Genomic DNA, 115,343 nt, shown 5'->3' with positions numbered 1-115,343 from the left:
TTCACTTACCTTCACTTACCTTCACTTACCTTCACTTACTTTGTTTTTTAATCAACTAGTAAAAACAATAAAAAAAGACTTCCGCGAAAGAAGTCTAATGATAACTATTTGTTTATTTCGTTTTTCCATTCCAGTAAATCAAAAACAATTTCGCTAAAGTCCTTTTCAAAAGGATATTTTTCAGCAAGTTTATCAGAATGAGTTACCTCAATTTTTTCCCATTCCTCACTTAATTTAGCCCATGCAGAAATTGCATTATCTAACGCCTTATTGAATTCATTCATTTTTGGCCACCACCTATTATATTACTTGATCAAACTCATCACCGCTATTTCCAATATCATAATATTCTGTTAGGAAGTCAGCTATCGGTTTGGAAATCGCTTTTGCCAATAAACAAGGAACAGCATTACCTATTTGTTTGTAAATATTCCCCAGATTACCTTTCCAAATATAATCAGCTGGGAAGGTCTGAATTAAGGCACATTCAACCGCTGATAACCTTCTGTGTTCAGACGTTTCAGGTAAAATCCATTCATCAGTTCCTAGCTTAATCATTGGTTCACCACTTGGGTGTAATGGTGCGTGACGACCACTAGCCTGTATAGTGAAACTAACCTCATTCCATGCACGTTTTCTGTTACGACTTAAGAAACGTGAGGAAAAACCACTCTCATAAATCTCACCAATCTCATTAGTCTTCAGATGTCCAATAGCGTCTTTTAAAGTGACATATGGTTTTTCTGAATCTAACCCTTTACCATGAGTTGGATGTGGTAATAAATATTTAAAGTCTTGGCTAATATCTTGGCGAACACCAATAATAAATACTCTTTCTCTATCCTGAGGCACACCGTAATCTTTAGCATTAACTAAATGGTAAGTTACTTCATAGCCCTGACTTCTAAAGTCCTCTACCATAGCTTCAATAATACGACCACCACCCATAGTGACCATACCCTTTACATTTTCAGCTATGAAGAACTTTGGATTGGAAGTGCGTAAAGCACGAACAAACTCACGATATAAGAAATTACGTTCATCAGTGATGAGTCTATTTCCAGCTAAAGAGAATCCTTGACACGGATATCCACCAACAACCATATCAGCCTTAGGAAATGACTTAACATTACGAACATCACCACGTTCTACATAAGTTTCAGGGTGGTTAGCCATATATGTTTCACAAGCGTCTTTGTCAACCTCGTTAGCCCAAATAGTCTTGAATCCAGCCATTTCTAACCCTGTATCAAGTCCACCAGCACCAGCGAATAGTGATACTACAGAGAATGGGGTAGATTCTTTAACTGATCTATTTATATAATCACTGTAGCCAATGTTAAGTAATTCCAGTATTGCATCTGATAATGGTCTATTTTCTTTATCTGCCAATATTTCAATTTTATTAAGCAGTTCCCTATGTTTAGGTTGTGATAAAGATATAAGTTGAGTCTTTTTCATAGTTCACACCCTCGTTCTTGGTACTAATATTTTATATAATATAAATGTACCAAAAATCTTAGGAAAGTCAATAATTTTAGAAATAATTACACCAACACATTATGGCGATATACATAAAAAATAAATTCTTCACCTTGAGTGTTTTCCCTAGCAACAGTTTCTTCCAATACTAGATTGCTATTATAATCAGTAGCATTAGAGAACTTAGAAATTAAGGACACACCTCGTACTGATCTTAATGGACTTGGAAAAGAGTACATCTTTCTATGACGACATACACCATCACCAAAATCGCCAAATCCTTTTACTTGTTCATTATGATGGCTAAAGGCTTTCTCCCTATCGTGGTTAAAAAAGTCCCCATCACAGATTGTAAAGTCCTCTAAGTATCCATAATTTCTTTCAGTAGTATAACGTGCTACTGCATAATAACATTCACCTGAGATATTACCATGACGAAAACCACCACATGGAATAGTGGAATTGAACTGAATTTGAGAATTTGTCTTTAATGATTTTAATTCGATTCCAACACCATTAACTATTAAGTCAGGGTGTGCGTTAGCCCCAAGTTTTTGGATTGTATAGTCATTTAACCCATCTTCAAACCAATCGCTAAACAATTCAGCATTAGATTTCAAATAAATGTTAGGATTTCTATGTCTTACTAATTGCATACACTTCTTTTCAAAAATTTCAACAGCTATCTGCAAGCCTTGTACTTCCATAGCATTCATTTTTTCTCCTCCTCCTCTTAGATGCCATTTACCATTATAAACTTATTAGGGAGAAAGTGGTAAGAAATACTTTTTCAAACCTTTATTATGGGGCTATGTGAGGAATAGGGCATATTATACAAGGGGACTATATAAGGCAATCATTTATGATCTTTTAATAGTGTGATAGTTCCCTAAAAGTAGGCAAAACGGGAATAAAGAAAAAGTGTTGGTTTTACTAGGTTTATAAATTCCCTATTTTCATTCCCTAAATTATAAGCTAAGATTAGAGACATAGAAAAGAAAAGAGGAATACATAAAATGACTATTTACGGATATGCAAGGGTTTCGACTAAAGAACAAAGTTTAGACACTCAACTAGAAATGTTAAAAGGATATAAATGTGATAAAATCGTGGCAGAAAAATTTACTGGTGCTACTTTAAAGCGTCCTGAACTAGATAAGCTATTAAAGGAACTAAAAGAAGGTGACAGGCTTATAATAACTCGTGTAGATCGTTTAGGACGTAATACAGTGGAACTATTAAAGCTAGTTGAAGAACTGCAAGAAAGAGGCATTACGCTATATATAATTGAATTAGGCATTGAGGCTACACACAGAAACGGAAAACTATTTCTCACAATACTTTCCGCACTAGCTGAAAATGAACGTGAATTATTGGCTGAAAAACGTACTGCTGGAATTAAACTAGCTAAAGTAAAGGGAATAAAGCTAGGACGTAAAGGGAAACCAAAAGGACAAGTTGAACAAGCGATAGAGTTATGGGAATCCAAACAATTTACTATTAAAGAAATTGAAAAGCGTACTGGTGTAGGAAAGAGTATTTTGTATAGAGAAATTGACAAAAGAGGATTACGTATAAAAGAGGTTAAGGCGAACAGTTAACACTGATCGTCTTTTTATTTTGACTGTTCTGTTGTGCAGAAAAACTATTTGTAAGTGGCTGAATAAAAAGGACATGGAAGTGAAAAATATGACAATTGCACAATTATGAACAAGCTAAATATGGAAAAAACCCTTATTTTATCTACAGTTGACAAAGAATATATATTGTGCGTGGTTCAAATAATGAACGTTAATACTTTCTTTACTTCATTCTTTTAACAGATTTCTTTTATTCTTTTCATAGTATTCTTTTAGAGAATATATTTAAGTTTGATTATATAAGTTTGTTTAAAGTAAGTATGTATAACGTTCATAATCCGAACTATCTCAAGTACAATTATTGAACTACTGAGGTTCATTATTTGAACTTCTTAATCCCTATTCTTGTGACTTTGAGGTACATAATTTGTACTATCACATTTCACCACGTTCTTTCAGTAACATTTTTAATTCTTTAAGTGAAAGATTCTCCATTTCATCATAAGGTATTGTTTTCTCTTTAGGAACAACTTGTTTTGCTTGAATTTGCTGTTCTTGTTGTTCCTGTGCCCGTTTATCTAGTTGATGTTGCTGGTAGCGTTCTTTGTCATGTTCAGCTGTTTTCACCAGCTTAGATTCAAATTTTTTAAACTGTTCAACTTTGTCAGGAACACGTTTATATAATTCGTCACGTTCTAATGGCATATACACATAGTAAATGTTTTTCTTAGGAAACTTAGGGCTTTTGCCTGTTTTTATTAACCCAGCGTCACCCAATCTATCTAGGCTTTTATCAATAGTGTCTTTACTTCCAATCCGAGTATAAACCCTTAACTGTGCAATTGTAGGAAAAGCATAGCCTTCATTATGATTATATAGTTGTAATAGCTTCACATATACGACTAAATCAGTATGAGTAATCAATCCTAACTGAATATAATCTAATAATTGCATTGGTACTTGTTCAAAGTTACCTTCAACATTCCCTTTACAAATAATTTCCGTTCCTTTAATCTTTGTTACAGTGTTTGTCATTTTAAATCATTCCTTTTCTACAAGTTTAGTGGTTCAATTTCTGAACCTTACAATTCCCTACTTGCAAAATGAGAATGATTTAGGACATGGAAAATAAAAAAGAATAACCATTACTGATTATTCCTCGTTGTAAATTATAGTTAATGTTGGTGATTCTGCATCCTTCTTAAAAGACCATAATATCCCACTAATTAAGCCATGTAACAGACGGTTCACCTGTTCATCAGAGTATCCTTCACCGTCCAACAACTCCCACTTACCTACCAGCTTTTCAATTGACTTTATTTGTTCCTTCAAGGTTTCTACCTTAGTAGCTTTATCTTCTCTTTCTAGTGCCTCCATTTGTTCTTCAATCAGCTTTATTTCTTCTTGCCTTTTAGCTTTCCTTTCCCTGTAAGTGATAATATCTATTTCATCTTCTTCAAACAAGATATTGATTTTGTCTAAAGCCCTCTTGGACTTGTTCAATTGGCTTAATAGCTTTTCTTTTCTATATTGAATATTGTCTTCCTGTTTACTTTCTTCAAACGTTTCTAGTGCATTTAGAATATGTTCTTTATACCCTAATACCTCTTTTTTAATCATAGCCAATACAGGATTGTAATAAAAGCTTCTGTTACCGCACTTACAATGTTTGATATAAATCTTATTAAGACGTTTATGATTATTACAACCTTGCACCTTTCCACAGTTCGCACAGTATATAAGGTTACTTGTAGGGTATATTCTGTTTTTACTTCTCGGTGCTTTAAATGAATACTCATTCACGATTTTATTGGCTGCATCCCATGTAGCTTCGTCAACTATGGCTGGATGTACATTATGAACCACTATCCATTCTTCTTTAGGTCTAGACTTATACTGACCAATAGTTTTGTTACTTGCTATAGTTCCTTTATAAGCTTCATTATTTACTATCCGTACAATGCTATTGTATTTAAAATCGTAACCCTGCCTTGTTTTTATTCCCATGTTATTTAATTGTCTAATAAGTGAGGGTATGGTTGTACCTTTAATAATTTCAGAAAAAACAAATTGAATATCTTTAGCACGTTCATTAGGAACAAGCTTTTTAGTTTTTGTATCTTTAGTATAACCTAACGGTGCTATCCCATTTGTCCAATGTCCTTGTTTTTGGGCGTATTCTTTCCCTCTTCTCATACGTTTTAATATTTGCTTGTATTCTCCACTAGCAATAAGATTAGTGATCCCTAATAATAAACTGTCATCATCTTTAGTAAGATCATACATTCGATACGGTGTGACTATATAAGTTTCTGTTTCCAAAAGTATTCTCTTTATCAGACTAGCATCAAACTCGTTTCTTGAAAGTCTATCAACGTCCATTACAACTACAGCGTCATAATAATTCTTTTCCACTCGTTCTAAAAGTTTAACCATTTGTTCTCTATTTATAATGGTGCTACTTGAAGCCACTTCTTCAAATAACTCATATGACCATTTATTTTCATTGCATAGGCTAATCAATGTTTGACGGTGATTAGCTAGTACTTGTTCAATTCCTTGATTCTCTTCATCACGACTTAATCGTAAATATACTGCGACATGTTTTATATTCTCGTTGTTAAATAGCAATATAATCACCTTCCTAAAGACAATTATATAACGTTGTCCCTAAGTACTCAACCAGTCGGTCCCGTAAAGACGAGTAACCCATGCGAATAATGCAAAAAAGAAAGTAGTTTCTTCGCTGTACTTGGAAATAACGAAAGATGAGATAACGGCTGAATAGATGCTTGTAAATGAAGACGAATAACGAGACTTTCTTGATATACGGTTGGAAGCGTGGAAAGGCGCAAATACACTTCTTGTCCATCCATTTGTAAATACAATGAACCATTTTGTGGTTTCCGCCTCTCCCCTATATCCATCGATGCTAAAAATTTAAAGTGTGAAACAAGTTTTTCTCCAAATTCTTTTTCGATACGGTGTTTCGTCATTAAATCTTTTCCTATACGCAGTTGAACCACTACATCCTTCTTCCGGGGCACAATATGTAAATCCGAAGCTTGTACCCTACACGCCTCTTTCAAAATCCTATTCGCAAAGCTTTCAATTCCATTCATCATTTTTCCCTCCCCACTATGTATATAGCATGAAAAAATTCATAAGAAAAATCAGCACTTTTGTATTTTCACTAGAGAAAAAAGGAAAAATATGTTTGTGAAATTATGAACAATTTCCGAATTATTGTCTGAAATTACCTATATGGAAGTTTATCTGTATTATAATGTTATTATCTTGGATAAAGTGATAAAGGTGGAGATCCTCATGGAACAAGCTTTAAAAATTACAGGTGTTTTAGCTGACCCAACTCGTTATTACATTTATAAATATATTTCTCAAAAACATAGTTACGTAACTGTACAAGAAATTGCAGATGAGTTTGACATTCATCCAAACGTAGCTCGTTTGCATTTATCTAAATTAGAAGATGTTCATATGCTGAAATCTGAAACGAAGAAAACTGGAAAAGGTGGAAGACCAAGCAGATTATATGTGTTATCTGAAGATGTAATCCAATTGCAATTTCCATTCCGTGATTATCAATTGTTAGCAAGAATAGCGTTTAATTCTTTACTTAGCCTTGGCGCTGCTGGTGAAAAAGCGCTATACGAAACAGGAAAACAATTCGGGGCCGAATTAATGCAACAACATATGCAGCGTTTACATGTGAATGAAGACGCTTTAACAGTAGAGCAAAAAGTCCAAATTGCAAAAGAAGCATTCTCAACAGCTGGTTTATCACCTGCATTTGAATTAAGTCCAGATGGAACGAAAATTTTCTATGATGTACACAATTGTCCATTTAAAGAAGTTGCTGTTCATCATCCAACTGAGATTTGTAATATGCACGGAGATATGATGAAAGGGATTTTTGAAATCCTATTCCCTAACACGGAATTAACACGAAATGATAGTCTACTAGATGGATGTAAATCTTGTAATTATAAGCTAACAATATAATTTCTCATATAAAAAGAAGCCATTTATAAATGGCTTCTTTTTATATGAACGAATATTTACAATAGTAAGAAAAATAAACTATAATGAGATGAGGTTTACTTTTTTAGAAAAGGAGGGAGATGGCATGGAGCGCATGTTTCGCGTTCTCGGCTTTTGGACTGGAATTTTCTCGGTTATGTTTTACGTAGGGGATATGCAAGAGGCTGCACTACTATTTTTAGGACAAACAGGTTTCTTCGTACTTTTAAGCTATTTAAAATTAACAGAGCGTATGTATATATACGTATTCGGGGCATATTTAACTGTTTTCTTCATAGGATTTACATACTACACGACTTTCTTACATGTCCCTGGGGCTGGACATTAAAGATGGCATTTTGCCATCTTTTTTTTAATTCCGCAATTTCCTAGTTGACTTATAGGTTTTATTAACTTATATTCTATATAACAGATTGGAATTAGGGGGAATCAACATGAATACACTGCTTGTCGGAATTAACGTTGCAATCATGCTCATCTTAGTTGGCGTATTATATTATATGCAACGTAAGCATGTATCTTTTAATAAACGTGTATTTACTGCTTTAGGAGTCGGAATTATATTCGGTCTTATATTACAATTTATTTATGAACCAACTTCTAAAGTAATTATTGAATCGAATACTTGGTTTGGCTTAATCGGTAACGGTTATGTGAAATTACTTCAAATGATCGTTATGCCACTTATTTTAGTATCTATTATTTCAGCATTTACAAAATTACAGTTAACGAAAAACCTTGGTAAAATTAGTGGTCTTATTATCGGAATTTTAATTCTTACTACAGGAATCGCTGCAGCTGTCGGTATCGCTGCAAGTGCAGGATTTGATGTATCAGCAACAGGCCTACAACAAGGTGATGCAGAATCTGCTCGTCTGAAGCTAGTTGAAGAAAGATTTACTTCTATTGAAAAAACAACAATTCCAGATAAATTATTAGAGCTATTGCCTACAAATCCGTTTCTTGATTTAACAGGTGCTCGTCCAACATCAACAATTTCTGTTGTAATATTTGCAGCCTTTATCGGTATCGCCTTTATCGGTGTAAAACGAAAATATCCAGAACAAGCAGAACTATTTAAGAAAATGCTTGATGCTGTCTATGCAATCGTAATGCGTATGGTAACATTAATTTTACGTCTTACTCCATACGGCGTATTAGCTCTTATGGCAAAAACAGTTGCTGGTAGCGATATTAATGCTATTTTAAAACTTGGTAACTTCGTGTTAGCGTCTTATGTAGCACTTATCGTAATGTTCGTTATCCACTTATTATTAATTGCTCTATCTGGTTTAAATCCAATTCAATATTTAAAAAAGGTATTCCCTGTATTAACATTTGCATTCACATCTCGCTCTAGTGCTGGTGCAATGCCATTAAATATTGAAGCGCAAAAAGAAAAGCTTGGTATTTCCGAAGGGATTGCCAACTTCGCAGCATCATTTGGAGTATCTATCGGGCAAAACGGTTGCGCAGGTATTTATCCAGCAATGCTTGCAATGATGGTCGCTCCAACTGTAGGAATCGATCCATTACAACCACAATTTATTTTAACTTTAATCGCTGTCGTTGCAATTAGCTCATTCGGTGTTGCCGGTGTTGGTGGCGGTGCAACGTTCGCAGCGTTAATCGTACTATCTACAATGAACTTACCAATCGGTATTGTCGCTCTTGTTATCTCAGTAGAACCATTAATCGATATGGGTCGTACAGCTCTTAACGTAAGTGGTTCTATGACAGCAGGTCTTATTTCTAGTAAATGGCTTGGTGAATTAGATCAAGATACGTACAATCAAGATGATACAAAAACTGGTGAAATTGCTTCATAATGAAAAGGACGCTAACATTAGCGTCCTTTTTTAGTTCTTTTCATCTTCCTCTTTATCTCACAGCCCGTCCTTTTCACAAATAACCATTTTGTTCGCACCATTTATGAAATTGTCCTACATCTACTCCAACTAACACGATATCCTTTAGCTCTACATCAATGATTTGTTCTCCAATTGCAATAGCAAACTGCGATTCTAATTTTGTCTCGCATTTCTTTACAATTCCAATTCGGTTCCGATGCGGTCCATCTTTTATATATGCTTTTTGTCCTACAATATCAAAGTTCAAGATTTTCACCTCTTTTACTGCGCTCAAATTGGAAATACGATCTCCACCTCGGAAAATTTCCTTTCATTGCACTATTTCTCTATATATATGACGAAACAATAAAAGAGTCCTCCCTTCTTTACAATTATTTTTTCTTTGTTTCATTTTTGTGATTGAAACGTAAAGTTTATAATAAAATACACTTGGAAGCGCTTTCTATGTAATTTTTTATGTTATAATATATAAGTAGAACTTCGTAAAGAGGGTAAAAAAATGAATACAAACATGATTAAAAAAGTAATTGAAGCATTAAAAGTATATGGATTTCAAGATGTATCATTCTGTGATAAAACGAAGCAATTTTTATTTCATAACAAAATGGATATTATGAGCGGCTATGCAGAAATAACATATAGTAGTCAATTTGAAAAATTCAACGTACAAATTCATCCGATTGAAACACATCAACAAGCAGAATTACAAGAGGTTGAAAGACATATACAAGCCTGTATAAGAAAAGTGGAATATTTAAACGCACTTCTTAGCGGACAAACAAAACTAGATGACAAAATTATTATAATGTAAAAAAAGAACGTGAGGCTATCACGTTCTTTTTTTTACATTATACGTTCATCTTTTCTTTCAGTTGTAATCCTGTAATGGACTCTAACAGATCCATTGCTTCTCCAAATGTCATATTAAAAATTGTCTTATCCTCTATGTATGGAAATTGTCTAAAGCGCTTTTCTAACATTTTCACAGCGTCTGACGTAAAGTGTGCACTATCAATACCAAATTCTGTTTCAAGAAGAACGATCCAATCTAACACGTGAAAACCTAATCCATTTACGAATGAAATAAGTTTTTCTTCTGACTGTGAAGATAAGAATACGTATCGTTCCATCTCACTAAAAAGTTCTTCTCCTACAATATCAGCTAATTCATCATCATGTTCGCGGTTAATGATTTCTTCATAGCCATAATCATCAACAAGCTCCTCAACTTCTTCACTATCCTCACAAAGCAATTGACTAAGCAGTGCATCTTTCTTAAATTCACTATTTTGTACGACTTCTAAAAAGCTCGTTTCCCATCCATTTTCTAATTTCATATTATGTACTCCTTTATATACGTTTCTTATCATCACTGTACCCAAAAGATCACTTTTATAACCTTTTAGGTAGTTATTTCACATGATTCACAACATAAGATGCAAATTCAGCTGCATCTCCTTCAAAAATATTTATTTCTGGCAAATGATAGAACGTTGTTTGGAGCGGATTTCTTTCATGATATACATATATCTTTTTCTCTAACGCAATCGCCATTCCAAACTCTGTATGGCTCCCGTTTCCGCCATCTAATATAAGTAAAAATACATCCGTTTCTTTAATAGCATTCTTTTCTGCCTGACCAATTTCTCTTAAGTGTTCCTGATTCACTGCTCTTTCGTTTTTAGTCCAATCATATGTATGGTGCCATCCTGCATGTTCTAGTTCATTTGCTATGGAACGTACAAGATGTTTATTTTGGAATCCTGAGGCGATATAAAAATTCATTTATATATACTCCTTTTTTATGTACGGGAAACTCCTTTTAGCGTTACTTGCTATTAACATAATAAAGAACAACTTCAAAAAAAATCCCCATCTTTAAAACTTATTTGCGTTTAAATGATGGGATGCCTCATGGTCTTCTTTTATTTTTTGTTTTTTATAACTTTCATCAGCTAACATTTCTAGTTCAGCTGTTATTTCTGATTTTTCAAGCTCTCTTTCTTGCGAAAACTTCCTTGAAATATAAACAATAACACTACCAACGTACAACACAAAGCATATAATAAGTGCAGTATTTTCATAGAGACTTAGCTCCAACACAGTCACTCCTAATCCATTCGTATTTTCACGCTTCATTAATTGGAATTTCCCTACTAATCCATTCATTATTGTAACATAAAAATATTAATCCTTGGAATCTTTCATCCTATTAAAAAAGACATGATTGTTTCATCATGCCTCTGAAATATGTTGAATGATTGTTTGAATTGCTTCTTTTCCATTATATTTTTTTAGTGCTGTTTTATACGTCTCATTATTTTGATTTAATTCTTCAACATGCTTTATAAGAGAGTTCACAGTCACATCTTCTTCATACAATACGGAAGCATATCCTTGTCTCTCAAAAGACTCCGCATTTAGTATTTGATCTCCACGACTTGCAAATTTCGATAGCGGAATTAAAAGCATCGGCTTTTGCAATGTTAAAAACTCAAAAATCGCATTAGAGCCCGCACGTGAAATAACAAAATCTGTTATCGCTAATATGTCTGGCAGTTCTCCATGTACATATTCAAATTGTCTATATCCTTCTTTATTTTGTAAACTTTCATCAAGATTACCTTTTCCGCAAAGATGAACAATTTGATACTTTTTCAGAAGTTCTGGTAACGCTTCTCGAACCGTTTCATTAATTTTCTTTGCGCCCAAACTTCCTCCCATAATGGTAATAACTGGCTTTTTACGTGAAAAACCTAAAAATGCTAAACCCTTTTCCCTATTTCCCTTTAGCACTTCTTCACGTACAGGAGATCCTGTATAAATTACTTTTTCTTTCGGTAAATGTTTCGCAGCTTCTTCAAATGTAACAAATATTTTCGAAGCAAAACGGAGCGCAATTTTATTTGCTAGTCCTGGCGTCATATCAGATTCATGTAATAAAACAGGGACTCTGTTTAGCCATCCTCCAATTACGACTGGTACAGATACGAAACCACCTTTTGAAAAAATCACATCCGGTTTTAGTTTTCGAATCCTTACATACGCATCCATGACACCCTTCATCACAAGAAAAGGATCTTTTATATTTTTTAAATCAAAATAACGGCGTAGCTTTCCGCTTGCAATACTATGATACGGAATGCCTTCCTTTTCTATAATCGTTTTCTCAATTCCTTGATGAGAACCAATATAAGAAATATCCCAATTTTGTTCTTGTAAATGTGGAATGATGGCTAAATTAGGTGTTACATGCCCTGCCGAACCGCCACCTGTAAAGACTATTTTCTTCATACGTCTCCCCCTTCTACACTATAATACACTAAAATATCTTGCCTCAGGGTGAGAAAATACCATAGCCGTTACAGATGCTTCTGGCTCCATCATAAATCCTTCCGTTAATGAAATACCTATTTCTTCTGGATGAATAAGGCGGAATAATTTTTCTTGATCTGCAAGTTCTGGACATGCTGGATAACCGAAGGACACGCGTATCCCTCTATATTTCGTACGGAAACGTTCTTCCATCGTCAGTTCAGGTGAGTCCGGAATGCCCCAGCGGTCACGGATAAGCATATGTGTTTTTTCAGCAAGTCCTTCTGCTAATTCAAGCGCTAACGATTGGATCGCATGGCTACGTAAATAATCACCCTTCGCCTTCCACTCCTCAGCAATGTCCCGAACACTTTCCCCAACCGTAACAGATAGGAAAGCAACATGGTCCATTTCATCTCCAACTGGTCGTAAATAATCACCTAAAGTACGATATGGCGCTTTTCCTTGTCTTGGGAATGTAAAACGCTCTATAACACGCGTATGATCTTCTGGATCATATATAACAATATTTTGTCCGTCGCTTTGCGCTGGGAAAAATTGATACACTGCTTTCGGTTTTAACCAAGATTGTCCTTCCTGCAATAATTCGTCTATTAAATCATTTAATTCGTGTGCTCTTTTATCTCCCTCTCGCAGAAGCTTCTTCACACTTCCTTTTAATCCAAGGTGATGTCCAAGTAACATCTGCCTATTTAAAAATGGAGCGAGATGAAGGGCTGGAATATCACGTAATACAATTCGCTTTGTTGAATCAGGCACTATAACCTCTGCCTTCGCTAATGGCTCAATTACTGCTGGAATCTCTACTTTCTTCTCCTCTTTTTCTACGATATGAAGATGACGCTCTTTTTTATCTTGTTTCATCTTCTCACGCTCTTCTTCCTTTTGAAGCTTATTAATAATATCAAGACCAGTCATCGCATCACTCGCATAGCATACGAGCCCTTTATATGACGGTGAAATACGGTTATCTGTAAACTTTCTCGTTAACGCTGCCCCGCCTACAACGATTGGAACATCAATATTTGCTGCTTTTAAATCTTCAGCAGTCGTTACCATTTGTTGCGCTGATTTTACTAATAAACCAGAAAGACCGATAATGTCAGGCTTTTTTTCTTGTACTTCTTGTACAATTCGATCCGAGCGAACATTGATTCCTAAATTAATAATCTCATATCCATTATTCGATAAAATAATTTCAACGAGGTTTTTCCCAATATCATGTACGTCACCTTTAACAGTTGCTAATAACACTTTCCCTTTTTTCGCACTATCACTAGATTCCATATGTGGCTCTAAATAACTTACAGCAGCTTTCATACTTTCAGCACTTTGCAATACTTCAGCAACGATAAGCTCATTATTATTAAATAATCGTCCCACCTCATCCATTCCTGTCATAAGTGGACCATTAATAATATCCAAAGGTTTTCTTCCTTCTGTAAGTGCAAGGCTTAAATCTTCTTGTAATCCTTGTTTCGTACCTTCTACAATGTAATTTGCTAGCCTTTCATCAAGAGTTAATGTTTCTTGGATAACAACATCTTTCTTTTTTGCCGCGCGATAAAAATTCGTAAATTTTTCTAACGTCTCTTGCGTCGTTTCAAAAAGCAATGCATCTGCAAGACGTTTTTCTTCCTCTGGAATTGACGCATACCGTTCTAATTTTTCCGTATTCACAATCGCGTAATCTAATCCTGCTTTCGTTGCATGATATAAAAAGACGGAATTTAATACTTCGCGGCCAGCTGGTGGTAAACCAAATGATATGTTACTTACACCTAAAATCGTTAAACACTCTGGTAACGCTTCTTTAATAAGGCGAATCCCTTCTATCGTCGCGGCCGCCGAGCCAATATATTCTTCATCACCTGTACCTACAGGAAATACGAGTGCATCAAAAATAATATCTGACGGGCGTATACCATATTTCGTCGTCAATAACTCGTAACTTCTTTTCGCAATTTCGAGTTTTCTATCCGCACTTACTGCCATACCGTCTTCATCGATTGTTCCCACTACAATTGCAGCACCATATTTTTGAAGAAGCGGTGTCACTTTTTTAAACCGTTCTTCTCCATCTTCTAAATTAATTGAATTAATAACAGCTTTTCCTTGAATATAAGTAAGAGCTCGCTCCATCACATTTTCATCTGTTGAATCAATCATAATCGGTACTTTTAATACTTTCGTAACTTCTGCCAAGAAGTTTTCCATATCTTCTATTTCGTCGCGATCAGGATCTGCCATACAAATATCAATAATATGAGCATTTTTCTTCACTTGCGCTCTTGCGACTTCAGCAGCCTCTTCAAATTTCCCTGCTGCTACTAATCGTTTAAATTTACGTGATCCAATAACATTTGTTCTTTCACCAACAAATAACGGTCTCATAGAGTCATCATATTGAAGTGCCTCTAATCCACTAACCCCGTGTCCAGTTCTTTCGTGGTGTTCACGCGGCTTAAGAGAAGCTAACACAGATTTCATTGCTTTTATATGTTCTGGTGTTGTACCACAACAACCACCGATAATATTAATCCATCCTTCTTCAGCAAATCGCTTTACTTTTTCGGCGAGAGAAGATGGAGATTCATGATAATGTCCATCTTCATCAGGAAGACCTGCATTTGGATAACAAGAAATGTAACACTCCGACAAATCAGATAGTGAACGAATATGGTCTCTCATAAACTCCGGACCAGTCGCACAGTTTAATCCAACAGATAATGGCTTCATATGCTCTATCGATAAGTAAAAAGCCTCAATTGTTTGCCCAGCCAAAGTCGTTCCCATCGGTTCAATCGTTCCCGAAATCATGATAGGTACTACCTTATTTAGTTCGTCAAAAGCTGCTTGAATTCCAATATAAGCAGCCTTCACGTTACGCATATCTTGACTCGTCTCAACGAGTAATACATCTACTTCTCCATTCAATAATCCTCTTGCTTGCCGCGTATAGGCTTCAATTAATTCTTCAAATGTCACACCACCAGTAACACTAATCGCTTTCGTTGTCGGCCCCATCGCTCCCGCAACATATACTTCCTTCCCGCTTTCTTTGACCGCTTGCCCCGCTAAACGTGCTGCCTTCTCATTTAGTTCCTCGTCTAAATGAGACAACGCATAATCACTTAATACAATATTTGTCGCCCCAAATGTATTTGTTTCAATAATATCCGCTCCAGCTTCAATATAAGCTTTATGAATCTTTAAAATGACATCAGGCCTTGTTTCTACTAAATATTCATTACACCCTTCGTACTCTTCTCCTCCGAAATCTTCCGCAGTTAAGTCCTCTTGCTGGATCATTGTTCCCATTGCACCATCTAATAGTAAGATGTTATTTTGTAATTTTTCTTCTATACATTTCATCAGTTAATACCTTCTTTCACTTCTTGCTTTTCTCTCACATATTTAACAAGGTGTTCTGTAATTTCATATTTTAGAAATGGTGTAATGAGATAAATGCCGTTAAAATATTTCATCGCCGCATCGATCAATTCTTGCGAAATGCGAATCCCTTCCTCAATTGCTGCCTCTTTCGTTTCATGTCCATCCATTCTCTCCCTTATTCCTTCAGGTAGCGTAATTCCTGGCACCTCAAAATGAAGGAAATCTGCATTCCTTTTACTTATTAGCGGCATAATCCCAATAAAAATAGGTTGTTCCAAATGCTTTGTCGCTTCATACACTTCTTCAATTAACGCGATATCATAAATTGGCTGGGTTAAAAAATATTCGGCTCCAGCTTCTATTTTCCGTTCCATTCGCTTAACCGCTGCTTTTAAATGTCTTACATGCGGATTAAACGCACCTCCCACTGAAAACCGTGTTGCTGGACCTATTGATTTCCCTAAAATCGAGCGCCCATCGTTCATTTCTTTAATCATTTTAATGAGCTCAATAGAGGACAAATCATATACAGAAGTGGCACCTGGAAAATCACCGACGCGTGCTGGATCACCAGTTAAAGCTAACACTTCTTCCATACCTAACGCTGATAAGCCTAGTAAATGAGATTGTAGTCCGATGACGTTATGGTCTCTACACGTTAAATGCGTCAATACTGGAATATCATGCTTCGTTAATAATGCCCCCATTGCCATATTCGAGATGCGAGGCGATGCTAATGAATTATCTGCTAGAGTAATAGCATCTGCCCCAACTCTTTTCAATACTCTTGCGCCTTCAAAAAATCGCTGCGTATCTAACGTTTTCGGTGGATCTAATTCCACTACTACTGTCGTTTGTTTTTTTGCTTTCTCTGCTAATGTGACATGAGCTTTCGAACGTTTCTCGTGTGTATGAACTACTTTCGGTCTTTGAACCGTATCCTTTTCTATTACAGGCGTAATATTTGCAATTGCACGTTTCATACTTTCAATATGTTCTGGAGTCGTGCCACAACAACCACCTAATAACCGAATACCTTGCTCAATAAACTTCGGCGTCATCGCTTCGAAATAAGCTGGACTTCCCTCATATACGTAACGTCCCTCCACATAATTAGGGAGACCTGCATTTGGATATGCTGACAAGTAGCCATTTTGCGGAATCGATATCATTTTAAAAGCTTCCGTCATATGAAGTGGTCCTAGTTGGCAGTTCAATCCAACGACATTTGCACCATAATCTAAAAGCTGTTTTAATATTTCATTTACATCATTTCCATTTTGAGTCGTACCTGCCTCATGTAACGCTAATTGAGCTACAATTGGAATATTCGTTTGTTTTCGTAACACCTGAACAGCATGAAGTAATTCAAACTCATCATAGAAAGTCTCTAATAACAGTCCATCAACCTGTTCTTCTAGTAATGCACTTGCCTGCTCAAGTAGCATAAATTCTCTTTCTATATCAGTCGTTGTAACAGCTCCGATATGTTTCATACCGCCAATTGTTCCTAAAATTGCATTTCTATCTGTAACAGATGCTTTCGCCAATTTTACCGCCGCTCTATTAATTTCAGTAACTTGATTTTCTAAACCATACATACGTAATTTTGCTTCATTTGCTCCGTACGTATTTGTTTGAATCACATCTGCCCCAGCAGCTACATATTGCTTATGAATCGATATAATTAAATCTGGATCAGATATGTTCAATTCTTCAAAACTACTTTGCAAACCATGTGAATGTAATAACGTCCCAACCGCACCATCACCTATTACAATTCCTTTTGATAATAAATCTAGTAATTTCACAATTCTCCCTCATTTCTATCAATATAAAAACCCCCTCTTCACTTTGAAGAGGGGGACATAATCGTTCCTCCTCTTATTATGCAAAACAATCGTTTTGCAGGTATTAGCACCGTTTCAAACATTTCGTTTGAAGGTTGCCGGGTTTCACAGGGCCTTTCCCTCCACCGCTCTCAATAAGAGTTTGTCTTTATTATTTTATTTATGTAGCTAAAAGGAAATGCGTTCCCCTTTTAACAATGTTTGTTAATTTTTTAATAAATTTAGCACGCACAAATGCAAAAGTCAATGACACTTGCGGAAAAATAAAAATTATTTAAAATAAAGTTGCAATTCAATTATCTTTTGTTGTAAAGTTAAAAACATAATAAAATTTCATACGAACATTCTTATCTAGAGAGGTAGAGGGACTGGCCCTATGACGCCTCAGCAACCATTAACATTTGTTAATAAGGTGCTAATTCCAGCAAATTGTGAAAGATTTGACAGATGAGAAGAAGACTCTATTCAAATCGAAAGCCTTCTTCTTAGAAGGCTTTTTTTATTTTACCCCGCTATTTGAGGGCAGTAAGATTCCCAACTCAAAATTCAGCTAGAACAAAGAAGTTAGGTGGGAATCATCTGCCCGTAAAAGCCCGATTGGTGAGGGCTGATAATCAGTGGGGATGAATCCCTCACTGATTAAAGTTTCACTTTACATTCACTTAATTGTTAATTTAAAAAGGAGGAATTTTTATATGTCAACTATTGAAACAAAACTAGCACAAATCGGAAACCGGAGCGAAACTACAACAGGAACTGTTAATCCGCCTGTTTATTTTTCAACTGCTTATCGTCACGAAGGAATTGGTAAGTCTACTGGATTTGACTATTCACGAACTGGAAATCCAACTCGCGGCCTGTTAGAACAGGCAATCGCAGATTTAGAATACGGTGAACAAGGTTATGCCTGTAGTTCAGGGATGGCAGCTGTTTTCCTCGTCCTTTCCCTATTCCGTTCCGGAGACGAACTTATTGTATCTGAAGATTTATACGGAGGCACTTATCGATTATTTTCTGAGCAAGAAAAAAAGTGGAATGTTCGATGTAGATACGTAAATACACAATCTATTAAACAAATTGAGAAAGCTATCACAACTGAAACGAAAGCTATTTTCATAGAAACCCCAACTAATCCATTAATGCAAGTTACTGATATTGCCGCTGTCGCAACTGTAGCGAAAAGACACGGACTACTTCTTATTGTAGACAACACATTCTATACGCCTTATATACAGCAGCCATTAACAGAAGGTGCCGACATTGTACTTCATAGCGCAACGAAATATTTAGGGGGACATAACGATGTACTAAGCGGTCTTGTCGTTGCAAAAGGAAAGGAACTTTGTGAGGAAATCGCTCATTACCATAATGCCTCTGGTGCAGTCTTAAGCCCATTTGACTCATGGCTATTAATTCGTGGTATGAAAACGTTAGCGCTTCGTATGAGACAACATGAAGAAAATGCAAAAGCAGTTGTCGCTTATTTAAATGATGAAGACGGGGTGACAGATGTATTTTATCCTGGAAGAGGCGGCATGATCTCATTTCGTCTGAAAGATGAAACGTGGATTAATCCATTCTTACAATCTTTATCCTTAATTACATTCGCTGAAAGTCTTGGTGGTGTTGAAAGTTTAATGACCTATCCAGCAACGCAAACGCACGCTGATATTCCTGAAGAAATCAGAACGGCAAACGGTGTATGCAATCGTCTTCTTCGATTTTCCGTTGGCATTGAAAATAGTAACGATTTAATTCAAGACTTAAAGCAAGCCATTAAACTTGTAAAAGAAGGTGTAAGAATATGAGTTATTCTATTGATACACTCTTACTGCACAACCAATATAAACATGACTCGCAAACAGGAGCTGTTAACGTTCCCATCTATAATACATCAACATTCCACCAGTTTGATGTAGATACGTTCGGAAAATATGACTATAGCCGCTCTGGTAATCCAACTCGTGAAGCTCTTGAAGATATCATTGCTTTATTAGAAGGCGGAACAAAAGGATTTGCCTTCGCATCAGGAATTGCAGCGATTTCTACTGCATTCCTCCTTCTTTCACAAGGTGATCACATACTCATTTCAGAAGACGTATATGGAGGCACTTATCGAATTATAACTGAAGTTCTCTCCCGTTACGGTGTTTCACATACATTTGTTGATATGACCAATTTAGAAGAAATAAAGCAAAACATTAAGCCAAATACAAAACTCTTTTATGTGGAAACACCCTCTAATCCACTTTTAAAAGTGACAGATATTCGTGCTGTTTCTCAACTTGCAAAATCTATTGACGCCCTTACTTTTGTTGATAATACATTTTTGACACCACTATTCCAGAAGCCACTTGATCTTGGCGCCGATGTCGTTCTTCATAGTGCCACAAAATTCATTGCTGGTCATAGTGATGTTACTGCCGGATTAGCAGTTGTAAAAGATGCCGAACTCGCTCAAAAACTTGGATTTTTACAAAATGCATTCGGTGCTATTTTAGGTCCTCAAGATTGTTCTCTCGTACTTCGCGGGCTAAAAACATTACATGTACGTCTTGAGCATTCAGCTGCTAACGCCAATAAAATTGCACATTATTTACAAGAGCACGCTAAAGTTAAAAATGTCTATTATCCTGGCTTACAAACACACCTTGGATTTGATATTCAACAATCTCAAGCTACATCAGCCGGAGCTGTCCTATCTTTCACTTTACAATCAGAAGACGCACTCCGCCAATTTTTATCAAAAGTAAAATTACCCGTCTTTGCAGTTAGTTTAGGGGCTGTCGAATCGATTCTTTCCTACCCAGCTAAAATGTCACATGCAGCACTATCGCAAGAAGCTCGCGATGAAAGAGGGATTTCTAATTCATTACTTCGGTTATCCGTCGGCCTTGAAAATGTTGACGATTTAATATCCGATTTTGAAAATGCCCTTTCTTATATAGAAGAACCTGTAAATGCATAAAGAGAAAAGAAGATATGAAATTAATTTATCATATCTTCTTTTTATGCTGTTGCGTATATTTTACTTTTCGTATAGTTCATAAAAAAACGAAAGAGCACCATCTATTTCCAAGTAATGAATTAATTGATATATTAAGAAGTAAAAAAGGGGCAAAAATAATGGATACTTGTGCAGATGTTTTAATCGTTATCGATCTACAAAACGGAGTATGTTATAGCGAAGAACATTTATTTGATTTACAAAACTTACTTACAAAAGTAAATAACAGAATTTCTTCATACAGAAAATCAAATAAACCAATTCTTTTCGTTCAACATTGTGATGATGATTTAGTACCCGAAAAAGAACTTTGGGCTATTCATGCTGATCTAGATGTTCAAGAACAAGATTTTTTTGTAAGAAAGACACATGCAAATTCATTTTATAAAACAAACTTAAAAGAGATTTTAGATCAATTATCTGTACATCGTATTGAATTTTGTGGTGCCCAAACAGAGTACTGTATGGATGCTACGATTAAATTCGCTCATGGACTAGGATACGAAAACTTCATGGTACAGAAAGCAACCTCTACATTAAATAATCCATTTATGTCCGCAAAAGAGACAATTGGTTTTTATGAAAATATATGGAATCACAGATTTTTAAAATTGATACAAGGTGACGCTAGAATACATAACTAATGTCTTGGTAATTCTAAGATTTATCAGCTATATTCAAACATTTCGTTTTCATCATCAAGAAGCTGACTACATTCAGCTTCTTTTCTTTTAACCTGTTTTATATTCTATATATATCATTATAATTCCTTTGTCATATTATTTTAAAAATTTTGTATATTCATTTGAAAGAATAAGAAAATCATGGTAAGATTGTGTTACAAATATATCTATATCTTTCAATTTTTAAAACGCATCTAAATTTTCACCCAAAATTGTCATTTTACAAAACCGTGCTAAATCATCTACTTTATTTACATCAGGGTCTCTTTTCTTACAATTTCTTTACTTTAGGACTTTTTTTCTGCAACAACTGTTTTCTTTTCTTTAATTTTTTGGTATGTATAGTATGGTATAACAGCTCACACGGAGGTGGAAAAGAACATGTTAGAAACCTTTCAAAAAGAAATTGAACTATATGAAAGCAATGCAGAATTATTGAAAGTACTTGCTCATCCTGTTCGCTTATGTATTGTAAAGGGATTAATTGAACGTGGTCCAAGCAACGTTTCAACAATGTACACTGGCTTAAACATGCCACAATCTACAATTTCACAGCATTTAGCAAAGTTAAAAAGTGCTAAAATCGTTTCAAGTGAAAGAAAAGGATTGGAAATTTATTACAAAGTAGAAAACGAGACAATTATTCAACTCGTTCGCGTATTATTGGGTTAGGGACTCATAAACAGAGAAAAAGGACGTATTCTATATTTTTCATCTCATATCTTTAATATAAATATATATCATGAGAGGAAATATATGATGCTACATAAGTCGTATTAAAAAACAAGACACAGAAATATGCTGTGTCTTGTTTTTTATATTTTCAAATACCGATCCAAGTGTAACTGTTGCATATCTTTCGTATGTATCACAACATCAAACGCACTCCCTAATCCTCCGCTCAAAATCATAGAACGAACTGCACGATTTTGTTTTTGAGTTTCAGAAAAAGGATTTCTATCTTGGTGACCCGTAAGCTGATCTAATATTCCTGCAGCTAACAAAAACTCAGATTGCTTCTTATGCCATACTGTATGCATACCTTGCAGGCTAAACATCTCTTTCAGCTCGTCCCAATGAATATGAGTAGTAAGATCCATTTCACCTGGATGCGCTAAAGGATTACGGATTAACTTATGATCGTAATATCCTCGTAAACTTCCTTCCTGATGTGCAGGATGCATCCATTCTTCTTTTGTATATCCATAATCAACTGTAATACATACACCTCGTTGAAACCATTTCGCCATTTCTTTTATATATTTTTCCATCGCAATCGGCACTTCAAAACGCTGACCTTCAGCAAGATGAATATTATATTTCAATAAGTATCGACCAATGCTTTTATGTAACGGTCTACATACTTCTGCAAGTTTCCCTTCCCCTGTATACGTAACACGTACTTCATACAATATTCCATTTCTCTTCTCAATTACCTCAACAGGAAATGCATCAAATAACTCATTCGAAAAAATAATTCCTTCGAACGATTCTCCCATTTCACTATGCGACGTATAATATGACACATTATAAAACGAACAAAGATTTTTCTGCTGTAATTTTCTATGAAAAGGGCTCATTTCAATCATTGAATAGTTTAAATCAATAAAGGTTTCCGGTGATAATTGTTTCCATTCTTGTAAAACATCATAGGCAAACTTCCCTGTTCCCCCACCAATCTCACAAATTTGTGGAGCAACTTCACCATTTTCAACAAGACGAATAAAAAACTTAGCAAAAGTTTTTGCAAACACAGAGGATACATTGCTACTTGTAAAAAAATCCCCTTGTCTTCCGATTTTTTCACGTTCTTTCATATAATATCCATGTTCCTCTGCATATAATGCGAGGTTCATATATGTACTGTATGAAATTGAATAATCCTTTTCTTTTTCCATCCATTCTTTTAAAATGAGCTCCATCTCCATACTAGCTCCTTACTGTAAAAATGGATTATTTTCTTTTTCAAAACCAATGCTTGTTTCTGGACCATGTCCACATAGCACCGCTGTTTCATCAGGTAATACAAATAATTTCTCTTCAATACTTCCAATCAATTCAGCAAAACTTCCACCAGGTAAATCTGTTCTTCCGATACTCATTTGGAACAATACATCTCCAGAAAATATAGCACTCGCCTCTTTACAGTAATAAGAAATACTACCTGGAGAATGTCCTGGCGTTTCAAAAATTTCAAAATTAAATGAGCCAATTGCTAATGCACCTTCTGCATCAATAATATGATCTGCTGGTTTTGCTGTAATACTGCGATTCATCATAAAAATTTGAGAACCATTTACAGTTGCATCGCCTAACCAATCTGCTTCTTCTTTATGTACATACACAGGAATATGAAAAGCGTCTCTTACCGCATCAACAGCGCCAATATGATCAAAGTGAGCATGTGTTAATAAAACAGCCAGTGGCTTTAATTGTTCTTCTTGTAAATATGTAACGAGCTTCTCTCCTTCGTGACCAGGATCAAAGATAATACACTCATTTTGCTCATTCGTTAAAATATAAGCATTTGTTTGTAATGGGCCTAACGGCATTTGTATCCATTTCATATGAAAATCTCCTCCAATTATTAAACTTACTTTCAATGATACAACATTTTTTTCTCTTAGGAAAAGAAAGGATGCTATCTCGACAATCATTTTTAAAACATGTACAATATAAAAGAGTTAATATTCTAAAAACTCATATTTAGGAATGGGTAGACAGAGGAGGATATTGTATGGGCCTTGTTATTATTTTTGCACTAGTCACTCTGTTAGCTGTATTTGCTACGCTTAGAACACTTCGTGAAAAGAACTTTTTCGCAGGCGGCTTTGCAATTGCAACTGTACTCGTTTTCGGATGGTTTACGATCATGACTGTTCTATATAACGGGTACCCACCAGCAGCTTAATTCATTTACATGTTATTCTTCATCAAGATTGTGCGCAAAAAGAGGAAGGGGGTTCCCCTTCCTCTTTTCATAGTTCATAACTTATACCATTTTCGCTTCGTATTTGTGCTTTTTTACAAGCCAAGCTCCTCCGATAACACCTGCATCATTACCAAGTATTGCAATCGCTAACTTCGTGCTCTTTACAGCACGTGAAAAAGCATATTGCTCGAAATAACGTTGAATTGGCTCTAATAGTGCATCTCCAGCTTTAGACACGCCGCCGCCAATAACAATTTTCTCTGGGTTCAACGTACTAGCAAGGTTCGCTACAGCTAATCCTAAGTAAGAAGCTACTTTTTCTACTACTTCGCCTGCTAGCTCGTCACCTTGTCCAAGTGCTTCAAACACATCTTTTGATGTAATACGCCCTTCTTCTGCTAACATAGAACGTAGAACACTTTCTTTATCAGTCTCTTGTATTTTTTGCATAGCAACACGCACAATACCCGTTGCAGATGCTACAGTTTCTAGGCAACCAGACTTCCCGCAATTACATGGGAAAGCATTCTCTGTAACGACTGTAATGTGTCCGATTTCACCAGCAGCACCGCTTACGCCGTGTACAATCTCACCATTGGCAATTACACCACCGCCAACGCCAGTACCAAGAGTCATACAAATTAAATCTTTCGCTCCTTCACCAGCACCTTTCCACATTTCACCAAGCGCTGCTAAATTTGCATCATTATCAATAACAACAGGTAATCCTGTTTCTACTTCTAATAAATCTTTTAACGGATAGTTTTTCCACCCTAAGTTAACCGCTTCATAAATCATTCCAGACGCCACGTGTACAGGACCAGGAGCTCCCATACCAATACCGATTAACTTACTTTTTAATTCGCCTAACTCTTCTAACTTTTTATCAATAGCTTTCGCTACATCAAGTGTAATATGTTTTCCTTGCTCATTTGTATTCGTAGGGATTTCCCACTTATGTAAAATTTCACCGTACACATTAATAAATGCTAATTTAATCGTTGTACCACCAAGGTCAACACCAACTAACCATTTCTCTTCCATGTTGCTTACCTACCTTTATCTAATTCTTATTTAGCTCTTTTTGAATTTCTTGCTTCAATAAAAATAAAGCTGTTTGATAGTCTTGTGGATCGATTAGCTGTGATTGATTTAATTCACGCAATTCATCTTGCATTAATTGTAAATCTGCAATTCGATCACCCGTATAAATAATCGTACCAAATTTCTTTAGCAATTGCTGAATATCATAAATAGATACCATTTTATCACCCTCTATGCTCACTTACTATAAAAAATTATAATAAGAAAACGTTCACATATTTTATTATAATCAAGAAGAAAAAGTCTCGTCAATTTTTATTTGTCTATACAAGCCCATTTTTAACCATTGTTCCTTTTTCTGTAATAATTTTTTCTATATTTTTATCAAACGGCTCTACTGGAATATGTTCTACCATTTGAAAACTATAAGCTAATGATAGCGTTTTCCCTTTATAATGCACGAGATAACGATCATAATAGCCACCGCCATATCCAATTCGTTCTCCTCGCTCTGTATAAGCTACGCCCGGCACGATTTGAAGATCAATTTCATCTGCATTCACTTCTTCCGTAAGTACTGGAATTGGTTCACGTAAATTCATATACACCGTTTCTAATTGATCAAAATTACTAATTTTCCTAAAGGACATTGTTCGTGTTCCTTTATTACACTTCGGGACAACAACTTTCTTGCCCTCTTCCCAAGCTTTTTCAATAATAGGATATGTATTCACTTCATTTTCCATTGAGAGAGTGATTCCGATTGTTTTAGCTTCAGTCCACTCTTTTTGCGCATACAACGAACATGCAATTTGCTCTGATAAAGTTGTATACCGTTCTTCTGATAAAGAATTCATGTGCTCTATTATTCGTTTACGTAAACGTACTTTCTCTTCTCTCACACATTTTCCCCCTCACAGTGATACTTTTCTCTACGATGATAGTGTATCACTTTTAACAGAGGAATCGAATAAAAAAAGAAACAGTAGGAAAATATTCCTACTGCTTACTTTGTTTCACGGTGTAACGTAGACTTCTTGTCACGCTTGCAATACTTTTTAAGCTCGATACGCTCAGCGTTGTTACGTTTGTTTTTCTTTGAGATATAGTTACGATCTCCGCATTCTGTACATGCTAGAGTAATATTCACACGCATTCTTATTTCCCTCCAGTACTAATAACTTAAATCAGACTATACTATAATACCACTTTTAAAATAAAAATTCTACACCTTTTGATATTGTCTAATTTTTTCTATAAGATTTTTCATGTTTTCCCTTGCTATTACTGGGTTTCTAGCATGTGAATACACTAAAAATTTCGGTTGTTTTGTGTCAGAAACGATATAAGACCACTCTTTTTCCGTATATTTGAACTGTACTCCTTCAAATATACCGTCTTCCTTTCTTTCCATATCAGCCAATAATTTCCTCATCACTTTCCCTTTTTCATTCCATGAACATACAACTTCATCACAAAGTAGATAGAGCGGAGGCGATTGCTCTACTATGCTGAGAAACGTTTTTCCTTGCAATGCTATTAGCTCAAATAATTTTCCTATTCGATATAAAATATCTCGCTTCCATCTCGCTTGAAACGACTTTTTTTCATCCTGCGTATAAAATAGAAGGTAACACTCTCCTAATTTCAAAGACATTGGGTAAATATTTCCTGTCGATTCAAGTAATAAATCTGGAATATCTACCTCTTCAAAATCTGTTCCTTGGTAAATATTACTGTGATTATCATATAACTCGAAATAATTTCCTTGCTCTGAAAACATAAGAGCCATATTTGCTTTACTTGATTTCATCAAAGCTTTCACATGATCCTTTTGTTCACCCGCATAAATCCACGTAACTGTACATCCGAGCCTTTGCAAAAAGAGCATAAGTAAATGTTGTAACATATCATTTCTTTTATTAATAAGAAGATGAAACTTCTGTTTTTGTATTTTCTCAATATCAATGCGTTCTAATACAGCCTCTATATAATCATGTAAAGAAACGTGGACTAGCTTATTCCGCCCCATTTCCTTCTCACATACGTAATAAAACGACTCAGACATATATACTTGTTCTATCGCTTTTTGCTGCTTATACGTTAATTGTACCCCATCCTTGCCATACAACTTTATAACAACCTCTTTTTCATTTTCTACTTGAATGAAAACCCCGCCTGCACATTGTAAATCCTGAATACTATACTGAAAAAGCGACTCGTTCATTTCTTTGCATTCCATCGTATGAACTCCGATACCATGAATCGCATGAAGAAAGAGATTTTTATAAGAGGTCGTTTCTATATGTTCTTGACTCCCGATTAATATACTTTCTCCTTTGGCAAAAAGAGATCCGTACGCCATCGCAACCTTTACAATAAATTGAGGAGTGATTTCAACATTGCCTCTTCCTACAATGCGGCTTTTTTGCAACCATCCTGCACTCTTTTCACTTTCTTGAACACCAGCCGATCCAACTACCGAATAGCTGTCAATCGCCTTATATGGCCATAGTTTTCCCTTTTGCTTAATTACCGTACTTTTCCCTATATGACAATGATCCGCTACAATGCTTTTTTGAAACAATGTAACGTCATCTTCCACCATTGTATGCTCTCCTATTGTCGTTTCTAATAACTCGCAATATTGCCCAATGTGAGCATTTGCAAAAACAATACTTTTTTGAAGATGAGAATAGCTTGAAACAATACTATTTTTCCCGATAATGGAGTACGGTTCAATTACAGCTCCAGCACCAATCTTTGCTCCTTCTCCAATAAAAGAGGGACCGTGAATTTTCGTTCCTTTTCCAATCGTCACTCCTTCCCCCATCCATACCATCGGTAATACTTCCGTGTAAGGAATAGGTACTTGTAATTTTTTCGTTAACAAATCAAATTGTGCTTGTCGATATTGATCAAATGTACCGATATCTAACCAATAGCCTTCTGACAAATATGCAAATAACGCGTTCTTATTTGCCAATAACGGAAACACATCTTGACTGAAATCAAAAAATTCTCGGGGCGGTATGTAAGAAAAAATTTCTGGTTCCATAATATATATACCTGTATTCACAATATTAGAAACTACCTCATTCCAACTTGGTTTTTCTATATATCGTGTAACCTCTTGTTCTTTGTTCATTACAACTAAACCGAATGAGAGTGGATTTTCTACTTCCTTTACAAACATAGTTACCATTCTTTTCTTTTGTTCATGAAACGCAATGCCTTCTGATAATTGAAAATCAGTTAACGCATCCCCGCTTATGACGACAAACGTTTCATCCAAAAATTTTTCCGCTTGTTTAATACTCCCTGCGGTTCCAAGCGGTGGAGAGTCTTCAAAGTAATACAAATTGACGCCCCATTTGCTACCGTCACCAAAGTATTGTTTAATGGCCGTACTCATATACTGAACAGTAATGGCAATCTCACGAATACCATGCTGACGTAATAATTCAATATTGTATTCCAAAACTGGCTTCTCTAATAATGGCAACATCGGCTTTGGAGTATTACATGTTAATGGTCTAAGGCGTCGTCCTTTTCCTCCAGCTAAAATAACCCCCTTCATATACTTCAGCCTCCACTTATATAATGTTCAGTAACTTCATATACGTTATGTATATTATCTAACCCGCATTAACTAGCAGTATAAAATGAAACTTTAAATTGTAGGGATTTTTTCATCTCCCGTTGATAGCTGACAAGCAGTAAAACTCCTTATATCCCCGTACCTTTCAGACACAAAAAGAAAGCGCTTACCATTAACTTAGTAAAATATTACTTACTAAACAACATATATGTCCTATTTTTTCCATTATATTATGATACATCTTATCATCATAAACTAAAGGAAACAACGAGCTTTTTTTGTCATGTTTTGACTAAAAAAAGCAGGTGATGTTTCACCTGCCTTTTTTCTTTATTCATTTAATAAGTAATGCTTCCCTTTTACTAAATAAAAAACATTTTCAGCAATATTTGTAATATGATCTGCTACACGCTCGATATATCTCGCCACAAAGGATAATTGTGTAATTTGTGTAATCGCTTCTGGTTGTTCTGGAACTGAAGATATAAATTCACGAATCGCTTTCCCATATATTTCATCAACTGAATCATCCATTTCGGCAATTTGTTTCGCAAAAGTTAAATTTTCTTGCTCATATGCTTCCAACGCTAACTGTAACATCTTATTTGCAATTGCAAACATTTCATCAAGATTGTGCAAACTAACAACCACTTCTTTTTCCCCAAGACGAATTGTTGATTTCGCAATATTAACAGCATGATCTGCAATACGCTCTAAATCTGTCGCTGTTTTAATTGAAATGAAAATCCTTCTTAAATCACTTGCTACAGGTTGCTGCTTCGTAATAAGCATAAGCGCAAGATCATTTATTTCCTCTTCTAAATTATCCATACGATAATCACCATCTATTACCTCTAATGCTTTCTCTACATCCCTTTTATGAAGACCTTCCATAGCAAGCAATAAAGCTTCCCTCGCTAGCTCTCCAAGCTCAATCACCTTTTGCTGTAACGTTTTTAAATCACATTGAAACTGTTCTCTTACCATTGTTTCTTCCCCCTCAATATTATGTGCCATTATATATAGATTTCCTACCTAGCCTACTTGTAATAAACCTTAAGATAGGAGAAGTATTACTTCTCTAATGAAATGAGGTAAAAATAAGAAATACCCTCTGTTAAGAGGGTATTTACTCTTATCCTTGCAACGATATCAACCGAATCGGCCTGTAATATAATCTTCTGTACGCTTATCTGAAGGTGTCGTAAATAATTTATTTGTATCTGTATATTCCACAACTTCTCCACTTAAGAAGAAAGCAGTTTTGTCTGAAATACGTGCTGCTTGTTGCATGTTATGTGTTACGATCACAATGCTAAAGTCTTTCTTTAACTCTTGAATTAATTCTTCTACTTTTAATGTTGAAATTGGATCTAGTGCCGATGTTGGCTCATCCATTAAAATAACGTCTGGTTCAATCGCTAAACAACGTGCGATACATAGACGCTGTTGCTGTCCACCAGATAAACCGTATGCATTATCATGCAAACGATCTTTTAACTCATCCCAAATCGCTGCTCCACGTAAACTTTTTTCAACAATTTCATCCAATGTTTTCTTATCACGAATACCATGAATTTTCGGGCCATATGCTACATTTTCATAAATAGATTTCGGAAATGGATTTGGCTTTTGGAACACCATTCCCACATGAGTTCTTAATTCTTCAACTGGGTATGATTTTTCAAATATATTGCGCTCTCTATATTCAATTACACCTGTAGTTCGCACGATTGGTACTAACTCTACCATACGATTTAATGTTTTTAAGTACGTTGATTTACCACAACCACTTGGCCCGATAATTGCTGTAACTTCATTCTCATGAATGCTTAAGTTAATATCTTTTAAAGCATGGTCTTCTCCGTACCATAAATTTAAGTTTTTCGTATCAAATACTACTTTCTTTGGTGCAGTCTCGATTTTCTCCTCGTTTTTCACCTGTACATTTACTACTGTTGCTACCATTTGAATTCCCCTTTCATCCATTTCCAACTTATTTTCGATTTCGTAACAATAAGACAAATATATTGATAAAGAGCAATAAACCTAATAAAACAATCATCCCAGCAGCTGCTACATACTGAAATTCTTCTTGCGGTCTACTCATCCAATTAAAAATTTGAATTGGTAAAACTGTAAATCTATCAAACATACTAAATGGAACATAATTTGCAAATGCAAGTGCCCCGATAACTAATAGCGGTGCCGCTTCTCCAATCGCCCTTGATATCGCTAACGTACAACCTGTTATAATTCCCGGGAAAGCAGATGGCAATACAATTTGATACATCGTTTGCCACTTCGTAGCACCTAATCCGTAAGAAGCTTCTAATAATGACCTTGGTACAGATCGTATCGCTTCTTGACTTGCTACAACAACTGTAGGTAAGACGAGTAAACTCATCGTCAGTGCCGCCGCAATAATACTCTCACCTAAATGAAGAGCATATACAAAAATAGTTAAGCCGAGTAATCCAAATACAACGGAAGGTACTCCTGCTAACGTTTGATTATTAATTTCTATTACCTTTTTAAATATAGATTCCTTCGCATATTGCTCTAAATAAAGAGCAGTTCCAACTCCAAATATAAAGGAGACTGGTATAACAATACTCATAAATAATATCGTTCCTGACAAAGCTGCAGCAATCCCAGCTTCTTTCGGATTACGCGAAGCGAAGTTTGTAAAGAAATCTAACGAAAGGTAACTTATGCCTTTTTCAAAAATTTGAAAAAGCAAAATAAACAGTATTACTATTGAAAACCAAATAGCTATATAAAATAACATTTTGTAAACTCGATCTTTTAAAAAACGTGATGCCATATTTTCTTGTATTTTTTTATGATTCAACATTCGCATATTATGTCACCCTCCTAAAGCGGTGCATAATAAACTGCGAAATGATGTTCATTATAAAAGTAAACAAGAATAACGTTGCGCCTACAGCGTACATGCTGTAATACGTAATTGTTCCATGCGGAGCATCACCTAAACTCACTTGCACAATATAAGCTGTTAACGTTTGAATAGAGTGTGTCGGATCGAGCGATACGTTCGGCGTGGATCCCGCTGCAATTACAACGATCATCGTTTCACCAATTGCCCTGGAAGCAGCTAATATAATCGCTGCCATAATCCCTGTAAAAGCCGAAGGAAACACGACTTGTTTTACCATCTCAAACCGAGTTGCTCCAAGTGCTAACGAAGCTTCTTTCGTCCCTTTCGCTACAGCTCTCATTGCATCTTCAGAAAGAGATGCAATTGTCGGGATCATCATAAAGCCAATAACAATACCTGGACTAATCGCATTAAAAAACTGTAAATCTGGTATAATTCGTTGTAAAAGCGGTGTGACAACTGTTAATGCAAAGAAACCATATACAATTGTCGGGATACCTGCTAATAGTTCTAACATCGGCTTTAATACTTTCCTTGCACCGCCCGAAGCATATTCGCTTAAAAATACGGCACACGCTAAACCGATAGGAATTGCTACGAGCATAGCGATTGCTGTTACAAGTACCGTTCCACATATAAGTGGTAATATACCGAATTTAGGATCTTCAAAAAAAGGTAACCATTCTTTCTCTGTCAAAAAGGAGAGCAATGGTATTTTTTGAAAAAACATCATTGTTTCATTTGCCAGCGTAAAAATAATTCCAAGTGTCGTCACAATAGACACGCTAGCAATTATTTTTAGTAATAATGGAACGATTCGATTGATTCGCTGCGTTTTTTTTCTTTGTTTTGTATTTCTTTCAATCAAATATTGTACAGAAAATGTAATTTGACTTTTGTCATTATGAGCCAAAGATGAAAACCCCTTTCCACCCTGACATTACCTTTTTATTTCTGTTAACATCCGCAGCTGTTCATTGTATTTTTCTTTTGGTAATTTTACATATCCAACCTCTTCAGCAAGATTACCAACATGCTGAATCATAAACTCAACATAATTTGCTACATTCATTTTATTTCGGATAGATGCATCATTCACATAAGCAAATAGCGACCTAGATAATGGCTTATATTTACCTGATTGAATCGTATCTTTCGTCGGAAGTACACCATCCACTTTTATTGCTCTCACCTTATCTCGATTGGCCATATAATAAGCATATCCTACAAAAGCAATGGCATTTTTATCATTCATTACCCCTTGCATAATAACTTGATCATCTTCAGACAAAGAGACTTTTTTTACAATGCGATTATTTTGTAAGATGACATTTTGAAAATAATCATACGTACCAGAGTCTACACCTGGCGCATAAAACTTCACCTGTTCACGTGGCCATGAAGAATGAATTTGTGACCATCGCTTTTCGTTTCCATCTTCACTCCATAATAGACGTAACTCGTCTACTGTCATATTGTCTACCCAAGTATTTTGGCGATTCACAACGATCGTCAGACCATCGTAAGCAACTTCAAATGGTGTAAACTGAATGGAGTTTCTCTTCATTTCATTTTCTTCCACTTGTTTCATTACTCTCGAAGCATTATTTATATCCACTTCTCCTTTACTGAAACGATTAAATCCTCCTCCTGTTCCAGAAACACTGATGGAGATTTTCACGTTCGGATGCACCTTTGTATATTCCTCCGCTACCGCTTCTATAATAGGAAAAACCGTTGAGGATCCATCAACTCTCACTTCTCCCATTTCATTCACAGCAAATGCAGTAGACGTGCCAACATAAAGGAAACATGTCGACAGTATGAAAACTTTAATCGATGCACTTATCCATTTCACGTGTTCTTCCTCCTAGAAGTAACCGGAAATAACAGGATTACAGATATAAGAATACTGCTAAACTATTAATTCGGTTTTAATTGTTTGTAAAAGTTTTGTAAAGTTCCACAAGAACCTACATAAGATGAAATTTTAATCCGTAGCTACCGTTCATCTTCACTGATGATCAGTCCATAAAATCGTTATCCTACATGGCGAATGCATACGTATCATTTATGAGGTCCCTTAATTTTCCGATATAATATGCTTGTCCACCTTATTAAAACGTATGCATGAATCATAAAAAAAAGCACACTATCTTTTCAGATAGTGTGCTTTTTTTACAACTTTTTTATTCATCATTTTGCTCTTTATTTTTCTTATCTATTTCATCTTGTGTAGCTTCACCATTTTCTACTTTTTTCAAATCAAAGTACGCGTCCATAATGTCACGACTAATATAACCGTTAATACCTGATTTATCATCTACCCAAGGTACAACAACAGAAAATGCTACTTCAGGATCTTCAAGTGGTGCATAACCTACTAATGTTAAGTTATATGTCTCTTTGCGCTCACCTTTTGCATTTCTACCAATCTCTTTATCTCCGCCATACACAGTTTGAGCTGTACCTGTTTTACCAGCAGCTTTATATGGTGCACCTGCAAAGTATTTCGTAGCTGTACCACCAGAATCGTTAAATACTTGTCTAAATCCTTCTTGAACACGTTTAATTTGTGATTCAGGCATATCAATACGATTTAGCACTTTCGGTTCCATTGAATGAACAACTTTTCCTACTTCATCTTGTTTCACTGCCGGTTGTCGAATTTCCTTTACAACTTGCGGCTGCATACGGTAACCACCATTTGCAATTGTTGAAATGTACTGTGCTAATTGAAGTGGTGTATACGTATCATACTGTCCAATTGATAAATCTAATAAGAAACCTGGCTGATTTCCTCTACCTATTTGGCCCGCAGATTCATTCGGTAAATCAATACCGGTTTTCACGCCAAGTCCAAACTGCCCGAAATAATAACGCATCGTATCAAATGCTTTTTGTGGTATATCTAACGTACCACCTCTCACATATTGAACACCTGCGATATTCATCGCTGTTTTAAACATATATACGTTAGAAGACATTTTTAATGCTGTCAAATCATTAATATATCCCATCGTCTTCCACGAAGATTTTGGCGGCGTCCCCTTTAATCTGATTGGTTCATCAAGTTGAACTGAACCTGGTTGAATTGCATTTGTTTGATATCCTGTAAGTACTGTCGCACCTTTTACAGTCGATCCCATCGGATAAGAACTTGTCATCGTTCCTAATGCGAAATCTTGCACTTTCGTTTCGCCATTTTCATTCACTAACTGTTTCCCAGCCATAGATAAAACTTCACCATTTTTCGGATTCATCATTACAACGAATGCACGATCTAAAAGAGGTTGCCCGCCTTTATATTTCAATAAACTTTTCGTGATAATTTCTTCTACACGCTTTTGTAATTCCATATCGATTGTTAAATTCAGATCATTACCACTTTGCCCTTTTGATACATTAATCGTTTCTAAAATATTACCGTTTTTATCTGTAATATTTTTCACTTCCGCTTTCGTACCGTGCAGACTGTCTTCATATTGCTGCTCAAGATAACTTTTCCCTACGCGGTCATTTCGATTATAATCACGAACAAGATAGTAATCTAGTCTTTCTCTAGGTAAACCTTCATCAGATGTTGACACCCCGCCAAGTACACTTCGGAATAAATCATCATAAACATATTTTCGATCCCAATCAACATTCGTATCTACACCCGGTAATGCTGCTAGGCTTTCACTAATAATCGCATATTCTTCTTCTGTAGCATCCTTTTTAATGACTTGTGGCGTCATCGCATATCCGCCGTCCATTTTGCTTTTAATCGCTAGTATTTCTAAATCTTTTGCGGATAATTGATTCATTTCCTCTTCTGTCACGCGATTTCGTTGACGCTCATCTAATTCTTTATCGTCAATTTTTTTATCTTTAAACTCTTGACGATCTTTATTCGTAATTTTTTCTTTAGCTTCCTCTTTATGTATAGCAAGCCAATAATCTTTTTTATCACGATCTGTTAATTTATCTGTCGGTACTTCAATCAAATCTGCTAGCTTTTTCGCTGTTTCTAAGCGAGCCTCTGCAGTTGATCCTTTCATTTTTGTAAATGTAATCGTACGTACAGCTGCATTATCTACTACAGCTCGCCCATAACGGTCAAATATTTTCCCACGTGGTACAGGATTACTTATCGTCGAGTTCTCTTTCCTCTCCACCTCATTCTTATATTCCTCACCGCGAACAATTTGTACATATCCAAGCCTTACAATAACCGCGGAGAACATTAAAAACACGCAGAAAAACAGCACGTTTAACCGAAAAGGAACGTGAGTCTTTTTCTTTTGTTGTTTCTGCTTCTTGCTCATACAAACCCCCTCTACCAACAGCTATGTAATGTGAAAGGGACACCTTCATACAGGTGTCCTCACTGCTGTCTTACATCTTTTTCTATTCTAGCATAAAACAACCGAGAAGTTAACCTTCTGGTTCTGTTTGATTCTGTGCAGTTCCTTGCGCTACAACACTTGTTTTACTCGCATTTCCCTCATCATATTTGACATTTTTAACTGCAAAATAAATAAGAAAATGTCCTGCACCTAAAATACATAATAAGTAAGGCAAACTTTTTTCAGGCGGAAAGAATAGTACAGCACATAAAAAACATAAAATTGAGCAAATTCTTCCTGCATTTAACCATAATTCCCGGACAACTACATACTCTACACGCCACTCTCTCGCATTTTTCGCTCTACCAATTACATCATATGTCATGGACCCGTATGGAACGAGCAAAATAGGGTATGCAATCGCGATGCACGCTGCATAAATAAGTAATTTTGGGTATGTAACGTTGAATATAACTAAAAATACGACAGCATATAAAATAATGCCTCCAAGCAATATTGCTTTTTTCCGCCACTCTTTCTTTAACATACGAGTGACTAGGTAGTAACATACAAATGATACTGCCGAATTCACTAAGCTATATTTTCCTAATGCAAGCTCGCTATCCGTTGCTAAATACACGTACACGGAAATCACAAAAATAAACGTTCCCTCTCTTAACCCTTGAAAAAAATGAGCACGTGTAATTCTTCCCCAATTTTTATCAATTTTCCGCTCTTTCAATACTTGTACAATTTCATACCGACCTTCACATTCTCTCTTAGATACAAAAAAGCTTAAAATAACAGCAATTGCAAATAACAGTAACGAAAGAAAGAATATGACCGTATAGCCACTCCATTTTTCCATACGTGAAATTGTGTATCCAGCTGCTATCGGTCCAATCATGCCAGAGAAGGATGTAAGAAGCCCTAAAAACCCGTTAAAGAAATCTCTTGTTTCTGGTTCTGTAATCTCAAATGTTAATAAGTTAAACGCGAGCCAGTAAAAACCATATCCGACTCCTAAAAGAGCCCCCATTAATAAAATATAGTGAGAAGCGCTTTTTCCCGCTACTAAAACAACGATAAAAAAAATAGCTAACGTCCCTACGCCTATTCGCAACAAGATTGAGCGGTCAATACGCTTTGCTAATTTCCCACCTATAAGAAATGTGAGAGGCTGTAATACAACGCTGGCCAAATTATATAAGCCAAGATTCACATAATTTTGTGTTTGTTTCCATAAATAAATGTTAACAAACGTATTCGATAAAGAAATTGCGAGCGTGTATAAACCTCCAATAAGGAGCAACAACACTAAATCCCGATTCACTTCAACGTCACCAATTATATGTTTCCACTTCATACACAACTCTCCTTTACTTCATGTTCTAGTCTTCCAAAGACAAGCCCAATTATGTAAAAGGAAAGCATAGAAAAAAGCTAGGAGCATTCTCCTAGCTTTTTTCTATCGTTATTACAATTATTTTGCTTCTTGGTAACGTTTTTCAGCAGCGTTCCAATCTACAACGTTCCAGAATGCACCGATGTAGTCTGGACGACGGTTTTGGTAATTTAAGTAGTACGCATGCTCCCAAACATCTAAACCTACAACTGGAGTTTTGCCTTCAGTTAGAGGAGAATCTTGGTTTGGCGTGCTTGTTACTTCTAACTCGCCATTATTTACTACTAACCAAGCCCAACCAGAACCGAAGCGAGTTGCTCCAGCTTTTGCGAATTCTTCTTTGAATGCATCGAAGCTACCGAATTTTGCTTCAATTGCAGTTGCAAGTTCGCCTACTGGTTGTCCACCGCCGTTTGGAGATAAGATTGTCCAGAAGAATGTATGGTTAGCATGTCCGCCACCATTGTTACGTACTGCTGTACGGATTGCTTCTGGTACTTCGTTTAAGTTTGCAACTAATTCTTCTACGCTTTTGTCAGCTAATTCTGCATGACCTTCTAAAGCAGCGTTTAAGTTTGTAATGTACGTGTTATGATGTTTTGTATGATGGATGTTCATTGTTTCTTTGTCAAAGTGAGGCTCTAAAGCATCATACGCATAAGGTAAATTTGGTAATTCGTGTTTTGCCATTGTTATATTCCTCCCAGTTTATGTATTGCCACTTAAGTGACATACAACTTCATTCTACCCTAATTGCCATAGGGTGCAAACAAATAAATCACATTGTCTTGCTATCATTAAAGTAGCAAAATTCCCACTTCTTTTCAATTAAAATGCTCATATATTCCGTAAAAAAAGCTCCCTTCTACAAGGAAGCTTCTTGATGACATAATAAACATGTGAAATGGATATGGACCCTGTAGGACTCGAACCTACGACCGGACGGTTATGAGCCGTCTGCTCTAACCAGCTGAGCTAAGGGTCCACAATTATGTATGTAACCATATATTAAATAAAGGAATTCCTATCGGATATATCCTTTAAGAAATGTAAGATAAATTTACCATATAGAAAAGAAAAGTGTCAATTGTATTTTTCTCATTCAAAAGAAGAAAATTAATAAAAAGAAATTTAGTTATCTCCACTATATGTAAATATAATATATCTTGAGATTCCCTAGATTCCTACGTTACAATGATTTTATACATACATAAAGGAAGTGAATCTATGTCCATATTTACCCAATTAGCCAAAAGCGTATATTCGCCTAAAGATATGGCGCTATTCCGTTTTCAAAAAATCGGAAAAACCATTTTGTATATTATGCTACTTTGTCTAATCACTACTATTCCAAGAACATTCTTTTACGGTAGCTTTATTCAAGATAGTGTTACCATGGTAAATCAAGCAATTGAAAAAGATTTACCTGATTTTAAAATCGAAAATGGTGAACTTAAAGCTGATATTGAACAACCTATTCAAAAGGAAGAGGGAGATGCTCTTTTCGTATTTGACCCAAATACAACAGATATAGAAAAATATCAGAACAAAACTGGTTTATTTATTTTAAAGGATAAAGTGGTTTCTATAGGAAATGGTCAAACACAAACATACTCCTACAATGATTTATTAGGGACATCTCTTGAGAAGAAAGATTTGCAAGATTTCATTTCTGTATTCGATAGTATTTATCCAATTTTATTAGCCGTTATCGGCGTATTAGTGTACCTATTCCAATTATTTATTACTTTCTTAGGAATTACTTTACTTGCGTTTATAGGTTCTGCTATGAGTGGTCAACGTAAATTATCTTATAAGCAAGTATGGACGTTAACTGCATACAGCTACACAATTCCAACAATCTTCTTTATGATCATGGATTTATTCAAAATTGTTGTACCTGGTTCAACATTCATTTATATCGCAGTTGTTTTAATTGTTCTATACTTAACAATCAAAGAAGTTCCAAAACCGAACGAAAAAAATGCCTAAATAGGCATTTTTTTTTTGGACAAGCATATATTCCTAGCAAAGGAGTGAAGAATATGAAAAGATTAGGTGTATTCTTATTCGTGCTTGTTCTTGGTTATATATTTTATTACGATATAAAAATCGGCACTTTACCGATGTTAAGTTCATATAAAAACACAACCGCTGCCCAAACGATAAAGCAAGAAAATACAGATACAAAACAAAATAAAGAGAACAAAGCAGAAAAAGAAACAGATGTCACTTATAAAACAATTGAAGTCAAAACAGGTGAGACAGTTCTTTCTATTACCGAACAAATTAATAAGAAAAAAATCCCTTCCATCGAAAAGGTAATTGATGACTTTAAACAACTAAACAAAAGTACATCTGCTACAAAAATACAAATTGGAAAGTCTTATAAATTCCCGTTATATCAATAAGCAATCACTTAATCCTTGTCAATTACATAAAGGCGCTGATACAATAGTAAAAGTGAAACCGAGCACTTCGGTTTCTATAGCCCTGTATCACGTATACTTTCATTGATATGAGGGACTAAATAAGAAACTTCTTTTATAAGGAGAGCGATCTATTCGTGAATGAAATGACTCATCGTACAAAAACACGTCCAGTTAAAGTCGGTAATTTAACAATTGGCGGTAATAATGAATTAATTATACAAAGTATGACAACAACAAAAACACATGATGTTGAAGCAACAGTTGCTGAAATTAAACGTTTAGAAGAAGCTGGCTGTCAAGTCGTCCGTGTTGCTGTTCCAGACGAACGCGCGGCAAATGCTATTGCTGATATTAAAAAACAAATCAACATTCCACTTGTTGCTGATATTCATTTTGATTATCGTCTTGCTTTAAAAGCAATTGAAGGTGGCATTGATAAAGTACGTATCAATCCTGGTAACATTGGTCGTCGCCATAAAGTAGAAGCTGTTGTAAATGCGGCAAAAGAACGCGGTATTCCAATTCGTATCGGTGTAAACGCAGGTTCATTAGAGCGTCACATTTTAGAAAAGTACGGATACCCAACTGCAGATGGTATGGTTGAGAGTGCCCTACATCACATTAAAATTTTAGAGGACTTAGATTTCCACGATATTATCGTATCTATGAAAGCCTCTGATGTTAACTTAGCGATTGAAGCATACGAAAAAGCTGCTCGTGCTTTTGATTACCCATTACATTTAGGTATTACAGAATCTGGAACATTATTTGCCGGAACTGTAAAAAGTGCCGCTGGTCTTGGAGCAATCTTAAATAAAGGCATCGGAAACACATTACGTATTTCATTAAGCGCTGACCCAGTTGAAGAAGTAAAAGTTGCGCGTGAACTATTAAAGTCATTCGGCCTTGCATCTAATGCAGCAACACTTATTTCTTGTCCAACTTGCGGTCGTATTGAAATTGATTTAATTAGCATCGCTAACGAGGTAGAAGAATACATCTCTACACTAAAAGTACCAATTAAAGTTGCAGTACTTGGCTGCGCTGTAAACGGTCCTGGTGAAGCTCGTGAAGCTGATATCGGTATTGCCGGTGCACGTGGAGAAGGATTATTATTCCGTAAAGGGCAAGTTGTTCGTAAAGTACCAGAAGAAATAATGGTAGAAGAACTGAAAAAAGAAATCGATGTAATTGCTGCTGAAATGGCTGCTGAACGAGAAAAAGAAAAAGAAAAAGAAAAAGAAACACAAGAACAATAAAAAGAAGGTTGCCACAATATTTGTGGGCAACCTTCTTTTTTACGTAAAAAAAGCTCGTCAGTTATGTAACCGACGAGTTCTTATTTTGCACATTTTGGACAACGGCCATATATTTCAAACTTATGACCGGTTACTTCATAACCGTTAAAATCTTTATTCATAAAATCCATTGGGCAGGAAGTAATCTCTTTCGTCCCCCCGCAATCTAAACAAATAAAATGATGATGATGTTCCATAATAGAACATGTAAAACGAAAATGTTTTTCACCATTTAATTCCGTTTGTTCTAAAACACCGATTTCAGCAAACACCGTTAAGTTACGATAAATCGTATCAAAGCTAAGGCCTGGATAATCATCCTTCATATGCTCTAAAACGTCTTTCGCCGTTAAATAACGATTGTGAGCTGCAAATAACCTGAGCATTTCTTCCCTTTTCCCAGTATGTTTGTATCCTTTATCTTTCATTAGGCGTAAAGCTTCTGTTAGATTCATATCTATCCCTACTTTATGCAGTTTTTTTCTTTTTCCATAAAATCGCACCAATTAAAATAAGAACTGCTATCATAACAATTGTACCACCTGGTGCTAGATCAAGTTGATATGAAGCAAACATCCCACCAATTACTGCAATTTCACCAAATAAAATGGAAAAGAAAATTGTTTGTTTAAATCCATTTGCAATACGAATACTTGCTGCAACTGGTAACGTCATTAATGATGATACGAGAAGAACCCCTACTACACGCATTGATACTGCAATGACAAGAGCAACCAATATAATAAAAATAAAGTGAATCCACTTTGCACTCAAACCAGTTGATACAGCGTATTCCTCATCAAACGATAGTAAAAATAACTCTTTGTATAATAAAGTAATCGTTACAATAACAACAATTGCTACAATGCCGATGATTATTAAATCCGTACTTGTTACAGCACTTACACTCCCAAATAAATAACTAAATAAATCTGTGTTAAATCCATTTGCAAGTGAAATAAAAATAACGCCAATCCCCATTCCTGCTGAAAGAATAATCGGAATTGCTAATTCTTGATAATGTTTATATACAGTACGTAATTTTTCAATTAGTAACGCCCCACCAATAGAAAAAACCATTCCCATATATAATGGATTTAAAAATCCCCCTGTGAAAATTGTTTTTTCTAGTAGTAAACTTGCAGCAATACCCGATAATGTCACGTGGCTTAATGCATCCGCAATAAGCGACATTCGGCGAATGACAACAAATACACCGATAAGCGGTGCAACAAGTCCTATTAAAATCCCTGCATATAAAGAGTTACGTAAAAAGTCATATTGTAAAAAATCTTGTATCATTATATCCTCCCGTGATGCTCATGCTCGTGTTCTAAACGATGAACATGATGTCCATATAAGACGGACATTTCTGCATCTTCTAACTCTCGGAACTTATCTACATTTCCATGGAAATGTAGATGTTGGTTTAAGCATGCAACATGTGTTACCTTCTCAGTAACAGCTCCCATATCATGCGTAACGAGAATTAATGTGATTCCTAACCTTTTGTTTAAATCCTCTAATATCTCATAAAAACTTTCTACATTCTTCACATCGATTCCAACAGTAGGCTCGTCCAAAATAAGTAATTCAGGATCACTAACGAGCGCACGAGCAATAAATACACGCTGTTGTTGTCCACCAGAAAGTTCTCCAATATTGCGCCCTCGAAACTCACTCATCCCCACATCAGCAATTGCTTTTTCTACCTTTTCCTTATCGCTTTTCGTAAAAAAGCGAAACAGCCCTTTTTTCGAAACGAGTCCCATTGACACAACTTCAAAAACAGTTGCCGGAAAACCAGAATTAAAGCTATTTGCCTTTTGCGACACATAACCAACTTTGTTCCATTCTTTAAACTTCTTACTATCAACACCAAACAAACGAATACTTCCCTGTTTTGGCTTTAAAACACCTAATAAACATTTTAGTAAAGTTGATTTCCCAGAACCATTTGGGCCAACTAAACCTAAAAAAGCTCCCTTCGGAACTTGCAAATTAATATCTTCTAACACATTTCGATCTTCATATCGAAATGACAATCCTTCTATTTCTAATATATTATTCATAGCATCTCACCTATTTTAATTCAGAATCATTCCGATTTATATCTACTTGAATTATAGTATAGCTTATTATAGTTGTAAACCAATCTGCATAAAATATATCAATTTTTTCAAGAAACCTTACTATTATAACAAAAAGCAGAGAAAAATTCTCTGCTTTCGAAAAATATTCCTATAAAGTAAAACCTTAATTAAATGAGTCCATCCCCTATCAATTATTCGCCCTCAAATAGCGGGATACATGTTTTAGTGAATAGCCGATTTAAACTTACCACCATTTGTCTCTTGTGTATTCATAATCGTAACAAACGCATTCGCATCAATTTCATACACAATTGATTTTAACTTTGTCACTTCCAGACGCGTTACAACTGCATAAATCACTTCTTTTTCTTTATCCGTGTAACCGCCTTTCGCTACAAGCTTTGTCGTTCCACGACCAAGACGATGCAAAATCGCATTTGATACTTCCTCATATTGATCTGATACAATTAAAACCGCTTTCGTTTCATCTAAACCTTGAATGACTGTATCAATGGTTTTGAATGCGATATAGTACGTCATAACAGAATACATAGCTTGTTCAACACCAAATACAAATGCTGCCCATGCAAAAATGAATAAGTTCACAAACATTACAAATTCGCCAACAGAGAAAGGTAATTTCTTCGTTAATAAAATACCCATAATTTCTGTTCCGTCCATTGATCCACCATGGCGAATAACGAGCCCTACACCAATACCTAAAATAAGACCACCAAACACTGTTGCTAAAATTGGCTCTGTTGTAAATGGCGGAACAGCATGTAACGTTGATTCAATAAACGCTAAAGCTACAATACCGAACGCGGAAGATAGCATGAATGTTTTTCCGATTTGCTTATAACCCGAATACATAAATGGGATATTGAGAATAACGACTAAAGTAGAGAAACTTAACCACCAAATATTAGGAGTAAGATAATCTAATATAAGAGAAATACCAATAATTCCACCATCAATAATTTTATTTGGCATTAAGAATAGTTCAATCGCTACCGCTGCGCATGCTGCCCCAAATATAATCATAACTAAACGATAAATAAGATGGATAACACTTTCTTTTCGATGTTGCTTCTGCTCCATAAGTCCTCCTTATACTCTTTTTCTGTAGTTTTGTCCTTATATTATAACATACGCTTCTTTTTCTCATGAAAAAGAAACTCTATACGAATATGTACAAGCTACGCACTCATATATTTCGATAGAAGAACGCGTGAAGGAGGATAACTCGATGAATCTCATTAAACAACTTGTAAATAAAAAATTAAATCATATTTCTACAAAAGAGTTATTGAAATATAGTAAAGAGTATGAGGTTTCTATTACAACTGCACAAGCTGATCAAATTGTTTTACTTATGAAAGGAAAGAATATTAATATTTACGATAATGACGAACGGCTAGAGCTCTTAAAACAAATAGCAAAAGTAACCTCCCCTGCTACCGCCCAACAAGTAAATACTTTATTTCAGCAACTACTAAAATAAGGAGGGGGAAATCCCCCTCCTTATTGCTTATTGCGCTTTGATTTTCTCAAGAATTCCTTCATCAAAAGTACCATTTTTCAGCATTTCGATTTCTAATTTATATGGCGGCTTCTTATCTTTTTTATCTTCACCTACATATGGCGTTTCAAGAATTTTTGGTACGTGCATTAACTGTGGATGATGTACAATATGATGCAACGCTTTATAACCGATATGACCGAAACCGATATTTTCATGACGGTCCTTTCCTGCGCCGCGTACATTTTTACTATCATTAATATGAAGTACTTGTAAACGATCAATACCAACAATCTTATCAAATTCGTTTAATACACCGTCAAAGTCATTTACAATATCATATCCTGCATCGTGCGTATGGCACGTATCAAAGCATACGGATAGTTTTTCATTATATGTTACACCGTCAATAATCTTTGCAATTTCTTCAAAGCTACGACCGCATTCTGTCCCTTTACCTGCCATCGTTTCTAACGCGATGTTAACCGTCTGATCTGGCGTTAATACTTCATTAAGCCCTTTAATAATTTGTTGAATACCAGCATCCGCTCCTGCCCCAACGTGCGCACCTGGGTGAAGAACGATTTGTTTCGCCACACCTAATGCCGATGTTCTTTCGATTTCCATGCGAAGGAAGTCTACACCTAATTGGAATGTTTCTGGCTTCGTTGTATTCCCGACATTAATAATATATGGCGCATGTACGATAATTTCCTCAATACCGTTTAGTTCCATATGCTTTCTTCCTGCCTCTATATTCAATTCTTCAATTGGTTTTCTTCTTGTATTTTGCGGTGCACCTGTATAAATCATAAACGTTGTTGCACCGTATGAAACAGCCTCTTCACTTGCTGCTAATAACATTTTCTTACCACTCATGGAAACATGAGATCCAATCTTTAACATACAATCACCTCTTCAATATACAATAGATATAATGATAGCATAATTTGTAGAAATATGTAGCGAATTGTTTTTTTCCATTCTCCACTGATTATTATCCCTGACCAATCGGACTTTAATGGGCAGCCCGCCCCCCACCTAACTTCTTTGCTTTCGCTGAATTTTGAGGTGGGGGTCTTACTGCCCATTAAAGCGGGATAAAAAAAGATAAGGGGCTCCCCTTATCTTTTTTTATTGCTGTATTTTTTCTTTACTTTGTCACGTTCTGTTGCAAGTTTACGTTTATAGTTTGGTTTTACTTTTTTCGGCTTTTTAATAACTTTTGTTGCCATAACGTCAAGTTCATCATTTGGTTTCTTACGGCTCTTACGACGACGACGTTCACCTAAATCTGCCCACTCATCTCCGCGTAATTCTACATGCTTGAACTCAATATGACGTTGTTTTTCTAAACTATCTAACGCTTCTTCGTTTGCTGGGTCATAAATCGTCACTGCAATACCTGAATGCCCTGCACGTGCTGTTCTTCCAACGCGGTGAACGAAGAAATCTAAGTCTGATGGAAGTTCGTAGTTAATAACATGACTAATTCCTTCTATATCAATACCACGTGCTGCTAAATCAGTTGCAACAATATATTGGAATTCAAGATCACGAATTTGTTTCATCATTTTTTTACGATCACGCGGTGATAAATCTCCGTGAATTCGTCCAACTTTTAAGCCACGTTCCATTAATCCGTCAGCAACCTGATCCGCCATCTTCTTCGTATTCGTGAAAACAACTGCTAAATACGGTTTAAATTGTAGCAACATTTTGTTCACTAAATCGATTTTGTTACGATGTTTAGAAGGTACTAAATAATGCTCAATATTCCCAGCCGCAACTTGTTTTGGATTGATATGAATATGCTCTGGGTTCTCCATATATTTCTTCAGAAACGGTTTTAGTTTTTGAGGAATTGTTGCAGAGAAAACTAGCATTTGCAAGTTTTTAGGCATGCGTGATGCAATTTTGTCTACATCATGAATGAATCCCATATCAAGCATTAAGTCTGCTTCATCGACAATAATCGTATTTGCTTTATGAACAAATAAGGCTTGCGCTTCCACTAAATCTTTAATACGTCCTGGTGTTCCAACTACAATATGAGGTTGTTTTTTCAACTTTTCAATTGATCGTTGTTTATCAGTTCCACCAATTAAACAACGTGCTGTAATCATTTGATCTTCCGCACAAAACTTTGTTAATTTCACGATTTCTTCGTAAATTTGTTGTGCTAACTCACGAGTAGGTGCTGTAATAACCAGTTGTACTTCTTCACGACCCGGATTAATTCTGTTCAATGTAGGAAGTAAGTATGCATGTGTTTTCCCAGAACCTGTTTGGGATTGTCCAATTACACTTACGCCTTTTTTCACGACCGGGAAAATTTTCTTTTGAATTCCTGTCGGCTCTGTAAAGCGTAGTTCACGAACTGCATCTATTAAAAATGGTTTAAAATCATACTGTGTAAAAGTTTGTTGTGTCATAAGTTACACCTTCTTTCTAAATTTCTACTGCGCGCACAAATCAGTCAAGTCTACATTATATCGAAATCTACAAGTAAAATCCATCTTTAGTTTAGGTTTTTATTTCAAAAACTAACCTCCTTCCCTCTTATTGCATATTGTATGTGTATATACCTAACTGAAGAAAGGAGGATTTCTCACATGTTTCCAAAACCCCATATAAGGCAAATGTATCCGAATCAAGTACAGCAACCTTATACACCATATCCAATTCCACAACTACCACCGATGGCACAAAAAAAGAAAGGCTTCCTTGCCAAGCTCTTTAAAAAACACGATCCAACCGAGCCTTTCATGCAAATGGTTCCGCCTTATCGACAAATGGAAGGGCCGCCACCAATGATGCACCAGCAACCGCCGCCCCAATATCAACAGCACTACCAACAACAATACCCGCAGCGATACTCAGAGCAATATCAACCATACATGCAGCAGCATCCAGAGCAAATGATTCCCCCTCAAATGTATGAATCAAATGAAACACGCGGCGGTGCAACAACTACAGCAACATCAAGTAGCGGCATCGGCAGTTTTTTTGCGAATTTAATTTCGAATCCAACTAATATGATAAACAATATTGAAAAAGTATCCCAAGTCGTTCAATCTGTAAGCCCTGTCGTCGAACAGTACGGTCCTATTATGCGTAACCTACCCAACATTGTTAAAATCCTCACCTCTGGAAAAAGTACGGACGAAGATCCAACTGAAAATCCAGCTGAAGACATAACAGAAAAGGTTGTGGTAGCAACTCCGCCTCCTCCACAAAAAAAAAGAAAAAGAAAAAAAATAGTGATTGAGCCAGTCATAGAAAAAGAAGTACGAGAGGAGCCTGTTCAAAAAATAGCAACAAAACCAAAACTATATGTGTAACAATCCTTTGTTTTCTATCCACTCCTCCTTTATAATGTAAAAGACTATGCACAAAAGTATCCCTTGTTTAGAAGGAGAGGATTACTCATATGAAAATTGTTAAAATTTCCCCTCGTGGTTATTGCTACGGTGTTGTGGACGCGATGGTTATTGCACGTAACGCCGCATTAGATACATCATTACCAAGACCTATTTATATTTTAGGTATGATTGTTCACAACAAACATGTAACAGATGCATTCGAAGAAGATGGCATCATTACATTAGACGGTCCAAGTCGATTAGAAATTTTAGATAAAATCGATTCTGGTACTGTTATTTTCACTGCACACGGTGTTTCTCCAGAAGTTAAACAACGTGCAAAAGAAAAAGGTTTAACGACAATCGATGCCACTTGTCCAGATGTTACAAAAACACACGACCTTATTGAAGCAAAGAAAGCTGAAGGTTACCATGTCATTTATATTGGCAAAAAAAATCATCCAGAACCAGAAGGCGCAGTTGGTATTGCACCTGATATCGTTCATCTTATTGAAAAAGCTGATGATTTAAAAACATTAGAAATTCCAACAGATAAAATTTTAGTTACAAACCAAACGACGATGAGCCAATGGGATGTTCAGCATTTAATGGAGGACATTCAGAAGAAATTCCCAACAGCAGAATTCCATAAGGAAATTTGTTTAGCAACTCAAGTTCGCCAAGAAGCTGTTGCTAAGCAAGCTGATGTTGCAGACTTAACAATTGTTGTCGGTGATCCGAAAAGTAACAACTCAAACCGTTTAGCACAAGTATCACAAGAAATCGCTGGTACGAAAGCATATCGCGTTGCAGATGTAAGTGAAATCAAATTAGAGTGGCTACAAGGTGTAGAAAACGTAGCTGTTACAGCAGGTGCTTCTACTCCAACGCCAATTACGAAAGAAGTTATCGCTTTCTTAGATCAATATGACCCAATGAATCCCGCTACATGGGACAGAATTCGAAAAGTACCGTTACAAAAAATATTACCTCGTGTAAAAGTGAAAAAAGAACAATAATAAAAACCGTTGCCTTTGTGAGCAACGGTTTTTATTTTTCTTATACAAATGTAAATGGATCTGTATGTAACTGCGAAGCATGAATGTGTACATTCAGTTTCTTTGCATCTACTTCTTCTTGTAATTGCTTTTGTACACCTTGCTTCATTACCTTTTCAACGTTATGTCCCGGATCAACTATATTTAAACCGAGCATCATCGCATCATGAGCAACATGATAATACATGTCACCTGTTACATATACATCCGCTCCTTTAAATTTAGCTTGATTGATGTATTTGTTACCATCACCACCAAGTACAGCTACTTTGCGCACTTTATCATCTAATTTCCCAACAACTCGTGCACCCTTCACATCTAATGATTGCTTTACATGTTCCGCAAACTGTCCAAGTGTCATTTCTTCTTGTAAATATCCTATTTTTCCAAGCCCTAATGTTTCGCCTTTGTTATCAAGTGGATACACATCATACGCTACTTCTTCATATGGATGTGCCGTTACCATTGTTTTAATCACTTTTCGCTGTAGTGAAGCTGGAATAATCGTTTCGATTCGCACTTCTTCTACACGTTCTAACCGTCCAGTTTCCCCGATATAAGGATTTGTTCCCTCTTGAGGTACAAACGTGCCTGCACCCTCGCTACTAAACGTACAGTGGCTATAATTACCGATATGACCAGCGCCTGCTTCTCCCAATGCCTTTCGTACTTCTTCTGCATGAGTTACTGGCACAAACACAACAACTTTTTTCATTTCTTCTTCATATGTCGGTGCCAAAACTTCTGTATTTTGCAATCCTAACGCCTCAGCAAGTAAATCATTTACCCCGCCCTTAGCAACATCCACATTTGTATGCGCTGCATAGATTGCAATATCATTTTTAATACACGTTTCAATAATTTTCCCATACGCCTTATCTGTATGAATCGCTTTTAGCGGGTTAAAAATTAAAGGGTGATGCGCAATAATGACATTCGCTCCTAATTGAATTGCTTCATCTACAACTTCCTCCGTTACATCTAACGCAATTAATACGTGCTGCACGGGTTTATTCAGCGCGCCAATCTGCAGGCCAATCTTATCTCCTTCCATCGCCAAATGCTTCGGATACATACTTTCAAATAAAGAAATAATTTCATGGCCATTTGGAATTTTACTCATGATAAAACCTCCTCTATCATTTTCATTTTCGCTTCTACTTCCGCTCGCTTCGTTTTTGTTTCTTCAGAATCAGCCGCACGTTCTAACTGCTTTAAAATATTTTGGAAGTTTTTTAGTTCTCCTTCCCATTTTTCAACGAAAGCATCACTTTTTTCTTTTGTTAAAAATGGTCCCATAAATAATTCAGCTTGTTTATTTTCGGAATAAGGCAACGCGATGTTTCCTCGCTCTCCTACTAAAATCTCGTAAATTTTCCCATCTTCTTTTACGATTTTTTCACGGATAAGCTCCCATCCATTCTCAATAAACCATTCACGAATGTGATGCGCTGCAATATTCGGCTGTAAAATTAAACGTGTTACACCTTCTAATTTCTCTTTACCACTTTCTAAAATGTCACGAATTAACGCTCCGCCCATTCCGGCAACCGTAATTACATCTACTTCTCCTGGCGCTATAACTGCTAATCCATTCCCTTTACGCACATCTACTTTATCTTGTAAGCCACTTTCAGCTACAGTTGCTTGCGCAGAGCGAAATGGCCCATCTACAACCTCTCCTGCAACTGCTTTTGTAGCAATATTATTTATAATTGTATAACACGGTAAATACGCATGATCCGATCCAATATCAGCAACTGTAGATCCTACTGGTATTTCACGCACAACTTCTTCTAATCGTTTTGAAAGCTTTACTTCATTCATGTATTTCCATTACTCCTTCTCTTGTCAGTCTGTCTCCATGATAATGAATTTATAGTAGTTGTTGCAAGCCTATAACAACAATTCACTTCTCTATCACTCATCGTATTTTAGAAAATATAGAAAAACAAGCCCTTTGCATAAGCAAAAGGCTTGTCATACGAAACTTTATTTTTTCTTCGCTAACCAATCAGCTACTTTAGCGGCTTGATCAGCTGGAACTATATTGGCAGGCATATTTCCTTTTCCTTTCGAAATAACTTCTTGAATCTCTTCTTTCGAAAGTTTTCCACCAATTTTTTGTAAATTAGGTCCTACTGCCCCTTGTAACTGATCACCGTGGCAGCTCGTACAGCTTTGCTTCACAATATCCTCTGGTTTTGATGCTGTTTGCGCTGGCTTCCCGCCATTTTTTGCATCAGCTAACTCTTTAGATTTATTTAGCCCCTGAAATGAAAATACAAACATAACGATAATACCTAATGCTGCAATAAGAGCGAACGGAATCAGCGGATTACGTTTCATATCTCTTCTCCCCCCTCTATACCCCTAAATAGTTAGATGATTCAGTCATTTCCATTGTACTTGAAAACGCTCTATCAGAAAAGAGTAAACTACTAATCGTTAAAAATATTCCATAAATTCAGTTTATTGTTTTTTATTATTATATCGCTTATTATTTCGATAATTATTAACGTTTCTCAGCATATTTTTCACTATTCTACATATATTTTTGTATATAATAAACAAAATTAATCGAAAAATCGAAAAATGAGCATTTGCAAATCAAAAGACAATTCTGTAAAATAAATTACAAGAAATTGTAATCGTTGCCGATAGCTAAAGTTTAACAAAAATTAACAAAATAAAAAAGTTTACTTCACAAAGGTGAAGTAAACTTAAAAAGAACCTATTCTAAGAAATCCTTAAGACGCTTACTACGGCTTGGATGTCTTAATTTACGAAGTGCTTTTGCTTCAATTTGACGGATACGTTCTCTCGTTACGCCGAATACTTTCCCAACTTCTTCAAGCGTACGAGTTCGTCCATCATCTAAACCAAAACGAAGACGTAGAACATTTTCTTCACGATCTGTTAGTGTATCTAACACATCTTCTAATTGTTCTTTTAGCAATTCATACGCTGCATGGTCCGCAGGCGATGTTGCTTCTTGGTCTTCAATAAAATCACCTAAATGGGAGTCATCTTCTTCACCAATCGGTGTTTCAAGAGAAACTGGCTCCTGTGCAATTTTTAAGATTTCGCGTACTTTTTCTGGAGCAAGATCCATTTCTTCACCAATCTCTTCAGGAGATGGTTCGCGTCCTAAATCTTGTAGTAATTGACGTTGTACACGAATTAACTTATTAATCGTTTCAACCATATGAACTGGGATACGAATTGTTCTTGCTTGGTCTGCAATTGCACGTGTAATCGCTTGGCGAATCCACCAAGTTGCATACGTACTAAATTTGAAACCTTTACGATAATCGAACTTTTCAACCGCTTTAATTAGACCCATATTCCCTTCTTGGATTAAGTCTAAGAAAAGCATGCCACGGCCCACGTAGCGCTTTGCAATACTTACTACAAGACGTAAGTTTGCTTCTGCAAGACGACGTTTCGCTTCTTCATCGCCTTCTTCAATACGCGTTGCAAGTCGAATTTCTTCTTCTGCAGACAGTAAATCTACACGACCAATTTCTTTTAAATACATACGAACAGGATCATTGATTTTAACCCCAGGTGGTACACTTAAATCATTAAGGTCGAATTCTTCTTCCGCTTTTGTAATTTGGCGATTATTAGGACCTTCGTCATTGTCATTGTCACCAACTAAGTCAATCCCTTGTTCACCTAAATATTCATAGTATTCATCCATTTGATCGGATTCAATTTCAAATCCATTCATGCGTTCTGCAATCTCTTCATATGTAAGAACGCCACGTTTTTTTCCGAGCTCAGTGAGTTGTTCTTTCACTTGCTCAAGGGTCATTTCAGTTTCAATTTGTTTAGAACGAGCTGGTTTGTCAGCCATCTGTTCCCCTCCTTACGCGAGATACAAACATTCATTATACTAAAAATTTATCAAAAAAGCTATTTTCTCGCTTTTTGATTTTGTAAATATGCTACATAATATTTAGCAGCCTCTACAGGATCTGTTTTTTCCATTTGTTTTACCTTAAAGATGATTTCCATCTTTTCAAGTTTTTCTTGATGACGTCTGAGCGTCTCCAAATGGCCTTGTAACACTTCTTCGGTGTATTCTGGATTAATAAATTCATCCGTCGAAATATCAGTGATAATATTTTTCAACTTTTCATCAGAGAGCCAACTTAAAAATGTTCCGACTGAAGGTTCATTTCCCTTTTCATAATATGCGTATAGTTCATATAAAATCCCTTTATGTTCTTCTGTATGAAAATCTTCTATGTGGGATTCCATACGAACAGCCACTTCTGGACTTTGCAACATATGGTAAATAATTTCTCTTTCTGCCCTTTCAAAACCTGTTAACTTCGGTTTTGTTTGAACAATTTGAGATGGCTTAGAAACCTGTTTTACTTGTTTTTGCTGTACCTTTTGTTCTTTGCGATATTGGTGCAATTGATTCAAAAGAGTTTCCATTGAATACGAAAATTCTTGCGATAATGACTTCAAATATGATTCTGCCTGCATCGCATCCTGTAACAACGATAACTCTTTTAAAACACTTTTCACATATTCTTCTTTGCCAGACTCATCTTGCAAATTTTTCCCTAAACGCAAATAATTTATTTTAAAACCAACAAAACTTATACTTGATTTCACAAGATTTTCAAAAGCAGTTGTCCCATATTGTTGCACATATTCATCAGGATCAAGCTTATCTGGCAAGGATGTAACTTTCACTTGGCAACCAACTTTTAGTAATAATTGCCCTGCTTTCATCGTTGCTTCTCGCCCTGCCTTATCACCATCATAGCAAAGAACAACAGTTTCAACGTTACGTCGCAGAAGTTTTGCTTGTTCTTCAGTTAGAGCTGTTCCCATTGTCGCAACCGCTTCTTCCACACCACTTTTTACCGCAGCTAGTACGTCGGCATACCCTTCAAAAAGGACCACTTGCCCACGTTTTCTAATAAACGGCCTCGCTTGGTGGAAGTTATACAACAATTTACTTTTATGAAAAATCGGTGTTTCAGGGCTATTTAAATATTTCGGAGTGTCATCTCCTAACGCCCTTCCACTAAACGCTATCACTTTACCTTGTAACGTATAGATTGGAAACATAACCCTTCCACGGAAGCGATCATAATGACTACCATCCTTCTCGCTTCTTATGAGAAGACCAGCTTGTTCCATACTAGACAGCGATAAACCTCTTTTTTGTAAAATTTTCGTTGCTGCATCCCAAGCAGGTGACGCATAACCAATTTCAAACTTCTCAATCATCTCTTTCGTAATACCACGTTTTAACAAATACGAAAGTGCTTCATTTCCTTCTTCTGTATTTACTAATAAATGATGATAATACTTTTTCAAAAGTTCATGAGCCTGTTGCATGATGACAGTGTCATCAGATATGTCTTCTTGTTGTCCTTGCCCTGATGTATACTCTGCAACCGCAATTCCATTTCTTTCACCTAGCTTTTGAACAGCCTCGGTAAAAGCCAATCCTTCCATTTTCATTAGAAAGGAAAATACATTTCCACCTTCTCCACATCCGAAGCAATGAAAAATTTGCTTATCAGATGAAACAGAGAATGAAGGAGAATTCTCACCATGAAATGGACAAAGGCCGAAATAGTTACGCCCCTGTTTTCTAAGTTGAACGTATTCACCAATCACTTCTACAATATCCGATGATGTCCGAATCTGTTCAACAACTTCTTCGGGAATTCTGTTCCCCATAAATCCATCTCCGTGTCGTATTTTGTATTCGATAAAAATTTAAAAATTCCTTTATAATTCGACAATATTTTTTCTAAACTTATTAGAAAGTGTTGCCGATCACGTTATCAAACGATTTTGCAGGCCCTTTTCTGCGTAATTTCGCAGATACGTACCTACTATATAAAATTGTATCCATTTGCCCATCTGTTACAAATGTACCTCCTGGAGACAATACATATACACTTTTTTTACAAGAAGACTAGCAAGCACCATATCCTATGTGATCACGAGATCTGTTTTTTGCATGTTGATACATATAAAAAATCAACTTTAGCTTATTCAGTATCTACATAGACCCAATTTTCCTTGCTACTTTCTTAAACGATGAGCATACGATGTGACAAACAAAATTTCGACATGAACTTTCGTTCCAACTTGCACAATTTTCAGCATTCACAGGATATGCATCTGCATCAACTAATACGATATTGATGTTTTGCATATTTCTGTATTCTACATCCCTTCTGCGAATCCTTCCATAATATGCGTTTTCTTGTATAGATTTTGTCGATTTAACGTAATTACATGTCTTTTCGTAAATCCTATCCCTAGTTTATTCTGAAAAATTAAAGTCTAAACGTAAAATATAGGTTTTTATCACAATTTTTTATTATAATATATTTTCTTCAACTACGCTACATATCCCTTTATTTTTTCATCTTCTATTTCAGGATAACGAAACCCTGCCTTTAACATAATAAAAAGAGAGAAGAATATAAGTATAACCACTCCGCTCTAATCTATTACGAAATCAATAGGCATAGTGTTTCTCACGAGCGAAAAAAGCACATTCACCTTTGGTAAATGTGCTAAAACAATTTTTGGTTTTGCACTGCATTCACAATAATGTTGGCTGTTTCTTCAATCGCTTTATTCGATACATCAATTACTTGACAATTTATTTTACTAACTACATTCTCAAAGTGATCAATTTCTTCTTTAATACGATTAATATTGGCATATGTTGCACCGTCACTTAATCCAAGTGATTTCAATCGCTCTTTTCGAATATGATTCAACTTATCTGGCGTAATTTTCAAACCGAAGCATTTTTCTTTAGCCACTTGATATAATTCTTCCGGCGGATCTACTTCTGGTACGAGCGGTACATTGGCAACTTTCAAACGTTTGTTATGAGCTAAATATTGAGAAAGTGGTGTTTTTGATGTGCGCGAAATCCCAATCAACACGATATCTGCTTTTAAAATACCACGTGCGTCTCTACCATCATCATACTTTACAGCAAACTCAATCGCTTCAATCTTTTTAAAGTATTCTTCATCTAATCTACGAACAACACCCGGCTCATATCTTGGTACTTGCCCTGTAATTTCTTCAATTTGATCGATAAGAGGCCCGATAATATCATATGCCTCTACTCCTTCTTTCGCAGCCTCTGTCACTAAATACTGGCGCATGTCAGGCTTTACTAACGTAAAACAAATAAGCGCTTGATTGCTCTTAGCAATCGAAATTACTTCTTTTAATGTCCCTGTATCTTCTACATACGGTACACGTCTAATATCAGGAGCAAATGGGAATTGCCCCATCGCTGCTCGAACAACCAAATCAGCCGTTTCTCCAACAGAGTCAGATACGACATATACGATTTTATTATCCATTACATTACCTCACTTTAAACAAATTACACTTATTCGTTATTTACTAAGTTTACAAACGCGCGTGTAATATTTGTTTTTGTAATTCGTCCAATCACTTCTAAACCTTGTTTCGTATCTTTTACAACTGGCATCGCATCAATCTGTCTTTCTATTAATTCCATCGCAATATCATATAAAGAATCTTCTCTACGACACATCGCAATGTTTGGCATCCTTGTCATGATAATATTAACCGGAAGAGAGGTTAAATCCTGCTTTCCTAGGCTAGCTCGTAATAAATCTTTACGAGAGACAACGCCAACTAATAGAGTCGATTGATCTACAACGAATAATGTACCTACGTCCTCTAAAAACATAGTACAAATCGCATCGTATACTGATACATTTTTATCAATTACAGCTGGTCTAGATTGATAATCTTGTACTTTAATTTTCTTAACAGCTTCAGATAATAGCTGCCCCCCAGTTTTACCCGTATAAAAATAACCTACGCGTGGACGCGCTTCTAAATAACCAGCCATTGTTAAAATTGCTAAGTCTGGTCTTAGCGTTGCACGTGTTAATCCTAATTGCGCAGCAATTGACTCCCCTGTAATAGGACCGTGATCTTTTACAATCTGAATGATATGTTCTTGCCGTTTATTCAGCTCTATGATAATCACCACCTTCAATGCACAACGAAAAAAGTTATACTATCTCTTAAATATTATATACTAAATATGCTATTTGAAAAAGATAGGATGTAAAAAGGACCGTATACGGCCCCAAATTATATTTGAAACTTATCAAGTTGTTCTAAGAAACGTCTTGATTTCAAATAAATCCCGCAATATTCATCATAATATGTATTCAATACTAAACGCATTTGTTTTTTTGTGCTATCCTTCACTGATACATTGCCAAGCCTATGTAAATCGAAGTGGTAGAAAAGACGTAATAATTTATGAACAGCTTCCCCCACTGGTATACGATACTGGTCTTGCTCAGCATGACGTGCGCACAGAAAACCGCCTTCCCGGACAGAGAAGGCGACAAAATCTGTTTCTTGATGACAAATCGCACATGTATCAAAGTACGGGCGCATCCCTAATACCGGAAGCATTTTCGTTTGATAAATTAATGATAATACTTCTGAATCAACACCCTCACACATATAATGCAACGTTTGATATAACATTTCAAATAAATATGGATTATGTTTTTTATCTTCTGTTGCTTTATCAGTTAACTCAACAATAAATGATGCATAAGCAGTTAAAAATATATCCTCGCGAATTTCTTTCATAGTTGAAATAATCTCGCCTTGTTGCAAAGTTCCAAGTCCAGATCCCATTTGGATAAGAAAATTACCATGGGTCATAAGTTGCGAAACAGATGCTAACCGGCTTTTCGGTTTTTTCGCTCCTCTTGCCATTGCACTTACCTTACCCAATTCTCTTGAGAATATGGTAACAATCTTGTTCGTTTCTCCGTAATCTGTCGTACGGATAACGATGCCCTCAACTTTTTGAAACATGTTCGTCACCATCCAAGGTTTGAACAAAACGGGTCAAGAAATTGGAGAGTCTAGATGCGCTAGCTCCTCTTCATGTTGATCCATCTCATCGTTTACGTCTTTTTCCATTTCTTTCAAAAGCAAGTACGTTTCAATGCTTCCTGTTTTGGAGAAAAACTTCCAGGTAAAATCTAGCATAAGAATCCACCTTTCTCAATAAGCGTAGCCTATAAACCAATTTCCTTTGTTGTTATTAAATTGACCCATTTTGTCCATTTTCATGTGAGAAAAATTTTTCCTAATTTATCAAAACTCATAAAAACCAATAATCAGCGGATGAACAAAACATCCGCTGATTACAGCTTTACTCTATTTTAGTACTCGTCTTCGCGGAAACCAAGGTCACGAAGCTGAGACATTTTATTACGCCAATCTTTTTGCACTTTTACCCATACTTCTAAAAATACTTTAGAACCAAGTAATGCTTCAATGTCAAAACGAGCTCGCTTCCCGACTTCTTTTAACATCTTTCCTTGCTTACCTATAATAATTCCTTTTTGTGATGCACGTTCAACAACAATCGTTGCGTTTATATAAACCGCTCCGCCCTCACGTTTTTGAATTGCATCAATAACAACTGCTACAGAGTGCGGCACTTCTTCACGTGTTAAATGTAATACTTTTTCACGAATAAGCTCTGAAATAATAAATCGCTCTGGATGATCCGTTACTTGATTATCTGGGTAGTATTGCGGTCCTTCTGGTAAATACTTTTTAATTGTTCCAATTAAAGCATCCACATTATTGCCGTCTAATGCAGAAATTGGTACAATCTCTGCAAACTCATATAGTTTACGGTATTGATCAATTAACTCTAATAATTGCTCTGGATGAAGTTGGTCAATTTTATTAATTACTAAAAATACTGGTTGTTTCGTTTCTTTTAATTTCTCAATAATGAATTCCTCACCACGACCAAATCCTTCAACTGCATTGACCATAAACAGAACAATATCAACTTCTTTTAATGTCGTTTGAGCCATCTTCACCATGAAGTCGCCTAATTTATGTTTAGGTTTATGTATTCCTGGTGTATCAATGAAAATTACTTGTGAATCATTTTCTGTATATACGCCTTGAATTTTATTACGAGTTGTTTGTGGCTTGTCACTCATAATGGCAATTTTCTGGCCGATAATACGATTTAAAAATGTAGATTTCCCAACATTCGGTCTGCCAATAATAGAGACAAAACCTGATTTATAACCTTTTTTATTCATGTAAATCCTCCGCTAAAAATGCTCCTGGTAACAATTCTCCGACTGTCGTCTCTTGAACGTCACCATGTAAATTTGATAGGTATACTTTCGTATCCTGTTTACATAATTCTACCATAACTTGTCGACATGCTCCACAAGGAGGTACTGGACGCTTTGTATCCGCCACAATCGCGATTGCTACAAACTCTTTATCTCCTTCAGAAACCGCCTTAAATAAAGCTGTTCTTTCTGCACAGTTACATAAGCCATATGATGCATTTTCAACATTACATCCACGATACACTTTTCCATCCTGTGTTAATAATGCTGCACCTACTTGAAATTTAGAATATGGTACGTACGCTTGTTTACGCGCTTCGATTGCATCTTGAATTAATTGTTTACTATTCATATTCCCGCATCCTTCCTGTCCACAGCTGTGAATAGATACACTCTCTTATTAAAGGCCTTCACGGCACTTTCAAAGCTTAATAAAAGCTTTGGAATGCAACTATACCATATACGGCAAAAAGATAATAGCACCAATTATAACGGCTATTATCGCAAACAATAAAACCGCTCCGGCTGCGACATCCTTTGCAATTTTCGCAAATGGATGTATATCGGTAGTCGCTAAATCTACTGTTTTTTCCACAGCCGTATTTACCATCTCTAAACTCATTACGATCCCTATTACAATAAGTAATACCATCCACTCTACTTTCATAATTTGGAAATAAAAGCCGCAGCATATAACAATGACTGCGGCTAAATAATGAATTTTCATATTTCGTTCATGACGAAGACAAAAGAATATACCTGCTATAGCATATCCAAAACTATTTATAAGTTTTCCTTTTTTCATCGACCTAATCCAAATGCCTCTAAAATTTCTTTTTGTCTTCCAAACATTTCTTTTTCATCCTCTTCTGTCATGTGGTCATAACCAAGTAAATGTAAAAAGCCATGTAACGCTAAAAAGCCAAGTTCACGATCAAAAGAATGTCCATACTCTTCAGCTTGTTCTTTCGCTCTCGGAATAGAAATAATAAGGTCACCTAACATACGAGGCATCTCTGCACCTACAATTTCCATTTCTCCTTCTCCCATTTCTTCCATAGCAAAGGAAATGACATCAGTAGGCTGATCCTTATCTCGGTAATCACGATTAATCTCGCGAATGCGTTCGTTATCTACAAATGTCACTGATAACTCCGCACCATCCTCTATTTTTTCCATTTGAGCTGCTTTTTCTAATATCTCACGAATTAAATTCACATATTCTTCTTTCACTTCTTCTGTTTCATCAATGAAATCAATTAATAAACTCATTCTTTCTCCTTCTCTTCCGGTGGTTCCGGATATGTAATACGCGAATGGAAAATACCATTTAACGTTTCACATAACGTTTTTCCAACGATTTGTAGTTCCTTAAACGTCAAATCACATTCACTAAATTGCCCATCTTGCAGACGATCTTTAATAATACTTTGTACTAAATTATTAATTTGATCTGGCGTTGGGTGATTCATAGAACGTACCGCCGCCTCAACACTATCAGCAATACCAACAATTGCCGACTCTTTAGAAGTTGCTTTTGATCCCGGGTAACGGAACATCTCTTCTGTATATTTTTCTTTATCTTCTTTAATCGCCTTATAATAAAAATATTTAAGTAATGTTGTACCATGGTGTTGTCCAGCAATATCGATAATTTCTTGCGGAATATGGTATTCTTCGAGCATTCTGACCCCATCTGTTACATGAGCAATGATAATATCTTTACTCGTCACAGGGTCTAATTTATCATGTGGATTTTCAATTCCCATCTGGTTTTCAATAAAGAATTGCGGTTGTACTGTTTTTCCTACATCATGATAATACGCCCCTACACGTGCTAATACACCATTTGCTCCAACCGCTTCACAAGCCGCCTCAGAAAGATTCGCTACCATTACACTGTGGTGATACGTTCCTGGCGCTTCTAACAGAATTCTACGCAAAAGCGGATGATTCGGACTTGATAGTTCCATAAGCTTCATGCTTGATACAATTCCAAGTCCACTCTCTAAATATGGTAATATCCCCATAGCCAAAACGGATGAGATAATTCCTGAAACGGAAGCCATCAATAATTGCGTTCCAATTTCAAGAGGTGAAAAATTCCCATTACGTAATAATAATAACGCGGCTAAGACGACTACATTTAAGATAGAAACGAGTATACCAGCTTGCAAAATCATCGTACGACGATTTTTTTCTCGTAAGAAAATGCTTACTGATAATGAACTTAATAACACATAAATACCTACACTATAATTCAGTGTACTTGTTACCCCTTCATTAAACATAATACTTCCGCACACAGAAAAAATCATACTTGTTAAAAATACAAACCGATCGCCAATCATTAGTTTTACAAGTATTGTTCCCATCGCAACTGGGACAACATACGCAATTCCTGCATATTCAAGCTTTTGAAACAAACTAATCGTTTTCATTAAAACAATCGTGATAGACAAAATTGTAATATACGCCAAAATATACGGTCTATCTTCTCTTTTTCGCTGTAAAAACACTTCAAATTGCTTATGCATAAAGTACAGTAACACACCAATAAGCACTGCTAATCCAACATAAGGCTGAAAACTATTACCTTTCTCTAATAAACCGACTAATTTCAACTGATTATACATATCACTTGAAATTGTTTCACCTTCTCTAACAATAACTTGTCCTTGAAGAATATAAACAGGTGGAACTAAATCTTCTTCCGCTTTCTTCTTCTCTTTCGTTACAGCCGGATCATAAAAATAATTTGCTGTAATCGCATATGATCCTAGCGCATTCACAGCTTCCTTCAATCCGCTATTCACATTGAGGCTTTTCATTTCATTAACAAATCGCTCTTTTGCTGCTATTTCTTCGGACATTTTAATATTTCCACCCATAATAACACTAACAGACGTTAAAGCCGCGTTCTTTGCTAATTCTAATTGATCCGGTTCTGCATTAATAAAGTATAATAAATTCTCATCAGATAGTTCCTTTGTTAAATTAGATGGCAACTTCTTCTTCAACTTTTCTAATTTATTTGCATCGGTCATCTTTTTTTGCTCTTCAGGTCCAGCAGCTTTCATCTCTTGAATTACTTCATTTACCTTAGCAAAAACATCATTTACAATATCTACTCTATTTTGTTTATATTCACTTCTATATGTATATTGATCCCCAACTTTTTGAGCGGCCTCTTGTTTTTTTCTATCCGTTATAACCTTATCTTCAATTTTAATAGGAGAATGAATTGTTTTTTTCGCAATAGAATACATATCAACATCTAATTGCTCTGGTTTTACATTATTCATAAGTGCAAAAAACAGCACCGCTCCTAATAAAACGTAAGAAATCCAACTTAGTTTTTTCGAATGTTGTAAATTACGAAACCACTTAGAAATTTCTTCAGATCTTAACATGATTTCAATACCTTCTCCTCTCCAGAAATAAAGTGAAACTATTTATAGCTTTCATTTCTTCTAGCCAACGATACTTTTAGGTAACATTTTGATACACCAGTACCTATAGTTTATTTCTCTTATCTTTTATGATAGTAAAAAATATGCCGTTCGCCAACCTTCATACAAAAAGAAATGATCCTGACAAATAGGATCATTCCATTTTATCATATGCCTCAATAATACGTTGCACCAGCGGATGCCTCACAACGTCCGTTTGTTCTAATGTAATGAATGAAAGACCTGATACACCAGATAAAATGTTAGAAGCTAGCGAAAGCCCTGATTTTACCCCTTTTGGTAAGTCTACTTGTGAAGGGTCCCCTGTAATAACCATTTTAGAACTAAAACCCAACCTTGTTAAAAACATTTTTATTTGTGCACCCGTTGTATTTTGCGCTTCATCTAAAATAACAAATGAATCATCGAGCGTACGCCCTCTCATATAAGCAAGAGGCGCGATTTCAATTACACCTCGCTCCATCATACGTTGCGTATATTCTTGTCCAAGAATATCGTGCAACGCATCATACAATGGACGCAAATACGGATCTACCTTCTCTTTCAAATCTCCTGGTAAAAAGCCTAAACTTTCTCCAGCTTCTACAGCCGGTCTCGTTAAAATAATTTTCTTTACATACCCTTGTTTTAAAGCTCTCACAGCCATTACTACAGCTAAGTATGTTTTACCAGTCCCAGCAGGTCCTATTCCAAATACAATATCATTCTTCTTCATTGCATGAATATATCTTCTTTGCCCCATTGTTTTTACACGAATGGATTTACCTTTTGCCGTTTTAAAGATTTCTTCTTCATATAACTCTTCAAATTGAGCGATTTTCCCTTGTTGTGCGAGCTGAATTGCATACGCAACATCTCTTTCTGTAATTGATACACCTTTTCGAATAACAACAAGTAATTGCTGTAAGATTTTTTCTACGAGTGTCACAGTTTCAACTGCTCCAGATGCATGAACAGTTTCACCTCTAGTTACAATCGATACATTCAGTTCCCGTTCAATTACTTTCAAATGAGCATCATTGACTCCAAAAAGAGCGATTGCTTCGTTAGTATTTTCCAATTGTTGGTTCATTTCTACTAATTGTTCTGCCATTACTCAGTCTCCTTGAATATCGGATTCGGATATTGGTTGTGGCTCTGCAATATTTTCAATCACAGTATAATGCAATGTGACTTTTAGTTGATCCGCCTCAACCTCTTTACTCAAAATCTTATCACTTACAATCATAGCATGTTCATCCAATTTTTTCTTTAGTTCTTTTTCAGCCATCTCTTTCGCTACTTTCATTGCCTGTTTTTCTGTATATTCCCGATTCGCTTCTTCCTCTTCTCGCACGATATCTTTTTCGTAAGCGATCGGCAGTGTAAAACCAAATAGTTTCACATCGTGTTTTACACTTTCAGTACGAGAGCGTTTATACTTATCATGTTGAAATCCCCATATTTTTATTTTTGCACTCCCAAATGTAAGGTAATGTTCATTATATGCATTGCCAGTATATACTTGAAATTGCGTCTTTAGTGGCACATTCACCTCAGATGTGTACCACGTTTCTCCATATACAATACCTTTCGCCGAAACAATCATCGGACTCTCCTCATTACCGTATATCCCTGATACGAGAAGCTGTCCTTTTTCGACATGGTCATTTTTCAAGACAACTGGTTTTCCTACTTCAACAAATGTTTTTGTCACAATCGCTTCTTTTTTTGCTACTAAATTTTGTGGCCTTTGTTCCTTTTCTTTTTTCGGCTCGTTTTTTTCAACAATTTTAAAATGGTACGTCGTTCCTCTTATTTCTAGTCCCGCCCAAGTAATCGCATTAATATTGTCTGTCAAATGACGTTGTACATCTTCTACATTAGGCATTTGGAATTGTAATTTCCCTTTTTTAATACCCATTTTGTCCAATTCTTTCATCAATATATATTCCGTTTCAGGTTTCGCTCCTGTAATTTCAATTTTCCAAACCATATTTGATAATGCAATCATGCCAAAAAAGAAAATTAAAAAACCAATTAAGAATCCACTATTTTTAATTAAACGCTTATTCAAAAAAGGAAAACCGTAACGCCCAATAAAATATAGTTTACATTCATTTTTTCTATAAATTGGTTTTATTTTCTTCACATCTCGTAATAACATACAAAAAACTAACGTTTCATCAGCAACCTTCTTAACATCCCAAACTAATAATTTTCTACGCACACATTCGTTAACGAACCGTTCCGCTCCTCTACCTTCAATTCGTACTTTTACATATCCAAGCCACTTTATAAACCATTTATTTTTCATCTACTCTCTCCACTACCTTTCCAAAAGTATACACACTACTTTTCTCTTCAATTAGCAAAATAGCTCGTACGAAAATGAAATAAAGAGTTCTACCGCCCATAAATAGCGAGATAAACTGAATAGTAAGGTCGAATCACGAAAATAACGAAGAAAAACTTCACATATGGAAGTTTCCCTCACTCCTCTTTTTTTTCGTTTTCTAAAAACGTCACTTGCTCAATTATTCCTTCAAGCAAAAGTTCTTCCGGAAGGATTGTTTTAATAATAAAGGATTGCCCCTTAATTAATAATTGACCGTGCTTTAACAACAATCTTACTTCTTTATCTGAAAACACTAATAAACCCCGATGATTTTCTATATAGATATGCACTTGCCCAACAAGCGTAATCCGAGGTAGATCCATTAGTACATCCACTGGCAGGTCTATTTGCTTCGTTAACCAATTCTTCATTTGTTCTAATTTTTTCATCTCAAAAGACCCCCTCTCATCCCATATGTATGAAAAAAGAGCTTGTAATATCACGTCCAAACTGAAAAAAAGCATAAAAAAAACGTCTCATACGAAATGAGACGTTTTTTTATGCTAATAGCTGGATAACCAGCTTATTCACAAGTGATCCGTCTGTTTTACCTTTTACTTTCGGCATAACAGCAGTCATCACTTTACCCATATCCGCTTTAGAAGTCGCACCAACTTCAGAAATAACTTGCTTAATTACATTCGCTAGTTCTTCTTCTGTTAATTGCTCCGGCAAATATGCGCTTAAAATCTGAATTTCACTTTGCAGTTTATTAACAAGGTCTTCACGACCAGCTTTTTTAAATTCAAGGAGGGAGTCCTTATACTGTTTTACTTCACGAGCTAAAACTGTTAATTCCTCTTCTTCAGTAAGAGTATGTTGCAGTTTAATACCTTCATTTTGTAAAGCAGCCTTAACCATACGAATAACGGTTAATTTTTCTTTTTGTTTATTCTTCATCGCTTGTTTCATATCATCGTTTAAACGACCGAGAAGACTCATAACTTACACCCTCTCTTAGAATTTACGCTTTCTTGCCGCTTCAGATTTCTTCTTACGTTTTACACTTGGCTTTTCATAAAACTCGCGCTTTCTTGCTTCAGCAAGTGTACCAGTTTTAGAAACCGATCTTTTAAAACGGCGAAGTGCATCCTCCAAAGACTCGTTTTTACGAACGACTGTTTTTGACATTCTCTTTCCCTCCCTCCGAAACATCACACTTACATACTAATTTCAGCATGCAAAAAGAAACCCTTCTTCAGCATGTCTTTTACGATTATAATACATTTTATCACTTCAGGTCAACTATTTGGCAGAATAAAAGAAGAATAGATGCCCTTCCCTGTTCAAAAGCTATGCAGATAGCTATTATCCTTTTGCCCTGAAGACAACTATATTTTTATCATTACACCTTTTTTAATACAAGAAAGCATTAAATAACTACTCATTCGACGTACTTAACTTCTCTACGAAAAAAAGAAAGCATGCAAATCGTTTCCGTTTGCATGCTTTTTTTATCCCGCTATTTGCCGGGCAGTAAGACCCCCACCTCAAAATTCAGCGAAAGCAAAGAACTTAGGTGAAGGCCGGGCTGATAATCAGTGGGGATGAACCCCTCACTGATTAAAGTTTCATTTTATGCGCTTGCTGATTCTTTTTTTACATCATCTTCAAGAACACGAACAAATTGCGCTTCGTTATATGGATAACCAGCTTTCGTAATTTTCACTTTCACTAGCTTACCAATTAATTCTTCTGATCCTTCAAATACAATTTTCAAGTAGTTATCCGTATAGCCTACATATAACCCTTCACGGTCGCCCTCTTTAAATTGCTCTTCCGGAATGATTTCAAGCACTTCACCTTCAAACTGTGACGCATACTCTTTCGCTAATTGGTTAGATAGTTCAATTAAACGATGAACACGATCATTCTTCACATCTTCAGGAACTTGATCTTCCATACGCGCTGCAGGTGTTCCTGTACGCTTTGAGTAAGGGAATACGTGTAACTCAGAGAAACGATTCTCTTTAATGAAATTGTATGTTTCCATGAATTCTTCTTCTGTTTCACCTGGGAAACCAACAATTACGTCCGATGTAATCGCAAGGCCTGGCAATGCTTCTTTCAAACGATCTAAACGTTCTTGGAAAAATTCCATCGTATACTTACGACGCATACGCTTTAATACAGTATTAGATCCAGATTGCAATGGAATGTGTAAGTGACGTACAACTACTTCAGACTTATCTAACACTTCAATTACTTCATCTGAAATCTGACTAGCTTCAATAGAAGAAATACGAAGACGTTTTAATCCGCCTACTTCCGCTTCCATATCACGAAGTAATCCAGCTAAGTTATAATCTTTAATATCTTCACCGTACCCACCTGTATGAATACCTGTTAATACGATTTCTTTATAGCCTGCATCTACTAATTGCTGCGCTTGTTTAATAACTTCTTTCCCATCACGAGAACGCATTAAACCACGCGCCCAAGGAATAATACAGAATGTACAGAAATTATTACAACCTTCTTGTATTTTTAAAGATGCACGTGTACGATCCGTGAAGTAAGGTACATCCAGCTCTTCGTATACACGTGTTTTCATAATGTTGCGGACAGCATTAATTGGCTGACGCTCTTTACGGAATTCTTCGATGTATCCTAACATCTTTTCACGATCTTGTGTACCAACTACAATATCTACACCTGGAATCGCCATAATTTCCGCTGGAGATGTTTGTGCATAACATCCTGTTACACAAATAACCGCATCCGGGTTTTGACGAACAGCACGTCTAATAACTTGACGACTTTTCTTATCTCCCGTATTCGTTACTGTACACGTATTAATAACGTATACATCAGATTTCTTTTCATATTCAGTTCTTTCATATCCACCTTGTTTAAACAATTGCCAAATGGCTTCTGTTTCATAGTGGTTTACTTTACAACCTAACGTATGGAACGCAACAGTTGACATTGATCATCACCCCATCAATTCAAAATGATACGAAGCAGCACTTAACGCGTATAACGGCGCCGTTTCTGTTCTTAAAATTCTTGGTCCTAAACTACATGGTACAAATTTATGTTCACGAAGCGTTGTAATCTCTTCCTCAGCTAAACCGCCTTCTGGGCCAAATACAATCAATAGATTTTGACCTGGTTTCATCGTCGTTAAAGCTCTCGCAAAGTTAGATTTCTCGCCTTGTTTTGCTTCCTCTTCGTAAGCAACAAGACAAACATCATACTCACCACTCATTGAAAGCAATTGTTTAAACGATGCCGGAGCATGTACTTCTGGAACTTCACTTCTATGTGATTGTTCCGCAGCTTCTTTCACAATTTTTCTTAAACGCTCAACTTTTTTATCAGCTTTTTTCGCATCCCATTTTACGATAGAGCGAGATGCTTGAAATGGTAAAAATGCGGCTGCCCCAAGCTCAGTTCCTTTTTGGAAAATTAACTCTAGCTTGTCTCCTTTCGGCAGTCCACTTGCAATCGTCACGAAAACAGGAAGTTCACTTGACGCCTCTACCCATTCTACAATAGCCGTATTAATAAATTCACTGGTAATTTCATCAATTGAACATACTGCTGTTTTTCCGCTTACACAGCAATAAATGTGATCACCAGCTGACATACGCATCACTCTTGCGATATGATGTACGTCATCACCTACAATGCGAATACTTGTCTCATTTACATATTTCTCTTCTACAAAATAACGTTGCATATAATCACCTTAGTAGAGTTTCGTTCCTTTCGTAAGTCAACACTTACGAAAAGAACGAAACATTATCATTTTTTCATATAACAAACGGCAAGTCCCTCACCTTATAGTGAGAGACTCCCCTTTTCATTATAAACTAAAATCTATATTACGCATTTCGTGCAATAATTGCTACCCAATCTTCCATTCGTAATACTTCTTCAATTGTAAATCCAGCTTTTTCTAGCGCTTCAGAAATTAACTTTTCCTTCGCTGCAATAATGCCCGATGTAATAAATAATCCACCCGACTTCACAACTCTCGCTGCATCCTCAGGGAATAAAAGAATAATTTCTGCTAATAGGTTAGCTACGATTAAATCAACAGGACCTTCAATACCTTCTAAAAGACTATTTTGCCCAACAGACACGATATCATCTGTTTTATTCAAACGTACATTCATTTCTGCACTTTCCACTGCAACTGGATCTAAATCATACGCTTGAACAGAAGACGCACCTAATTTTGCCGCTGCAATACTAAGTACACCAGAACCTGTTCCTACATCAATGATAGTATCACCTGGCTGAACTGTTTTTTCTAAAGCACGAATACACATCGTTGTTGTCGGATGAGTCCCTGTCCCAAAGGCCATACCTGGATCTAATTCAATAATTTTTTCTTCCGGAGAAGCTGGTGTATACTCTTCCCACGTCGGCACAATTGTGAATGTGTCAGAAATTCGTACTGGATGGTAATATTTTTTCCAAGCAGTAGCCCAATCTTCTTCATTGACTTCGTTAACGGTAATATTTCCAGTACCAATTTCGATGTCGTAAGATGGAAGCATATCAATAGATGATTTTACACCCGCAATCGTTTCCTGTAAAGAATCCGTTTGTGGGAAATATGCTTTTATTAATACACCTTCCGCCGGATATTCATCTGGGTTCAATGCATAAATTTCACCATATTGTTGCTCGCGCTCTTTCGTCAACTCCGCTGGATCCTCAATCGCAACTCCACTAGCACCAGCTTCATGTAAAATATGAGAGACAGCTTCTACTGCTTCTTCTGTTGTATGAATACTAACTTCTGACCATTTCACAATTTACCAACTCCATTTTTTATTTCCATTATTCCCCTTTGAAAGCACGTTTAAGCTTTCCAAATAAACTATCATCCTGCTCTTCTTGTCCCGCAAATTCACGTAATAACTCTTTTTGATGTGAAGTTAATTTCGTCGGTACAACAACACGAACGACTACATATTGATCTCCTTGACCGTATCCACGTACGTTCGGGGCACCTTTTCCTTTTAAGCGGAATTCTGTTCCTGTTTGTGTTCCTGCTGGAATTTTCAGCTTCACTTTCCCATGAACAGTAGGAACTTCCACTTCAGCACCAAGTGCCATTTGCGCAAATGTTAGTGGCATTTCACAAATAATATGATCTCCTTCACGCTCAAAGAATTCATGATTTCTTACATGAACAACAACATATAAATCTCCTGCCGGTCCGCCATTTACGCCCGCTTCACCTTTTCCAGATACACGAATTTGTTGACCATTATCGATACCCGCTGGAATCTTAACGTTGATTTTTTTACGTTTACGTACTTTACCAGAACCGTGACATGTCGTACATTTTTCTTTAATCATTTGACCAGTTCCTGAACAATGACCACAAGCTTGACGGTTTACGATACGACCAAATGGTGTATTTTGTTCTACACTTACTTGCCCTGATCCCGAACAATGTTTACATGTTTCTTTTGAAGTTCCTGGTTTCGCTCCGCTACCTTTGCAAGTATCACATGGATCTTCTACCGGAATCTCAACATTTAATTCTTTACCAAAAATAGCTTCCTCAAACTCTAAAGTAACTTGATATTGTAAGTCAGCACCTTGACGCGGAGCATTTGGATCACGACGTCTACCACCGCCGCCGCCAAAGAATGAACTAAAGATATCTTCGAAACCGAAGCCACCGCCGAAGTCTCCTCCGCCGCCAAAGCCACCGAAACCTTGATTTGCACCAGCATGACCAAATTGATCATATTGTGCGCGCTTTTGATCGTCGCTTAATACTTCGTAGGCTTCTTGTACTTCTTTAAACTTTTCAATTGCATTTTCTTCTTTACTTACGTCTGGATGGTATTTTTTAGCCAAACGACGATACGCTTTTTTTATTTCATCTTTTGAAGCACCCTGGCTAAGTCCAAGGACCTCATAATAGTCTCGTTTACTCATAAATTTACAACCCCCGAATCTTTCACATAAACGTAATTTTAACACCGAAAGAAAGTGCTTTGCAACAAAGTTTCCTCACTTACAGTATGCAAAGTAAAAAACTTAAGAACCTCACACTTTTCTTTTCATTCGTGAAAAAAGCCAAAGCCAAGGCACGCTTGACTTTGACTTTTTGTCATCTTACTTATTTATATTACTTATCTTCTTTTACTTCTTCAAACTCAGCGTCTACTACATTATCTTTCTTCGCGCCAGCATCTTGTGCTCCTTGTGCACCTTCTGCTTGCCCTGCAGCTGCTTGAGCTTGCTCGTATAATTTAACAGTTAATTGTTGTACGATTTCTTGTAAAGCGTCTTTTTTCGCACGGATTTCCTCAAGCTCGTTCTTCTCGATCGCAGCTTGTAAGGCTTCTTTCGCTTCTGTTGCTTTTGCAACTTCAGCCGCATCCACTTTACCTTCTAGATCTTTTACAACTTTATCCGTTTGGAATACAAGTTGGTCAGCTTCGTTACGAAGTTCAACTTCTTCCTTACGTTTTTGGTCAGCGTCAGCATTCGCTTCTGCTTCTTGTACCATACGATCTACTTCTTCATCAGAAAGACCTGAAGAAGATTGGATTGTAATAGTTTGCTCTTTGCTTGTTCCTAAGTCTTTTGCACGTACATTAACGATACCGTTCGCATCAATATCGAATGTTACTTCGATTTGTGGAATACCACGTGGTGCTGGCGGAAGGTCTGTTAATTGGAAACGACCTAACGTTTTGTTGTCAGCTGACATTGGACGCTCACCTTGTAATACGTGAATATCTACTGCTGGTTGGTTATCAGCAGCTGTTGAGAATACTTGTGACTTACTTGTTGGAATTGTAGTGTTACGTTCAATTAATTTCGTGAACACACCACCCATAGTTTCAATACCTAAAGAAAGTGGAGTTACGTCTAATAATAGTACGCCTTCTACATCACCAGTAAGTACGCCACCTTGAACTGCAGCACCTAATGCTACAACTTCATCAGGGTTTACACCTTTATATGGTTCTTTACCAGTTTCACGTTTAATAGCTTCTTGTACAGCTGGGATACGAGTAGATCCACCAACAAGGATAACTTTATCTAATTCGCTTGGAGCAAAACCAGCGTCTTTTAATGCACGACGAGTTGGCTCTAACGTTCTTTCAACAAGACCTGCTGAAATCTCTTCGAATTTCGCTCTTGTTAACGTTAATTCTAAGTGTAATGGACCAGCAGCTCCAGCACTAATGAATGGTAATGAAATTTGTGTTTGTGTTACGCCAGAAAGATCTTTTTTCGCTTTTTCAGCTGCATCTTTCAAACGTTGAAGTGCCATTTTATCTTGGCTTAAATCAATGTTATTTTCTTTTTTGAACTCAGCTACTAAGTGGTCAATAATAACTTGGTCAAAGTCATCTCCACCAAGACGGTTGTCACCAGCAGTTGAAATAACTTCGAATGTTCCATCTGCTAACTCAAGGATAGATACGTCAAATGTACCGCCACCTAAGTCATATACTAAGATTTTTTGCTCTTCATCTTGTTTTTCTAAACCGTAAGCAAGCGCTGCTGCTGTTGGTTCGTTAATGATACGCTCAACTTCTAAACCAGCGATACGACCAGCATCTTTTGTTGCTTGACGTTCTGCATCGTTGAAGTATGCAGGTACTGTAATAACAGCTTTCGTTACTGTTTCACCTAAGTATGCTTCAGCAGAAGCTTTTAAGTTTTGTAAAATGATTGCAGAAATTTCTTGAGGTGTATAATCTTTACCTTCAACTTCTACTTTGTAGTCTGTACCCATATGACGTTTAACAGACATGATTGTATTTGGGTTTGTAATTGCTTGACGCTTTGCAACTTCCCCAACTTGACGCTCTTCATTTTTGAAAGCTACAACAGAAGGTGTTGTACGGTTTCCTTCTGGATTTGGGATAACCTTTGGTTCTCCACCTTCCATAACAGCTACACAAGAGTTTGTTGTACCTAAGTCAATACCGATAATTTTACTCATGGCGAATCCTCCTACTTTTATGTAATTTATTGATTTACTTTTACCATTGATGGGCGAATCACACGGTCTTTTAGTTTATAACCTTTTTGGAATTCTTCAACTACCGCGTTTGATTCAAATTCACTATCTTCCACTTGCATAATTGCTTGGTGTTCATTAGGATCAAACTGTTTACCAACAGCTTCAATCGCTTCAACACCTTCTTTAGTCAACGCTTCTAGCAATTGACGATGCACCATTTCCATACCTTGTAACAAGGATTTTGTTTGCTCATCAGTCGCTTCTACTTGCATCGCTCTTTCAAAATTATCAAGAGCTGGCAAAATATCTGAAACTAGACTTTGTGCTCTATATTTTTCAGCAGCCTGTTTATCCATTTGGACACGACGCTTATAATTTTCAAAATCAGCTTGTAGACGTAATGTGCGGCCTTCCGTTTCCGTTAGTTTCGCTTGTAACTCATCTACTTTTTCTTGTAAAAGAGCAGCCTCACTTTTTTCTTCTACAGTTTTTTCACTGTTTTCTGTCGTGACAGCTTCTTCAACTTGCGCTTCTTTTACTTCTTCTACCACTTGTTCGTTACGCTCTTCCACAATATTCACCTCCTTAAAAGGTATTAGGTATTATGCTGAACACAATTACCTAAGCATTATATATTACACACAGCAATGAAAATTTCATTACTTGAGCGAATGTATTACTCTCATTTACTTTTTAAGTCCATCAGTAAATTGTCTCGTAAATAACTGTAACAAACTAATTACCCGAGAGTATTGCATTCTTGTCGGACCTAAAATAGCAATTGTTCCAAGCTGTTCTTCTCCAATCGAATACGTTGCAGAAATTAAACTACAATCTTCCATGGCCGTCGCAGAGTTTTCCCTACCAATTTTCACTTGAATACCTACTTGTTTATGACGCAAAATGTCATAAAACTCAGCTTCATTATCAATCATCGTCAGCAAGGATCTTACTTTGTGAATGTCATGGAACTCTGGTTGCGAAAGCATATTTGCTTTTCCTCCAAAGTATATCTTTTCCGATAAAGGAACTTGAAATGTACCATCTAACATTTTTATTGCACTATCGTAATTATGAACATACCCACGTAAAACTGTAACAATCTCTTTCAAGATTTTGTTATGCAGTTCTGCCATTGGTATGCCCGACAGCTTTTCATTTAAAATATTAACCATTTTTTCTAAATCTGATAAATCAACAGATTCCGGAACGGTAATCGTTTTGCTTTGTACATGCCCTGTATCCGTTACAATAATAGCGACTGCAGTTTGACGATCAAGCGGTACAATTTGTACGTTTTTAAGTTTATTTGTGCTTAACTTCGGTCCAAGAACAATGGCCGTATAATTCGTAAGCTCTGATAAAATTTGAGCCGATTGCTGTGCAATCTTTTCTGCTTCAAAAATTCTTTCAGCAAATAAATCTTTAATTTGTACAATTTCATCGTTCGGTAAGTTTTGCGGCGCTAAAAGATGGTCTACATAAAAACGATATCCTTTTTCAGAAGGAACACGTCCTGAAGAACTATGCGTTTTCTCAATAAATCCTAGTTCCTCTAAATCAGCCATTTCATTTCGAATAGTAGCTGAACTAAACGTAATTTCATCTTTCTTAGCCAACGTCCTCGACCCAACAGGTTGCGCTGATCCAATAAAGTCATCAATAATTGTTTGTAAAATTAAGAGCTGACGTTCCGTAAGCATCTCTTCATCACCTCTGTTAGCACTCTTTGCCTTCGAGTGCTAAATCTATTAATAACTTACCAAAATTGACATTCAATTGTCAACGGAAACGTCACGAAATAATGAAACTTTTTCACGTTTATGGAACATTTAATTAGTCAATCAAAAATGATTGGAATACTTCATTCCCTAATAATTTTCCTTTTCGCGTTAAACAAACATATCCATCTTTCTCTTCAAGCAATCCTTGTTCTTGATTTTTTTGCAGCTGCTTCGCGAAAACTTGATCCATCTCCATATTAAATTTCTTTTGAAACGCTACTTTAGATACACCTTTTGTTTTTCGAAGTCCTAAGAACAACTCTTCTTCCATTTTTTCTTTCTCCGTCACCGCGTGAACATCTAAATACGGAAATCCGGTTTCATCGATTTTATTGAAATATTGCTTGAGCGGTCCTACATTTTGGATACGTTCTCCATTTACATAACTATGTGCTCCAGCTCCAAATCCATAATACTCTTCATTATTCCAGTATGTGAGATTATGTCTACTTTCATTATCACCTTTTGAGAAATTGCTAATTTCATACTGGGTATAGCCGTGTTTCTCCATTTCATCCATTACCATTTCGTACATTTTCGCTTCATGGTCTTCACCTGGAAGTCTTAATTTCCCTTTATTCATCAAGTTATAAAACACAGTTTTCGGTTCCACAATTAATGAATAGGCCGAGAAATGTTGCACACCAAGCGTAAAGGCAATATCTAATGTTTCTTTTACATCTTCTATCGTCTGTCCTGGCAGAGCATAAATAATATCTACATTTATATTTTTAAAGCCTACTTCCTGCGCTTCTCTAATTGCTACAAACGCATCTTCCCTCGTATGCTTACGTCCAATTTTCTCAAGCAATTCATCTCGAAATGTTTGCACACCAAAACTAATTCGGTTTACTCCACCTTCTAGCAATACATTTAACTTCTCTTTCGGTAAATCACCCGGATTCGCTTCAAATGTTAATTCACAATTTGGGGCAAATGGACGTAAACGACGGTTTATAATATCGAGTAACTTTTTTGTCTGCTCCATATTTAACGCTGTCGGAGTTCCCCCGCCAACAAAAATCGTTTTCATATTATCAAACGGTACTTTTTGAACTGTATTTATTATTTCTTTCTCTAAATACTCTAAATATTGATCGACCGGCTGGCGTTCAATAAACACTTTATTAAAATCACAATAGTGACAAATATGCTGACAAAACGGAATATGAATATATGCAGCTTGCACCAAAAATAACTCCTACCTTTCTAAAAAGAAAACCTCCGCGCTTGGGAGGCTTCTTTACTTCTCTAACGTATTACGAATTTGCTCCATTCGCATTTTTCCCCAATCATACATCATTTCAACGATTGGTAAAAGCGACATGCCTAATTCCGTCATATAATACTCCACTCGCGGAGGAATTTCTGGGTATACTGTTCGGTCAACAATCCCATCTTCCATTAACTCTTTTAATTGGTTTGACAAAACTTTATGAGAAATGCTTGGGAATAATCGTTGTAATTCACTAAAACGATGAGGCCCTTCCACACCAAGATGCCACAGTATCACAACTTTCCACTTTCCGCTAATAATAGAAAGCGTCAATTCCTTTTCACAATTAAAATTGCCATTTTGTATTTTCTCGTGAATATCTTTTCGAATATTTTCGGACATTAACAAACTCCTAACTCCATATGAACTAAAAAGCTCTCTCACCATTGTAAATGAGAGAAGCTACGTTGTCTAAAAAGTAATGATATAAAAAAGAAGCCGTATAAACGACTTCTTTTTTTATATCGATTCGCATGAAATAACAATCAATTATTAATTGTCATCCATTTTCAGTACAGCCATGAACGCTTCTTGCGGTACTTCTACAGAACCAACAGACTTCATACGTTTTTTACCTTCTTTTTGCTTATCAAGAAGTTTACGTTTACGAGAAATGTCACCACCGTAACATTTCGCAAGTACGTTTTTACGCATCGCCTTAATTGTAGAACGCGCTACAACTTTGTTTCCGATCGTCGCTTGAATTGGTACTTCGAACTGCTGTCTTGGAATTAAATCTTTTAATTTTTCTACAATCACTTTACCGCGGTCATACGCTGAATCACGGTGTACGATAAATGATAGAGCATCCACTTGTTCATTATTTAAAAGAATATCCATTTTCACAAGTTTCGACGGTTTGTAGCCAATTAACTCGTAATCAAATGATGCATATCCTTTTGTGTTTGATTTCAACTGATCGAAGAAATCATATACGATTTCTGATAACGGGATTTCATATGTTAATGTAACACGTGTTTCATCTAAATATTGCATATCAATAAACGTTCCACGTTTACCTTGGCAAATTTCCATTACAGCTCCAACATAGTCATTTGGAACCATAATTGAAGCCTTCACGAACGGCTCTTCTACACGATCGATAGACTGTGGATCTGGCATATTAGATGGATTATCAACAATAACATCTTCACCGCTCGTTAAATAAACTTTATAAATAACACTTGGCGCTGTTGTAATTAAGTCAATTTTGAATTCACGTTCAATACGTTCTTGAATGATTTCCATGTGAAGAAGTCCTAAGAAACCACAACGGAAACCAAATCCTAGCGCTTGAGATGTTTCTGGTTCAAACTCAAGAGCAGAATCGTTTAACTCTAATTTTTCTAACGCATCACGTAAGTCGTTGTAACGTGCAGAATCGATTGGATATAAACCACAGAATACCATTGGGTTTAATTTACGATAACCCGCTAACGGCTCTGCAGCTTGACGTTTCGCGTGTGTAATCGTATCACCAACACGTGTGTCACCCACATTTTTAATCGATGCTGCTAAGAAACCTACATCACCTACTGTTAATTCGTCACGTTGCGTTGTTTTCGGTGTAAACACACCTACTTCTGTTACTTCAAATTCTTTTCCAGTTGCCATCATACGTACTTTATCGCCAACTTTTACCGTTCCGTTTACAACACGGATATATGCAATTACACCGCGGTATGGATCATATAAAGAATCGAAAATCATACATTGTAAAGGCTCTTCTGAATCACCTGTTGGAGCCGGTACCTTTTCAACGATTTGTTCTAAAATATCTTCAATACCAATACCAGCTTTCGCTGAAGCAAGTACAGCTTCCGATGCATCTAAACCAATTACATCTTCTACCTCTTGACGTACACGTTCTGGGTCCGCACTTGGTAAGTCGATTTTATTAATAACCGGTAAAATTTCTAAATTGTTATCAAGCGCTAAGTATACGTTCGCTAATGTTTGCGCCTCAATACCTTGCGCTGCATCGACAACAAGAATTGCACCTTCACAAGCCGCTAAACTACGAGATACTTCGTACGTAAAGTCGACGTGTCCTGGAGTATCGATTAAGTGAAGAATATACTCTTCACCGTCTTTCGCTTTATACGTTAGTTGTACTGCATTTAATTTAATTGTAATACCGCGCTCACGCTCTAAATCCATAGAGTCAAGCAATTGAGCCTTCATTTCACGTTGTGTTAACGCGTTTGTTTTCTCTAAAATACGGTCTGCTAACGTTGATTTTCCGTGGTCAATATGAGCAATGATAGAGAAATTACGGATTTTGGACTGTCTTTTTGCTCTTTCTTCTTTGTTCATCTATGTTCTCAACTCCTAATAGTCTCGCCAATATACACTAGCACTGATTATATCAATAGAGCAGCAAAGATTCAATGAAAACTCGTGCTGCTTACAATACAAATCATTCTATCTATATCTTATGCGAACAAACCATAAGAGACAAACCTTTTTCAAATTAAAAAACGGCTGTCTTACAAATCTGTAAAACAGCCGTCCTCCGCTTGACTCTTAACTAAAAATTTCTTTTACTTTCCCGACAACTATATCTGTTCCAAACCTTGTTATTTCATAGGCAACACTTGCTATCGCCATACCCACCCCTTCTACAACATTAAAACTTCTTAAACTTTCTAATTGTTTTTGTTTTTCAGTAGCGGAAAATGAACCCTCCAAAATTTCTGATTCAGCAGCCTCACCTTTTGTTCCTGTCATATGAGCGATTTGTTCATACGACATTTGCTGATAACCTTTCATACTTTTCAAACCATGATTAGCAAGTGCCACCCCTGCTATTATCATAAGTAAGCATAAGGCCGCACTACATATACATAAAAGCGAAAAGCGGCTTAAACGATTATCTTCTCTTCCCATCAATGTGTATATGCTCCAGTATTATCTTGGTCAATTTGATGATGCAAGGCTGCATTTAAACCACTCGCTATTACATTTGCCATATCTTCTATGAATGCATCCACTTCTTTCGGAGTCACCATTAAATTATGGCCAAGAGGAGATAACACTTCATAAATTAATTTTCTCTTCTCTTCATCTTCCAGTGTACCTACAGCACCTAAAAACATATTCCGACTCTTTTCATCCGGCATATCTTCTTCTGTTAATTTTTTCTTTTCTCCAAATGTAAAACCAGCTGGTAACAAAGAACGGGAAGGTTTGTTTCCTTCTTTCATCTCCCGTCCAAAATGTTTCAAAATAAAATCAATTGTATCGCTTGTAATCGAAACTGCATCAACCACAGTCGGAACACCAATCGCGATAACAGGAATACCCAATGTTTCTTTACTGAGTTCCTTACGTTTATTCCCAACACCCGACCCTGGATGAATTCCCGTATCAGAAATTTGTATCGTACTATTTACTCGTTCAATAGAACGGGCAGCTAATGCATCAATTGCAATGACAAAGTCTGGCTTTGTCTTCTCAATAATTCCATAAATGACATCGCTCGTTTCGATTCCTGTAATCCCCATTACCCCCGGCCGAATTGCACTAACAGGTCTAAACCCTTCTTCTACACTTTCAGGCTGCAATTGAAACAAATGTCTCGTTACCAATACATTTTCTACAACTATCGGCCCAAGCGCATCTGGCGTGACATTCCAATTCCCAAGACCAACAATTAAACAACTCGCTTCTTTCGTAACGCCAACTTCTTCTAAGAAATAAGAAAATTCTTTTGCAAAAATGCGCTCTACTTTTTGTTGCAGTTCCGTATCTTGTTGACGTATACCTTGCACTTCAAGCGTTAAATAACTCCCAGGTTTTTTTCCCATCGATTCAGAGGCAACTTCATCAATCGTTACTTTCGTAATAGTAACACCTTCTTCTTCCCTCTCTTTTACAATAACTCCTTGTATCCCTTTTTGCTCTTCTTGACGCTCTTGCAACATTTGATGAGCCTCTACAGCAAGGTCAGTTCTAACGCTATATTTACTTAAATCTAATGGTTCTTTCATCGTATCTCCTCCGTAATTCATAGTAAATATCGTTAGATTTCCCAAAGTTATATAAGGTCATTCTTTCCTTTACGTGAAATTTCATTGATATACTATTGCAATTCTCTTCACCGTTTGATAGAATATCACTTGTTCTATGTTAAGAATCGAGTCATTCGATTGCACCAGGGAGGTGAAAAGTATGGCAAACATCAAATCTGCTATCAAACGCGCTAAACTTAGCGAAGAGCGTCGTTCACATAACGCTTCTATCAAGTCTGACATGCGTTCTGCTGTTAAAACTGTAGAAGCTTTAGTTACTAATAACGATCTTGAAAATGCTAAAGAAGCTTTCAAAACTGCTTCTAAAAAACTTGACAAAGCAGCTCGTAAAGGTCTTATCCACCAAAACGCTGCAGCTCGTCAAAAATCTCGCTTAGCGAAACAAGTAAACGCGTAAGGCGTTTAAAAAACGATCCATTTGGATCGTTTTTTTATATACAAAAAGTTCACGTGCTTAGCACGTGAACTTTTTTGTTTCATCACATATGATTTAACCGCATTAAGAAAAACTCAAGCACAAGTTTCTTATCCATTTTTCCTGTCTTCATACTATAATCAGCTTCCGCTAATTCTATAATCACTTTTTTTAATTCTTCAAAAGAGAAAAACTTCGTTTGATTCATCGCTAACTTTACACGATATGGATGCACACCAATATGAGACGCAATTTGATTTTGTCCATAACCACGTTGCTGTAACTCTTTCACTTGATAGAGCAAGCGGAATTGACTTACTAATAATGCAAGCAGTTTAATGGGTTCCTCTTGCTGCGTAAATAATCCATCCAAAATTTGCATCGCACCCGCGATATCTTTTTTCACCACTTTTTCTGTCAAAGCAAACACATTTTGTTCAACCGATTTTGGCACAAGCTCTGCAACGAGTTTCGGTGTAACCTCTCCGCCCATACCGACGTATAACGTTAACTTGTCCATTTCCTTCGCCAACATCGTTACATTACTTCCCACAAGCTCTAACAATAAACTAACAGCTGCATTATCAATATGTACATGCACTTCATCTGCACGAGCAACAATCCACTTCTGAACATCCTGCACTTGCATCGCATTCGCTTCTACTACGTCCGCTGTTTTCTTTAATAGTTTTGTAATTTTTTTTCGTTCATCAAGTTTTTCGTAAGGCGCAACAAAAACAAGAATAGAAAATGGAGAAGGCTCCCCAATATATTCTTCTAAAATTTTTATATTTTGCTCTAATTTTTCTTTTTGTGAAGTTAAAAATAGTGGTGATTTTATTAATATCACTTTACGTTCTCCGAAAAAAGGAAGTGTACGTGCATCCTCAACCACATCTTCTAAATACGCTTCTTCTAAATCATATGTCACAACATTAAACTCGCGATCTTCCTCTTCAAGCGCTTCTGTTGTAATAAGCTTTATCGTTTCATTTATAAAAAACGCTTCCGTTCCATACAGTAAATACAACGGAACAAACTGCTTCTTTTTAATCTTTTTATGTATCTCACTCATACTTTTTCCTACTCCCTAACTTGGCAATATATATTTATACTAATGCCCTAGCTTTTGTTTTACAAGTACAAAGGAACAGGCTGTATAACCCGTCCCTTTATTTATATTAAACGCCACGCAATAAGCCCCGGGTTTCTTATTGGTGTGCGGTAATCACCTTCCCTTTATTATTCACAATAAAAATTCGAGTATAAGTGCCAACTGTTAACATGCTTGGAAACAAAAAACTCACGTTACTTCATGATCTAAAAGTAGTAAAAACGCTCTATTTCTCTTCATATGGAAATTGTAGATTTTTTTCTGACAATATTTTATACTAAAGTGGAATGTTGGGGAGGGATTCTAAATGAATGATTTTGAACAAAATGTTCAAAGTAAACGCAATGACGCTATTGATTCAGGGGTAGGATTTATCGTCTCATTTGGTTTTTTCGCAACACTTTTCATCATTGCAACTGTTATTAAATTTATCGGTTCTTAAAGACTGCTGCTTACTGGCAGTCTTCTTTTTTATCTATTATGTGTTTCATCATATGTGATTTTGCTACGAAAGGTTCCCCTTTCCCCTTTAAAAACATAGGAAATAGCACCTTGCTTATCCGTGCGCCATATTTCAATCCCCATCTTCTCAAAACGCTCTATAACTTCCTTATGAGGGTGCCCATACCTATTACGCTCACCGGCAGAAATAATCGCTATATTAGGCTGTACGACGCTCAGAAAAGGGGCTATAGACGACGTGTTACTCCCGTGATGAGCAACCTTTAAAACATCCGCCCGTAACTCTGGATACGCCGCTACTAAAAACTTCTCTCCTTCTTCTTCTAAATCACCTGTAAATAGCCACGTTATCCCTCCTAACTTTGCCCACACTACAATTGAAGCGTTATTTTCACTTCTTTCCTTTCCTGTTGGAGCTAGTACGAAAAATTCCGCTTCATTTACGCCCCAACTCTCTCCTTCTCCCACTTCTCTTATTTTCACTTCCTTTTCTAACGCCTGTTTCTTTACTACTTTTTCTAATACTGGATCTTGTTCCTTTCGGCCAAATACGACTTCTTTTACGGTTATATTTGATAATAACTCTTGCGCAGCACCTATATGATCCGCATCGCCATGCGTTACGATTAATTTATCGATTTTTTTAATACCTTCCTTTTGTAAATACGGAATCAAAATATCATTTCCGACAGAAAATTCATGCTTTTTTAGTTGCCATTCTTCTTTGTTTACACGAATTGTTCCACCAGTATCAATGAGGTAAATCTCTTTATCGTACGGGAGACGGATTAATATCGCATCTCCCTGTCCAACATCAAGAAATGTAACACTTCCGCTTTCTCGAAAATACGGATATACATAATGACATGTACTAATAAACAGAAATATACCTGAAGCTATACACATAATTCCCTTCGACATTCGCCTTTCCCAAACCATCAATATACTAATAATACTCACGCAATATAGGGCTACAAGAAGTATAGGTGTTTGCCCGAAATTAAGACGGATAAATGGCAATTTTTCACAATCACTTAAAAAATCATTAGAAAGATTCAAACCTATTGATAGTACATTCGCAAGTCCTTTTGCAAGAAATGGGACGATCGGTATACATACCAAAATGATAATACTACACGGCAATACAATGAGAGATAAAAACGGAACGTATAGGATATTAAGAAAAATACTATATGGAGAAAAATAACCGAAGTGATATAACAAAATTGGAGTACTAACGAGCTGTGAAATAAAAGAAATATAAATAGAATTTCGGATTACTCCATTACTATTCTCTAGTAACAGCGGGGCAGATAAAAGTAAAGCAAAACTACCAACGAAAGAAAACTGAAAACCAATATTAAACACGAGATATGGATCAAATATAAGCATACATATAGCTGTTACACTTAAAGCATCTAAGCTAGATAAACGAATAGAACACATAAAAGCAATCAACATTAAAACACCTGTTATAGAAGCTCTTATAACAGACGGTGACGCTCCTGCTAAAATCATATATAGAGGAATACAGAAGATAAGACATACTGTCGCTACCTCCCTCGTCACACCACTTCTTAGCAAAATAAAATACACGATCACCATTAACAATACGATATGCGATCCTGAAATCGCCAACAAATGTACAAGACCAAATTGCTGATATTGCTCTTCAACTTCATATGTCATTTGTTGTCTATCACCAAATACTAATGCATTCATAAAAGCACCTGATTGCCCTGGAAACATTTCTGTAACGCCCGAGATCGCTTGCTGCCTTAAAAGAAGGATCCATTGCACGAGTGACAATGATGTTTTATGGCATTCAGAAATATATGTAGCTTCCAATATGAAATGAATATTTTGCTTATACAAATAATCACGATAATTAAAATCATGAAAATTCCGAGCTATTGGCGGTTCTTTCCTCTCACCTTCGAATACACATGATGCTCCTGCATGTAATCGTCGCAGTTGTTTCTTTTCCGAGGTTGATTTAATTTTGTAACTTAACTGCACTATATTTTTATACTGATCTTCAACTTGAAATGATAGGCGATCCCCGTTAATAAGAGGTGTATTGTATATCACTCCTCTTGTAGCTTCGTAGGACTCTCCTAGAGGCTTGTTTTGCCCTTGAATATACATAGTGTACATAGCGCCACTAAAACACGCTATCATACAATAAAGGAAGGTTTTACGCGAAGTACGATACAAACAAAAGAAAACATATAGAACAAGACAACAAATCAGCAATAAAACCGAAGAGGAGAAGGCAATTGCAATCCCTATGATAAATGAGATTGCAACATAGCCCCATTGTCCTTGCAATTCATACTCACTCCTTATAGCATCATTTTTGCTTTCGTGAATACATGCTGTAATTCTGCCATTGATAAGTTTTCTTTTTCTAAAGATGCAAATAGTTCTTTTAACTCCATATGACGCTTTTGATCCTCTAATGCTGCAATATTATATTCTAGCGGAACGTGTTTCACTGTTACATTCGCTTTTTCAAATAACTCTACGGCATATGGATGATTTTTATAATCCTGCGCATAATAAACTGCTGTAATACCACTTTGAATAATCGCCTTACAGCATTGTAAACAAGGGAAATGCGTAACATAAATTTCCGCTTCCTCCGTTTTCACACCAAACTTTGCACATTGTAATAAAGCATTCATTTCTGCGTGAATTGTACGAACACAATGATTATCAATAACGTAGCATCCGTCATCTATACAATGTACGCCACCTTTAATTGAACCATTATATCCACCAGCAATAATTCGTTTATCACGAACGATTGTCGCTCCTACTGCAAGCCTTGTACATGTACTACGTAAAGATAGTAAATGGCTTTGCGTCATAAAATATTGATCCCATGAAATTCGTTCCATATTCTTCACCTACTTTTTTGTCTACTTGTAGTGTAGCGAATGAAGAAAAACTTCGTCAATCTTTTACGGAATAATAATTTGATCTTTTATTTTTTCCAAAGACTTCGCACCAATCCCATCAATCTCTAACAAATCTTCTATTTTTTGAAATGGACCATGCTCCTCTCGATATTTCAAAATACTTTCTGCTTTCCGAGAGCCGATACCTGTAATTTTTTCAAGTTGTTCTTTAGAAGCTGCATTTATTTGAACTTTCCCCTCTCCCTTTGAAACAGCAGCTCCCCCTTGCACTTGTTCGCTTTTATTCGGTACGTAAAGAATCATTTGGTCTTGTACCATTTGTGCTAAATTTACCTTCAACCTATCTGCCTCAGGCAAAAAACCACCTGCCTTCTCAATGGCATCCTTGACCCGGTCCCCTTCTTTCATTTCATACACTCCCTCTTTAACAACAGCCCCTTTCATATCAATTACAATTATTTTTTTCTGCTGCTTTGTATCCGATATTTTCGGTTTACTTTTTTTCTCCATCTCTTTCGCTTGAACATCCGTTACAATGATTGATCGTTCTGTATGCTCGTTCGTTTTCCAGAAAAGAAGAAAAAGTACAGTTCCAATAATAGCTACTAATCCTAACCATTTCTTTGGAAAATCCCACATCATTTTTCACCTCTAATCATAAATTTATAACATCATTCATATTGTTTAGGAGAAAGCTGTTACGAAGGAGGGATGAAACATTGAACATAGGAATTATAGGGACAGGGAACATGGGGAATATACTAATCGACGCATTTTTAGAAACCCGTGCTGTCAAACCTTCGTGCCTTACAATCATTAATCGAACGCCCGCCAAAGCATATCATATAAAGGAAAAATACCCTTCTGTTCATATAGCCAAAACTATTGATGAGGTAATCGAACGATCACATCTTATTTTTATTTGCGTAAAGCCGATAGATATCTACCCGATCCTACAAAAATACGCCGAACATTTTTCTGATGAAAAGTGCTTAGTTTCTATCACAAGTCCAATATCTCCATCACAATTAGAGACACTTGTACCTTGCCACGTTGCCCGTATTATTCCAAGCATTACAAACCGCGCCCTGTCTGGCGCATCACTATTTACGTTTGGAAGTAAATGCTCTGAAGAGTGGCAACAAAAACTATTTCGCCTATTCAAAAAAATTTCTACTCCCCTTGTAATAGAGGAAGATATAACGCGCGTTTCATCTGATATAGCAAGCTGCGGCCCTGCATTCTTTAGTTATTTATTACAAGGTTTCATTAACGCTGCTGTAGATAAAACAAATATTACACATGAAGAAGCCACTACTTTAGTAAGTGAAATGGTCGTTGGAATGGGGAAATTACTTGAAAAAGGGATTTTCACATTGCCTACTTTACAAGAAAAAGTATGTGTGAAAGGCGGCGTTACAGGAGAAGGTATTCGTGTTTTAGAAGAACATGTTGGAGATATGTTTCATAAATTAATCGAGCGGACACACGAGAAATTTGATGAAGATTTAAAATGCGTTGATCAGCAATTCAATAAACACACATAATAAATACGTCATCGTCATTCCAAATCCTTTTTATAAATACTTACTTTTTTACATTACATTTTCACTTAAACTAGTATTTTCACACTTCACGTATACCATCTTCTTATTATTCTAGAACAAAAATTACAGCTTCTTTACAAAACAAAAGCAACCTTCCCGGTTGCTTTTGTTTTACCCGTTTTTCTTCGCCATGAAGAAAATACGTTCTGTTTGTTCGGTAACTTCAAGTCTCTCAAAGTCACCAGTCACGCGAAGCACTGTAAAACCAGCTTCTTCAAGCCATTTCGTTAACTCTTCAACCTGATATGCACGTTGCACGTGACATTCGTCAAAGCGATGGTACACATCTTCTTCTGGGTCTTGAACAAAGAATGTTAAATCATGTTCTACACTATTTGATTCTTCACCAGGGAAGCAATTCCAAATAAGAGATATTTCTTCTCCATTCACTGTGTATGTTTCATTTTGAAATACATGATGTATTTTATATAAAGAATGTACATCAAATAAAAACAAACCATCTTGACGTAAATGGTGAAACACTCTTCGAAATGTTTCTTGCACTCCATCTTCTTGCAATACATAATTTAATGAATCACAAAAGATAGTTACACAGTCAAACTCACCCGGAACATCAAGCTCTCGCATGTCTTGTTGGTAAAAAGGAATAAAATATCCTTCTCCGCCTAATTTTTGCTGAGCGACCGTTAACATTTCTTCTGAAAGATCGACACCGATTAAATCGTAACCCTTTTGTACGAGCGGAAGGGTTACATTACCAGTACCGCATGCTACGTCAAGAATCTTTGCCTCTTTCATATCCGCTTGCTGCAGGCTTTCCTCTGTGAATTCTACCCATTTTTCATAAGGGACATCATTCATTAGTTCGTCGTACAACAATGCAAATTGTTCATATTTCATTGGTCTAGCTCGTCTGTAATATCTTCACGTGGCACATCGCCCCATAGACGCTCTAAATTATAGTGATTACGCTCATCCTTATGGAATACATGAGCAACTACATCTCCAAGATCAACTAATACCCAGCGCGCTTCGTCAAAACCTTCCATACGTTGTACGTCGATTTCGAACTCGTGTGCTTTTGCTTTAATTTCACGCGCAATTGCTTGCACTTGTTTATCTGAGTTACCGTGACAAATAATGAAATAATCTGCAATTGGTGAAATACCTTGCATATTTAGGACAACCATATCTTCTGCTCTCTTATCATCAGCTGCTTTCGCTGCTAATACTAATAAATCTTTATCTTTCATTTAATAATTTCCTCCTTGATAACTGCATTATATGTTTGGAATGTTAATGGATAAATCGTTTGATCTTTTTCCATTAAAAATTGAATTGTTCGCTTTAACGCAAATAATAAAGCTTGATTTATATCCGTATATGCGAGTTTACGAGCTTCTTCCACCCCTGGAAACTTTCGCCCAGGCTCAATGTAATCAGCTACATAAATCACTTTATCTAACATCGTCATTTTCTCATGACCACTTGTATGATATGTAATAGCTTGCAGGATTTCAGGATCCGTAATACCTACTTCTTTTTCTACTAAGTATGCCCCAACAGGTGCGTGCCATAACTCTTTGTTATAACAAAGTAGATCTTTCGGCAAATCTTCACATTTAATAATCTCTTCCATCTCTGAAATCGCTCTACATTTCGCATAATCATGGAATATAGCTGCCACTTCTGCTTTCTTCTCATCCACACCGTATAATTTAGCGAGCTCAATCGCTGTCTCCATTACACCAATTGTGTGTATATAACGTTTTTCATGCATTTGTTGTTTGACAATATGAAGTGCATTCTCACGATTCATACAACCCATTCCTCTCAATATATACCTGTACTTTTTCAGGAAGTAAATATTTACATGTTTTCTTCTCTTTATATCTCTCACGTAGTAAAGATGAAGAAACTGCAAACTCCGGAATTTCCACCGTAGTGATATTATAAGGCGTACGCAATGTATAACCAGGTCTTGCAACACCAACAAACGTAACCAGATCTAGTAACGCTTCAATGTTATACCACTTCGGTAAATACTCAACCATATCTCCACCAATAATAAAGTGAAACTGCACATCCGGATACTTCTTCGTCAATTGTAACATAGTGTCATATGTATAAGATGGGCCCTTCCTATTCAGCTCTTCTAAACAAATAGAAAAGTGTGTTTCTTCCTCAGTCGCAAGTTCTAACATATGTAAGCGACTTTCTACACTTGTAATATTTCGTCCTTGTTTATGCGGTGGAATTTGGTTTGGTAAGAACCATACCTCCTCCAGATTCAAAGCGTGATACACTTCATTTGCAATTAGTAAATGCCCATAATGAGGCGGGTCAAATGTACCGCCAATGATGCCAATTTTTCTCAAAAGAAACGCCCCTTCCTTTTACATACAGTAACTCTCTTCATTCCTATCCGAAGAGAGCTCACTGTTAATAAAAGTTCAATTGGTTTCGCTCTCTACATCATTACGCATCAGCGATAAAAATAGCGCATGCTAACCTTTTTTATCGAGGAAGTTTAATTTGTTTATTTTCTCTTGATTCTTTGTATAACACAATTGTGCTTCCAATTACTTGAACGATTTCAGCACGTGCACCTTGTGCAAGCTCTTCTGCAACTTCACGACGATCAAATTCACAGTTTTGTAATACGCTCACTTTAAATAGTTCACGAACTTCTAACGCTTCTCCAATTTGTTTCACCATATTCTCATTTACGCCGCCTTTTCCTACTTGAAAAATTGGTGTTAAATGATGTGCTTGTGCACGTAAAAATCTTTTTTGTTTTCCTGTTAACATATATGTTAGCCTCCAAGCTTTTTTATAACTAATTGTTTCATTCGATCAATATTTGGTATGCGTCCTGTCCACATTTCAAATGCAAGTGCCCCTTGATAAACAAACATATCAATACCATTTTGAATGATTGCACCTTGCTCTTTTGCCTCACATAAAATTTTCGTTTCAAATGGATTATAAATTATATCTGATACAATCGTTCCTTTTTTTAACGAACAAATTTGTAATGGCGTATGTTCGACGTATGGATGCATACCTATTGTTGTCGTCTGAATGATAATATCATAATTCTCTTGTTCTTCTGTTGCTTTTTCTAGCGATAAAGCAACAGAAGTAACATGAGCCTTACATGCAGCAATAAGTTCTTCCGCCTTATCTACTGTGCGATTGGCTACATCAATCTCTTTCACACCTATATCAGCAAGAGAAAAATAAATAGCTCGACTAGCACCACCTGCGCCAAGTAATAAAATACGTTTCCCTTGAAGTGGTTCACTACTAATGGATTGCAATGCTCGAACAAAACCAATTCCATCTGTATTGTAGCCAATCAACTTCCCGTCTTTATGAACCACTGTATTTACTGCACCGATTTGCATCGCTAATGGATCAATCTCATCCAAATACTCCATAATAGCAACTTTGTGCGGAGTTGTTACATTAAATCCTGAAATACCTAATGCTTTTAAACCTCTTATTGCTTCCCCTAGCACTTCCTCTTCAACAAGAAATGCATGATAATGGGCATCCATATTCAAGTGTTCAAATGCATCGTTATGCATAACGGGTGATAATGAATGTCCAATTGGATTTCCGATTACACCATATAATTGTTTCATAAATCCCTCTCCATATTAAATTAAAGATTTACGCAATGAAACACTTACTCCTTTTGGTACGTGTGCAACAATTTTTGCTCCTGGTTCGTTCACAGTAACCCATCCTAATCCAGAAAATACAACATCCGTTTTCGGCTCACGAATATTAAACTCGTATTTCACTAGTTCAGGCATATTCGCTAATTCTTCTGGTGTTGGCGGGCTTAGTAAATCCCCAGCATGATTTTTATACAATTCGTCTGCTTTCTCAAGCTTTGTACGGTGAATTGTTAAACGATTTGAGAAGTGACAAGTAAACGCACGACGACCACCACTTACATAATCAAAACGTGCCAATCCACTAAAGAATAACGTTTGTTCCTCATTTAATTGGAACACCATTGGTTTAATTTCTTTTGTTGGTGTAATAAGCTTTAAGCTTTCTTTTCCAACATAATGAGCCATTTGATGGTGATTAATAATACCTGGCGTATCATATAAAGAAGATTCTTCGTCTAACGGAATATCAATTAAATCAAGCGTTGTTCCTGGGAAATGAGATGTTGTAATTACATTTTCAGTCTCATCACTAAATTCTTTAATCATACGATTAATAAATGTTGATTTTCCTACATTTGTACATCCAACAACGTAAACATCTTTTCCGCCGCGGTAATACTCAATAGCATCTGCCAGCTCGGCAATTCCTTGTCCCTTCGCTGCACTAATTAAAAAGACATCTTCTGGCTTTAATCCTAGCTGCTTTGCACTATAGCGCATCCAATGCTTTACTTTATCATGTTTTACTGACTTAGGAATTAAATCAGCTTTATTTCCAACAAGTAATACTTTATTATTGCCCACGAAACGATGTAAGCCAGGTAACCAGCTACCATTAAAATCAAAAATATCTACAATCTTAACTACTAACGCATCTGATTTTCCAATTCCATTTAGAATACGTAGGAAGTCATCATCTGTTAATGATACATCTTGAATTTCGTTGTAATGTTTCAAGCGAAAACAGCGTTGACAAATTACTTGTTCTTTCTCTAAAGATGAGGTAGGAGCATATCCCACTTCGTTTTTATCTTCTGTTTGAATTTCTACACCGCAACCAATACATTTAATTGTTTCAGTCAAACTTTATTCCTCCCAGTTAATTAAACCTTTTTTCTTCATATTTCTCATAATTCTTCGTTCAATTTTTCGATTAAAGCGCGTTACTAATCCGTCCGTTTGTGCTACCGGTACAACTAAAATTGTATGAAGTCCCACTCGGTTTCCACCTAACACATCCGTTAGTAACTGATCCCCAATTACTACAACTTCATCTGGTTGCAGATGCATCTCTTGTATCGCACGCTTAAATGCACGAACAAATGGTTTACGCGCACTATGAATAAATGGAATACCTAATGGATCAGCAAAGTCTTTCACACGTTGCTCATTATTATTTGAAACGACCGTTACTTGAATGCCTTGCTCTTTCATTTCCAAAAACCATTCTTCAAGTTGCGGCGTTGCATTTGGACGATCCCATTCAATTAAAGTGTTATCTAAATCAGTAATAACACCTTTAATTCCACGTTTTTTCAAATCTTCTGGTTGAACATGATATACATTTTTCACATATTCATTTGGTAAAAATAACTTCAATTTCTTTCACCTCTTTGAGGAGTTTTCATAAAAATTTTTCGACAACATATTTCGATATATAACCTGTGGATAAAATTGTACACATTTTCCACATTAATTTTTCAGTCAATTTGGAATTTACTAACATTCTATACACATTTTATCCACCTAGGTATGTGGATAACCACCCGTTTGTGACTGTCATATTTTTTTGGTACATTAAATGCAACAACGAATCAATCCTTATATTATTAGGAGGTGACTCACCTTGAAAACAAAACATATGGAACAGTTATCTACTGAGTTACTCACTGAGTCTTATTATAAAGCAAAAGAACTAAAATTAAATCCCGACTTCATTTTACTTATAAAACAAGAAATGATTAGACGCTCATTAGAGGACAAGCTTGTCAAATCGTCTTGATTACATATAAAGTGAAATTTTAATGAGCTAACTTGTAAAAAGAGCCATCCTGCGATGGCTCTCGAATAAACAAGTACTCCCATCTAGGGAATTTCATCATTAAGCATCTTTGTCCATAACTCTTGCTTACAGTTATAAAATCTTTTCTTTACTTATGGGCCAATCGAGTAGCAATTTTTTCACCAAGACGAAGCTCTTGCCCACTCTTCAAATTCTGCACTACTTCTATCATATCTTTTTCAAACAATAACACAACTGTTGAGCCAAATGTAAAGTATGCCATTTCTTCACCTTTTTGAACAGTACTTCTTTCATGCAAAAGCTCAATACTATTAACAAACATAGCTCCTACTTTTACAAGCGCCATATGTTCACCGTCACTATTTACTTCTGTAACAGAGCGATAATTTTTTGATAATGGCTCTTTCCCGTATTCCATACCAGCTGCATTTACCGGATATGATTTTCTACCAAGTACAAACCTTTCAGTCACAGAACCAGAAAGCGGGCTATGAATACGATGATAATGACTTGGGCTTAAATAAATAACCATGTATGTACCACCTGCATATCGCTTTGCACGTTCTTCATTACCTAGCATATCCACGATCGAATAACGCTTGCCTTTAATATCAAATGTTTTTGTGTCCTCAATAGGACCGTGATCAGCAAAAACACCATCAACAGGACTAACGATACTCGATGCACCTGTATCAACACTACGCTTTCCTTCTTTTAGCTTACGCGTAAATAATTCATGCAATGTTCTATATTCCTTCAAACCCTTTTCCATCTCATCTTGATTAATTTGAAAAACTTTCGCATACGATGGAATAATGATAGAGCTCAAACGAGATTGTGCAAATTTACGTAATATATAAGAAGTAAAACGACCATTTGTAAGTTCGATCATAAGTCGATATAATGTACGTCGCAAATTGCGAAACCTCCTAATCAGCCTATAACTTTAGCTTCCCCTTCTTTTCCTTCTATATCATATGTAAAATTGGTTCTTATTTCCACATATCATATAGAACTGTTTCATTATACATGCGGAAAACTAAGTATGGTATTATTCTTAAATTGTTTAGCACCCTCTAATATTACAGATAGAATCCGTCATTTTCAACAGTGAACATGGATTTCTTCTGAACACAACTCTTTTTCTTTCCTTATTTACAAAAAGAAAAGCAGCCCATTTTAAAATATGGCTGCTTGCAATGTACATTATTCTTTCGCTTTTTTCTCTTTCTCTGCTCTTACAAATTCATGGAACATTTTCATTAAAGCACGCTTTTCAATTCTTGATACGTAGCTTCTCGAGATACCGAGTGCCTTTGCGATCTCTCGTTGCGTTTTCTCTTTATCAAGCCCCAGTCCAAAACGCTTCACGATTACTTCTTTCTCCCGTTCGTCTAAAATATCGATATACTCTTTAATCTTTTCTAACTCCATACTAAGCTGAATCATATCAATTACATCTTCAGACTCTGATTTTAATATATCAATAAGCGATATTTCATTCCCCTCTTTATCTTGCCCGATCGGGTCATGAAGTGAAACGTCCTTTTTCGTTTTCTTTAGTACACGTAAATGCATCAAAATTTCATTTTCAATACAGCGTGCTGCATACGTCGCAAGTTTTGTGCCTTTTCCTGCCGAATAGCTCTCGATCGCTTTAATAAGCCCTATTGTACCAATTGAAATTAAATCTTCTGCATCTTCCCCTGTGTTTTCAAACTTCTTAACGATATGAGCTACAAGCCGTAAATTATGTTCAATTAACAAATTCCTCGCTTGAGCATCACCTTGCTCCATTAACTCTAAGTACTTTCTCTCATCGTCTGATGATAACGGTTGCGGAAACGCATTGTTCTTTACATAAGAAACAAAGACAAACACTTCTCGAACCATATATCCAATTGCGGCGAATAGACTCAAACCTTTCACCTCCGCCAAAATAGTGGTCTTTACTATGTGTATGTGGGCGTAAGGTTGTTTGTGTCTGTACGATATAAATATGGAATCCTTGGCTTTTTGTCGAACGAAATAAGTCTTTCATACCTTGAATAAATTTTCCAATGTATTACAATATGTAAAGTTCCAAAATTTTGAAAGAGGTGTTTTCATGCGATACTTTACTTCACAAATAACAAAATTAGTAGTACTCACACTATCTTTTTTCTTACTTTCAGCTTGTGGACAAGAAACTTCGCCCACAAAAACTGAGACGACTAAACAGGATACTGCCGCATCAAAAGATAGCACAACAACTGAAGATAACCAAAAAGATGCAGACAATGTAAAAACTGAAAACAATACAAAGACTGAGAACAACGCAACACCTAAAACTAATACAAAATCCGAAAACAACACAACTACTGAAAACAACAAAAAAAATGAAAATAATGAAACAGCTAAAAATAATACAAAACCTGAAGCAGAATCTAAAAACACACAAAAAGAGCAACAACCAGCTAAGCAACCAAATAAACAAACTGATACTATTACATTCACAAGTGAAGATGCTGTAAAAGTTCTAGAAACAAGAATGGGAGCTCGATCAGCTGACATTCATTACGTCTCAGCGGAAGACCAACTAATCGGTACAATAAATGGCATTAAGCTATATGACGTTTTATACACACGTGGTGATGGTGAACATCAACGTGCTCTAAATTTCGCAGTAGGTTCAGATGGGAATTTATATGAGTGGTCAAAAGCTCAAGATGGTATTCTGCAACCACTTAACGGCAATTAATAAATGATTCTACGAACATAGTAAAAGCCAATCGATACGTATCGATTGGCTTTTATTAATATTCACTCCAAATTTTCTTCCCTGTGTCGGCATCAATATAACGAATTTCTCGACTACGGTCGAAGGGTTCTTTATAATTTTCATCCGTTGTTTGTTTATACAGTAGTTCGTAGCTTGTTTCCTCTACATCATTCTCCAAAAACCATTCTAAATGAACTCGCATGGCCCCTCTGTATATTTCTAACGCTTTTTCTTTTGTTACTTTTGGTGTTGTTTCATATGTAAGCAATTCTTTTATAAAGTTGCTAGATTCTCCTGAATAATGCATCACAGCACCATTCTCTGTATTAATGTTGATCATAATATTTTTTCCCTCTACATGAATGTCATTTACATATATTGAAAAGGAAAACCTCTCAATTCCATCTTCCGCTTCTTCACGTTCTTCCCAAAGACGTAAATATTGTGTAACATTTGGAATAACTCCTTCTAAAAATTGAAGTGCTTTTTGTAAACATTTCTCTCTAGACAGTATTTGCTTTACTTCTTTATCGTCTGTCAATTTTATAAAGCCAGTTAATTCATTCGTAGATTTATCAATCATAATGCAAACAAAATTATTATATTTTAACATCGGTAAATGCTTCTTAAAAAATTCATTCATTAAATATGGATTTTTTTCTTCTTTCTGTTTCTGTAATTCCTCTTTCGGAACAAATTCCATCCTGATTTCATCATCATTTTCCGTCTCAGCTACTTTTGTAAAACTTTCTTTATCCCAGTCAAACAAATCGAATATATCATCTTTTCGGCTACCTTTTTTCGGTTTTTCAACAGCTATAGTTGGAGGCCACTTATAGTGATCCGATCCAAACAAATTTTTACCTGTACTTGCTTTAATAAACGCATGGCTAGGTTCTGGTTCATATACAAGATGGTACCCTTTTACTTCCTCTCCATTTTCATACTCACATGAAGAGTATGTTAAATCCACAAATACAAGTCTCATATCTTGTCTAGCTTTCAAATTTTCTAAGACGACGTTCTCTTCAACGATTTCACTTGGCCATAACGGTTTTTTCTCGATAGCTTTTTGTCCATTATAACGAAAATGCACAACATTACCTGAAGAATGAACTCGCACAACACATCCTGTATTTGGCAATGGGTATCCATTCACTTCTTGCATATAATTTACTTCTTTCCAACCGCGCCTGTCGTCCTTAACAGTTACATATGTATAAAATTCATATCCTTCTTTTGTATATTTTTTTAAGAATACATTTGCAATCTCTCTTGCTTTATTCTCCTCTATCGCTTCCTTACCACTCGAAAAAGAATTTTCATCATCTATACTAAATTCAATTACATTACCAGTATGTCTATTCAGCGTAATTTGTATCGTTTTCTCCTCGTCCTCTTTATGCTCCCACCATAATAGATGATACGGGTCATCCACGCCTTCTTGATCATCTACAACAAGACTATAATCATCTGGAATGTCAATCATATGAGCCACTTGCTCTTTTCTTTCTTTATCTTTTTGATTCATCATACCTCTCCTTTATTACAATTTAAGGTAATTATAACAAACAAAACCAAAGAACTATAAACAAAAAAGACTAGAGATATCTCTAGTCTTTTACTTCGTCTCACGATGTAGCGTTACTCGCTTTAATCGCGGACAATATTTTTTTAGTTCGATGCGCTCTGGATTGTTTCGTTTATTTTTTTTAGAAATATAATTACGATCACCGCACTCTGTACAAGCTAATGTAATATTTACACGCATATGTAGTTCTCCTTTCTTTCAAAGATTGCAAACTAAAACGTAATGATTACGATTTATATGTTATATAACTTTATTCTCTTTGTCAATTACAAAAAAAGACAAAAATCTGAAACAATTAGTTCATACGAAATTCACACGAATCTATTACTATAGGAATTGTACATAGTGAACTTATTAACAATCACGTTTATTTATATAGAATTTTATTTGAAAGGAGTTGAAAGTATGAAAACTAAATATCGTTTTATGATTTCATCATTTGCTGCTTGCGCCTACATGATTTGGTGTTTAGTATAATAACAACCTCACTTGTAAATTGGAAAAGGTGTGTATATAAATGGAATATAATCAATCAACAGTTAACTACTGGAAAGCTTTTGTACTACCATATACATTTGCTTTAGAAGAGTTAAAAACTAAATTTGAAATTATGAACCGGGAAGCCCAATTTTTAGAGGATTACAACCCGTTTGAACATATAAAAACAAGATTAAAACAACCTGAAAGTATTATTAAAAAGCTTGAACGTAAAAATTTATTACCGACAGTTGAAAATGCTCAAACGCATTTACAAGACATCATCGGCATTCGTATTACATGTTGCTTCGTAGAAGATATCTATCATTTGAAAGAAGTCATTCAAAAGCGTGAAGATATGGAAATCATAGAGGTAAAAGATTATATCGCCAATCCAAAGGGAAATGGCTATAAAAGTTTACACATGATTATTAAATATCCTTTATCACTGAATTCTGGTACAAAAGAAGTCTTTGCAGAAATTCAGTTACGTACGCTCGCAATGGACTTCTGGGCAAGTTTAGAACATAAACTTTACTATAAGTATGAAGGGAAAATACCTGAGTATTTAAAAGATGAACTTCATGACGCGGCAATGAAGGCTGAAGATCTTGATAATAAAATGGCAACCATTCGCCAAGATATTGATGATATCGAAGCATGTTCAAATCAAATTATGTTACCACTATAAAAAAAGGTTCTCGCCAATGAGAACCTTTTTTATTTCACTATTTACAGGCAGTAAAAATTCCTAATTAAAGTTTCACTTTATTTCTTCCCTATCGTGCGAACTTCTTCAATTTTCCAGCCACCCTCTTCTTTTCCAAGCGCATACTGTACTTTCTTCTGAAGAGTGACCTCTCCATCTATTTCCTTTTCCTTTGTTTCCACAACAACATACCCTGCTTTACTAGCTTTCATATCTATATGTTCCAATTCAATTTTCTTATTTCCTTTTTGAAAAGCTGCTTCTTTTTGTGTTTTTAAATCCTCAGCACTAGGCATCTTTTTTGAAAATAACTCCATATGTTCAGCAAGATTTTTTTCATTTGTCGTCAGTACAAATTTCTCCATAACATCTTGAATCAATTTTTCTTCTTCTTTCGTTATTTGTACCTTTTCCTCAGTTTTTGTAGTAGTAGATTTTTGTTCTATATGACCCTCCTTGGATTGGCATCCAACTAGCAATAATACACCTATTAGAAGGGATCCTATTCCCATGAAAAAAGCCCTCATCTTCCCATCTCCTAAAAAGAAAAGTGAGGCATTTCGCCTCACTTTCATTTATAATTAGCGTCTTCCTTTATTCGGATCACCGCCGCCAACAATATCAAAGACACGTTTAGCGATATTTGTATTCTCTTGAACGCCAGAGAACAAGTATTTACCTGGGCCAAATGCATATACGTTTACATCTTCCCCTGTATGTCCACCTGTTGTCCAGCCTGTAACTGAACGCTTATTAAAAATATCCTCAATCGCGTTATCAATCTTTGTTACATCTTTTGAAGGAGCTATATCATTTACCGCTTTAATTTCTTCAGGTGTTAATTGTAAATCAATATATTTTTTCAATGTTTCTTCTACATTTGCACCTTTTGCAATCTCGTTTGCCATGAAGTCTGGTGTGCGTTTTGCAGCTTTAATTGGATCTACTTTAAAGTTATACTCACCATTCGCACCTAAAGATAATCCACCAGTAGCGTGGTCTGCCGTTGCAACGACTAACGTATTTTTATCTTTTTTCGCAAACTCAATCGCTGCTTTAAATGCTTTTTCAAAGTCTTCCATTTCACTCATTGCACCTACGATATCATTATCGTGTCCAGCCCAGTCGATTTGACTTCCTTCAACCATTAAGAAGAAACCATTTTTATTTTTGTTCAAACGCTCAATTGCTGCATTTGTCATTTCTTCTAATGAAGGTGTTTTATCGGTACGGTCAATCATTTTATCTAAACCGCCTGGTGCAAATAAACCTAGAATTTGATCGTTTTTATCATTTAACAATTGATTTCGATCTGTTACGTAGCTATAACCAGATTTCTTGAATTCTTCTGTAAGATTGCGATCTTTTCTAACAAAGTTATTTACACCGCCGCCAAGCATAACGTCTACTTTATGCTTCCCTTTAATTTTCTCATCAAAATAATCATTTGCAATTGCGTCCATATTTTTACGACTAATGTCATGCGCACCGAAAGCCGCTGGTGTTGCATGTGTAATTTCAGAAGTAGCAACGAGTCCCGTTGATTTCCCTTTTTCTTTCGCTTGTTCAAGAACAGTTTTCACTTCTGCTTTATCATTATCAACTGCAATTGCTGCATTATATGTTTTAATTCCTGCTGACATAGCTGTTGCTGCTGATGCAGAGTCTGTGATATTTTCATGTTCATCTTCCGGATATGTCTTTTGTGTTCCTACAAGATGTTTATCAAACTCTGTAGATTCCATCTCGAATGTTTTTGGATTATCTTTCATATAACGATGAGCCGTCATGTATGAAGGGCCCATACCATCTCCAATTAACACAATAACATTTTTAATCTTCGCATTGCTTCCGCTCTCATCTGCATTTACTTCACTAGAACGTGTAAAATTCCATGTTGCCACCGAAGTAACTGCTAACGACGCCACAACTGCAAATGGCCATGCTTTTTTCACAAACTTTTTCACTGTCTTGTCCCCCTAATTAGGTTATTCATTTCCCACTATCAAATTTAATGGAAGACTATTAAGAGAAAATTAGTTATATGTAAATTTTTTGTTAACTTATGTAAATATCAGTTATAATTTGTATAAGTTTGTCTGTACATATCAACCATCTTCCCCTTTACAATCGAAATATAAACTAGTTGGATTTCATTTAACGTAAATCTCTTAATTAACATTTTCAATCTACTTTTATGAGAATTAATAGAAATGTGGTGAACATTTATGAAAACAATAAAGCTAGATGAATCTTTTATCTTTGATTTACTCGACCTTTGCAAAGCTATTGGATGGTTACAAGATAAAGCATTTATGAAAAAACAATTCGAAATGTACCTTTCTCTCGGCACACTTATCGGTTATATACATGCAAATAAATTGATTGCAGCTGGAGGAGTATTTCCTTTTAAAAATAGTTTTTCTACGATTGGCATGTTAATCGTCCATCCTAATTTTCAAGGCCGAGGCATCGGGCGGATTTTGCTAACTCGTTGCTTAGCACACACTCACCCAAAACAACTAATTGCACTTATTGCAACAAAAGCCGGCGAGCCTCTTTATACATCATGCGGATTTCAAACAATAACGACGATTCATCGTTTTGAAAAACAAACTACTAAGACACATATTACTCCTACACAACAAGTGAAAGAACAAGATTTTGTATCACTTATTTCTCTCGATCAAATTACAACTGGTGCGAATCGTTCTTTACTTTATTCATCGCTATTACCAAGAACGAGCCATTCTTTTAAAATTGAGAGAGATAACTGTATAGAAGCTTTTTCCTTATGTATACAAAAAGGTAATATATTATGCGTCAATCCACTTATCGCAAAGCAAGAGAAGGATGCTATTCAATTATTCAAGAAAATCTGTGAATGTTGGAGTGGCACAGTAAGGATTGATGTCCCCCATTCACAATTTTCATTTCGTCAATTTCTTCAAACAGAAAATTTCCAAGAAACACTCCTTTCACCTCTTATGACGAAAAATGGTAGTCAACTTCCTGGAAATCGTAACATGCTATTTGCTATGATAGATACAGCGTTATGTTAGAAAGGGGACACCTCATTGAAGCGATTTAGCTATTTTATGGTAGGTTGTCTTACTCTTACACTATTAGTAGGATGTAGTGCAGCAGAAAAGCCAGTAGAACAAGTAAAACAAGTTAAAAATACACTTACAGCGAAACTAGCTACCGAGGAGAAAATGGTAGAAATAGATGGTCAAACCATTTACTTTAAGAAGATTGGTAATGAAAAACCACCTTTACTTATGATCCATGGATTTGGAGGATCTTCAGATGGTTTTCAAAAGATTTATTCAGACTTAGCGAAAGATCATACAATTATTTCTGTAGATGCTTTAGGGTTCGGGCGCTCATCTAAGCCGATGGATTTTTATTATTCTTTCCCAACCCATGCAAATTTGTATTATAAGTTAATGAAAACACTAGGTTATGATTCATTTGCAATACTGGGACACTCAATGGGTGGAGAAATTTCTCTTAATTTAACGTATTTATATCCTGAAGCCGTTACCCACCTTATTTTAACCGACGCTACAGGCGGCCCTCATACATTCGTTAATAAACAAGGTTCACCAAAACCACAGTTGTCGACTGATTTAAATACTGTCTCTGCTATTGCAGATTATGATGAGAGCAAAGTGAAATCCAAGCGTAATGATGAAGAGCATTACAATAAAATGAAATTATGGCCTAGACGTCTTCAAATCAATGCAAATGAAATTAAACAACCAACCTTAATTATATGGGGAAGAAATGATAGTAGCGTTTCTTGGAAAGAAGGAGAAACGTATCATCAATTCTTAAAAAATAGTACTTTCCATATTATCGAAAAAGGTTATCATGCACCATTTCGTCAAGAGCCACAAGAATTTGTAGGGTATGTAAAAGACTTCTTTAAGAACAATAAAGTTGAAAAATAAAATAAGCGGGTATCTCATTTTGAGATACCCGCTTTCATATATTAAGCAGCTTGCTTTTGGCGTTTTTGAGTTTTTGATCCTAATACTTTCGGAATAACGAAACCATCTATTCCAAATTTACCAGCATTCATGCCAGAGACTAGAACGAACATTGATAGAATAACCATTTCAGGGTTTACACCAATTGACCCACTAAGCATATAGGAAAAGTTCATTACAAGGCCGAAAAAGACCGCTGTTTTTGTTAAACAGCCTACAATTAAACCAATTCCGACTAAAATTTCGCCCCACGTTACAAGTGTATTAAACAAATCTACATTTGGAATTGCAAAATCTTGTAAAAATGATGCCCACCAAGATTGAACAGCCGGTTGTGCTCCTTTAGATTTTTCAATTGCCCCTTGTAAATAACCGGTTGCATCGAACCCTTTTCCTTGTAGTTTACCTATTCCAGCCATTAACCATGTGTAACCAAGATACACTCGAATTACTGCTAACACAAAAGAAACTGCTTTGTTTTCTCTTAAAAATTGAATAACCATATCGTCCTCCTAAAGTTGTAATTAATTTAGTTACAGATAATATAATAACATTAGTTACTTATTTTTTAAATGTAAATTACGAAAAATTTGTGACGAACATAAAAAATATTGAATACTAATGTATAGTAACTTCTATTACCCGTAAAAACTTGAACATATCATACCATAAGTGATAATGGTTTTCATTGAAGAAAATGTAAAAAAAATGTGAGTTAAATGTGAAACACGTTTATTCGAATATAGAATAAACGTGTTTTTTCTATTTATAGAATTGAAATGTACGTGTCTCCTCATCGATTAATTTCGCCTCTTGAAAAGCCTCTTTTAACGTTTTTTCATGGTTAATAAGCCCGTAAAATAAGCGTATTGTAAACATAATTGCTGCATTCCCGTCTACATAATCTATCGATCCAATATACGATTTCGCTCCACTACGTAAAAAAGATTCTGCTAGTTTTCGCTCCCCTAACGTACACCCACTATTTACAATATGTGTATTATGCAATTGTGCATATTTATAAATTTCTGCTGCGCCAAAGTATCCTCTCGGTTCATCTTGTTCATATACATCTTCACCTAACTCTTCCATCACAAACTTTCCTTCCTCACCATGAAAGCAAAAGACAACATAATCGATATCATTATATAAACCCTTTCCAGAAAGAATATCGATGAACTCTTTCGGTCTACCAATCCAGTATGTTATAACTTTTGCTCCAAAATATTCAAGCGATGCTCGGATTGATTGCGCCTCTAAATCAGAGTTAAAGCCAACTACTATTGCAACATTCAACATACACCCTCCATCCTATAATTAGATCTCATCAATCAAACTTTTAAGGGGTAGATTCATTTCATATATACCCATTTCTTGCAAAAAATCATATCTAGTTAACACGACTTTCTGCAAATATTCCCTATACGCAGTAATTGTCCCGTCGTGAGATACAATACAAATTCTTTCCGTACCCAGCTCATAACACCAAAGAAGAAATTCATCTACTATTTGCTGAAAGCTATGCTCTGAAATAGTATTTATACCTTCCGTCCATAGCTGTTTATTTGTACTTTTCTCTATCGAAAAATTCGGAAATAAATTTGTTATTCTCCCCTGATCTACTATGTAATCACATGGTAATGTTTTCGCTCCTACTCGATAAGGAAAAATACGTGGGGATACATATGGGTGGACGATTTTTTGACAAGCTACTTTCTCACTCCATATCGCCGCCGTTTGTAAAGTTCTAAGTGTAGGGCTAGCGATTAATATATCCGTTTCTTGCAATGGCACATCGCATTGAAGTAATTTAGCCTGATTCTTTCCCTCACCCGTTAATGGTGGATGAGGCACTTGTAAACTTGATGGCGAATCTTTTGTATGTTCTCCTTCACCGTGCCGAACAAAGATGAGTTTCATCCCCATCCTCCTCTCACTATAAAATCCTCTTACATATTTCTTCCCTATTCCATCCTTTATTCCTGCTATATGAAAAACTGATATGTAAAAAAGTTTTGACACAAATGATTAGGAAATATTACAATCGTATATGTAAAATACTTTTTACAAGAGAGGAGGGAATCACAAATATGAAATGGATAACCATCTTAATTGGAATGATTATATGGGGATATATAAACGGATTTTTTAGTAGTGATAAAACTTCTAATCCTTGGATTACAGATGATGAACGTGAAACAAAAATTAAACAGAAGGCAATTATTGCAAGCTGGTCTGGTGTTTTTATGTTTTGTACCATTAATCTCTTAAACAAATGGTTAGGTATAGAAACGAGTAATACATCACCATACTTACCAACTTCTGTCGCAACTATTTTAAAAGAAAATGTAGAGTTACAAATTTTATTTATGCTATTTATTACGTATGGCATATTTTACGTATACTATCGAAGAAAACTAAGTGCTTAACTTTTTATCTCATGATTATCCTCCTAAATGGTTATAGTAATTAGGACAAGATGAAAGGAGCGATAGAAAAATGAGTAACTCGAATGACTTTTTAGATACACTGCATGAAAAACAAGCAAAAGATGAACAAAATAGAAAACGTCAAGGGAACGGAAACCCAGCGAAAAAGAAGCCAAATAAAACACATAAATAACAGTCAACTACCCCCACTGAGATAAAGCCTTTCAGTGGGGGCTTGAGTTCGAACGCTAGGTCTTTTCGTCTATCGCTAGACAGTTTGACGCTCTAGCATTCATGCCACCTTATGGTAACACCCCAAGTATGTTTTTGGTTGGTACTGGCAACGAACGATTGTTTTCCCACTTGCACCACCCTTTCGAAAAAGAGCAATTCTCCCGTGTGGAAGAAGCCACCACTCAGATGAATCCCGGCGTGTGCTACAAGCCCCGACAAGTCGCGTACACATGGATGGTTGACGCACCCACTAAGCTATGCGTGAAGCAACAGCCTTACGTTTTTGCACTTCTAATAGAATCGGCGTTTTTACTTTCAGATTGTCATCCAATTCTATAACTCCTGATTTTTTCAATGTATTCAGCGCACCATTCATATCAGCATGAATACATGTTCCTGCTTTACTTTGATACATACCACGAGTAATTCGTTTGCCGCTAAAGCGATACTGCGTCCTATCATCCTTAGACCAAACTGGAACCGGATCCTTATCAAGAAAACTAGCTTTTGAAGTATAGCTTTCTTCTTGTTTGAAAAATCGGATGCCTTCTTTTACACATTTATTCTCAATCGCAGCAATCAGTTTATGGAATGGGATTTGAACAAACTTTTGATTATCCTTTTTCCCCATATGAGAGTTTTGTTTCCAACCAGCGTTATACCCTACAACAATCGTATCTATATCGAACTCTTTCACTTTTTTGAACAATAGGCCTACCGTTTGTGCAATGTAACCGTTTATTTGTCTTTCTCGTTTATGCCAAAGTGCAGCCATTCTATTCGTTACAACACGTTTTGAAAGTCCATTCTCCATATTTTTCTGCCCTAGATTACGTATCGTTTTGTTGAAGTATTGATTTATAGATTTTAATTTTTTTCCATCAATTAAGAAGGCATCACCTGTATTTGTCACGCAACTTACTAATCTGTCTACACCTAAATCGCAACTCAAAGCGTTACTCGTAGTCGTGGATGGTTTCTTCATTTGAGAAACGTGCATTTCATATGTGTAATGCACCTCAAAGAACCGACCTTTTTGCTTGGGTACAATCTCAATGTAGGAGATGTTTTTATTTCTTAAGTTTTTCGGCATACGTATTTGAATGGAACCGAATTTTTTCCTGAATGCCACATTCATCGGAACCATCCAATACCCGTTCTCATCCACTTTTGGAACTTGATAGATTTCAATAATTCGTTTGTCTGTGGAACGAGAATAATTTGGAAACTTCGGACGACCTGTGAACTTCTCGGGATTTTTCTTCCACTGTTCCAATGCCTTAAAAAAGCTCTTCACTTCTGTAAATAAGGCTCTGCGAATCGCTTGAACAGAGTTTGATTGAACGCCCCAATAATTCGTATCAGCTTGCATAGCAGTATCCACTTCTTTTACAGTAGCCATCCTATTATTGTTCAAGTAACTTTGTTTCATCGTGTACAACCCAACATTTCGCAGTGCTTTTGAACTATGCGACATGCGCTGAAGTAAACGAAATTCTTTTGCATTCAGACAAGCTCGTCCGATATTCTGTTTCTGCGTGAATCGTTGCATGTTTTCTCTTTTCTTTTGTTTCCGTAATACTTTCACTGCTTTCTTTCTAGCCATTGTTTTCACCACCTTTCTTAGAGAGTTCATTACTTTTGACAAATCAATATTTGGAACGAAATGAAACAACATGCGAACATGTTCTTCATCGTAATTCCTTTTGACTCAAGTAGCAGAATGATAATCATTATCATTATCTAATTTCGTTGTCTTACAATCTATTTCCTCTTTATCTACATGATATCGTAAGAAAAAAAGAAACAAACATTCGCCCTCAAACATTATTATGAGCGAAACAACAGAGTTCGGCCTACCTTCTGATAGCAATTCATCTCCATCTGAATTGTTGGGTTTCACCCGTAACACAAATCACATGGAGTCTTCTTTCACCGATATGACATTTTCCCAATTCCATTTCTCATAATACCACTCTGGTACATCTATATTTTCAATCCACTTCTTTTCCTGTTTCCCATCACTATTGACAATCCATACATTGGCTTTCTTACGGTCTGAACGTACCCATATTAATTGGTTGCTCTTCTTCATAAAGATCGGATGATAGTCGCCTTGCTTATGAGGTGGCTTTGTAATTTGATATTGTTTATCGCTTGTACGATCAATCTCATATAAAGATGGCAGTGGCCTTTTTTCTGGCGGAGTTTCTATCCCTGCCTCTTTTGCCCTTGAAACGATAATTACGTTATCATTCTTCCATGTAAAATCCCAATCGACATATCCTTTCGGTGTAAATGTGTTCTGCTGAAGTGCTGGCAATTCTTTTACTTTTAAATGTTTATTTTCTAATGCAACTCTCCCGCTTCCTTCAATATAAGCTAATATATTCTTGCCTGGCGCCCATTTGAACCATTGTGTGTTTAATAACATTTGATCTATCTTTTCAAACCGGCTGCCATCTGCTCGAACTAAGCAAAGCGTATTACTATCAGCTGACCATGAAGCTGTTGGTACTGCTAAAAATGAAATCCACTTTCGATCCCGTGACCATTCAAACCCACTTGCAACTAACGCTAGAAAATCATCATGCTCATTTGGTAATGCGTACAAATGCTTCATTTTATGAGGATTCATATGTGCATCTTTTTGCACTTCATACAGTTGTGCTCCTGTCCATCCCGTTGGAAGCAAGTGTGCTTCAGAAGATACAAGAAACTTCTTTCCATCAGGGTACCATGCATAGTCACCTACACCAGCTGATACATTTTCAAAATCCGCATTCTTTTTTTGAACGTCAAACGTATTTAACGTATTCGCAAATACAAATGCAATTATATTCTCTTTCGGTGACCATTGAAAATTCGATACTTCAGATTGCAATGGCCTAACTTTCTTTCCATCTTCCAGTTTGTATAACTCCAAGGTGCTTTGCTTCTTTCCTTTAGCATAGGCAATCCATTCTCCATCATGAGACCATTTCGGCTCTATTATGTACTCACCTTTTGTTATTTGTTTTTCCTTCCCATCAACTTTAATCCAAAGGTCATGGTGATGGATAAAAGCAACTTTCACCCCATTATTTTCTGCACTGGTACTAAAAATTGAAGATAAAAAAATGAATAAAGCCACACTACTACTCACGATAATTTTTTTCATACGTTCCTCCATTTTTCTTATAGCATTCCTCATATTCCGCTTACTATATGCGAATTTCGCTCCGTATTAATTGCACAATTGTTGTGAATTTATAACCAGTCAGTACGGTCTTCCCCCACTGAATATTAGCCATTCGACATAATCACAAAAAATTTCCCAAGAAATTTTAAATTCATAGAGGATTGGTATGAATTATGTCGAAAGTATAGTTTAGCCAACATTCAATTTTATATTTCATAATAAAAATGTAAGATAACTTTTTGGAATATTGGCACTTTTTATTAGGGGGAGTTTCAATGAAAAAAACTGCATCTACACTATTAAGTATGGCGCTCGTCTTTTCTAGTTTTGGAACTTTAAGCGCACATGCTGAATCGCTGCAAAAGGAGAAGCAATTTAGTCCACAGTTAAAAGCGAATATTGAACAATGGGGCGACAACAAAATCGCGCAAAATGTTGAAACAAAAACATCAAAAGAAATTTCAGTCATTGTAGAGTTGCAACATGCTCCGCTCGCTTCACAAAGTAACATTCAGCATGCTCCAGATTTAAAAAATGGCAATGCGCAATCATACCATGCACAACTAAAAAAGGCACAAGAGGATACAACAAAGAAAATTAAAGAAAAAGCACCGAAAGCAAAAATAAAAGAAACGTATAGTACGTTATTTTCCGGATTTTCTATTTCTATCCCAGGAGATCAAGTTGCTGCTTTAGCTTCTTTACCTGAGGTAAAAGCTGTTTATCCGAACTTAACATATAAATTGCATGAAACAGCAAAAAGCACTACTAATGAAGAAGCGCCAAATGTCGGTGGACCGACAATCGGTGCACCTGAAGCATGGAATTTAAAAGATCCAACCGGAAAACCGCTTGATGGAAAAGGAATGAAAGTCGCTGTTATTGATTCAGGTGTAGATTATACCCACCCTGATTTACAAGCAAACTATATCGGTGGATATGATACAGTCGATGAGGATAATGATCCGATGGATGGCAACGTACACGGTACTCATGTAGCTGGCATTATTGCTGGTAACGGAAAAATTAAAGGCGTTGCTCCAAATGCATCTATTCTAGCTTATCGTGTAATGAATGATGGTGGCACTGGTACGACCGATGATATTATTCAAGGTATTGAGCGTGCTATTCAAGATGGTGCAGATGTTCTAAATCTATCTCTCGGTCAAGATTTGAATGTCCCTGATCAACCTGTAACAATGACGTTAGAACGTGCAGCAAAACTTGGTGTTACTGCAGTCGTTTCAAATGGAAATGATGGACCAAAGCCTTGGTCTGTTGATGCTCCTGGTAACGCAAGTAGCGTCATCTCTGTTGGTGCATCTACTGTTTCTATTCCATTCCCAACATTCCAAGTAGCTGGTTCTAATAAATCTTATCAAGGATTACCGTTATCAAAAGCAGATTTCCAAGTAGGAAACGATGCTCAGCTTGTCTATGTTGGCTACGGTAATTCAAGCGATTACGCTAAACAAGATGTGAAAGGAAAGTTTGCCCTTGTTTTACAAGGAACTTCGAGCGCATTAGTAAAAGCAGAACAAGCGAAACGAGCTGGCGCTCTCGGCGTGTTACTAATTTCTAACGAAAAAGAAATTGATCTTATGCCCGAATATTTCGGACGTGCAGACATAGCTCTTCCAGTTATGCAATTATCAAATACAAATGGCGAAGAGTTGAAAAATTTAATTGCAAAACGAAAGAAAAATATAAAAATTGGACAACCGAACCAAACAGAACTTATTGGTAACTTTAGTTCAAGAGGACCATCACAAGGAAGTTGGCTCATAAAACCTGATGTTGTTGCACCTGGAGTAAGCATTACAAGTACAGTACCAAGAGGTGGCTATGAATCTCATCACGGAACAAGTATGGCTGCGCCACAAGTAGCAGGAGCTGTTGCCTTACTACGTCAAATGCATCCTGATTGGACGGCAGAACAATTGAAGTCTGCTCTTGCCAACACTGCAAAAACATTAAAGGATGTCAATGAAAATACATATCCTATTATGGCACAAGGATCTGGTTTAATTAACATTCCGAAAGCAGCTCAAACGGATGCATTAGTGAAACCGAACAATGTAAGTTTCGGTCTTATTAAACCGAATAGCGGCAAAGTAAAACTAACACAAAATATTACGTTACAAAATCTTTCTAGTAAAAAGAAAAGTTTTTCAACTCGTGTCGAATTACTAGATGCGAATACAAAAACAAAAGTAAAAACTTCTGTACCTTCGTCAATTAGCATCCAGCCGAATAGTAGTACCGAAAAGCCATTTACAATCACAGTCGATAGCTCACTACCACAAGGCGTATATACTGGTAATGTATACGTAAAAGACCAGAGAACAAAAGAAGAAACGCGTATTCCATTTACATTTAGCATCGATCCGAAAGAATACAAGCGTATTGATGGCGTTGAAATCGTTAATTCTACTTTCAGTCCAAATAATGACAAAATACTAGATGACAACTTAATCAATTACTATTTAGTTACACCAGTTGAAGATATAGCGTTTCATGCTAATTTAATTACGAAAGAGCATGTGACATATCAAGGCATGGTATACCAAGGTAAAAACGAAACACCTGGTTATAAATCTTTCAAATGGAATGGTACAAGAACGGACGGATCTCCGTTGTCTGATGGCTTATACCAAATCGAAGCTGTTGCTTCTAACTCTGGCGGAGAAACCAAACAAACAGGAGCTGTATTTATCGACCGAACAGCACCTAAGTTAACACACGAAATTGATCAAGAAAATCTTGTTATTAGAGGGAAAGTTGACGATATTCTACTAGATTGGATGACGGAATCTGGTTGGGTTGCACCTGGTATTCCAGTGAGAATGCAATATAAAATTAACGGAAATGGCGTGTGGGAAAATGCGTACCTGAACCCTTGGGAGAAAAACTACGAAATTTATTTCGATCGTAACCAATTACAACAAGGAGAGAATACCATTCATATTGTTGCAACCGATGCAGCTGGAAATACAACTAATTTAAATGTTGATTTAGAAGTAAAATAAGGTCGTACCACAATTCTTTAGCTCCTATCAAATACTCCGATAGGGGCTTTTTCTATTTCTCACAGAAACAAATGTTAAATAATTCTGAATGTTATGATAGAATTTTTATAAGCGCTTACAATTTTAAAGGGAGGTGATACAAGCTATACGAAATCGATCTTCAGTTTTATAGAAAAAAGGAGGATGTTTAAATGACAAAGAAAACAGAAATTCCATCGCATTTAAAACCATTCGTATCCACACAACATTATGATCAATACACACCGGTGAACCACGCTGTATGGCGTTACATTATGAGACAAAATCATAGTTTCTTAAAAGATGTTGCTCATCCCGCCTACGTGAACGGATTACAATCATCTGGTATAAATATAGATGCAATTCCTAAGGTAGAAGAAATGAATGAATGTTTAGCACCAAGTGGCTGGGGAGCTGTAACGATTGATGGACTTATTCCAGGCGTAGCATTCTTTGATTTTCAAGGACACGGGTTATTACCAATTGCAACAGATATTCGTAAAGTAGAAAATATCGAGTATACACCGGCTCCTGATATCGTTCATGAAGCTGCAGGCCACGCACCAATTTTACTTGATCCTACATATGCAAAGTATGTAAAACGCTTTGGACAAATTGGAGCAAAAGCTTTTTCTACAAAAGAAGAACATGATGCGTTTGAAGCTGTTCGTACATTAACAATCGTAAAAGAAAGCCCGACTTCTACACCTGAAGAAGTTGCCGCTGCTGAAAATGCGGTAATTGAAAAACAAAAATTAGTTTCTGGTTTATCAGAAGCAGAACAAATTTCACGCCTTTTCTGGTGGACGGTAGAATACGGGTTAATTGGAAATATAGACGATCCAAAAATCTACGGTGCTGGTCTCCTTTCTTCTGTCGGTGAAAGTAAACATTGCTTAACAGATGCTGTAGAAAAAGTTCCTTTTTCTATTGAGGCTTGTACAGGAACAACTTATGACGTAACAAAAATGCAACCTCAACTATTTGTTTGTGATTCCTTTGAAGAGTTAACAGAGGCACTTGAGAAATTCTCTGAAACGATGGCCTTTAAAACAGGTGGTAAAGAAGGTTTAGAAAAAGCGATTCGCTCTGAAAACCATGCAACTGCTGAACTAAATAGCGGACTACAAATTACAGGTACATTCAGCGAGATGATTGAAAACGATGCAGGTGAAGTAATTTATATGCGAACAAATTCGCCAACAGCATTAGCAATTCACAATAAACAGCTAGCAAATCATTCTACGTCTGTACACAGTGACGGATTTGGAACACCAATTGGATTGCTTACTGAAAATATTGCATTAGAAAATTGTACAGATGAACAATTACAATCGTTAGGAATTACAATTGGAAATAAAGCATCCTTTACTTTTGCAAGTGGCATCCACGTAAAAGGAACGGTAACAGGTATTGAAAAGAATGATAAAAAGATAGCTCTTATCTGCTTTATCGATTGCACCGTGACTTATAAAGACCGTTTATTATTTGATGCTTCATGGGGTGCTTTTGATATGGCTGTTGGCTCAAAAATCACTTCTGTATTCCCAGGAGCTGCAGATGCAGCATCGTTTTTCCCTGTTGATGAAGAAATAGAAACAACTCCAGCACCTCTTACATTAACTGAGCTAGATCGTATGTATCAAACAGTTCGCGATATTCGAAATGAAGGTATTTTACACGAAGCTCATATCGAACAGCTAGTAGCTATTCAAGAAGTATTAAATAAATTTTATGCGAAAGAATGGCTGCTTCGCCTTGAAATATTAGAATTGCTTTTGGAGCACAACAAAGGGCATGAAACATCCGCAGCATTATTACAACAACTTTCTACTTTCACAACTGACGAAGCTGTAACACGTCTTATTAACAATGGTCTTGCACTACTATCTGCAAAGGATGTGAAAAATGATGCTACGATTAGCTGAGGAAGAGGTTCAAGAGGAATTATTGACAGTAGATAAATGGATGATAAAAGATGAAAAATGGATTGAACGAAAATATATGTTTTCCGACTACTTAAAAGGAGTCGAATTTGTCTCTGAAGTCGCCAAACTATCAGAAGAACATAATCACCATCCATTTATTCTTATCCAGTATAAAGCAGTCATTATTACTTTGTCCTCATGGAATGCAAAAGGTTTAACGAAACTCGATTTTGAGCTGGCGAAGCAATTTGATAAACTATTTGTCCAAAATGAAAAAGCCATTATAAGAAAGTAAAAAAAGAGAAGCCTTTATTAGGCTTCTCCTTTTATTTTGAAATGAATACTATGTCCAAATGGATCCTGGGCTTGTAATATTCCATCCTTGTACGTAGCAATTTTGCCAATATTTTTTAAGTTTTCACATACTTGCTCTTTTTGTTTTTCATCCGCTAGTACAATTGTGAAATATTTCAATCCAACGGAATTTGGCATTTGCGGTGGTATCCCTTCACCTTGCCACGTATTTAAACCGACATGGTGATGATAGCCGCCTGCTGATACGAACAACGCACCATTGCGAGCTGGGATTGTTACTTCAAAACCAAGACCATCCACATAGAAACGTTTCGCTTCTTCTAAATCAGCTACATATAAATGAACATGCCCCATCACAGTACCAGCTGGGAAACCCTTCCACGCACTTCCTTGCTGTAATAATTCTTCACCAGCTAATGGGTTACTAACAAATGGTAGTTCTCCATTCTCATTACGCCAAACTTCTTTTTGGCGATCATGATAAATTTCAATCCCATTTCCATCTGGATCAGCTAAATAAAGAGCCTCACTAAAGTAATGGTCGGCTCCGCCGTGCAGCGGATATACCATTTCTACAAGATGACGAAGAATATTCGCTAAATCTTGTCTGCTCGGTAATAAAATTGCGTAATGATATAACCCCGTTCTCCCTCTTTGCTTTGGTAAGGCTTCTTTCTTTTCTTCAATGATAAGGAGTGGTTCGTTATTTTCATTACCAAATGTAACGACCATTTCATCTTGTTTTAATACTTTCATACTTAGTACTTCTGTATAAAACTCTAGTGATTTCTTTATATTTGATACATATAAATGAACAACATCAAGTGTTGTGTCGGGATGAAGTTGAAAACTCATCTTGTTAGCCCCCCATTTAATTTAGTTCTTCTTTAACATTTTCTCTTTGATGAAATTATCTATAAAACCGTCTGCTTTCGCAACAAATAAGTACGCACCCATCGCTAACAATGCAAGCTCTAATTCGAAGCCAGGATTTTTTCCATCTCCTAATAAACCAGCTGACCATTTTACTTTTACAATTGCGCCAACCATAACAAGTGCAAATAATAATCCAATATATCTTACACCTAAACCTAGAATTAACAATATGCCACCAACTAATTCCGCTGTTGCTACACCGTATGCAAGTCCTCCTGGTAAACCAATGCTTGTGAACCACCCTGCAATATTGTCAATCCCTGATTGGAATTTTGTTAAACCGTGCATAAAGAACGTTACCCCTAACACGATACGAATAATTAAGTTACCGATATGTTGATTCATTTCTTTCTCTCCTTTATAGTTTTCTTATACAAAACTTTTATTTACATTACAAAACATACACTAATTTTTTTTATTCGTCAATTCATTTTCACTGGGAAAAAATATATTTTTTTTGCTATGATACAAATAGTTGTTTACAAAAAAGGAGCTTGATTTTATGAATATTGGTTCTGCAATACGTGAAATTCGTCAACGTAGAGGCATAACAATCGCACAAATTTGTGAGGGAACAGGTCTTTCTAAAGGTTTTATGAGCCAAGTTGAAAATAATAAAACCTCACCATCTATCTCAACTTTAGAAACGATTTCCAATTTTTTAAACGTTCCCCTTCCCTATTTATTATTAGAACAAAAAGATCGGCTGAAAGTTGTCAAAAAGGTAGAGCGCAAATACAGTGTATACGGAAAAGATGAACAGAGAATTGAACATGTGGCAGAACAAGGTGGCCTTCGCCTAAACCTTGTAGAAATTCCTGCTGGGTTTCCGAAAGAAAACACACCAAATGCCCATGAAGGGGAAGAGTGTCACCTTGTATTACGCGGAAAGCTAGAAGTTCAACATGGAGAAGATATTGCAATTGTAGAAGAAGGGGATTCTTTCTCCTGGAATGCATGTGTTCCTCATATCGTTCGTAATATAGGGGAAGAAACTGCATTATTACTTATCTCTAGTCATGCAGAAAATCGAAAACGTGTTTATTAAATAAAAAAGAAGCCTGTAAATCAGGCTTCTTTTTCAGGCTGTGGAGAAAGTCTTCTCCACAGCCTGTTTTTGTGTCTGAACCTCTTTTTATGTGTCAACACTGATAAAAAAGAGGAAAAGGAGAGATTTCTTATGATGGGTGCT

Annotated in this window: 119 protein-coding genes, 1 tRNA gene, 1 pseudogene and 2 riboswitches; of the genes and pseudogenes, 30 read left to right on the top strand and 91 right to left on the bottom strand. The window is 36.1% G+C overall.

Features of this window, described 5'->3' with window-relative positions:
* Positions 1-104 precede the first annotated feature (104 nt).
* The 3 genes from ACTFOB_RS17080 to ACTFOB_RS17070 form a co-directional block, all read right to left on the bottom strand.
* A complete protein-coding gene (locus ACTFOB_RS17080; RefSeq protein ID WP_120459841.1) occupies positions 105-284 on the bottom strand; it encodes a hypothetical protein in 180 nt (59 codons plus the stop codon).
* A 16-nt stretch (positions 285-300) separates the two neighbouring features.
* Complete coding sequence (locus ACTFOB_RS17075; RefSeq protein WP_340948772.1) at positions 301-1,461, bottom strand: DNA cytosine methyltransferase; 1,161 nt, start codon at positions 1,459-1,461, stop codon at positions 301-303.
* A gap of 86 nt (positions 1,462-1,547) precedes the next feature.
* On the bottom strand, positions 1,548-2,198 hold the full coding sequence (locus tag ACTFOB_RS17070) for a hypothetical protein (RefSeq protein WP_120459839.1): 651 nt from the start codon (positions 2,196-2,198) through the stop codon (positions 1,548-1,550).
* Between the two features lie 300 nt (positions 2,199-2,498).
* Between ACTFOB_RS17070 and ACTFOB_RS17065 the strand changes: the two genes are divergently transcribed.
* Positions 2,499-3,083, top strand: a complete 585-nt coding sequence (locus ACTFOB_RS17065; RefSeq protein WP_120459838.1) for a recombinase family protein — start codon at positions 2,499-2,501, stop codon at positions 3,081-3,083.
* Between the two features lie 414 nt (positions 3,084-3,497).
* Here the strand turns inward: ACTFOB_RS17065 and ACTFOB_RS17060 are convergent, their stop codons facing one another.
* The 3 genes and pseudogenes from ACTFOB_RS17060 to comGA all read right to left on the bottom strand — a co-directional run.
* Positions 3,498-4,097 (bottom strand): helix-turn-helix domain-containing protein, encoded by a 600-nt coding sequence (locus ACTFOB_RS17060; RefSeq protein WP_440027711.1) that lies wholly within the window; start codon positions 4,095-4,097, stop codon positions 3,498-3,500.
* 117 nt (positions 4,098-4,214) lie between these two features.
* Positions 4,215-5,693 (bottom strand): recombinase family protein, encoded by a 1,479-nt coding sequence (locus tag ACTFOB_RS17055; protein ID WP_440027710.1) that lies wholly within the window; start codon positions 5,691-5,693, stop codon positions 4,215-4,217.
* A 50-nt stretch (positions 5,694-5,743) separates the two neighbouring features.
* A pseudogene (gene comGA, locus ACTFOB_RS17050) lies at positions 5,744-6,184 on the bottom strand (competence protein ComGA); the annotation flags it as partial.
* A gap of 205 nt (positions 6,185-6,389) precedes the next feature.
* Here comGA and ACTFOB_RS17045 point away from each other — a divergent pair.
* From ACTFOB_RS17045 to ACTFOB_RS17035, 3 genes are all read left to right on the top strand, one after another.
* Positions 6,390-7,085, top strand: a complete 696-nt coding sequence (locus ACTFOB_RS17045) for a helix-turn-helix transcriptional regulator (protein ID WP_440027708.1) — start codon at positions 6,390-6,392, stop codon at positions 7,083-7,085.
* Positions 7,086-7,209: 124 nt separating this feature from the next.
* Positions 7,210-7,452 carry a DUF2626 domain-containing protein gene (locus tag ACTFOB_RS17040; protein WP_151633187.1) on the top strand — a complete coding sequence of 81 codons (243 nt, stop codon included), beginning with the start codon at positions 7,210-7,212 and terminating at the stop codon, positions 7,450-7,452.
* Positions 7,453-7,558: 106 nt separating this feature from the next.
* Entirely contained in the window at positions 7,559-8,953 is a 1,395-nt protein-coding gene (locus ACTFOB_RS17035; protein WP_440027706.1) for an L-cystine transporter, read from the top strand.
* Positions 8,954-9,026: 73 nt separating this feature from the next.
* Here the strand turns inward: ACTFOB_RS17035 and ACTFOB_RS17030 are convergent, their stop codons facing one another.
* The gene (locus ACTFOB_RS17030; protein ID WP_270734868.1) at positions 9,027-9,242 is read right to left on the bottom strand and encodes a DUF3912 family protein; all 216 of its coding nucleotides are present in this window, start codon (positions 9,240-9,242) and stop codon (positions 9,027-9,029) included.
* A gap of 252 nt (positions 9,243-9,494) precedes the next feature.
* On the opposite strand from ACTFOB_RS17030, the gene ACTFOB_RS17025 reads away from it, so the two are divergent.
* Positions 9,495-9,806 carry a hypothetical protein gene (locus ACTFOB_RS17025; protein WP_440027705.1) on the top strand — a complete coding sequence of 104 codons (312 nt, stop codon included), beginning with the start codon at positions 9,495-9,497 and terminating at the stop codon, positions 9,804-9,806.
* 37 nt (positions 9,807-9,843) lie between these two features.
* Here ACTFOB_RS17025 and ACTFOB_RS17020 read toward each other — a convergent pair whose 3' ends face one another.
* The 6 genes from ACTFOB_RS17020 to ACTFOB_RS16995 form a co-directional block, all read right to left on the bottom strand.
* On the bottom strand, positions 9,844-10,332 hold the full coding sequence (locus ACTFOB_RS17020; protein ID WP_440027704.1) for a hypothetical protein: 489 nt from the start codon (positions 10,330-10,332) through the stop codon (positions 9,844-9,846).
* Between the two features lie 73 nt (positions 10,333-10,405).
* Positions 10,406-10,780 (bottom strand): nucleoside 2-deoxyribosyltransferase, encoded by a 375-nt coding sequence (locus ACTFOB_RS17015; protein ID WP_440027702.1) that lies wholly within the window; start codon positions 10,778-10,780, stop codon positions 10,406-10,408.
* Between the two features lie 93 nt (positions 10,781-10,873).
* A complete protein-coding gene (locus ACTFOB_RS17010; protein ID WP_000817964.1) occupies positions 10,874-11,134 on the bottom strand; it encodes a DUF3966 domain-containing protein in 261 nt (86 codons plus the stop codon).
* A 96-nt stretch (positions 11,135-11,230) separates the two neighbouring features.
* Positions 11,231-12,289, bottom strand: coding sequence for an undecaprenyldiphospho-muramoylpentapeptide beta-N-acetylglucosaminyltransferase (murG, locus tag ACTFOB_RS17005; protein WP_440027700.1), 1,059 nt, complete (start codon positions 12,287-12,289; stop codon positions 11,231-11,233).
* An 18-nt stretch (positions 12,290-12,307) separates the two neighbouring features.
* Positions 12,308-15,706: a methionine synthase gene (metH, locus tag ACTFOB_RS17000; RefSeq protein WP_440027698.1), complete on the bottom strand. Its 3,399-nt coding sequence runs from the start codon at positions 15,704-15,706 to the stop codon at positions 12,308-12,310.
* Positions 15,706-17,538 (bottom strand): bifunctional homocysteine S-methyltransferase/methylenetetrahydrofolate reductase, encoded by a 1,833-nt coding sequence (locus ACTFOB_RS16995; RefSeq protein ID WP_440027696.1) that lies wholly within the window; start codon positions 17,536-17,538, stop codon positions 15,706-15,708. The genes metH and ACTFOB_RS16995 overlap by 1 nt, the downstream gene beginning before the upstream one ends.
* Before the next feature lie 70 nt (positions 17,539-17,608).
* Positions 17,609-17,718, bottom strand: a riboswitch (SAM riboswitch).
* Positions 17,719-17,921: 203 nt separating this feature from the next.
* Positions 17,922-18,031, top strand: a riboswitch (SAM riboswitch).
* A 241-nt stretch (positions 18,032-18,272) separates the two neighbouring features.
* On the opposite strand from ACTFOB_RS16995, the gene metI reads away from it, so the two are divergent.
* The 4 genes from metI to ACTFOB_RS16975 all read left to right on the top strand — a co-directional run bounded on the left by metI (position 18,273) and on the right by ACTFOB_RS16975 (position 21,939).
* Entirely contained in the window at positions 18,273-19,385 is a 1,113-nt protein-coding gene (gene metI, locus ACTFOB_RS16990) for a cystathionine gamma-synthase/O-acetylhomoserine thiolyase (protein ID WP_440027694.1), read from the top strand.
* Positions 19,382-20,545 carry a cystathionine beta-lyase gene (metC, locus tag ACTFOB_RS16985; protein WP_440027692.1) on the top strand — a complete coding sequence of 388 codons (1,164 nt, stop codon included), beginning with the start codon at positions 19,382-19,384 and terminating at the stop codon, positions 20,543-20,545. The genes metI and metC overlap by 4 nt, the downstream gene beginning before the upstream one ends.
* A gap of 158 nt (positions 20,546-20,703) precedes the next feature.
* Complete coding sequence (locus ACTFOB_RS16980) at positions 20,704-21,228, top strand: cysteine hydrolase family protein (RefSeq protein ID WP_440027691.1); 525 nt, start codon at positions 20,704-20,706, stop codon at positions 21,226-21,228.
* 420 nt (positions 21,229-21,648) lie between these two features.
* Complete coding sequence (locus ACTFOB_RS16975) at positions 21,649-21,939, top strand: ArsR/SmtB family transcription factor (RefSeq protein ID WP_000894375.1); 291 nt, start codon at positions 21,649-21,651, stop codon at positions 21,937-21,939.
* A 143-nt stretch (positions 21,940-22,082) separates the two neighbouring features.
* On the opposite strand, the gene ACTFOB_RS16970 is transcribed toward ACTFOB_RS16975, so the two are convergent.
* Together ACTFOB_RS16970 and ACTFOB_RS16965 are read right to left on the bottom strand one after the other, a co-directional pair.
* Positions 22,083-23,195 (bottom strand): class I SAM-dependent methyltransferase, encoded by a 1,113-nt coding sequence (locus ACTFOB_RS16970; RefSeq protein ID WP_440027688.1) that lies wholly within the window; start codon positions 23,193-23,195, stop codon positions 22,083-22,085.
* A 9-nt stretch (positions 23,196-23,204) separates the two neighbouring features.
* Positions 23,205-23,834 carry an MBL fold metallo-hydrolase gene (locus tag ACTFOB_RS16965; protein ID WP_440027686.1) on the bottom strand — a complete coding sequence of 210 codons (630 nt, stop codon included), beginning with the start codon at positions 23,832-23,834 and terminating at the stop codon, positions 23,205-23,207.
* A gap of 170 nt (positions 23,835-24,004) precedes the next feature.
* On the opposite strand from ACTFOB_RS16965, the gene ACTFOB_RS16960 reads away from it, so the two are divergent.
* Positions 24,005-24,178, top strand: coding sequence for a DUF2759 domain-containing protein (locus ACTFOB_RS16960; RefSeq protein ID WP_000524846.1), 174 nt, complete (start codon positions 24,005-24,007; stop codon positions 24,176-24,178).
* An 81-nt stretch (positions 24,179-24,259) separates the two neighbouring features.
* Here the strand turns inward: ACTFOB_RS16960 and glcK are convergent, their stop codons facing one another.
* From glcK to ACTFOB_RS16890, 14 genes are all read right to left on the bottom strand, one after another.
* On the bottom strand, positions 24,260-25,243 hold the full coding sequence (gene glcK / locus ACTFOB_RS16955) for a glucokinase (RefSeq protein WP_075308013.1): 984 nt from the start codon (positions 25,241-25,243) through the stop codon (positions 24,260-24,262).
* Positions 25,244-25,262: 19 nt separating this feature from the next.
* The gene (locus ACTFOB_RS16950) at positions 25,263-25,463 is read right to left on the bottom strand and encodes a YqgQ family protein (RefSeq protein ID WP_000253699.1); all 201 of its coding nucleotides are present in this window, start codon (positions 25,461-25,463) and stop codon (positions 25,263-25,265) included.
* A 103-nt stretch (positions 25,464-25,566) separates the two neighbouring features.
* Entirely contained in the window at positions 25,567-26,145 is a 579-nt protein-coding gene (locus ACTFOB_RS16945; protein ID WP_440027683.1) for a 5-formyltetrahydrofolate cyclo-ligase, read from the bottom strand.
* Positions 26,146-26,249: 104 nt separating this feature from the next.
* Positions 26,250-26,399: a 50S ribosomal protein L33 gene (gene rpmG / locus ACTFOB_RS16940; RefSeq protein WP_001265616.1), complete on the bottom strand. Its 150-nt coding sequence runs from the start codon at positions 26,397-26,399 to the stop codon at positions 26,250-26,252.
* 69 nt (positions 26,400-26,468) lie between these two features.
* On the bottom strand, positions 26,469-28,823 hold the full coding sequence (locus ACTFOB_RS16935) for a sugar phosphate nucleotidyltransferase (RefSeq protein ID WP_087956957.1): 2,355 nt from the start codon (positions 28,821-28,823) through the stop codon (positions 26,469-26,471).
* Positions 28,824-29,174: 351 nt separating this feature from the next.
* Entirely contained in the window at positions 29,175-29,831 is a 657-nt protein-coding gene (phoU, locus tag ACTFOB_RS16930) for a phosphate signaling complex protein PhoU (RefSeq protein WP_098237943.1), read from the bottom strand.
* Between the two features lie 165 nt (positions 29,832-29,996).
* Positions 29,997-30,812 carry a phosphate ABC transporter ATP-binding protein gene (pstB, locus tag ACTFOB_RS16925; RefSeq protein WP_000226689.1) on the bottom strand — a complete coding sequence of 272 codons (816 nt, stop codon included), beginning with the start codon at positions 30,810-30,812 and terminating at the stop codon, positions 29,997-29,999.
* A gap of 28 nt (positions 30,813-30,840) precedes the next feature.
* On the bottom strand, positions 30,841-31,707 hold the full coding sequence (gene pstA, locus ACTFOB_RS16920; protein ID WP_440027681.1) for a phosphate ABC transporter permease PstA: 867 nt from the start codon (positions 31,705-31,707) through the stop codon (positions 30,841-30,843).
* A 1-nt stretch (position 31,708) separates the two neighbouring features.
* Positions 31,709-32,659 (bottom strand): phosphate ABC transporter permease subunit PstC, encoded by a 951-nt coding sequence (pstC, locus tag ACTFOB_RS16915; RefSeq protein ID WP_440027679.1) that lies wholly within the window; start codon positions 32,657-32,659, stop codon positions 31,709-31,711.
* A 27-nt stretch (positions 32,660-32,686) separates the two neighbouring features.
* Positions 32,687-33,604 carry a phosphate ABC transporter substrate-binding protein PhoX gene (gene phoX, locus ACTFOB_RS16910; RefSeq protein WP_440027678.1) on the bottom strand — a complete coding sequence of 306 codons (918 nt, stop codon included), beginning with the start codon at positions 33,602-33,604 and terminating at the stop codon, positions 32,687-32,689.
* A gap of 331 nt (positions 33,605-33,935) precedes the next feature.
* The gene (locus ACTFOB_RS16905; protein ID WP_440027676.1) at positions 33,936-36,056 is read right to left on the bottom strand and encodes a peptidoglycan D,D-transpeptidase FtsI family protein; all 2,121 of its coding nucleotides are present in this window, start codon (positions 36,054-36,056) and stop codon (positions 33,936-33,938) included.
* A 109-nt stretch (positions 36,057-36,165) separates the two neighbouring features.
* Complete coding sequence (locus ACTFOB_RS16900) at positions 36,166-37,443, bottom strand: MFS transporter (protein WP_440027674.1); 1,278 nt, start codon at positions 37,441-37,443, stop codon at positions 36,166-36,168.
* Between the two features lie 117 nt (positions 37,444-37,560).
* Complete coding sequence (gene sodA, locus ACTFOB_RS16895; protein WP_001052034.1) at positions 37,561-38,172, bottom strand: superoxide dismutase [Mn]; 612 nt, start codon at positions 38,170-38,172, stop codon at positions 37,561-37,563.
* Positions 38,173-38,393: 221 nt separating this feature from the next.
* Positions 38,394-38,467 (bottom strand) — tRNA-Ile (locus ACTFOB_RS16890).
* Between the two features lie 242 nt (positions 38,468-38,709).
* Here ACTFOB_RS16890 and ACTFOB_RS16885 point away from each other — a divergent pair.
* From ACTFOB_RS16885 to ispG, 3 genes are all read left to right on the top strand, one after another.
* Positions 38,710-39,474: a DUF1189 domain-containing protein gene (locus ACTFOB_RS16885; protein WP_000021903.1), complete on the top strand. Its 765-nt coding sequence runs from the start codon at positions 38,710-38,712 to the stop codon at positions 39,472-39,474.
* A 53-nt stretch (positions 39,475-39,527) separates the two neighbouring features.
* A complete protein-coding gene (locus tag ACTFOB_RS16880) occupies positions 39,528-39,893 on the top strand; it encodes a hypothetical protein (protein WP_440027671.1) in 366 nt (121 codons plus the stop codon).
* Positions 39,894-40,057: 164 nt separating this feature from the next.
* Positions 40,058-41,173, top strand: a complete 1,116-nt coding sequence (gene ispG, locus ACTFOB_RS16875; RefSeq protein WP_131934101.1) for a flavodoxin-dependent (E)-4-hydroxy-3-methylbut-2-enyl-diphosphate synthase — start codon at positions 40,058-40,060, stop codon at positions 41,171-41,173.
* 80 nt (positions 41,174-41,253) lie between these two features.
* Here ispG and ACTFOB_RS16870 read toward each other — a convergent pair whose 3' ends face one another.
* The 4 genes from ACTFOB_RS16870 to ACTFOB_RS16855 all read right to left on the bottom strand — a co-directional run bounded on the left by ACTFOB_RS16870 (position 41,254) and on the right by ACTFOB_RS16855 (position 44,406).
* On the bottom strand, positions 41,254-41,667 hold the full coding sequence (locus ACTFOB_RS16870) for a Fur family transcriptional regulator (RefSeq protein WP_001054512.1): 414 nt from the start codon (positions 41,665-41,667) through the stop codon (positions 41,254-41,256).
* A gap of 13 nt (positions 41,668-41,680) precedes the next feature.
* Positions 41,681-42,514 carry a metal ABC transporter permease gene (locus ACTFOB_RS16865; RefSeq protein WP_097819263.1) on the bottom strand — a complete coding sequence of 278 codons (834 nt, stop codon included), beginning with the start codon at positions 42,512-42,514 and terminating at the stop codon, positions 41,681-41,683.
* Entirely contained in the window at positions 42,514-43,284 is a 771-nt protein-coding gene (locus tag ACTFOB_RS16860; protein ID WP_440027668.1) for a metal ABC transporter ATP-binding protein, read from the bottom strand. The genes ACTFOB_RS16865 and ACTFOB_RS16860 overlap by 1 nt, the downstream gene beginning before the upstream one ends.
* A 243-nt stretch (positions 43,285-43,527) precedes the next feature.
* The gene (locus tag ACTFOB_RS16855; protein WP_000435955.1) at positions 43,528-44,406 is read right to left on the bottom strand and encodes a YitT family protein; all 879 of its coding nucleotides are present in this window, start codon (positions 44,404-44,406) and stop codon (positions 43,528-43,530) included.
* Between the two features lie 148 nt (positions 44,407-44,554).
* Between ACTFOB_RS16855 and ACTFOB_RS16850 the strand changes: the two genes are divergently transcribed.
* Positions 44,555-44,809, top strand: coding sequence for a DUF2624 domain-containing protein (locus ACTFOB_RS16850; RefSeq protein WP_001048965.1), 255 nt, complete (start codon positions 44,555-44,557; stop codon positions 44,807-44,809).
* Between the two features lie 27 nt (positions 44,810-44,836).
* On the opposite strand, the gene ACTFOB_RS16845 is transcribed toward ACTFOB_RS16850, so the two are convergent.
* Positions 44,837-45,733, bottom strand: a complete 897-nt coding sequence (locus ACTFOB_RS16845; RefSeq protein ID WP_048531206.1) for a deoxyribonuclease IV — start codon at positions 45,731-45,733, stop codon at positions 44,837-44,839.
* Positions 45,734-45,951: 218 nt separating this feature from the next.
* Entirely contained in the window at positions 45,952-47,262 is a 1,311-nt protein-coding gene (locus tag ACTFOB_RS16840; RefSeq protein ID WP_151633721.1) for a DEAD/DEAH box helicase, read from the bottom strand.
* Positions 47,263-47,442: 180 nt separating this feature from the next.
* On the opposite strand from ACTFOB_RS16840, the gene vrrA reads away from it, so the two are divergent.
* A complete protein-coding gene (vrrA, locus tag ACTFOB_RS16835; RefSeq protein WP_440027665.1) occupies positions 47,443-48,171 on the top strand; it encodes a VrrA/YqfQ family protein in 729 nt (242 codons plus the stop codon).
* An 89-nt stretch (positions 48,172-48,260) separates the two neighbouring features.
* On the top strand, positions 48,261-49,211 hold the full coding sequence (locus tag ACTFOB_RS16830; RefSeq protein WP_440027663.1) for a 4-hydroxy-3-methylbut-2-enyl diphosphate reductase: 951 nt from the start codon (positions 48,261-48,263) through the stop codon (positions 49,209-49,211).
* A 40-nt stretch (positions 49,212-49,251) separates the two neighbouring features.
* Here the strand turns inward: ACTFOB_RS16830 and ACTFOB_RS16825 are convergent, their stop codons facing one another.
* The 31 genes from ACTFOB_RS16825 to gpr form a co-directional block, all read right to left on the bottom strand.
* Entirely contained in the window at positions 49,252-50,373 is a 1,122-nt protein-coding gene (locus ACTFOB_RS16825; protein ID WP_440027661.1) for a Nif3-like dinuclear metal center hexameric protein, read from the bottom strand.
* Entirely contained in the window at positions 50,370-51,077 is a 708-nt protein-coding gene (locus tag ACTFOB_RS16820) for a tRNA (adenine(22)-N(1))-methyltransferase (protein WP_440027660.1), read from the bottom strand. The genes ACTFOB_RS16825 and ACTFOB_RS16820 overlap by 4 nt, the downstream gene beginning before the upstream one ends.
* A 165-nt stretch (positions 51,078-51,242) precedes the next feature.
* Positions 51,243-51,599 (bottom strand): cytochrome c550, encoded by a 357-nt coding sequence (gene cccA / locus ACTFOB_RS16815; RefSeq protein ID WP_440027658.1) that lies wholly within the window; start codon positions 51,597-51,599, stop codon positions 51,243-51,245.
* Between the two features lie 385 nt (positions 51,600-51,984).
* Positions 51,985-53,112 (bottom strand): RNA polymerase sigma factor RpoD, encoded by a 1,128-nt coding sequence (gene rpoD / locus ACTFOB_RS16810; RefSeq protein WP_000764061.1) that lies wholly within the window; start codon positions 53,110-53,112, stop codon positions 51,985-51,987.
* A 59-nt stretch (positions 53,113-53,171) separates the two neighbouring features.
* Positions 53,172-54,968 carry a DNA primase gene (gene dnaG / locus ACTFOB_RS16805; protein WP_151633709.1) on the bottom strand — a complete coding sequence of 599 codons (1,797 nt, stop codon included), beginning with the start codon at positions 54,966-54,968 and terminating at the stop codon, positions 53,172-53,174.
* Positions 54,969-55,819: 851 nt separating this feature from the next.
* Positions 55,820-56,632 carry a pyruvate, water dikinase regulatory protein gene (locus tag ACTFOB_RS16800; protein ID WP_151633707.1) on the bottom strand — a complete coding sequence of 271 codons (813 nt, stop codon included), beginning with the start codon at positions 56,630-56,632 and terminating at the stop codon, positions 55,820-55,822.
* Positions 56,633-56,661: 29 nt separating this feature from the next.
* Positions 56,662-57,294 (bottom strand): helix-turn-helix transcriptional regulator, encoded by a 633-nt coding sequence (locus ACTFOB_RS16795; RefSeq protein ID WP_000583755.1) that lies wholly within the window; start codon positions 57,292-57,294, stop codon positions 56,662-56,664.
* A 107-nt stretch (positions 57,295-57,401) separates the two neighbouring features.
* Positions 57,402-58,148 carry a DNA repair protein RecO gene (recO, locus tag ACTFOB_RS16790; protein WP_151633705.1) on the bottom strand — a complete coding sequence of 249 codons (747 nt, stop codon included), beginning with the start codon at positions 58,146-58,148 and terminating at the stop codon, positions 57,402-57,404.
* Between the two features lie 33 nt (positions 58,149-58,181).
* Entirely contained in the window at positions 58,182-58,325 is a 144-nt protein-coding gene (locus tag ACTFOB_RS16785; protein ID WP_000883924.1) for a YqzL family protein, read from the bottom strand.
* Positions 58,326-58,501: 176 nt separating this feature from the next.
* Entirely contained in the window at positions 58,502-59,407 is a 906-nt protein-coding gene (gene era / locus ACTFOB_RS16780) for a GTPase Era (protein WP_151633703.1), read from the bottom strand.
* Entirely contained in the window at positions 59,400-59,798 is a 399-nt protein-coding gene (locus tag ACTFOB_RS16775) for a cytidine deaminase (protein WP_440027651.1), read from the bottom strand. The genes era and ACTFOB_RS16775 overlap by 8 nt, the downstream gene beginning before the upstream one ends.
* A 99-nt stretch (positions 59,799-59,897) precedes the next feature.
* Positions 59,898-60,251 carry a diacylglycerol kinase family protein gene (locus ACTFOB_RS16770; protein WP_440027649.1) on the bottom strand — a complete coding sequence of 118 codons (354 nt, stop codon included), beginning with the start codon at positions 60,249-60,251 and terminating at the stop codon, positions 59,898-59,900.
* Positions 60,248-60,718 (bottom strand): rRNA maturation RNase YbeY, encoded by a 471-nt coding sequence (gene ybeY / locus ACTFOB_RS16765; protein WP_000054689.1) that lies wholly within the window; start codon positions 60,716-60,718, stop codon positions 60,248-60,250. Before ybeY ends, ACTFOB_RS16770 begins: the two co-directional genes overlap by 4 nt.
* The gene (locus ACTFOB_RS16760) at positions 60,715-62,859 is read right to left on the bottom strand and encodes an HD family phosphohydrolase (RefSeq protein WP_440027647.1); all 2,145 of its coding nucleotides are present in this window, start codon (positions 62,857-62,859) and stop codon (positions 60,715-60,717) included. The genes ybeY and ACTFOB_RS16760 overlap by 4 nt, the downstream gene beginning before the upstream one ends.
* A gap of 193 nt (positions 62,860-63,052) precedes the next feature.
* Positions 63,053-64,012, bottom strand: a complete 960-nt coding sequence (locus ACTFOB_RS16755; protein ID WP_016086243.1) for a PhoH family protein — start codon at positions 64,010-64,012, stop codon at positions 63,053-63,055.
* Positions 64,013-64,015: 3 nt separating this feature from the next.
* The gene (gene yqfD, locus ACTFOB_RS16750; protein WP_151633697.1) at positions 64,016-65,215 is read right to left on the bottom strand and encodes a sporulation protein YqfD; all 1,200 of its coding nucleotides are present in this window, start codon (positions 65,213-65,215) and stop codon (positions 64,016-64,018) included.
* A gap of 176 nt (positions 65,216-65,391) precedes the next feature.
* Positions 65,392-65,685 (bottom strand): sporulation protein YqfC, encoded by a 294-nt coding sequence (yqfC, locus tag ACTFOB_RS16745; RefSeq protein WP_000732264.1) that lies wholly within the window; start codon positions 65,683-65,685, stop codon positions 65,392-65,394.
* Between the two features lie 109 nt (positions 65,686-65,794).
* Complete coding sequence (locus ACTFOB_RS16740; RefSeq protein WP_000054579.1) at positions 65,795-66,238, bottom strand: GatB/YqeY domain-containing protein; 444 nt, start codon at positions 66,236-66,238, stop codon at positions 65,795-65,797.
* 15 nt (positions 66,239-66,253) lie between these two features.
* The gene (gene rpsU, locus ACTFOB_RS16735) at positions 66,254-66,427 is read right to left on the bottom strand and encodes a 30S ribosomal protein S21 (protein ID WP_000048061.1); all 174 of its coding nucleotides are present in this window, start codon (positions 66,425-66,427) and stop codon (positions 66,254-66,256) included.
* Positions 66,428-66,872: 445 nt separating this feature from the next.
* Positions 66,873-68,225: a tRNA (N(6)-L-threonylcarbamoyladenosine(37)-C(2))-methylthiotransferase MtaB gene (gene mtaB / locus ACTFOB_RS16730; protein WP_061677306.1), complete on the bottom strand. Its 1,353-nt coding sequence runs from the start codon at positions 68,223-68,225 to the stop codon at positions 66,873-66,875.
* Between the two features lie 6 nt (positions 68,226-68,231).
* A complete protein-coding gene (locus tag ACTFOB_RS16725; protein ID WP_440027644.1) occupies positions 68,232-68,981 on the bottom strand; it encodes a 16S rRNA (uracil(1498)-N(3))-methyltransferase in 750 nt (249 codons plus the stop codon).
* A 145-nt stretch (positions 68,982-69,126) separates the two neighbouring features.
* The gene (gene prmA, locus ACTFOB_RS16720; RefSeq protein ID WP_151633693.1) at positions 69,127-70,065 is read right to left on the bottom strand and encodes a 50S ribosomal protein L11 methyltransferase; all 939 of its coding nucleotides are present in this window, start codon (positions 70,063-70,065) and stop codon (positions 69,127-69,129) included.
* A 28-nt stretch (positions 70,066-70,093) separates the two neighbouring features.
* Positions 70,094-71,209 carry a chaperone protein DnaJ gene (gene dnaJ / locus ACTFOB_RS16715; protein WP_000043954.1) on the bottom strand — a complete coding sequence of 372 codons (1,116 nt, stop codon included), beginning with the start codon at positions 71,207-71,209 and terminating at the stop codon, positions 70,094-70,096.
* Positions 71,210-71,402: 193 nt separating this feature from the next.
* A complete protein-coding gene (gene dnaK / locus ACTFOB_RS16710; protein WP_000034697.1) occupies positions 71,403-73,238 on the bottom strand; it encodes a chaperone protein DnaK in 1,836 nt (611 codons plus the stop codon).
* Between the two features lie 26 nt (positions 73,239-73,264).
* Positions 73,265-73,831, bottom strand: coding sequence for a nucleotide exchange factor GrpE (gene grpE, locus ACTFOB_RS16705; RefSeq protein ID WP_000392716.1), 567 nt, complete (start codon positions 73,829-73,831; stop codon positions 73,265-73,267).
* 114 nt (positions 73,832-73,945) lie between these two features.
* On the bottom strand, positions 73,946-74,962 hold the full coding sequence (hrcA, locus tag ACTFOB_RS16700; protein ID WP_151633691.1) for a heat-inducible transcriptional repressor HrcA: 1,017 nt from the start codon (positions 74,960-74,962) through the stop codon (positions 73,946-73,948).
* Positions 74,963-75,095: 133 nt separating this feature from the next.
* Positions 75,096-76,235, bottom strand: coding sequence for a radical SAM family heme chaperone HemW (gene hemW / locus ACTFOB_RS16695; protein ID WP_440027641.1), 1,140 nt, complete (start codon positions 76,233-76,235; stop codon positions 75,096-75,098).
* Positions 76,236-76,286: 51 nt separating this feature from the next.
* A complete protein-coding gene (locus ACTFOB_RS16690; RefSeq protein ID WP_001293536.1) occupies positions 76,287-76,661 on the bottom strand; it encodes a winged helix-turn-helix transcriptional regulator in 375 nt (124 codons plus the stop codon).
* 150 nt (positions 76,662-76,811) lie between these two features.
* Positions 76,812-78,635: an elongation factor 4 gene (lepA, locus tag ACTFOB_RS16685; RefSeq protein WP_440027638.1), complete on the bottom strand. Its 1,824-nt coding sequence runs from the start codon at positions 78,633-78,635 to the stop codon at positions 76,812-76,814.
* A gap of 210 nt (positions 78,636-78,845) precedes the next feature.
* Entirely contained in the window at positions 78,846-79,208 is a 363-nt protein-coding gene (locus ACTFOB_RS16680) for a YqxA family protein (protein WP_440027636.1), read from the bottom strand.
* Positions 79,208-80,311 (bottom strand): GPR endopeptidase, encoded by a 1,104-nt coding sequence (gpr, locus tag ACTFOB_RS16675; RefSeq protein ID WP_151633685.1) that lies wholly within the window; start codon positions 80,309-80,311, stop codon positions 79,208-79,210. Before gpr ends, ACTFOB_RS16680 begins: the two co-directional genes overlap by 1 nt.
* Before the next feature lie 181 nt (positions 80,312-80,492).
* Between gpr and rpsT the strand changes: the two genes are divergently transcribed.
* Positions 80,493-80,750, top strand: coding sequence for a 30S ribosomal protein S20 (rpsT, locus tag ACTFOB_RS16670; RefSeq protein WP_001274014.1), 258 nt, complete (start codon positions 80,493-80,495; stop codon positions 80,748-80,750).
* A gap of 82 nt (positions 80,751-80,832) precedes the next feature.
* Here rpsT and holA read toward each other — a convergent pair whose 3' ends face one another.
* Positions 80,833-81,843: a DNA polymerase III subunit delta gene (gene holA, locus ACTFOB_RS16665; protein ID WP_440027633.1), complete on the bottom strand. Its 1,011-nt coding sequence runs from the start codon at positions 81,841-81,843 to the stop codon at positions 80,833-80,835.
* A gap of 346 nt (positions 81,844-82,189) precedes the next feature.
* Here holA and ACTFOB_RS16660 point away from each other — a divergent pair, with 346 nt between their 5' ends.
* Positions 82,190-82,324: a YqzM family protein gene (locus tag ACTFOB_RS16660; protein WP_000997609.1), complete on the top strand. Its 135-nt coding sequence runs from the start codon at positions 82,190-82,192 to the stop codon at positions 82,322-82,324.
* A 29-nt stretch (positions 82,325-82,353) separates the two neighbouring features.
* Here the strand turns inward: ACTFOB_RS16660 and ACTFOB_RS16655 are convergent, their stop codons facing one another.
* The 3 genes from ACTFOB_RS16655 to ACTFOB_RS16645 form a co-directional block, all read right to left on the bottom strand.
* Positions 82,354-84,675 carry a DNA internalization-related competence protein ComEC/Rec2 gene (locus tag ACTFOB_RS16655; RefSeq protein WP_440027631.1) on the bottom strand — a complete coding sequence of 774 codons (2,322 nt, stop codon included), beginning with the start codon at positions 84,673-84,675 and terminating at the stop codon, positions 82,354-82,356.
* A 14-nt stretch (positions 84,676-84,689) separates the two neighbouring features.
* A complete protein-coding gene (locus ACTFOB_RS16650) occupies positions 84,690-85,247 on the bottom strand; it encodes a ComE operon protein 2 (RefSeq protein WP_440027629.1) in 558 nt (185 codons plus the stop codon).
* 63 nt (positions 85,248-85,310) lie between these two features.
* Complete coding sequence (locus tag ACTFOB_RS16645) at positions 85,311-85,910, bottom strand: helix-hairpin-helix domain-containing protein (protein ID WP_440027627.1); 600 nt, start codon at positions 85,908-85,910, stop codon at positions 85,311-85,313.
* A gap of 77 nt (positions 85,911-85,987) precedes the next feature.
* Here ACTFOB_RS16645 and comER point away from each other — a divergent pair, with 77 nt between their 5' ends.
* Entirely contained in the window at positions 85,988-86,815 is an 828-nt protein-coding gene (comER, locus tag ACTFOB_RS16640; protein WP_151633675.1) for a late competence protein ComER, read from the top strand.
* 171 nt (positions 86,816-86,986) lie between these two features.
* Here the strand turns inward: comER and ACTFOB_RS16635 are convergent, their stop codons facing one another.
* The 8 genes from ACTFOB_RS16635 to ACTFOB_RS16600 form a co-directional block, all read right to left on the bottom strand.
* Complete coding sequence (locus ACTFOB_RS16635; RefSeq protein ID WP_440027624.1) at positions 86,987-87,736, bottom strand: methyltransferase domain-containing protein; 750 nt, start codon at positions 87,734-87,736, stop codon at positions 86,987-86,989.
* The gene (rsfS, locus tag ACTFOB_RS16630; RefSeq protein WP_071712961.1) at positions 87,733-88,089 is read right to left on the bottom strand and encodes a ribosome silencing factor; all 357 of its coding nucleotides are present in this window, start codon (positions 88,087-88,089) and stop codon (positions 87,733-87,735) included. Before rsfS ends, ACTFOB_RS16635 begins: the two co-directional genes overlap by 4 nt.
* The gene (yqeK, locus tag ACTFOB_RS16625) at positions 88,086-88,655 is read right to left on the bottom strand and encodes a bis(5'-nucleosyl)-tetraphosphatase (symmetrical) YqeK (RefSeq protein ID WP_001078481.1); all 570 of its coding nucleotides are present in this window, start codon (positions 88,653-88,655) and stop codon (positions 88,086-88,088) included. Before yqeK ends, rsfS begins: the two co-directional genes overlap by 4 nt.
* Positions 88,645-89,214, bottom strand: coding sequence for a nicotinate-nucleotide adenylyltransferase (gene nadD / locus ACTFOB_RS16620; protein ID WP_440027621.1), 570 nt, complete (start codon positions 89,212-89,214; stop codon positions 88,645-88,647). Before nadD ends, yqeK begins: the two co-directional genes overlap by 11 nt.
* Positions 89,215-89,353: 139 nt before the next feature.
* On the bottom strand, positions 89,354-89,647 hold the full coding sequence (yhbY, locus tag ACTFOB_RS16615) for a ribosome assembly RNA-binding protein YhbY (protein WP_000955228.1): 294 nt from the start codon (positions 89,645-89,647) through the stop codon (positions 89,354-89,356).
* 5 nt (positions 89,648-89,652) lie between these two features.
* The gene (gene aroE, locus ACTFOB_RS16610) at positions 89,653-90,486 is read right to left on the bottom strand and encodes a shikimate dehydrogenase (RefSeq protein WP_440027619.1); all 834 of its coding nucleotides are present in this window, start codon (positions 90,484-90,486) and stop codon (positions 89,653-89,655) included.
* 15 nt (positions 90,487-90,501) lie between these two features.
* Complete coding sequence (yqeH, locus tag ACTFOB_RS16605) at positions 90,502-91,608, bottom strand: ribosome biogenesis GTPase YqeH (RefSeq protein ID WP_016086219.1); 1,107 nt, start codon at positions 91,606-91,608, stop codon at positions 90,502-90,504.
* A 3-nt stretch (positions 91,609-91,611) separates the two neighbouring features.
* Positions 91,612-92,124, bottom strand: coding sequence for a YqeG family HAD IIIA-type phosphatase (locus tag ACTFOB_RS16600; protein ID WP_151633665.1), 513 nt, complete (start codon positions 92,122-92,124; stop codon positions 91,612-91,614).
* A 247-nt stretch (positions 92,125-92,371) separates the two neighbouring features.
* Here ACTFOB_RS16600 and ACTFOB_RS16595 point away from each other — a divergent pair, with 247 nt between their 5' ends.
* Complete coding sequence (locus ACTFOB_RS16595; RefSeq protein WP_000850097.1) at positions 92,372-92,527, top strand: sporulation histidine kinase inhibitor Sda; 156 nt, start codon at positions 92,372-92,374, stop codon at positions 92,525-92,527.
* Between the two features lie 148 nt (positions 92,528-92,675).
* Here the strand turns inward: ACTFOB_RS16595 and ACTFOB_RS16590 are convergent, their stop codons facing one another.
* Positions 92,676-93,464: a phosphatidylserine decarboxylase gene (locus tag ACTFOB_RS16590; RefSeq protein WP_151633663.1), complete on the bottom strand. Its 789-nt coding sequence runs from the start codon at positions 93,462-93,464 to the stop codon at positions 92,676-92,678.
* Positions 93,465-93,754: 290 nt separating this feature from the next.
* Complete coding sequence (sigK, locus tag ACTFOB_RS16585; RefSeq protein WP_000051382.1) at positions 93,755-94,468, bottom strand: RNA polymerase sporulation sigma factor SigK; 714 nt, start codon at positions 94,466-94,468, stop codon at positions 93,755-93,757.
* 187 nt (positions 94,469-94,655) lie between these two features.
* Between sigK and ACTFOB_RS16580 the strand changes: the two genes are divergently transcribed.
* The gene (locus ACTFOB_RS16580) at positions 94,656-95,288 is read left to right on the top strand and encodes a hypothetical protein (RefSeq protein WP_440027616.1); all 633 of its coding nucleotides are present in this window, start codon (positions 94,656-94,658) and stop codon (positions 95,286-95,288) included.
* A 55-nt stretch (positions 95,289-95,343) separates the two neighbouring features.
* Here the strand turns inward: ACTFOB_RS16580 and ACTFOB_RS16575 are convergent, their stop codons facing one another.
* Positions 95,344-96,840 (bottom strand): YcdB/YcdC domain-containing protein, encoded by a 1,497-nt coding sequence (locus tag ACTFOB_RS16575; RefSeq protein ID WP_440027614.1) that lies wholly within the window; start codon positions 96,838-96,840, stop codon positions 95,344-95,346.
* Between the two features lie 90 nt (positions 96,841-96,930).
* A complete protein-coding gene (rpmG, locus tag ACTFOB_RS16570; RefSeq protein WP_001265617.1) occupies positions 96,931-97,080 on the bottom strand; it encodes a 50S ribosomal protein L33 in 150 nt (49 codons plus the stop codon).
* 337 nt (positions 97,081-97,417) lie between these two features.
* Between rpmG (ACTFOB_RS16570) and ACTFOB_RS16565 the strand changes: the two genes are divergently transcribed.
* On the top strand, positions 97,418-98,068 hold the full coding sequence (locus ACTFOB_RS16565; RefSeq protein ID WP_000456215.1) for a GTP pyrophosphokinase: 651 nt from the start codon (positions 97,418-97,420) through the stop codon (positions 98,066-98,068).
* Between the two features lie 77 nt (positions 98,069-98,145).
* On the opposite strand, the gene ACTFOB_RS16560 is transcribed toward ACTFOB_RS16565, so the two are convergent.
* On the bottom strand, positions 98,146-98,613 hold the full coding sequence (locus ACTFOB_RS16560) for a hypothetical protein (RefSeq protein ID WP_440027613.1): 468 nt from the start codon (positions 98,611-98,613) through the stop codon (positions 98,146-98,148).
* A 54-nt stretch (positions 98,614-98,667) separates the two neighbouring features.
* Positions 98,668-100,053, bottom strand: coding sequence for an alkaline phosphatase (locus ACTFOB_RS16555; protein WP_000714923.1), 1,386 nt, complete (start codon positions 100,051-100,053; stop codon positions 98,668-98,670).
* 261 nt (positions 100,054-100,314) lie between these two features.
* Between ACTFOB_RS16555 and ACTFOB_RS16550 the strand changes: the two genes are divergently transcribed.
* Together ACTFOB_RS16550 and ACTFOB_RS16545 are read left to right on the top strand one after the other, a co-directional pair.
* Positions 100,315-101,148 (top strand): GNAT family N-acetyltransferase, encoded by an 834-nt coding sequence (locus tag ACTFOB_RS16550; RefSeq protein WP_440027611.1) that lies wholly within the window; start codon positions 100,315-100,317, stop codon positions 101,146-101,148.
* 15 nt (positions 101,149-101,163) lie between these two features.
* Positions 101,164-102,042 carry an alpha/beta fold hydrolase gene (locus ACTFOB_RS16545; RefSeq protein ID WP_440027609.1) on the top strand — a complete coding sequence of 293 codons (879 nt, stop codon included), beginning with the start codon at positions 101,164-101,166 and terminating at the stop codon, positions 102,040-102,042.
* 41 nt (positions 102,043-102,083) lie between these two features.
* Here the strand turns inward: ACTFOB_RS16545 and ACTFOB_RS16540 are convergent, their stop codons facing one another.
* The 3 genes from ACTFOB_RS16540 to ACTFOB_RS16530 all read right to left on the bottom strand — a co-directional run bounded on the left by ACTFOB_RS16540 (position 102,084) and on the right by ACTFOB_RS16530 (position 104,001).
* Entirely contained in the window at positions 102,084-102,584 is a 501-nt protein-coding gene (locus tag ACTFOB_RS16540; RefSeq protein ID WP_000236605.1) for a DoxX family protein, read from the bottom strand.
* 259 nt (positions 102,585-102,843) lie between these two features.
* Positions 102,844-103,380: a delta-aminolevulinic acid dehydratase gene (locus ACTFOB_RS16535; protein WP_151633650.1), complete on the bottom strand. Its 537-nt coding sequence runs from the start codon at positions 103,378-103,380 to the stop codon at positions 102,844-102,846.
* An 18-nt stretch (positions 103,381-103,398) separates the two neighbouring features.
* Entirely contained in the window at positions 103,399-104,001 is a 603-nt protein-coding gene (locus ACTFOB_RS16530; protein WP_440027606.1) for a phosphoglycerate mutase family protein, read from the bottom strand.
* Between the two features lie 170 nt (positions 104,002-104,171).
* Here ACTFOB_RS16530 and ACTFOB_RS16525 point away from each other — a divergent pair, with 170 nt between their 5' ends.
* Positions 104,172-104,510 (top strand): phosphoglycerate mutase, encoded by a 339-nt coding sequence (locus tag ACTFOB_RS16525; protein WP_440027604.1) that lies wholly within the window; start codon positions 104,172-104,174, stop codon positions 104,508-104,510.
* Between the two features lie 70 nt (positions 104,511-104,580).
* On the top strand, positions 104,581-104,703 hold the full coding sequence (locus ACTFOB_RS16520; protein ID WP_000071861.1) for a DUF4023 domain-containing protein: 123 nt from the start codon (positions 104,581-104,583) through the stop codon (positions 104,701-104,703).
* A 291-nt stretch (positions 104,704-104,994) separates the two neighbouring features.
* On the opposite strand, the gene ACTFOB_RS16515 is transcribed toward ACTFOB_RS16520, so the two are convergent.
* Complete coding sequence (locus tag ACTFOB_RS16515; protein ID WP_440027603.1) at positions 104,995-106,350, bottom strand: RNA-guided endonuclease TnpB family protein; 1,356 nt, start codon at positions 106,348-106,350, stop codon at positions 104,995-104,997.
* A 309-nt stretch (positions 106,351-106,659) separates the two neighbouring features.
* On the bottom strand, positions 106,660-107,904 hold the full coding sequence (locus tag ACTFOB_RS16510; protein WP_440027601.1) for a TolB family protein: 1,245 nt from the start codon (positions 107,902-107,904) through the stop codon (positions 106,660-106,662).
* Positions 107,905-108,200: 296 nt separating this feature from the next.
* Between ACTFOB_RS16510 and ACTFOB_RS16505 the strand changes: the two genes are divergently transcribed.
* The 3 genes from ACTFOB_RS16505 to ACTFOB_RS16495 all read left to right on the top strand — a co-directional run bounded on the left by ACTFOB_RS16505 (position 108,201) and on the right by ACTFOB_RS16495 (position 113,195).
* Entirely contained in the window at positions 108,201-110,954 is a 2,754-nt protein-coding gene (locus tag ACTFOB_RS16505; protein WP_440027599.1) for a S8 family peptidase, read from the top strand.
* 191 nt (positions 110,955-111,145) lie between these two features.
* The gene (locus ACTFOB_RS16500; RefSeq protein WP_440027598.1) at positions 111,146-112,900 is read left to right on the top strand and encodes an aromatic amino acid hydroxylase; all 1,755 of its coding nucleotides are present in this window, start codon (positions 111,146-111,148) and stop codon (positions 112,898-112,900) included.
* The gene (locus ACTFOB_RS16495; RefSeq protein WP_440027596.1) at positions 112,881-113,195 is read left to right on the top strand and encodes a 4a-hydroxytetrahydrobiopterin dehydratase; all 315 of its coding nucleotides are present in this window, start codon (positions 112,881-112,883) and stop codon (positions 113,193-113,195) included. The genes ACTFOB_RS16500 and ACTFOB_RS16495 overlap by 20 nt, the downstream gene beginning before the upstream one ends.
* 17 nt (positions 113,196-113,212) lie before the next feature.
* Here the strand turns inward: ACTFOB_RS16495 and ACTFOB_RS16490 are convergent, their stop codons facing one another.
* On the bottom strand, positions 113,213-114,070 hold the full coding sequence (locus tag ACTFOB_RS16490) for a VOC family protein (protein ID WP_440027594.1): 858 nt from the start codon (positions 114,068-114,070) through the stop codon (positions 113,213-113,215).
* Positions 114,071-114,091: 21 nt separating this feature from the next.
* Positions 114,092-114,496 carry a DoxX family protein gene (locus ACTFOB_RS16485; RefSeq protein WP_440027591.1) on the bottom strand — a complete coding sequence of 135 codons (405 nt, stop codon included), beginning with the start codon at positions 114,494-114,496 and terminating at the stop codon, positions 114,092-114,094.
* Positions 114,497-114,653: 157 nt separating this feature from the next.
* Between ACTFOB_RS16485 and ACTFOB_RS16480 the strand changes: the two genes are divergently transcribed.
* Complete coding sequence (locus ACTFOB_RS16480) at positions 114,654-115,199, top strand: helix-turn-helix domain-containing protein (RefSeq protein WP_001020700.1); 546 nt, start codon at positions 114,654-114,656, stop codon at positions 115,197-115,199.
* Positions 115,200-115,343: the final 144 nt, after the last annotated feature.

Source organism: Bacillus cereus group sp. MYBK79-1 (genome assembly GCF_051915365.1).
Lineage (GTDB): Bacteria > Bacillota > Bacilli > Bacillales > Bacillaceae_G > Bacillus_A.
This window is presented reverse-complemented; position numbering and strand designations above follow the sequence as displayed.

Bases quoted from the DNA above. Each gene is read 5' to 3' on its own strand.
- ACTFOB_RS17080 (WP_120459841.1), bottom strand. From the start codon at position 284: ATGAATGAATTCAATAAGGCGTTAGATAATGCAATTTCTGCATGGGCT.
- ACTFOB_RS17075 (WP_340948772.1), bottom strand. From the start codon at position 1,461: ATGAAAAAGACTCAACTTATATCTTTATCACAACCTAAACATAGGGAA.
- ACTFOB_RS17070 (WP_120459839.1), bottom strand. From the start codon at position 2,198: ATGAATGCTATGGAAGTACAAGGCTTGCAGATAGCTGTTGAAATTTTT.
- ACTFOB_RS17065 (WP_120459838.1), top strand. From the start codon at position 2,499: ATGACTATTTACGGATATGCAAGGGTTTCGACTAAAGAACAAAGTTTA.
- ACTFOB_RS17060 (WP_440027711.1), bottom strand. From the start codon at position 4,097: ATGACAAACACTGTAACAAAGATTAAAGGAACGGAAATTATTTGTAAA.
- ACTFOB_RS17045 (WP_440027708.1), top strand. From the start codon at position 6,390: ATGGAACAAGCTTTAAAAATTACAGGTGTTTTAGCTGACCCAACTCGT.
- ACTFOB_RS17040 (WP_151633187.1), top strand. From the start codon at position 7,210: ATGGAGCGCATGTTTCGCGTTCTCGGCTTTTGGACTGGAATTTTCTCG.
- ACTFOB_RS17035 (WP_440027706.1), top strand. From the start codon at position 7,559: ATGAATACACTGCTTGTCGGAATTAACGTTGCAATCATGCTCATCTTA.
- ACTFOB_RS17025 (WP_440027705.1), top strand. From the start codon at position 9,495: ATGAATACAAACATGATTAAAAAAGTAATTGAAGCATTAAAAGTATAT.
- ACTFOB_RS17020 (WP_440027704.1), bottom strand. From the start codon at position 10,332: ATGAAATTAGAAAATGGATGGGAAACGAGCTTTTTAGAAGTCGTACAA.
- ACTFOB_RS17015 (WP_440027702.1), bottom strand. From the start codon at position 10,780: ATGAATTTTTATATCGCCTCAGGATTCCAAAATAAACATCTTGTACGT.
- ACTFOB_RS17010 (WP_000817964.1), bottom strand. From the start codon at position 11,134: ATGAAGCGTGAAAATACGAATGGATTAGGAGTGACTGTGTTGGAGCTA.
- murG (WP_440027700.1), bottom strand. From the start codon at position 12,289: ATGAAGAAAATAGTCTTTACAGGTGGCGGTTCGGCAGGGCATGTAACA.
- metH (WP_440027698.1), bottom strand. From the start codon at position 15,706: ATGAAATGTATAGAAGAAAAATTACAAAATAACATCTTACTATTAGAT.
- metI (WP_440027694.1), top strand. From the start codon at position 18,273: ATGTCAACTATTGAAACAAAACTAGCACAAATCGGAAACCGGAGCGAA.
- metC (WP_440027692.1), top strand. From the start codon at position 19,382: ATGAGTTATTCTATTGATACACTCTTACTGCACAACCAATATAAACAT.
- ACTFOB_RS16980 (WP_440027691.1), top strand. From the start codon at position 20,704: ATGGATACTTGTGCAGATGTTTTAATCGTTATCGATCTACAAAACGGA.
- ACTFOB_RS16975 (WP_000894375.1), top strand. From the start codon at position 21,649: ATGTTAGAAACCTTTCAAAAAGAAATTGAACTATATGAAAGCAATGCA.
- ACTFOB_RS16970 (WP_440027688.1), bottom strand. From the start codon at position 23,195: ATGGAGATGGAGCTCATTTTAAAAGAATGGATGGAAAAAGAAAAGGAT.
- ACTFOB_RS16965 (WP_440027686.1), bottom strand. From the start codon at position 23,834: ATGAAATGGATACAAATGCCGTTAGGCCCATTACAAACAAATGCTTAT.
- ACTFOB_RS16960 (WP_000524846.1), top strand. From the start codon at position 24,005: ATGGGCCTTGTTATTATTTTTGCACTAGTCACTCTGTTAGCTGTATTT.
- glcK (WP_075308013.1), bottom strand. From the start codon at position 25,243: ATGGAAGAGAAATGGTTAGTTGGTGTTGACCTTGGTGGTACAACGATT.
- ACTFOB_RS16950 (WP_000253699.1), bottom strand. From the start codon at position 25,463: ATGGTATCTATTTATGATATTCAGCAATTGCTAAAGAAATTTGGTACG.
- rpmG (WP_001265616.1), bottom strand. From the start codon at position 26,399: ATGCGTGTGAATATTACTCTAGCATGTACAGAATGCGGAGATCGTAAC.
- ACTFOB_RS16935 (WP_087956957.1), bottom strand. From the start codon at position 28,823: ATGAAGGGGGTTATTTTAGCTGGAGGAAAAGGACGACGCCTTAGACCA.
- phoU (WP_098237943.1), bottom strand. From the start codon at position 29,831: ATGGTAAGAGAACAGTTTCAATGTGATTTAAAAACGTTACAGCAAAAG.
- pstB (WP_000226689.1), bottom strand. From the start codon at position 30,812: ATGGTAGCAACAGTAGTAAATGTACAGGTGAAAAACGAGGAGAAAATC.
- pstA (WP_440027681.1), bottom strand. From the start codon at position 31,707: ATGCGAATGTTGAATCATAAAAAAATACAAGAAAATATGGCATCACGT.
- ACTFOB_RS16905 (WP_440027676.1), bottom strand. From the start codon at position 36,056: ATGAGCAAGAAGCAGAAACAACAAAAGAAAAAGACTCACGTTCCTTTT.
- ACTFOB_RS16900 (WP_440027674.1), bottom strand. From the start codon at position 37,443: ATGAAGTGGAAACATATAATTGGTGACGTTGAAGTGAATCGGGATTTA.
- sodA (WP_001052034.1), bottom strand. From the start codon at position 38,172: ATGGCAAAACACGAATTACCAAATTTACCTTATGCGTATGATGCTTTA.
- ACTFOB_RS16885 (WP_000021903.1), top strand. From the start codon at position 38,710: ATGTCCATATTTACCCAATTAGCCAAAAGCGTATATTCGCCTAAAGAT.
- ACTFOB_RS16880 (WP_440027671.1), top strand. From the start codon at position 39,528: ATGAAAAGATTAGGTGTATTCTTATTCGTGCTTGTTCTTGGTTATATA.
- ispG (WP_131934101.1), top strand. From the start codon at position 40,058: ATGACTCATCGTACAAAAACACGTCCAGTTAAAGTCGGTAATTTAACA.
- ACTFOB_RS16870 (WP_001054512.1), bottom strand. From the start codon at position 41,667: ATGAATCTAACAGAAGCTTTACGCCTAATGAAAGATAAAGGATACAAA.
- ACTFOB_RS16865 (WP_097819263.1), bottom strand. From the start codon at position 42,514: ATGATACAAGATTTTTTACAATATGACTTTTTACGTAACTCTTTATAT.
- ACTFOB_RS16860 (WP_440027668.1), bottom strand. From the start codon at position 43,284: ATGAATAATATATTAGAAATAGAAGGATTGTCATTTCGATATGAAGAT.
- ACTFOB_RS16855 (WP_000435955.1), bottom strand. From the start codon at position 44,406: ATGGAGCAGAAGCAACATCGAAAAGAAAGTGTTATCCATCTTATTTAT.
- ACTFOB_RS16850 (WP_001048965.1), top strand. From the start codon at position 44,555: ATGAATCTCATTAAACAACTTGTAAATAAAAAATTAAATCATATTTCT.
- ACTFOB_RS16845 (WP_048531206.1), bottom strand. From the start codon at position 45,733: ATGTTAAAGATTGGATCTCATGTTTCCATGAGTGGTAAGAAAATGTTA.
- ACTFOB_RS16840 (WP_151633721.1), bottom strand. From the start codon at position 47,262: ATGACACAACAAACTTTTACACAGTATGATTTTAAACCATTTTTAATA.
- vrrA (WP_440027665.1), top strand. From the start codon at position 47,443: ATGTTTCCAAAACCCCATATAAGGCAAATGTATCCGAATCAAGTACAG.
- ACTFOB_RS16830 (WP_440027663.1), top strand. From the start codon at position 48,261: ATGAAAATTGTTAAAATTTCCCCTCGTGGTTATTGCTACGGTGTTGTG.
- ACTFOB_RS16825 (WP_440027661.1), bottom strand. From the start codon at position 50,373: ATGAGTAAAATTCCAAATGGCCATGAAATTATTTCTTTATTTGAAAGT.
- ACTFOB_RS16820 (WP_440027660.1), bottom strand. From the start codon at position 51,077: ATGAATGAAGTAAAGCTTTCAAAACGATTAGAAGAAGTTGTGCGTGAA.
- cccA (WP_440027658.1), bottom strand. From the start codon at position 51,599: ATGAAACGTAATCCGCTGATTCCGTTCGCTCTTATTGCAGCATTAGGT.
- rpoD (WP_000764061.1), bottom strand. From the start codon at position 53,112: ATGGCTGACAAACCAGCTCGTTCTAAACAAATTGAAACTGAAATGACC.
- dnaG (WP_151633709.1), bottom strand. From the start codon at position 54,968: ATGGGGAACAGAATTCCCGAAGAAGTTGTTGAACAGATTCGGACATCA.
- ACTFOB_RS16800 (WP_151633707.1), bottom strand. From the start codon at position 56,632: ATGGATAATAAAATCGTATATGTCGTATCTGACTCTGTTGGAGAAACG.
- recO (WP_151633705.1), bottom strand. From the start codon at position 58,148: ATGTTTCAAAAAGTTGAGGGCATCGTTATCCGTACGACAGATTACGGA.
- ACTFOB_RS16785 (WP_000883924.1), bottom strand. From the start codon at position 58,325: ATGCTAGATTTTACCTGGAAGTTTTTCTCCAAAACAGGAAGCATTGAA.
- era (WP_151633703.1), bottom strand. From the start codon at position 59,407: ATGAATAAAAAAGGTTATAAATCAGGTTTTGTCTCTATTATTGGCAGA.
- ACTFOB_RS16775 (WP_440027651.1), bottom strand. From the start codon at position 59,798: ATGAATAGTAAACAATTAATTCAAGATGCAATCGAAGCGCGTAAACAA.
- ACTFOB_RS16770 (WP_440027649.1), bottom strand. From the start codon at position 60,251: ATGAAAAAAGGAAAACTTATAAATAGTTTTGGATATGCTATAGCAGGT.
- ybeY (WP_000054689.1), bottom strand. From the start codon at position 60,718: ATGAGTTTATTAATTGATTTCATTGATGAAACAGAAGAAGTGAAAGAA.
- ACTFOB_RS16760 (WP_440027647.1), bottom strand. From the start codon at position 62,859: ATGTTAAGATCTGAAGAAATTTCTAAGTGGTTTCGTAATTTACAACAT.
- ACTFOB_RS16755 (WP_016086243.1), bottom strand. From the start codon at position 64,012: ATGGCAGAACAATTAGTAGAAATGAACCAACAATTGGAAAATACTAAC.
- yqfD (WP_151633697.1), bottom strand. From the start codon at position 65,215: ATGAAAAATAAATGGTTTATAAAGTGGCTTGGATATGTAAAAGTACGA.
- yqfC (WP_000732264.1), bottom strand. From the start codon at position 65,685: ATGAAAAAATTAGAACAAATGAAGAATTGGTTAACGAAGCAAATAGAC.
- ACTFOB_RS16740 (WP_000054579.1), bottom strand. From the start codon at position 66,238: ATGAGTCTTCTCGGTCGTTTAAACGATGATATGAAACAAGCGATGAAG.
- rpsU (WP_000048061.1), bottom strand. From the start codon at position 66,427: ATGTCAAAAACAGTCGTTCGTAAAAACGAGTCTTTGGAGGATGCACTT.
- mtaB (WP_061677306.1), bottom strand. From the start codon at position 68,225: ATGTCAACTGTTGCGTTCCATACGTTAGGTTGTAAAGTAAACCACTAT.
- ACTFOB_RS16725 (WP_440027644.1), bottom strand. From the start codon at position 68,981: ATGCAACGTTATTTTGTAGAAGAGAAATATGTAAATGAGACAAGTATT.
- dnaJ (WP_000043954.1), bottom strand. From the start codon at position 71,209: ATGAGTAAACGAGACTATTATGAGGTCCTTGGACTTAGCCAGGGTGCT.
- dnaK (WP_000034697.1), bottom strand. From the start codon at position 73,238: ATGAGTAAAATTATCGGTATTGACTTAGGTACAACAAACTCTTGTGTA.
- hrcA (WP_151633691.1), bottom strand. From the start codon at position 74,962: ATGCTTACGGAACGTCAGCTCTTAATTTTACAAACAATTATTGATGAC.
- ACTFOB_RS16690 (WP_001293536.1), bottom strand. From the start codon at position 76,661: ATGTCCGAAAATATTCGAAAAGATATTCACGAGAAAATACAAAATGGC.
- lepA (WP_440027638.1), bottom strand. From the start codon at position 78,635: ATGAACAAAGAAGAAAGAGCAAAAAGACAGTCCAAAATCCGTAATTTC.
- ACTFOB_RS16680 (WP_440027636.1), bottom strand. From the start codon at position 79,208: ATGGGAAGAGAAGATAATCGTTTAAGCCGCTTTTCGCTTTTATGTATA.
- gpr (WP_151633685.1), bottom strand. From the start codon at position 80,311: ATGAAAGAACCATTAGATTTAAGTAAATATAGCGTTAGAACTGACCTT.
- rpsT (WP_001274014.1), top strand. From the start codon at position 80,493: ATGGCAAACATCAAATCTGCTATCAAACGCGCTAAACTTAGCGAAGAG.
- holA (WP_440027633.1), bottom strand. From the start codon at position 81,843: ATGAGTGAGATACATAAAAAGATTAAAAAGAAGCAGTTTGTTCCGTTG.
- ACTFOB_RS16660 (WP_000997609.1), top strand. From the start codon at position 82,190: ATGAATGATTTTGAACAAAATGTTCAAAGTAAACGCAATGACGCTATT.
- ACTFOB_RS16650 (WP_440027629.1), bottom strand. From the start codon at position 85,247: ATGGAACGAATTTCATGGGATCAATATTTTATGACGCAAAGCCATTTA.
- ACTFOB_RS16645 (WP_440027627.1), bottom strand. From the start codon at position 85,910: ATGATGTGGGATTTTCCAAAGAAATGGTTAGGATTAGTAGCTATTATT.
- ACTFOB_RS16635 (WP_440027624.1), bottom strand. From the start codon at position 87,736: ATGAAATATGAACAATTTGCATTGTTGTACGACGAACTAATGAATGAT.
- rsfS (WP_071712961.1), bottom strand. From the start codon at position 88,089: ATGAAAGATAAAGATTTATTAGTATTAGCAGCGAAAGCAGCTGATGAT.
- yqeK (WP_001078481.1), bottom strand. From the start codon at position 88,655: ATGAATCGTGAGAATGCACTTCATATTGTCAAACAACAAATGCATGAA.
- yhbY (WP_000955228.1), bottom strand. From the start codon at position 89,647: ATGTTAACAGGAAAACAAAAAAGATTTTTACGTGCACAAGCACATCAT.
- aroE (WP_440027619.1), bottom strand. From the start codon at position 90,486: ATGAAACAATTATATGGTGTAATCGGAAATCCAATTGGACATTCATTA.
- ACTFOB_RS16580 (WP_440027616.1), top strand. From the start codon at position 94,656: ATGCGATACTTTACTTCACAAATAACAAAATTAGTAGTACTCACACTA.
- ACTFOB_RS16575 (WP_440027614.1), bottom strand. From the start codon at position 96,840: ATGAATCAAAAAGATAAAGAAAGAAAAGAGCAAGTGGCTCATATGATT.
- rpmG (WP_001265617.1), bottom strand. From the start codon at position 97,080: ATGCGTGTAAATATTACATTAGCTTGTACAGAGTGCGGTGATCGTAAT.
- ACTFOB_RS16565 (WP_000456215.1), top strand. From the start codon at position 97,418: ATGGAATATAATCAATCAACAGTTAACTACTGGAAAGCTTTTGTACTA.
- ACTFOB_RS16560 (WP_440027613.1), bottom strand. From the start codon at position 98,613: ATGAGGGCTTTTTTCATGGGAATAGGATCCCTTCTAATAGGTGTATTA.
- ACTFOB_RS16550 (WP_440027611.1), top strand. From the start codon at position 100,315: ATGAAAACAATAAAGCTAGATGAATCTTTTATCTTTGATTTACTCGAC.
- ACTFOB_RS16540 (WP_000236605.1), bottom strand. From the start codon at position 102,584: ATGGTTATTCAATTTTTAAGAGAAAACAAAGCAGTTTCTTTTGTGTTA.
- ACTFOB_RS16535 (WP_151633650.1), bottom strand. From the start codon at position 103,380: ATGTTGAATGTTGCAATAGTAGTTGGCTTTAACTCTGATTTAGAGGCG.
- ACTFOB_RS16530 (WP_440027606.1), bottom strand. From the start codon at position 104,001: ATGAAACTCATCTTTGTTCGGCACGGTGAAGGAGAACATACAAAAGAT.
- ACTFOB_RS16525 (WP_440027604.1), top strand. From the start codon at position 104,172: ATGAAATGGATAACCATCTTAATTGGAATGATTATATGGGGATATATA.
- ACTFOB_RS16520 (WP_000071861.1), top strand. From the start codon at position 104,581: ATGAGTAACTCGAATGACTTTTTAGATACACTGCATGAAAAACAAGCA.
- ACTFOB_RS16515 (WP_440027603.1), bottom strand. From the start codon at position 106,350: ATGGCTAGAAAGAAAGCAGTGAAAGTATTACGGAAACAAAAGAAAAGA.
- ACTFOB_RS16510 (WP_440027601.1), bottom strand. From the start codon at position 107,904: ATGAAAAAAATTATCGTGAGTAGTAGTGTGGCTTTATTCATTTTTTTA.
- ACTFOB_RS16505 (WP_440027599.1), top strand. From the start codon at position 108,201: ATGAAAAAAACTGCATCTACACTATTAAGTATGGCGCTCGTCTTTTCT.
- ACTFOB_RS16500 (WP_440027598.1), top strand. From the start codon at position 111,146: ATGACAAAGAAAACAGAAATTCCATCGCATTTAAAACCATTCGTATCC.
- ACTFOB_RS16495 (WP_440027596.1), top strand. From the start codon at position 112,881: ATGATGCTACGATTAGCTGAGGAAGAGGTTCAAGAGGAATTATTGACA.
- ACTFOB_RS16490 (WP_440027594.1), bottom strand. From the start codon at position 114,070: ATGAGTTTTCAACTTCATCCCGACACAACACTTGATGTTGTTCATTTA.
- ACTFOB_RS16485 (WP_440027591.1), bottom strand. From the start codon at position 114,496: ATGAATCAACATATCGGTAACTTAATTATTCGTATCGTGTTAGGGGTA.
- ACTFOB_RS16480 (WP_001020700.1), top strand. From the start codon at position 114,654: ATGAATATTGGTTCTGCAATACGTGAAATTCGTCAACGTAGAGGCATA.